We start from the raw sequence: 115,343 nt of genomic DNA on the forward strand, positions 1-115,343 counted from the left end.
GCCGGAGGGCCGCGCCCGGTGAGGGGCAGACATAATGCTAGATCATCGTGCGTCATATTTGGCGCACGATGATCTAGCGTCCCTCATGTCCCTTGAGATAGAAGGCGACCGCCTGGGCGCGATTGCCGACGCCCAATTTATCGTACAGGTTCTTGAGGTGGAACTTGACGGTGTTGAGCGAAATATCCAGTTGGCTGGCCATCTGCTGATTGGTCAGGCCGCTGGCCAGGGCGGCCAGCAATTCCCGCTCGCGCGGGGTCAGCCCGGCAAGCGGGTCGCTGGCCAGACTGGAGACGTCGATGAACGGAAACACCATGCGGCCCGCCGCGACGGCGATGATGGTGTCCTGCAGTTGTTCCGGCGGTTCGCGCTTCGAGCAAAAACCGGCGGCGCCCAACGTCATGGCTTGGCGCGGCACATCGGGATTGGGGCTGCCGGTATAGACAATCAGGCGCGGGGCATCGACGCGTCCACGCAAGGCCTGTAGCACCCCCCGACCGTCAAGGTAGGGCATTTCCCACCCGATGACCCCAACATCAAAAGGGGTCTTTTCGACGGTTTCCAGAAACTTCTCGCCATCGCTGGCGACGGCGGCCACATGAAAGCGATCATCACCGGCGAACAGCTTGACCAGAGAGCTCTGGAGCAGCGGGTTCTTCTCGGCGATGACGATTGCGATCTGTCGGCTTTGCGGATTAGCCATGGACATTGATCCTTAACCCCAGGGACTCCCGACCCTGTACCCCCCCGTAAGCGCGGTATTCTTACCGCTTAGTCCGAATTAAGCAAACAATGATGGCAACTTACCCACACTTTTCCTACACCGGGGCAGGGGGAAAATACCACGCCCGGTCAAGCGGGCGCGGCATCGGCTGGAGTCCGAAGGTCAGGATAACCGGCTGATCCGCCAGTGTTGGTTCTTAGGCCTGCTCCGCCCAGCGGCCAGCGTCGAACTTGCCCGACTTAATGGCTTCCGACTTGGGGGAGTCCTGCTTGGGGACTTCCGGCATGGCGGCTTCCTGCATGGGAGCCACGACGGGCGCCACGGCCGGGACGGACAGGGTGGGAGCCGGATCGGCAAGAGCGGCGCTCGCCATGATGGCCGAGTCTGCCTTGGGCAAGGCCGCCACGGCGGATTCGTCGCGCACGGAGGCCTGTTCCACCGGGGCAAGCTTGCCCGGATTATAGACGAAGCCGACGGTCTTGTAGGTCTTGTCGCCGTATTGGGCGCTGGGTTCGTACCAAACGCGGACCTGGGTCCAGTCGTTGTTGGGCGACACATCCATCACCGGGACGGATTCCTGGACCTTGCCACGGTCGGCGCTGCGCCGAGGTGCCCAGTTGGCGTGATCGACCAGAACGATGCGAGAGCTGGTGGTCTTGCGGACCACGGCCACATGGCCATGAACCATGCTGCCCTGGCGCTTGAACACCAGAACGGCGCCTTCCTTCGGGGCGTTGCCGCGCTTATAGAGCCCGTCGGCGGCCTCCCACCACCTCCAGGCGTCGCCCTTAATATTAAGGCCGGTAATTTCGCGGGCGTAGGCCACGCATTGCAGGGCGGCGTTCGCTTTGAACGGAACCACCAAGGCAATTGCCGCCACAAGCAGCAGACTAACTTTCCGCACCGGTCTCTCCCCTCCGGTTATTGGTTGTGGCGATTGTGTCAATTCGAAAACCCGATGGCAATCGGAAATATGCAAATCCATTCAAATTTCGTCATAATTCATGAGAATCGGCCTCTTACTCTTTCGAACGGCGGAGGGGTTGGCTATGATCCGCCCGCCTGACCCGCCTGCTGGAGGATGAATCATTGAAATGGAACCCGACTTCGGCGGTGGTTCTTGTCTTGGCCATGTGCCTTCCCGGCATTTCGCTCGCCGCTGAACGCAAGACGTTGCTGATCGCCGGTGGCGAAGTCACCGGTTATTACTTCCCCGTGGCCGGGGCCATTTGCAGGGTGATCAATAAAGACCGCCCGCATGGCTTTGGCTGCGCCGTTGTGCCCAGTTCCGGTTCGGCGGCCAATCTCGACCTGCTGCGCACGGGCGAGGTGGATTTGGCCCTGGTCCAGTCGCGGGCGGCGCAATTGGCGGCGGCCGGGGAAGAGGGATTCAAGGGGGCTGGCCCCATGCCCGATCTGCGCGCCCTGATGGCATTGCATGGCGAGGTCTCGGTGGTGCTCACGCGGCCCGGCGCGGGAATCGAACAGTTGGGCGACCTGAAAGGCAAGCGGGTCAATCTAGGTCGGCCGGGGTCGTTCCAGCGCGCCATGGCGGAGACGGTGATCGACGCTTCCGGCCTGTCGCAGGGCGATCTTTCGGTCCTGGTGGAACTTGATCTGGCGGAACAGGGCGCCGAACTCTGCCAGGGCAATATCGATGCCGCCGTCTTTACCGGCGTCCACCCCATGGTCGAAGTGCAGACCGCGGTGGAAGAGTGCGGCGCCACCCTGGTGTCCATCCGCTCCAAATCCATGGATACGTTTCTGCGCAAGGTTCCCTCGGTTTCGCGGTTCGTCGTCAAGGGCGGTACCTATGACGGCCAGAAGGAAGACGTGGCGGCCATCGGTCTTAAGACCTTGCTGGTGACCAAGAGTCTGTCCAACGACGATGCCGCCGATGTGGTCAAGGCGGTGTGGAGCAATTTCGGCGCTTTCACCCGGCTTCATCCGGCGTTGCGGGGACTGAGCAAGGCGGATGCGACACGCGACGGAATTCCGATCCGCATGCACGAGGGAGCCCAGAGAATTCACGGCGAGGCTGGACATTGAGTTGGGAGGCTGGACGGAAAATGCTGGCCCTCTGGCGGGCCATGGCCGACAGCGGCGCCAGCCCGGTCTCGCTGCTGCTCGGCGGCGTCTCACAGCCTAGTCCGCACCGCCACTTTCCCGTCGGCGATGTCTATGACTTCACCAGTCACGCCCAATTCTACTATCACGTCCATCGAGACGGTGAATGCGGCCATATTCATCTGTTCCAGCGTTCACGGGGAATGCCTCCGGGTGTCGTGCCGCTTTTGCCCTCCCGCGAGGTCAACGCGCCTTGTCATCTGATGGCCGTCGGATTGGGGCCAAGCGGCGACGCCACCGAATTGTTCACCACCAACCGCTGGGTGACCGGCGAGGCCTGGTATGACGCTCATGCGGTCAAGGCCATGCTGCCGCTGTTCAAGGTGGCGGCCAGAGGGGACTGCCAGCCGGTGGCGGCGTGGCTGGAGGCCTTGGTCTCGTTTTACGCCCCGTCCATCGCGCGATTGGCCGAGGAGCGTGACGCCACCGTCGCGGCGTGGCGGCAATCCCATCCGGGTATCGACCCGCTGGACGACAGTCGATTGGAGATTACCTCGCGCCTGTCCATCGACCCGAGGGGCGACGTGCTCAAGGGCGAGGTCGAGGCCTGAAAAACAACGCCGCCGCCTTCGGGGGAAGGCGGCGGCGCGAAATCGGAACGGCTGGGGAAGACTACTTCACCACCTTCAGATAGGCGACCACGGCGGCCAGATCCTCGGGCTTCTTAATGCCAGCGAAGACCATCTTGTTGCCGGGGACGGTGCCCTTGGGGTCGGTCAGATACTTGGTCAGGTTGGCTTCGTCCCAGGTCGGGCCGGCCTTCATGGCGTCGGAATACTTGAAGCCGTCGACGGTGCCGGACTTGCGGCCGAACACACCGGCCAGATTGGGGCCGACGCCGTTCTTGCCGATGACATGGCAGGCCTTGCACTGATTGAAGCCGGCGGGGGCCTCCTGGGCGGAAGCGGCGAAGGGGGCGGCGAGAAGGGCGGCTCCGAGGGCCAGGCCCAGATACTTGGTGGTGAGCATCGGGAATCTCCAGTTGCGCGGGATGGAAAGTTGGCGCGGTGTGTCTCTTATCCCCTAGGATTGTGTCGATTTCAAGGGGGTCTCGCAGCAAGAGTCGAAAGTTCCCGGCTTTACCGGGCAAGGTGGCCTTGGCCGTTGACCTTGGTCATGAATTGGCCGGACACTCAGTTCGACCGCCGTTGCAAAGCGGTCAAATACGCATTAGAATACCGAATTACGGCGAGCGCGGGCTCGCCGCAACAATGATCCGGCCGCATGGCGGTTCGGGCGGGATCTGTGAACCGGCGTCGGCCGGGGGCGCAGGGAGACAACAAGGGGCTTGGACCCCGGGGCTGGGAGGATCGTCATGGATTTCGTCAAGGGTTTGTCGCGCCGTTCCGTGCTTCAGGTCGGCGCAATGGCGGCGGCCGGAGCATCGGGTTTCGTGCCCACTCGCTTTGCCATCGGCAATACCGCCAAGGTCAAGGTCGGCTTCCTGCTTCCCTATACGGGAACCTATGCGGGCCTGGGCGAAGCCATCACCAACGGGTTCAAGATGGCCATCGAGGAGCGCGGCGGAAAGCTGGGCGGCCGTGAAATCCAATACGTGGCGGTGGATTCCGAGGCCAATCCCGCCAAGGGGCCGGAGAACACCAATAAGCTGGTGAGCGGCGAGAACGTGGACTTCATCGTGGGTCCGGTCCATTCGGGCGTGGCGCTGGGCATGGTCAAGGTGGTGCGGGAATCGGGCACCATCACCATCATCGCCAATGCCGGTGCGGGCGCCGCCACCGGGCCGCTCTGCGCGCCCAATATCTTCCGGACCTCCTTCACCAACTGGCAGACCGCCTATCCCATGGGCAAGGTTGCGGTGGATCGCGGCTTGAAGAACGTGGTGACCATGTCGTGGAAATATGCCGCGGGCGAAGAAGCGCTGTCGGGGTTCGAGGCTGGTTTCACCAAGGCGGGCGGCAAGGTCACCAAGCAGATCCTGGTGCCGTTCCCCTCCGACGAGTTCCAGGCCAATCTGACTGAGATCGCCTCGCTGAAGCCCGACGGCGTCTTCGTCTTCTTTGCCGGGGCGGGCGCCTTGAAGTTCGTCAAGGACTATGCCGCCGCCGGTTTGAAGTCGATACCGCTGATGGGGCCGGGCTTCCTGACCGACGGCGTCCTGAAGGCCCAGGGCGAGGCCGCCGAGGGGGTTCTGACCACCCTGCATTACGCCGACGCGCTCGACACCTCCGAAAACAAGGTATTCCGCGCCGCCTATGCCAAGGCTTTCGCCAAGGAAGCCGATGTCTATGCGGTACAGGGTTATGACGCCGCCCAGTTGATGGTCCAGGGCATGGCCGCCGTCAAGGGCGACGCAGGCGCCAAACCTGCGCTGATCGAGGCCATGGAAAAGGCGGTGATCAAGAGCCCGCGCGGCGCCTTCACCCTGTCCAAGGCCCACAATCCCGTGCAGGACATCTATCTGCGCCAGGTCAAGAATGGCAAGGAGATCGTCATCGGTGTCGCGGACAAGGCCCTGGCCGACCCCGCCACCGGCTGCAAGATGGCCTGATGCGGCCAAGACGGCCGCGCTCCAGGCAATGGTGCGTGTTTGGAGCGCGGGCGTCTCGCCCGTCCGGGAGATAGCATGGACGTTTGGTTCTTCCTTATCCAACTGCTGAACGGGGTTCAGTACGGGCTGCTGCTTTTCCTGGTCGCCAGCGGGCTGACCTTGATCTTCGGCATCATGGGGATCATCAATCTCGCCCATGGCGCCTTCTATATGCTGGGGGCCTATCTGGCGTGGTGGCTGGCGGGACTGACCGGCAGCCTGGTCGCGGCGGTGGTCCTGTCGCTGCCGCTGGCGGCGCTGGTGGGCTATGTCATCGAGGCGCTGCTGGTCCGCACCCTATATAAGCGCGACCATCTGGATCAGGTTCTGCTGACCTATGGCCTGATCCTGATCTTCAATGAAGCCCAGCGCATCCTGTGGGGCAACGATGTCCACGGAATCGCCATGCCGACAGCGGTCAACTGGTCAGTCCGGCTGACCGAGACCCTGTCCTATCCCGTCTATCGGGTCATCCTGTCTGGAATCTGCGCCGCCCTGGCGGTGGTCATGTATGTGGTGATCGCCAAGACCCGGTTCGGCATGTGGGTCCGTGCCGGAGCCTCCAACCGCGACATGGTGGCGGCACTCGGCATCAATGTGAAGCTGCTGTTCGGCGTGGTCTTCGCGGTCGGTGCCGCCCTGGCCGGTCTGGCCGGTGCCATCTCCACCCCCATCAGCTCGGTGGCGCCCGGCATGGGCGACACCGTCCTGATCCTGTGTTTCGTTGTCGTGGTGATCGGCGGCGTCGGCTCCGTCAAGGGCGCCTTCCTCGGCGCCATGCTGATCGGCCTGGCCGACACCTTCGGCAAGGTCTTCGTGCCCGATTTCGCCAGCTTCACCGTCTACGGCGTCATGGCGGCGGTGCTGCTGTGGAAGCCCAGGGGGCTCTTCGCATGATCCGACGAGCGACCAAGCGAGGAGTTGCGGGCAAGGCCCGGCGCGGCTCGTGCCGCGAAAGCCAAGCGCCCTCAGCATCGCTTTCAGCGATGCGAGACCTATGGGGCGGACGCACGCGCCCGGCGATTGAGGGGCAAGAAATATGACCCTTCACCTTCCGAAGCGGCTTGCCATTGTCCTGGTGGTGCTGCTGGCGGCGCTGGCGCTGTTCCCCCTGTGGGGCAAGCTGGTGTTCGCCGCCAAGTTCGCCTTCCTGATGCAGAAGCTGACCGGCATCATGATCCTGGCCATCCTGGCCATGAGCCTGGACCTGCTGGTGGGCGTCGCCGGGCTGGTCAGCCTGGGCCATGCCGCCTTCTTCGGCCTGGGCGGCTATGTGCTGGCCATGATGAGCCCGCAATACGAGGCCGCCAATCTGTGGGTGGTGCTGCCCGCCGCCCTGGCCGTCTGCGCCTTGGCCTCGCTGGTGGTCGGGTACCTTTCCATCCGCACCAGCGGTATCTACTTCATCATGGTGACCCTGGCCTTCGGTCAGATGGGCTACTACTTCTTCAACGATTCCAAGGCGGCGGGCGGCTCGGACGGCGCCTATATCTACGTCAAGCCGACGGTGGAGGCCTTTGGCATCACCGTGCTGGATCTGGAGCAGAAGCTGACCTTCTTCTATGTGGCGCTGGGCGTCCTGGTGGGGGTCTACGCCTTGCTGCGCATGCTGTTGGCCTCGCCGTTCGGCCGGGTGCTCGGCGCCATCGGCGTCAACGAATACCGGGTCCAGGGACTGGGGTTCAACCCCATGGTCTACAAGCTGGTGGCCTTTACCATCGCCGGAACCCTGGCGGGCCTGGGCGGCTTTCTGGCCGCCACCCAATACGGCTTCGTCAGCCCCGCCATGCTGGGCTGGCACCAGTCCGGCCATGTGCTGGTGATGGTGATCCTGGGCGGCATGGGAACCCTGTTCGGTCCGGTTCTGGGGGCCTTCATCCTTGAGCTGGCCCATTTCGCCTTCGAATCCATGACCGATCACTGGCTGCTGCCCATGGGCGCCATGGTCATCGCCATCGTGCTGCTGCTGCCCAAGGGGGTCGCGGGGCTGTTGCTGCAATGGAGCAAGGGCAAGGGGGCTGGGGAATGAGCCAGTCCGACTTCATCCTGGAGACCAAGGAACTGACCAAGGTGTTCGGCGGCCTTGTCGCCAACAGCGCGGTGTCCATCGGCTTCAAGGAGCGGGAAGCCCACGCCATCATCGGCCCCAATGGGGCGGGCAAGAGCACCTTCGTCAACCTGCTGACCGGCCATCTGCCGCCGTCGGGGGGGCAGATCCTGTTCAAGGGCGCCAATATCGCCGGTCTGGCCGCCCATAAGGTGACCCGGCTGGGCATCGGCCGGTCCTATCAGAAGACCAATATCTTCCCGTCGTTTTCCTGCTTCGAGAATTGCCGGTTGGCGGCGCAGTCGCGGCTGGCCAGTTCCATGAAGTTCTTCCGATCCGCCTCCTCCTACAAGGCGGTGTCCGAGCAGGCGGAGCATGCTCTGGAGGCGGCCGGACTGACGGGACGTTCCGGCCGCGTCGCGGGCACCATGTCCTATGGCGAGCAGCGGCAGCTGGAGATCGCCATGGTGCTCGCCACCGCGCCGCAAGTGCTGGTGCTGGACGAGCCGCTGGCGGGCATGGGCAAGGAGGAATCCGAACATATGGTCGGCCTGCTGCGCGATCTGGCCAGGCGCTACACCCTGATCCTGGTGGAACACGACATGGACGCCGTCTTCGCCATCGCCCAGACCCTGTCGGTCATGGTCAACGGTACCTTGCTGGAAAGCGGGCCGCTGGACCAGATCCGCTCCAGCAAGGCGGTCCAGGACGCCTATCTGGGCGATGGGGCGGAGGCCTACTGACATGCTTCACGCCACCGCCCTCCATACCTATTACGGCGCCAGCCACGTTCTCCACGGCATCGACTTCCGGGTCGCCAAGGGCGAGACGGTGGCCCTGATGGGGCGCAACGGCATGGGCAAGTCCACCCTGCTGAAAAGCATGCTGGGCATCGTCGCGCCGCGTTCGGGCAAGGTCGCCATCCTGGGGCGCGACGTCACCGGCATGGAGACCTCGGCCGTCATCCGCCAAGGCATCGCCTATGTCCCCGAGGGACGCGGCATGTTCCACAACCTGACGGTCCGCGAGCATCTTCTGATGGCGGCGCGTGCCGGGACCGACGGGCGGCGCGACTGGACCTATGAGCGGGTGTTGGAGACTTTCCCCCGTCTGGCCGAGCGTCTGGATAATCTGGGCACCCATCTGTCGGGGGGCGAGCAGCAGATGCTGTCCATCGGCCGGGCGCTCATGACCAATCCGCAACTGCTGATCCTGGACGAGGCCACCGAGGGACTCGCCCCGCTGATCCGGCGCGACATCTGGCACGTCATCCGCGCCATCAAGCAAACCGGCATCGCTTCCATCATCGTCGACAAGAATGTGGGCGTGCTGCTGGATCTGGCCGACCGACACGTCATCCTGGTCAAGGGTGAGGTGGTCTATGACGGTGGGCCTGAAACATTGAAAAGCGATTCGAGCATACTCGAACGACATATCGGCTTGTGACCGACAAGGCAGAAGCGACACGAAGACAGGAAGGAGATACCCCTATGACGTCCCCCATGGCCTCGTCCGAGCACGCGCTTGATATTCCGCGCGATTACAATGCCGCCACATGGTTCATCGACCGCCACCTGAAGCAGGGGCGCGGCGACAAGGTCGCCTATATCGACGCCGACGGCAGCCACACCTACGCCCAATTGGCCGACAAGGTGAACCGCGCCGGCAACATGCTGAAAGGGCTCGGCCTCCACATGGAGGACCGCATCGCCATGATCACCCTGGACACCGTGGATTTCCCGGCGGTGTTCTGGGGCGCCATCAAGGCCGGTATCGTGCCGATCCCGCTCAACACCCTGCTGACCACCGGCGATTACGGCTACATGCTGTCGGATTCCAGGGCCCGCGTCCTGGTCATCAGCGAGGAGCTGTTCGACAAGGTGGAGCCCATCCTGCCCGACCTGCCGCTGCTGGAAAAAGTGGTGATCTCGGGCAAGAACGGCTTCGGCCATCCGCTGCTGTCCGATCTGCTGGCCCAGGCCGAGACCAAGCTGAAGACCGCCGAGACCACCCGCGACGACGTTGCCTTCTGGCTGTATTCCTCGGGCTCCACCGGGGCGCCCAAGGGCGCCGTCCATCTCCAGCGCGACCTGCCCGCCACGGCGGTGCATTACGGCCAGCAGGTGCTGGGCATCCAGGAGGACGACGTCACCTTCTCGGCCGCCAAGCTGTTCTTCGCCTATGGCCTGGGTAACGGCATGACCTTCTCGCTGCATGTGGGGGCCACCACCGTGCTGCTGAAGGATCGCCCCACCCCCGAATCGGTGATGAAGATCTTGAAGGATCACCAGCCCACCATCTTCTACGGCGTGCCGACGCTCTACGGCACCATCCTGGCCGATCCCCAGTACAAGCGCGAGACCGCCTCGACCCGGCTGCGGGCCTGCGTCTCGGCGGGCGAGGCCCTGCCCGAGGACGTGGGCAAGCGCTGGGAAGAGCGGTTCGGCGCCGCCATCCTGGACGGCCTCGGCTCCACCGAGATGCTGCACATCTTCCTGTCCAACCGCCATGGCGAGGTCCGCTACGGCACCTCGGGCAAGCCGGTGCCGGGCTATGAGATGAAGATCGTCGCCGACGACGGCCACGAAGTGCCCCAGGGCGAGATGGGCGAGTTGATCGTGCGCGGCCCCTCCTCGGCGGTGGCCTATTGGAACCAGCGCGAGAAGTCGCTGAAGACCTTCCGGGGCGAATGGACCTTCACCGGCGACAAGTATTACATCGATGAGGACGGCTATTACCGCTATGCCGGGCGCGGCGACGACATGCTGAAGGTGGGCGGCATCTGGGTTTCGCCCTTCGAGGTGGAAGCCGCCCTGATCTCCCACGAAAAGGTGCTGGAAGCCGCCGTGGTCGGCGAGGCCGACGGCGAAGGCCTGATCAAGCCCAAGGCCTTCGTGGTCCTGGCCCCCGGCGAAAACGGCAGCGAGGTGCTGGCCGAGGAACTCCAGGCCTATGTGAAGTCCAAACTGGCGCCCTACAAATATCCGCGCTGGGTGGAATTCGTCGACGCCCTGCCCAAGACCGCCACCGGCAAGATCCAGCGCTTCAAGCTGCGCGGCGGCATGCGGATGTAGGGGATTCATTCCCTCGACAACCGACCCCGGCTGACGGACACTGTGCGTCCAATCAACCGGGGTCGGGGGTATCCATGAAGAAGCTGCTTATCATCGGTGGCGTCGTTCTGTCCGTGATCGTCGGAGCGGCGGTTTTCCTGTTCTCGTCGCTGGACACCATCGTCAAGAAGATCATCGAGGATGTGGGCACCCAGGTGGCGGGCGTGAAGGTCTCGGTGGGCGGCGTCAAGATTTCGCTGACCGACGGCAAGGCCTCCATCACCGGTCTTTCCGTGGCCAATCCGCCGGGATTTTCCAGCGATCCCGCCTTCAGGCTTGGCGAGATCAGCGTGACCCTGGACACCGGCTCGCTCAGCAAGAATCCTATCGTGGTCAAGGACGTGCTGGTGGCCTCGCCCGCCGTCTCCTATGAAATGGCCTCGGGCGGCAGCAATCTCGACCAGATCCAGAAGAACGTGCAGGCCTTCACCGCCAAGCAGGGCGGCGCCAAGGCCGAACCGGCCAAGGCTTCGGACAAGAGCGAGGAGAAGAAGGTCGTCATCGACCGTCTCGCCATGACCGGCGGTCAGGTCAAGCTGGCGGCGGGCGGCATTCCCGGCGCCAACACAACCGCCAAGCTGCCCGACATCGTCCTGACCGGAATCGGCAAGGAGTCCGGTGGCGCCAGCGCTTCTCAAGTGGCGCAGAAGGTGATGGATTCCCTGGTCAACGGTGCCCTCAAGGCGGCCACCAGCTTCGGCAATCTGCTGGGCGGCGCCGCCGATAAGGTGAAGTCCATGGTGCCCGGCGATGCCGCCGGTGCCGTCAAGGGGTTGTTCGGGAAGTAAACAATCCGTCGATGCCCTCGGCCAGGGAAACCGGGCCGGGGGCGATTCCCGCCTCGGCCAGGGCTTCGGCGAGGCCCGACTGGGCATGGCCCCAGACGCCGTGTTGGGCCGCCAAGACCGGCGCCCGTAGCTTTTCCCCCAGATAGGAGCGGCGACACAGATCGGCATCGGCCGAGTTGTAGCCGCGACAGGGCAGCGGCCGAGCGGCATGGACGCCGCACAACCCGTCGTCTTCCAGCAAGGGGCAGCGGATTTGCGCCGCCCACCACTGGGCCTGATCCATGCCGCGCCCCTTGGCCATGGCGGCCTCGGCGCGTTGCCGGATCTCGGCCTGGCGCGTCGGGTGCATGGCGGCGATGGTCTCGGCCAGCAGCGCCAGTTCCGCCGCCGTGACGCCGACGATCTGGTGGCAGCACCACGAACAGCCGGCGCGGCAGGCCATGCGCGCCAGCACGGCATCCAGCTTCAAGGTCTTGCGGATGGTGGCGAAGAAGTGGTCGGCGGCGGCGATGGCGGCCCGGGCCGCCTGGGCCTGGCCCTCGCCATGGGATAGGGCGGCGGCGGCGGCCGTCTGGGCCGCCCGCTTGACATCGGAATAGCCGGGAGGCGCGCCCACCTCAGTCGATGGGGCTGGGCGGCGGAGCCGGGTCCACCGGTTCAGTGGGGATCAGCCGCAGGCGGCGGCCGTCGGTGCAAAAGCCGAGGCCGAGACGGCCGTGCTTCAGCTTCAAGGCATCCTCGCCGAACAGCTCGCGGCGCCAGCCGTGCAGGGCGGCCACATTGGCGTTGTCGTCGGCGGCGATGGCGTCGATATCGGCGGAATTGGCCACCAGCTTGCTGGCGACGCCATGCTCGTCGCATTTCATCTTCAGCAGCACCTTGAGCAGGTCCACCACCGGCCCCAATCCCTTGGGCACCTCGACCCGTTCCGGCGGCGTCGGGCATTGGGAGTCGGGGATCTCCATGCCGCGCTTGACCGCATCCAGGATGCCCAGGCCCATCTTGCCCTCGACCAGACCCTTGCCGATGCCCCTTGTCCGGCCCAGCTCGTTGACGTCGGTGGGGTGATGGGCGGCGATCTCGGTCAGGGTCTCGTCGCGCAGCACCCGCTGGCGCGGCAGGTCGCGGTCCTGGGCCTCGCGCTCGCGCCAGGCCGCCAGTTCCTTCAGCACGGCGAGAAAGCGGGGCGAGTTGGAGCGGGGCTTGAGCCGCTTCCAGGCGTGTTCCGGGTCGACGCGGTAGGTGCCGGGCTCGGTCAACAGACCCATTTCCTCGGACAGCCATTCCAGCCGCCCGTTCTTTTCCAGCTTGCGCACCAGCTTGTCATAGGCCACCCGCAGATGGGTGACGTCGGCCAGCGCGTATTGAATCTGCTTTTCCGACAGCGGCCGCATGGCCCAATCGGTGAAGCGCATGGTCTTGTCGATGCGCGCCTTGGCCAGTTGCGCCGCCAGGGTCTCGTAGCCCACCGCGTCGCCGAAGCCGCAGACCATGGCGGCCACTTGCGTGTCGAACAGGGGCGTCGGGATGGCGTCGGACAGATGCAGGAAGATCTCGATGTCCTGGCGCGCCGCGTGGAACACCTTCAGCACATTGGTGTCGGCCATCAGCTCGAACAGCGGGGTCAGGTCCATGCCGGGCGCCAGCGGGTCGATGGCGCGGGCCTCGTCCGGGCCTCCCACCTGCACCAGGCAGAGAATCGGCCAATAGGTCTTCTCCCGCATGAACTCGGTATCGACGGTGACGTAGCTGGCGGATTTCAGGCGCTGACAGAAGGCGGCGAGCGACTGGGTGTCGGAGATCATCGGCATGCCAAAGTGATACACCCTGGCATGGAGCCCGGCAAGGGCAAGACGGGCGCGGAATTGATGATTCCGCGCCCCGACGCTTAATGACAGGACGTTCAGTGAAACGACCGCGGAAGGTTGGGGACTTCGGCGCGGATGCGGCGGGTCAAGGTTTCGCTGATCTGGCGGCTGGCCCGGACGGCTTCGCGCTCGCGCGTGAAGGACTTTGCCATGGCGTCGGCGACCTTGGGCAGCACGGCCAGCCAGCGCTCGTCGGGGGCGTTGATGTTTTGCCCAAGGCCGCCGCAGATCTCCATCATGGTGGTGGCCAGATGGGCGACGTGGTCGAAGCCGGTTCCCGCCACTCGCAATCTCAGCTCCGACGTATTGTTGAGCAGTTGCCCCAGCAGGACGGCGGCGTCGGCGGCCGGGGGGCGCCGTTCGAACGCGGTGCGGATGCGTTCGACCAGCCAGCCGAGGTGCAGGGTCTGGCGTTCGATGCGATGCTCGTTGACCACGTCCCAGGCGGCGCGGACCTTGACCCGCAACTGATCGCGGCTGGAGGTGGCGGTCACGATCTCGCGCAGGGGATTGGGGACCAGGACGCGGGGCGCGGCATCGACGCCGGGGCGCATGGCGTCGTCGCGCCGTTCGGGGCCGACATAGTCGCTGGTGATCACGAAGGGCTTGCGCGATCGGATCATGGTGGCGATCTGGTTGGCCAAGGCTTGCGGCTGGAACGGCTTGACCAGAATGGCGTCGGTGCCGCTGTCGATCAACCGGATCACCGCGTCCGGCTCGGGGCGCGACGTCAGGATGATGGAACAGGCGAAGGTGTTGTCGCCTGCGTCGCGGTTGCGCATCTGGCGCACCGTGTCACATGCTTCGACCAGGCCCTGGTCGGCGTCGCAGATCAGCAGGTCGATCATGTCCGAGCGAAGGTAATGGTCGATCTCGCCGCCATATTCGGCGGAGACGATCTGGCGGCATCCATGATTCATCAAGGTGCCGGTGACGATCTTGTGGCTTTGGGAATCGGGGGCGCGCAGCAGCGCGCGCACGCTTTGGAAGTCGTGGGACATGGCTACCATCCTGGTATGAGTGGACGACCTTCTGGTCGCCGGGCTCCCCGATGGCGCGCACACCGGAAAACTTGAGCCCAGTTTGCCCCGGACTCGTAAAGATTCGGTTATGTCCGCTTGACAAAAATGGGGTCCGGATGCCTTCTTCCGGGTTTCGAGATCAGGTCTCATGAAGGGTCACCATGCACGCCTACAGAACGCACACTTGCGGCCAGTTGACGGCCTCCGATTCCGGCATCCAGGCTCGCCTGTCCGGTTGGGTCCACCGCAAGCGCGATCACGGCAATCTGCTGTTCGTGGATCTGCGTGACCATTACGGCGTCACCCAGTGCGTGCTGGATATTTCCAGCCCGGTCTTCGCCACCTTGGAAAAGGCGCGGCCCGAAAGCGTGATTACCGTCACCGGCAAGGTGGTCAGCCGTTCGGCCGACACCATCAATCCCCGCCTGCCCACCGGCGCCATCGAACTCTACGTGGCCGAGCTGGAAATCCAGTCCATCGCCGACCCGCTGCCCATCCAGGTCTATGGCGAGCAGGAATACCCCGAGGATATGCGGTTGAAGTACCGCTTCCTCGATCTGCGCCGGGAAGACGTGCACGCCAATATGATGCTGCGCTCCAAGGTGATCTCGTATTTGCGCCGCGCCATGCAGGACCAGGGCTTCACCGAGTTCCAGACCCCGATCCTGACCGCCAGCAGCCCCGAGGGGGCCCGCGACTATCTGGTGCCGAGCCGTATCCATCCCGGCAAGTTCTATGCGCTGCCCCAGGCGCCGCAGCAGTTCAAGCAGTTGCTCATGGTCGCCGGATTTGACAAGTATTTCCAGGTGGCGCCCTGCTTCCGCGACGAGGCCGGCCGCGCCGACCGTTCGCCCGGCGAGTTCTACCAGCTTGATTTCGAGATGAGCTACTGCACCCAGGACGACGTCTTTGCCGCCATCGAACCGGTGCTGGAAGGCGTGTTCAAGGAATTCGGCAATGGCCGCAAGGTCACGCCCGCGCCGTTCCCCCGCATTCCTTATGCCGAGTCCATGCTGAAATACGGCTCGGACAAGCCCGACCTGCGCAATCCCATCGTCATCGCCGATGTGACCGAGCCGTTCCGCGGCTCTGGCTTCGGCCTGTTCGCCAAGCTGGTGGACAAGGGCGGCGTGGTTCGCGCCATTCCGGCCCCGGGCGCCGCCGGTCAGCCCCGCTCGTGGTTCGACAAGATGAACGAATGGGCGCGCGAGAACGGTGCTGGCGGCCTCGGCTATATCCAGTTCGCCGCCGACGGTCCCAAAGGCCCCATCGCCAAGAACCTGGAGCCCGAACGTGTCGCCGCCATCAAATCCGCCGCCAATCTGAAGGATGGCGACGCGGTGTTCTTCGCCTGCGACAAGGAAGACGTGGCGGCCAAGTTCGCCGGTCTGGTGCGCACCAAGATCGCCAATGAGATGGACCTGCTGGAAAAGGACGTGTTCAAGTTCTGCTGGACCGTGGATTTCCCCATGTACGAGCGCAACGAGGAGACCGGCCAGATCGAGTTCTCCCACAACCCGTTCTCCATGCCCCAGGGCGGCATGGAGGCGCTGTTGAACCAGGATCCGCTGACCATCAACGCCTATCAGTACGACATCGTCTGCAACGGCGTCGAACTGTCATCGGGCGCCATCCGCAATCATCGCCCCGACATCATGTACAAGGCCTTCGAGATCGCCGGATACTCGGCCGCCCATGTGGAGGAGCATTTCGGCGGCATGCTCAACGCCTTCAAGTTCGGCGCTCCGCCCCATGGCGGCTCGGCTCCCGGCATCGACCGCATCGTCATGCTGCTGGCCGACGAGCCCAATATCCGCGAAGTGATCCTGTTCCCCATGAATCAGCAGGCCCAGGATCTGCTGATGCAGGCCCCGGCCGAGGTGACGCCGGAACGGCTGCGCGAACTGCATATCAAGCTGGATCTGCCCAAGCCGAAGAAAGAGGTCAAGGCGGAGTAGGGAGCCGGGCGGGCGAGACGCCCGCACTCCAAGTACAGCCTTATCCTTGGGAGCGCGGGCGTCTCGCCCGCCCGTCCCTCAAGCGCTCAGACTCAGCGGAGCGCTGTTCAGCCAGCTGAGCTTGCCCAGGGCATCCTCGGCGATCTTCACCTGATCGGGGTGGGGATTGTAGCGCTTCTCGAAGTCGACCCGCTGTTCCCACTGGCCCAGCATGTCCCTGGGCTGGTCGGGATTGGCCTTTTCGCCGGTCAGGGCGCCGATGGTTTCGTCGAAGCGTGGGTCCAACTCGCTGGGGAATCCCACCATCTTGAACTCGTCCCAGCTCAGGGTGCCGTCCAGGTAAAGCTCGTGGGTCAGATCGGCGAAATTCCGGGGCGAAATATTACGCAGATCGTAACGCGGCGTGGCATCGCTTTGGGCGGGGGGCGGCAATGCCGCCATGGGCGTGGTCTGGTTTTCAATCAGCCCGTCCTGGGGGGAGGTCGCGCCTGTCATGCGCGGCTCTTGCCGGGTCCGCTCGGTGATGGAGCGCTCCCAGGGATCGGAGAACAGGCGGGACAGGGCGGAGCTGATGAGAGTCATGGTGGTCAGGCCTGGGATTTCCGAAGCGCTGGGGGTTTCCGATGCGCGGGCAGCGCGGCGAGGGCGCCGGGCAGATGCGCCTTGATCTCCGGCAGATCGGCCAGGGACCAAAGCTGCTCGGCGGACAAGGTTCCCTCGGCGAACAGCTCGCTCAACAGGGCGGCGACCTCGGCATTGTCGGGATAGGCGGGAATCGGCAATCCCTTGCCCATGACCGAGCCAGCGGGCTCGGCGGCCGAGTAGGGGGCGCCGTTCAAAAGGGTGGTCATCCAGTCGGGAGCGAAGTCGAAGGTCATTCTCTCACTCCAATCCATACTAAAACAATACGTCCGCTTATGGCTTTGCAAGGGCCATGCCGAGATTGATTGTAATGAATTCAATGAGGTGGCCTCAGGCCAGCCAGGCAAAAACTGTGCGAGGGGGAAGAATTTGCCCAGCAAGGGCGGCAACATCGACCGGTCTGGTTCCTGGCGCGGGCCTGTGTATAATGAGGCTCGTTTTCCACTGGAGGAATGCATGCAACGGTGTCGTGGACTGGTCCTGGCGGGAGCAATCGCCGGTTTGACCTCTATCGCCACCATGGCCGTCGCCATGCCGGCCGAGTTGGCATCCCACCGGGCCACCTACAAGATGGGACTGGCCTCGTCGCGTTCGGGCAGCGGCATGGCCAACGCGACCGGGTCATGGACCTATCAATTCGCCGATTCCTGCGACGGCTGGGTCACCGAATTCCGCCTTGCCATCACCTATTCCTATTCCGAGGGCGGCCAAGTGGAGACGTCCACCGATTTCCTGGGATGGGAATCCAAGGATGGACTGGTCTACCATTTTCGCGTTCGCCAATCCCGCGACGGCCAGATCACCGAGGAGGTGGAGGGCACCGCCAAGCTGAACGGGCCCGGACAAGGCGGCGTCGCCCGTTACACGCGGCCCGCAACCCATTCCATCAAACTGCCGAAAGGCACCTTGTTTCCCACCACCCACACCATTCGCCTGATCGACACCGCCACCAAGGGCGGGCGTTTGTTGGTGCGGCCGCTGTTCGACGGCCAGGGCGACGAAGGCCCGTTCGATACCAGCGCCCAGATCGGGCGCGCGGTGGCCAGCCAACCGGCGGCCTTGACCAGCCCGCTGTTGAATTCCAAGGTCTGGCCCATGCGCATGGCATTCTTCCCCAATGGCAGCACTGAATCCCTGCCGGAATTCGAGATGTCCTTGACCTACCACCCCAACGGGGTGGCCGAGGATATCGAGCAGATCTTCAAGACCTTCTCCTTGCGCGGCAAGTTGGAGACCATCGAGATGCTGCCTGCGGGAAAATGCTGAACCATCATCGCGTGCCTCCTTACCAGGAAGCGTAGAGTCGGAAGGGGCCTTTGCATTGTCTTCACCCGCGAACCCGGATGCCGCCCGCGAAATCGAGCGGCTACAGGAGGTTGTGGACCAATTCCGCGACAAGTCGGAATCACGGCCGGATACGCTGTATCCCGCCCATGCCGACGCGTTGCTGCGGCTGGGAAGCCTGCTTGGGGAAAGCGGTGATGTGGCCGCCGCGCTTGGCGCGGTCACCGAAGGCGTCCATATCTTGCGGGTGCTGAGTGAGGTAGAGCCGGACAATTTCTCCATTCAACTGGCTTCCGCGCTCAACGCCCTATCCAATCGTCAGAGCGATGCCGGGGCCGCCGAGGAAAGTGCCGCCACCGCCGCCGAAGCGGTGGCTCTGTCGCGCGCGGCCATGGAGAGCAAGCCGGATCAGGCGCGGTTCGTCCTGGTCTCCAGCCTGATCAATCTGGCGGGCAAGTATATGCGCGACGGCGATGCCGAATCCTGCCTGAACCAATTGGCCGAGGCGGCCGAGGTGTTCAAGGGCGGCGGCGAGGCCGGTATTCCGTTTCTCGGCCCAATGGTCGAAGCGCTGCATCGCGCCGCCATGGCCTTTGCCGAGGTTGGCCTGTGGGGCGAGGCGGTGGATACCCGCCGGTTGATGATCGGCTTGTTTCCCGACGGCCCGCCAGCGGCCATGGTGCAATTGCTGAGCCTGACCTTGCAGCAGGCCTCGCTGGCCATGGCGGGCGAGGGCCGCGTCGATGTGGCGCTGCAATGCGCCGATGAATCCGTGGAATTGGCGCGCTTGCTGTTCGACAAGGATTCCGACGAATACAAGCTGGTTCTTGCCCAGGCCTTGGGCAACCAGGGGGGGCGCCGCCATCAGGCGGGCAATACCCAGGCGGCGCTGGAGGTGGTGCTGGAATCGGTCAATCTGTTCCATCAGGTGGTGCATGCCGACCCGTCGGCGGCGGTGCCGTCCTTGATCCTGACCTTGGGGACCATGTCGTCCATCCTGACGGAATTGGGCATGAAGGATCAGGCCGCCGTCGTCGATGAACAGAAGGCCAATCTGCAAAAGACCATGGAATTGCTGGTGGACGGTAAGGGTTAGACTGTATCGACATCCAGGGAATTCGGCTGATTTCTGGCCGGAACATCTGTCCGGCAGAAATTTTAGGCACAGATGAACACAGATAAGCACAGATGAATTGAGGTATTTCCTTATCTGTGTCCCGCGCAGCGGGTATCTGTGTGCATCTGTGGCCCATGTCCCTTCTATCGGTTTGAATGTCGATTGGCCCTAGGGCTATTCCTTGGGAGCCAGCGCGGCGGGAATGTGGCCGCGCCGCAGATAGGCGGTCATTTCAGCCGCCGACATGGGGTGGGCGAACAAGAAGCCCTGGACCTGATCGCAATCATATTTGGCGAGTCGGGCCAATTGGTCGCCGGTTTCGATGCCGGGCGCGATGACCGCAAGATGCAGACCGCGGGCGACAGCCACGATGGCGGTGATGATTTCACCGTCCTCGCTATCGGCGGGCGAGCCACGCACGAAGCTTTGGTCGATCTTCAGCGAATTGGTCGGCAGTCGGCGCAGGAAGGCGAAAGACGAATAGCCCGAACCGAAGTCGTCGATGGCGATGCTGACGCCCAGGGCATTGATCCGGGCGAACAGGGCGCTGGCATCGTGTCCCTTGTCGGTCACACAGCTTTCCGGGATCTCCAATTGGAGCATGCCCGCTGGAAGTTGGGCGCGTTCCAGGGCGGCGGCGATGGTCTCTTCCAAGTCGGGGGCGTGCAATTGCCGAGCCGACAGATTGACACTGATCTTAAGCGGTCCGATTCCCAGATCGGCCCATTCGCGCCCCTGACGGCATGCGACCTCAAGCGCGCTTTGTCCAATGGGAATGATCAAGCCGGTCTCTTCCGCCAGGGGAAGGAACTGGTTGGGCATGACCAGGCCGATTTCGGGATGCTGCCACCGCAACAGCGCCTCGACGGCGACCACCCGGCCGGTCCCGGCATCGAAGATGGGCTGATAATGGAGCATGAACTCCTGGCGCTCCAGGGCGTGCCGAAGCGCGTTTTCCAGGGCCAGACGCTCGAATGCCTGGGCGTTGATGGCTTCGGAATGGAACCGGCAGGCGTTGCGGCCCTGATGCTTGGCCCGATACATGGCGGCATCCGCCAGCTTGACCAGGGATTGGGTGTCGCCTGCGTCGGTCGGATACAGCGCCACGCCGATGGATGAGCTGATCCGCCCTTCCTTGCCCTGGAGATCGAACGGGGTCGACAGGGCGCCGAGGATTTTATGGGCGACCACGGCGCCGTCATGCGCCTCGGCGACGTCTTCGAGGATGACGGTGAATTCGTCCCCGGCCAGACGGGCGACGGTATCGCCCTGGCGCACGCAGGCGGTCAGGCGCTCGGCCACCTGCTGCAGCAAGATGTCGCCCGCCAAATGCCCGAGCGTGTCGTTGATCTGCTTGAAGTAGTCCAGATCGATGAACAAGAGCGCGACGATGGTTTGGGCGCGATTGGCGCGGGTCAGGGCGCGCGACAGGCGTTCCTGGAACAAGGTGCGGTTGGGAAGCCGGGTCAGCGGGTCGTGGTTGGCCTGATAATTCAGGCGTTCCTCGTCTTGCTTGCGCGACGTGATATCCGAGAACACCGCCACGTAATTGGTGACCTCGTTACGCTCATCGCGGACAAGGCCGATATTCAGCCACTCGGCGAACATTTCGCCGGTCTTGCGGCGGTTCCAGATTTCGCCCTGCCATTTCCCCGTCTCGGCCAGGGTGCTGACCATGTGATCGTAGAAATCGGCGGAATGGCGGCCAGACGACAGGATTCGCGGCGTCTTGCCCATGACATCCTCGGGCAGATAGCCGGTCAATTCCGTGAAGGCGGGGTTGACGTGAATGATGCGGCGCTTGGCGTCGGTGACGAACAGGCCTTCGCCGGTATTCTCGAACACCGTGGCGGCCAGGCGCATATGGTCTTCAAGGCGTTTGCGCTCTGTCACGTCCTCGACCACGGCCACGGTGTAGCGGACTTCGGAACTTGCCGAATCGCGCACGGCGGTCACGGTCAAGCGCGCCCAGACGATCCTTCCGTCCTTGGCCACATAGCGCTTGGTGACGTCATAGCTCTCGATCTTGCCGTTCATCATCTCGGCGCGCAGATGGGCGTGGTGTTCCACATCGTCCGGATGGGTGATCTTGCGGTATTCCAAGCCCTGCAACTCGGCGTCGGAATAGCCGATCATGTCGCAGAAAGCCGGATTGCAATGGACATAGGTTCCATCGGGATTGGACAGAACCACGCCGGTGCCGGCATTGTCGAACAGGGCGCGGAAGCGGGCTTCGCTGGATCGCAACTCGGCGTCGGCCTGGGAGCGGCCGATGGAATAGCGGATGGCGCGGCGGACCAATTCGCCGTCGCCTTGGCCCTTGACCAGATAGTCCTGGGCACCCTGGCGCAGGGCTTCCAGGGCCAGGGCCTCGTCGGCGGTTCCCGTCAGCACCACCACCGGAACCGAGGAGGCGGCGCGCAAGCTGGCCAGGGTCTCCATTCCGAAGGAATCGGGCAAGGACAGGTCGAGGAGGACCACGTCGATGGCGTGTTGGGAGAGAATGCCGAGCCCTTCGCTCAGGCGGGCCGCCTTGGTGACCTTGAACGGATGGGCGGGGTCTTCGCGGAGATAAAGCTCCACCAAGCGCGCATCGCCGGGATTGTCCTCGATGACGAGAACTGAAAGTGCCGACGTGTTGGGCGCTTGATCGCTCATTCGGTCTTCTGTCAGCGGGGCGGCAGGGTCACCACCGAGCACCAATATTCCTCGATGGATCGAACGACCGAGATGAAGCGGTCAAGGTCCACGGGCTTGGTGATGTAGCAATTGGCGTGCAGGTCGTAGCTGCGCATGATGTCCTGTTCCGCCTGGGAGGTGGTCAGGACGACGACGGGAATTCGGCGTAATTCCTCTTCCGCCTTCATTTCGGCCAGGACTTGGCGGCCGTCCTTGCGCGGCAGGTTGAGGTCCAGCAGCACCAGATTGGGGCGCGGCGACCCGGCGTATTGGCCCTCACGGCGCAAATAGGCCATGGCCTCGACGCCATCGACAACCACCTTGAGGCGGCTGGTCATACGGCCTTCCTTGAGGGCTTCCTGGGCGAGTCGCGCGTCGCCGGGATTGTCCTCGACAAGAAGAATATCAAAAATCTCAGGTGCGTTGCGCAGGCTCAAATCCAGCCCCCCTTGTCGGCCATCATCGGGTGGTCCAACGACTATACTGGTGGCGAGCCCGGTTGAAAACCAGCTTGCGCGCAAAATGTGACGAATCTTGAACAACAGAGTCAGGTTGAAATTTTGCCGATGCGATCCCACCTCGCAGTGATTCGGAAATCGCGGACAGAGGAGGCATCATGGCAAGACTTTCACTACTGGGGGCAGCTAGCCTTGGCTTGATTTGCGGAGGCGCCGTCGCGGCCGAATTGGTCATTCCCATCAACGCCATCGATGCTTCCGGAATCGGTGCTTCCATCGGAACCCTGACGGTCAAGGATTCGAAGGCGGGCGCGGTGGTGACACCGAAATTGGTCGGTCTATCCTCTGGGCCGCATGGCTTCCATGTCCACGAAAATCCCAGCTGCGCCCCCAAGGACCAAGACGGCAAGCCGGTGGCGGGGCTGGCGGCGGGCGGCCACTTCGATCCCGACAAGAGCGGCAAGCACGAAGGCCCGTGGGGTCGCGGGCACAAGGGCGACATGCCTGCCCTGGCCGTTAACGGCGACGGAACGGCGAGCGATGCGGTAACGGTGCCGAATCTCAAGGTGGCCGACCTCAAGGGGCGATCCGTCATCATCCATGCGGGCGCCGACAATTACGCCGATCAGCCCAAGCCCTTGGGCGGCGGCGGTCCCCGGGTCGCCTGCGGGGTCGTTCCCTAGACCGGTTTTTAAGCCAGAACAGGTCGTTAAATGATTTCCTCGCCCTCGTGACAGTAGACCCGTAGGGCGGGGATGTCGGCGATGGCCACGGCATGGCCATCCACCGCCACGCCCCGTTCCCTCAGATGGGCGAAGGCGCGTGACAGCGTTTCGGGACGCACCCCGACGCGGGCGGCGATGACGCTCTTGCTGTGGGGCAACCGAACGATGGTCGATCCCTCTCGCTTGGCGGTGAGGCCCAGCAGATAGAGCGCCAGGCGTTGCGCCGCCGATTTCAGCTTCAGATCCTTGACCTCGCGGACCAGCATGCTGAAATGCTTGGCCATGGAGGCGAGCATCAGGAAGGCGATATCCGGGCTTTCGCGCACATCGCGGCGGAAACGATCGCCGGGCAGCGACAGGATACGCGCGGTCTGCAACGCCACCGCGCTCATCAGGAACGGCTTTTCCGTCAAGACGGCGGCGGCGATGAACATCTCGCCGGCTTTCAGGATCTCCACCATTGTTTCGCCGCCATCGGTGACGGTTCCGGTCAATCCGACCTGTCCGTCGAGAACCACCCGTAGCGCCGTGGGAATGTCGCCCTGGTGAAAGATGATCTCGTTGCGCTGGTATTTGGTGACGCTCGCTTCCGCCGTCATGTCGGCCAGGATGGCCGGAGGCAGGTCGCAAAACAACGGCAAGCGTCCGATTGCGGCCAAGTCCTCGGCCTTTAGGCCATGGACGGAATAGGCGGCTCCCGACGCGGCTCGGTTCGATTTGCTGGTGTCCATCGGGCCAGGTTCCCCATCAACCTATGACAGCCTGCCAGCCTGATGAACTCACCGAGGCAAAGACATGACGCCGGTCAAATCACCCAGCTTTTTAATCAGGTTAAGGTAATGGCGCTCGGCCGATGTCTTGGCTCTTGTCGAAAGCGGGCGTCCCGCCCGCCTGCGGGGCACATCAAACGTCGAGTGGCAGACGTCACCACAGCCAGGCGGCGCCGCGAACACCCGACGAATCGCCATGGACCGGCGGCCGCAATTGTGTCGCCACGCCATCCGAGAAGACCCACTGGCCCCAAAGCTCCGGCACCCCGTGGTACAGCCGTTCCATCTTGGACAGGCCGCCGCCCAGAACGATGACATGGGGGTCGAGGATATTGATCACCGAGGCCAGGGCGCGGGCAAGGCGCTCCTCGAAGCGGGCGATCGCCGCCTGGGCCGATGGGGCGGTGGAGGCCGCGACGGCCTCGGCGCTCAGGCCCTCGCCGTGATCGCGGGCCAGACCTGGGCCCGACAGGAACGTCTCGATGCAACCGCTTCGCCCGCAATAGCAAGGCGGTCCCGGTCGCTCGGCATCGGTGGGCCAGGGCAGGGGGTTGTGTCCCCATTCGCCGGCAATGGCGTTGGGACCGGCCGCCAGCCTTCCGCCGAGCACGATGCCGCCGCCAACCCCCGTGCCCAGGATGACGCCGAACACCGAATCCATTCCGGCTCCGGCGCCGTCGGTGGCTTCGGACAGGGCGAAGCAGTCGGCGTCGTTGGCCAGCCGAACCGGTCGCCCAAGTGCCTTTTCCAGGTCGCGGTCCAGCGGACGGTCGATCAGCCAGGTGGAATTGGCGTTCTTCACAAGTCCGGTCCTGGGGCTAATGGTGCCGGGGATGCCGACCCCGATACTGCCGGTCCGGCCCAAGCCGGATTCCAGGCCGGAGACCAAGGCGGCGATGGCGCGGATGGTTCCGTCGTAATCGTCGCGGGCCGAGGCGACCCGGCGACGATCGAGAATGCGTCCGTCCGCATCCAGGGCGATGGCCTCGATCTTGGTGCCGCCAAGATCGACGCCGATTCGCATGGATGGATCAGAGGCCGCTGGGGAGTTCGACATGGAAGGCGGAGCCCTTGCCGGGCACGGATTCGACCCAGATGCGGCCGTTATGCTGGTCGATCACCTTCTTGCAGATGGCCAGTCCGATGCCGGTGCCTTCGAATTTGTCGGGGGTATGCAGGCGCTTGAACACCCCGAAGATGGTGCCGTGGTAAATGCCCTCGATGCCGATTCCGTTATCCCGGATGGTAATTACATGGGACATGGGGCCGGATTCCGCGCTGATCGAGACGATGGGGTTGCGTTCCGGCAGGCGGTATTTCAAGGCATTGCCGATCAAATTCTGGAACAGGCGGACAAGGTCCGAGGCGTTGCCCTTCAAGGTGGGAAGCGAGGATTGCAGATCGACGCGCCCGTTGGCCTCGGTGATGGCATGGCGGAGCACGGCCAGGGCCTCCGCCATGATGTCGGTCAGCGCCACCGGCTCCATGGGCTTGTCCCCCCTGCCGATGCGCGAGAATTCCAGCAGGTCGACGATAAGCCGGTCCATGCGCACGGCGCCGTCATGGGCGAAGGCGATGAACTCGCGGGCATCGGCGTCCAGTTTGTCGGCGTAGCGCCTTGCCAGCAACGAGACGTAGCTGGAGACCTGGCGCAGCGGCTGGCGCAGGTCGTGGGAGGCCACATAGGCGAATTGCTCGAGTTCGGCGTTGGATTGCGCGAGATCGCGGCGAACCGATTCCTCTTCCAACACCGCGCTGACCCAGCGCCCCAGCAGTCTGACGAATTCGCGGTCGCCGTCGTCGAAATTTCTGTCGATCGGTCTTGGCGACGAAAAACTGACGGTGCCATAGACCTTTCCCCGGACCCGGATCGGGACGCCGATATAAGTCTCCAGCCCATGGGTGCGGTAGCAGGGGTGATCGGCGAAAGGGGATTGCGCCATATGCGAGATGGCGATGACGTCGTCGTGGTCGATGGCCAGGGCGCAATAGGTGTTGGGCAGGTCGAAGATGGTGCCGTCGGGTGTGGCACCTTCCTCCATGGCGGCGGAGTGGTGCTCGACGGTGAATCGCGTCCCCTCGACCCGGCTGATCATGCCCATGAACAGGCCGAGATGACGCCGCGCGAGGCCCAGGGCATCGGTCAGGCGCATGCCGACGTAAGGCGTCGGCAAGGCGGCGATTTCACTTAAGGCCCGGAGGTTTTCGTATTGTCGGCGCAGCAGTTCGGATCTCTCCGCCAGCGCCATTTCCATGCGCTTGCGCTCGGTGATGTCCTCGTGGACGAGAACAACCTCGGGCACCGAGGTTTCGTCGCCGTGAATGGGATAGACATAGCCGTGCAGCCAGCGCTCGCCGCCGCCATTCTCGGAATCCACATGAACGGCTGGAATTTCCAGACTTTGTCCCGCCAGCCCGTCGGGCAGCAATTCGCTCAATCCGCTGCCCACGGGGGAGTCGCCCCACAGCTTGACCCAGGCGCGATTGGACATGCGGGGCTTTGAATTGCTATCGACGATTCGCATGGCCAGTGGGCTCTGCTCGAAAATAGCGCGAAAGCGGGTCTCTGATTCGCGCAGGGCGATTTCGGCATGCTTGCGATCAGAGATGTCGGTGGCGGTGGTCAGGCAGCGCCAGCCGCCGCCATCCTCGTTGCCAAGATGCACGCTTTCCAGGATCACGGGCAAGGGGGGGCGGTGATCGGAGATCAGCGACACTTCCGTGGTTGCCCGGACGCCGGTTCGCACGGCCCGGAAATGGTCGTCGAGGAGGTGGCGTTCGCCCTTGTCGACGAACAACAGGAAGGGCTTGCTCGATATCCGGCTCTTGGTGCGGCCCAACAGGCTCATGGCGGCGATATTGGCGTCAACGACGGTAAAGTTCTCGTCGATGATAAAATAGCCGACCGGGGAATATTCAAACAGAGTGCGGTAGCGATCGCTGATTTTCGCGATACTGTCGTGCGCCTGACGCAGTTCCTCGTTCTGGGTTCTCAGTTCTTCCTGATGCACCTGAAGGCTGTGCAGAGTCTCCGTCATCAGCCGTCGGGAATCGTCCGGACCGCTGTCGAGCCTGCGGCGAAGCGCCTCGACCTCGCGCGTCAGCACCAAAACATCGGCCTCCAGTTGGGCTTTGGTTTTCGTGTGCGGGCTCCCTGGCTTCATCTGCAATGCCGGTCCTTAATATCCCTCATTTGAAAATGAAATGAGAAAAGCGGTTTAAAATAATTGGCCTCTAAATCTTACTGATTATAAGATGTGGTTCAAGTGTGGTGTGACGATTCGACTTTTTTTGCCCAGGGGGGCATCTGCGGAGGGGGCATGGCACGTAAGCCAGTGGTGCGAAGCGCGGAAACCAAGACGAAGCGGGCAATTTCCAAACCGGATGAAACCGACCACTCGCAGTCCAAGGCCAAGGGACGGCGCAGCAATCTTCATGTGGTGGGAATCGGCGCCTCGGCCGGCGGCCTCGAGGCTCTGCGGCCTTTCGTGGCCAATCTGCCCACCGAGGCCAACATGGCCTATGTCATCGTCCAGCATCTCTCGCCCGCCTATCGCTCCATGATGGTGCAATTGCTGTCGCGCGAGACCAAGCTGCCGGTGGAGGAGATCAAGGACGGCACCGTCCTGGCCGCCAACACCATCTATATCACGCCGCCCAACAAGGACGTGCGGGTCAAGAATTCCACCTTGTGGCTGCGCGAGCCCTCGGCGCCGCTGGGGCCGAAGCCTTCGGTGGACGTGTTCTTCGCCTCGCTTGCCGAGGATCGGGGCCAGCACGCCATCGGCGTCATCTTGTCGGGAACCGGCAGCGACGGGGCGCACGGCATGCGCGCCATCAAGGCCAGCGGCGGCCTGACCGTCGCCCAGGAACCGGAAACCGCCAAGTATGACGGCATGCCCAAGGCCGCCATCGATTCCGGCTGCGTCGATCAGACCTTGCCGCCCGACGCCATCGGCCCCGAACTGGCCTCCATCTCGCGGTTTCCGCGGCCGGTGGTGCCGCAGAAATCGGAAGAGCCCAAGACCCAGGACACCATCAACGAAATCTTTCTGCTGGTGCGCAAGCGCACGGATGTGGATTTCACCCAATACAAGCTCAACACGGTTCGCCGTCGTTTGGAGCGCCGCATGGCGGCCAACCGCATCGAAACCCTTGGCGCCTATCTGGAATTCGTCGAGCGGCAGCCCGCCGAATTGGACTTGCTGTGCAAGGATATCCTGATCTCGGTCACGTCGTTCTTCCGCGATGGCAAGGCGTTCGAGGACGTGAAGGTGATCTTGCGCGATCTGCTGGCCACCAAGCGGCCGGGCGATTCCATCCGCATTTGGGTTCCCGCCTGCGCCACCGGCGAGGAAGCCTATTCCTTCGCCATGATGCTGACCGATCTGTTGGGCGATTCGGCCCGGTCTTATAAGATCCAAGTCTTTGCCACCGATATCGACCTGGACGCCATGCGCCATGCCCGCAAGGGGACGTATTCGGCCAGCACGGTTGATGGCTTGGATAAGGCCTTCGTGTCGAAATACTTCGACGCCATGGGGCAGAATTATCAGATCAAGAAGCCGATTCGCGAGATGGTGGTGTTCGCCCGTCAGGATCTCATCAAGGATCCGCCCTTCGTCAAGGTGGACGTTATCTCGTGTCGCAATGTGCTGATCTACTTCAATTCCGATCTCCAGGACCGGGTGTTCCAGGTCTTCCACTACGCGCTGAACCCGGATAGCCATCTGTTCCTGGGCAAGTCGGAATCGGTCGGCCGCTGCTCGGATCTGTTCCGCGCCATCAAGACCACGTCGAAAATCTTCCAAAAGCGCATGGTGGGGCCGCGCTCCAGCAATCCGGTGTTCGGGGCGTTCCGGCTCAAGTCCACCGAGCCGACCGAGACCTTGCTGCCAACCGGCGGCGCCTCCATCGAGGCGGTGGTGCGCGACGGCTTCGTCGAGTCCTGCATGCCCCCCAGCGTTGCGGTCAACGAGAACCTGGATATTCTCTATTATCACGGCGACGTGGACGGTTTTGTCCGTTTCCCCCAGGGCCGTCCCAACCAGAATCTGGGCAAGCTGATCGCCGACGAGTTCCGCATCGATCTTCGTGGCCTGGTCCATCGCGCCCGCGAATCCGCCGGGGTTACCTACGGCACCAAGCGACAGCTGAAGACTCGCGATGGCGATATCCTGTCGCGTCTGGTGGTGCGGCCGTTGCGCCCCGATGCTGGGCGCGACGGCATGTTCCTGGTGAGCTGCGAAAAGATCGAACCCAGCATCGAAGGCGGGCCGATCGAGGCCTCGCTCAGTCCCGCCAACGAAATCCGCCTCTCCGAGCTGGAACAGGAACTGACGGCCACCCGCGAGCATCTTCAGACGGTGGTCGAGGAGTTGGAGACCTCCAACGAGGAGCTTCAGGCCCTCAACGAGGAAATGCAGGCCGCCAACGAGGAACTGCAATCCTCCAACGAGGAGTTGGAAACCTCCAACGAGGAATTGCAATCCACCAACGAGGAACTGACCACCGTCAACGAGGAACTCCAGGTTCGCACCACGGAACTCGCGGCGGCCAATGCCGATCTCCAGAACATTCAGGATAACGTGGGCTTTCCCATGCTGGTGGTGGACAGGGCCTTGCGCATCACCCGGTTCACCCCCCAGGCGGCGCGGTTGTTCGGATTGCTGCCGTCCGATGCCGGGCAACTGATCACGGCGGTACCCAGCCAGTTCCACATTCGCGATCTCCGCAATTTGCTGGTCAATGTGGTGACCGATGGCACCTCGCATGAAGAAATCATCGAGGCGGAGGGCCGCATCTACCGCATGGGGGCCGTTCCCTATCGCGATCTCAGGGAGCAGACCGCAGGCGCCATTCTTACCTTCATCGACGAGACCGAGCTGCGGACCACCCAGAAGAGCCTCGAATCCAGTCTGGAAAGCATCAACAATACCCAAATTGAACTCCGCGAGGCCAAGGATCTGGCCGAAAGCGCCAATCGCGCCAAGTCGGAATTCCTCGCCAATATGAGCCACGAGTTGCGGACGCCGCTGAACGCGGTGCTCGGCTTCGCCCAGATCATGGCCGACGAGATGTGGGGCGATCTCGGCAATGAGCGCTACAAGGAATATATCGGCATCATTGTCGATAGCGGACAGCACTTGCTGTCACTGATCAGCCAGGTGCTGGACATGTCGGTGATCGAGGCGGGGCGCGCCAATCTGCGCGAGAATAATGTCAATATCACCGACGTCATCGCCAGTTCGGTCCGCTTGCTGTCCTCCCAGGCCGAGACCGGCGGCATTGCCCTAACCTCGTCGGTACCGGCCGATTTGCCGATGCTGTTCGGCGACCTGACCGCCATCCAGCGCGTGATGCTCAATCTGCTGGGCAATGCCTTGAAGTTCACCCGGCCGGGAGGGGCCGTGACCCTGACCGCCACCCATGACCAAAGCGGTGTCACCATCTGCGTTCGCGACAACGGTATCGGCATCAAGGCGGCCGATCTGGCCCGCGTATTGATGCCGTTCGAGCAGGGGGGGCAAAAGACGCTGATCAAGGAGCGCGAAGGCGTCGGCCTCGGCCTGCCCATCTCGAAATCGCTGATGGAGCTTCATGGCGGCACCCTGTCCATCGACAGTCTTGAGGGCAAGGGCACCACGGCCTGCGTCCATTTCCCATCCTCGCGCGTCGTCAGCGTCTGATCCCGGCGTATTTCAAATCCTCCCCTTTACACAGGGGGAGGCTTTTTGCATGGAAAATATTTGTCGTAAACCAAACAATTATTTAAAATCATAAGAAAATTGTGCGAAGGGCGACAAATAATGATGCGAAGTCGTCAAAATGAATATGGGAAATAGTATTTCGTATCTTGCCGATTGTGTTGTGGTGTAGCGTTCTTCGTGCGGCATTTCGATCATGATTTGCCGATTGTGGGCAGTCTCCCAAATATTGGTTTGACGCTCCATGGAGAATGAAATGAGCAAAGCCGAAATCCTTCTCAGTCGTCTCCTCTCGGCCAGCAAAGGCGTAAACTCGTCCGAGCGTCAGGCCGAGGCGCGGGTGCGAACCAATGACTTTTTCGATCTGGACCGCAAGGAGATGAAGGCGGTCGGCTTGATGGCCGGTGTCGACGAAATTCAGTCCACCGTACAGGGCTTGCTGGATGCCGCGACCAAGGATGGTCATGCCACCCTGATCGAGGTCTACGAGGCATCGCTTTCCGTGTTCGCAAAATGGACCACGGCCCAGGACGCGGCCTAGATCAATCGGTCCAACATGATGAAAGGGTCGGCTTTGCCGACCCTTTCTTTTTGGCCGCGTCCAACCCGACAACCGTTGAATCTTGCCGCCCAAGCGCAAATATGCAAAGACTTACCGAATTATCGGAGACCCGACCGTGACCCGTGCAAGTCTTGACTATCCCTTCGCCACGCCGCCCGAATCCAGCCGAGTTCTCGAGGTTGCCCCTGGCATCCGCTGGATTCGCATGCCGCTGCCCTTCGCCTTGGATCATATCAATCTATGGGCATTGGATGATGGCGACGACGGTGTCGCCTTGGTGGATTCCGGGCTTGGCAATGACGAGACCAAGGCGTTGTGGGAGGAGCTTCTGGCGGGGCCTTTGGCGGGACGGCGCCCGACCCGGCTGATCGCCACCCATTTTCATCCCGACCATATGGGGCTGTCCGGTTGGCTGTGCCAAAGGCTGGGCATCGAGTTGACAGCCTCGCAGCGCGAATGGCTGTTCGGCCGCATGCTGTGGCTGGAGGACAGCGAGGAATTCACCGCCAATCAGGTGTCCTATTACCGCCGTATCGGCTTTGATGCCGAGCAGTTGGAAGGGGTTCGGGCGCGTGGCAACACCTATCGCGCCCGCATCGACGTCATTCCGGTTCGCGTGGTGGGCATTCGCCATGGCGACGACATCGTGATCGGCGGCCGCTCGTGGCGGATGATCGAAGGCGGCGGCCATTCTCCCGAGCATGCCTGCCTGTACTGCGCCGAGGCCAATGTGCTGATCTCGGGCGATCAGATCCTGCCGCGCATCAGCCCTATCGTCGGCGTCTGGCCGCAGCAGCCGGAGGCCGAGCCGCTGTCCCTGTTCCTGGATGCCTTGGATCGACTGCGCGAACTGCCCGCCGATACCCTGGTCCTGCCGTCGCACGGATTGCCGTTCCGTGGCCTCCACACGCGGGTCGACGAATTGAAGGCGCATCATGGGGAACGTCTGGACAAGACTCTAAGCGCCTGTGCCGAGCCGGTGACCGCCGGTCAGGTGCTGCGCGTCCTGTTCAAACGGGAGCTGGACGCCCACCAGATGGGCTTCGCCACCGGTGAGACCTTGGCCCATTTGCATCATCTGATGCGTCACGGCCAAGTCCTGCGCGAGGAAGGCAGGGACGGAGTCTGGCGCTATCGCCGGGCCTGACCGGGTCTATTTCGGTTCATCGTCCCCAACCCTATGCCCGGCATGGTTGACATTCCTCGGCCCCCTCATACATACTGATGGGGAGCAGAGTCATTCTAAACAGATGCCTTCCGGGCCGCGCATCTCGCATGTGGTCTGGGGGGCCTTTGTCGTATCTAGGAGCCTCTGACTGACGAGAGGATTCCACATGGATCGGCCGTCGGATTTTGGCCAGGGTTCCGCCGCAAAGGCGCTGGAAGTACTGCTGGTCGATGGCGACATGGCGGTGCTCGACCGCGTCAGGGCGCTGATTCTTCAAAGTTGTGGCGGCAATGCCAGGGTGGACCTGGCGAGGACCGCCGACGAAGCCCTGGCCAAACTGGCCGGGGGGCGCGTCGATATCTGCTTTGCCGATTTTGTGCTGGCCAAGGAATCGGGATTTCAATTGGCCGCGTCGAGGGATGGCGTGCTGCCGCACACAGCCTTCGTGCTGCTGGCGGACGCGGCCCGCAAGGAGTGGGTCTATTCCGCCCTTCGCCATGGCGCCCAGGATTGTGTCGTCAAGGACAAGCTCGATACCTACGAGATTCTCAAGACCATCGCCTTTTCCCTGTTTCATAAGAGTCGCGAGTTGGAACTTACCACGGCGGCCCTGCGTGATCCGCTGACCGGATTGGGCAATCGGGCGTTGTTCAACGAGCAGGCCCAGGTCTTGATCGAACAGGCACGGCGGAATAATGAACAACTGGCCGTGCTGTTCATGGATATCGACGGATTGAAACCGATCAACGACGCTCTGGGCCACGCCGCAGGCGACGAGTTGCTAAAGCAGGTGTCGGATCGGATCAGGTCGGCGACCCGCAAAAGCGATGTGGTCGCTCGCATGGGCGGCGATGAGTTTGCCGCCATCTTGCCGCGCATCCAGTCGCCGGAAACGGTGGCGCAGGTGACGGAAGGGTTGATGGAGGCGGTTGATCGGGTGCCCTATACCATCGGGTCGCATAGCGTTCGGGTGGGGTTGAGTTGCGGTTCCGCCGTCTTTCCAGACGAGGCGGATTCCATCATGAAGCTGCTGGCCGTTTCCGATGCGCGCATGTATGCCGCCAAGGCGCGCAAGCGGGTGCCAAGGGCGAAGGCCCCGAACAAGGTGCCGCAGACCATGAAGTGGCTGCCGAACGGCCAGTCCTAGAAATATTTGGGCGGCCTAGAAATATTTAGGCGGCGCAGGCCCCTTCGGGGGCGCAATACAGGCCGTAAAGCGTGTTGATCACCGCGCTGGCCTCGGCACCGGCCAGGGAATAGAAAATGGTCTGGGCCTGCCTGCGGGTCTGGACCAGATTGTCGCGCCGCAGGCGCGCCAGATGCTGGGATAGGGCCGATTGGCTGAGGCCGATGATCCGCTCCAACTCCCCCACCGACTTCTCGCCGTGCAACAGCTGACAGAGAATCATCAGGCGATGTTCGTTGCTCATGGCCTTGAGCAGGGCGCTGGCTCGGCGGGCGCTATCCTGAAGCTTCTCAAGTTCCATGACCAAGGATCCTCCAATTCAGCAGGGCACATATATAATAACACTGATTCAATATATTTCAATCTTATCACACCGCTCTGATGGTGTTTATGGGGCCGGCGCTCCGCATAACACTAAAAACGGTGTTGAATTTGACATTTGCCAAGCGGCCATCCCGGGCGACTCCATGAAGGACTCGCCCGGATCGACGGTTCAGGCCAGGGCGACCTTTCGCTTTTCCCCAAGCGCTTCCAGGGCCTTGCCGACGATTCCCGACGCGTTCAGGCCGATCTTCTCGTACTGGATGTTCGGGGTGTCGTGTTCGACGTAATAGTCGGGCAGGGCGATGGGACGAACCCGCAGGCCGCCATCCAGCGCGCCCTTGGACGCCAGGAAGTGCAGCACATGGCTGCCGAAACCGCCCACCGAACCTTCCTCCACCGTCAACAGCACGTCGTGCTCGCGGGCCAGGCGCAGGATCATATCCTCGTCCAGCGGCTTCATGAAGCGGGCATCGGCCACGGTCGGGTTCACGCCGTGATTGGCCAGTTCGTCGGCGGCCTTCAGGCATTCCGACAGGCGGGTTCCCAGCGACAGGATGGCGACGCGACTGCCTTCGCGGATGATGCGGCCCTTGCCGATGGGCATGACGGTGCCGCGTTCGGGCAGTTCCACGCCCACGCCCTCGCCGCGCGGATAGCGGAAGGCGGAGGGACGGTCGTCGATGGTCACGGCGGTGGCCACCGCATGCATCAGTTCCGCCTCGTCGGACGGGCACATGATGACGATCTCGGGCAGGCAGCCGAGGAAGGCCATGTCATAGGCACCGGCATGGGTGGCGCCGTCGGCACCCACCAGACCAGCGCGGTCGATGGCGAAGCGCACCGGCAGCCGTTGCAGGCTGACGTCGTGCTGCACCTGATCATAGGCGCGTTGCAGGAACGAGGAATAGATGGCGCAGAACGGCTTGAAGCCCTCGCAGGCCAGACCGGCGGAGAAGGTCACCGCGTGCTGTTCGGCGATGCCCACGTCGAAGCAGCGCGCGGGGAAGCGGTCGCCGAACTTGTCCAGGCCGGTTCCGGCCGGCATGGCGGCGGTGATGGCGACGATGCGGTCGTCATGCTCGGCCTCGGCCAGCAATGCCTTGGAGAACACCGAGGTATAGCTGGGCGCATTGGCCTTGGGCTTGTCCAACTGGCCGGTCAGGACGTCGAACTTGCCGACGCCGTGATACTTGTCGGCGGCGGCCTCGGCCGGCGGATAGCCACGGCCCTTCTTGGTCACCACATGGATCAGGACTGGCTTGGTGTCCTCGGAATCGCGGACGTTCTTCAAGACCGGCAGCAAATGCTCGAAATTGTGGCCGTCGATGGGACCGACGTAATAGAACCCCATTTCCTCGAACAAGGTACCGCCGCCCGATACCATGCCACGGGCGTATTCCTCGACGCGGCCGACGGCGCGTTCCAGCGGCGGCGGCAGCAGATGGGCGAGATCCTTGGCGAGGTGGCGGATGGAGTGATAGGAGGGCGACGACAGCAGGCGCGACAGATAGGCGCTCATGGCGCCCACCGGCGGGGCGATGGACATGTCGTTGTCATTGAGGATGACCACGAGGCGCGATCCCAGCGCCCCTGCGTTGTTCATGGCCTCATAGGCTTGACCGGCGCTCATGGCGCCGTCGCCGATGACGGCAATGACGTTGAAGTTGTCGCCCTTCAGGTCGCGCCCCGCCGCCATGCCCAGGCTGGCGGAAATGGAGGTGGAGCTGTGGCCCGCGCCAAAAGGATCGTATTCGCTTTCCGAACGCCTTGTGAATCCGGACAGCCCCGCGCCCTGGCGCATGGTCGTCATGCGGTCCTTGCGGCCGGTCAGGATCTTGTGGGGATAAGCCTGATGACCCACGTCCCAGATCAGCTTGTCACGCGGGGTGTCGAAGACATGGTGCAGCGCCACGGTCAACTCGGCCACGCCAAGACCGGCGCCGAGATGGCCGCCGGTGAACGATACGGACTGGATCATGGCCTGACGCACTTCGTGGGTCAGTTGCTCCAGCTCTTCAATGGAAAAGCCGCGGATATCCGCCGGAGTGGTAACGCGGTCCAGCAGGCTGGCCTTGGGCTTTGACGGGGAACGGGTCATGGAATCTGATGCCTTACGAACGGCGTTGGACGACATAGCGGGCGACGTCCCGCATCAAGTCCGCCTTGTCGCCAAAGGGGTCGAGGTGTCGGCAGGCCTGTTCGGCCAGCATGTCGGCCTGGGCGCGGGCGCGTTCCAGACCCAGCAGGGAAACGAAGGTGGCCTTGCCGGCGTCGGCGTCCTTTTGGACCGCCTTGCCCACCTCGGCCGCGTCGCCTTCAACATCCAAGATGTCGTCGGCGATCTGGAAGGCCAGGCCCAGGTCATGGGCGTAATTGCGAAGCGCGAGGCGCAGCTCGCCGTGGGCCTTGCCCATGACGGCGCCCGCCTCGCAGGAGAACGAGAACAGACGGCCGGTCTTCAACTGCTGCAACCGGGTGATGCCGGCCACGTCCAGGTCCAGGGTGTGGGCCTGCAGATCGATCATCTGGCCGCCGACCATGCCCTGGCCGCCCGATGCGTGGGCCAGATCGGCCACCAGCTCGCAGCGCACCAGCGGATCGGCATGGGTGGCCGGATTGGCCAGCACCTCGAACGCCTTGGTCAGCAGGGCGTCGCCCGCCAGCAGGGCGGTGGCCTCGTCGAACTTCTTGTGGCAGGTGGGACGGCCGCGACGCAGGTCGTCATCGTCCATGCAGGGCAGGTCGTCGTGAACCAGCGAATAGCAATGGACCATCTCGATGGCGCAGGCGACACGGAGCGCGGCGGCTTCGGCCACGTTGAACAGGCTGGCCGACTGCATCACCAGGAAGGGACGCAACCGCTTGCCGCCGTCCAGGCTGGAATAGCGCATGGCTTCGTGAACGCGGGCATCGGGGCTGTCGGACACCGGTAGCAGGCGGTCAAGCTCGGCATTGACCTGTTGGCTGGTAACGGTCAGAGCGTCGGAAAGGCGAGGAGTCAGCGGAGAATCAGTCAAGGATTTTACTCGATTGTGGATCACGTGATTTCTTCTGCGGCGGCGACCGCCACCGTTCCTTCAGGCCCCAACACGATGCGATCCACCCTGGCCCGCGCTTCCTCCAGCTTGGCGGCGCAGTGAATTTTCAACTGCGCGCCGCGCTCGTAGGCGGTGATGGCGTCGTCGAGCTTTCCGCGTCCTTCCTCCAGTTGGCGCACGATGCGATCCAACTCGGTCAAGGCGTCCTCGAAGCTCAAGGCGACGATATCAGGCGGCAGCTCTGCCATCAGGGTCCCGGTCACATTGTCGGAATCCGACGAAGCGCGGAAGTTTACGGTTGCGTTGCGACAATGGCAAGCGCGCATCCACACTTTCGTCGAGGAGAATGCTACATCCCCATCAGGGCGCGGACATGTTCGCGAACGCTGGCGGCCAAGGCCCGCAGGTCGTAGCCGCCTTCCAGCACCGACACCACTCGGTTGTCGGCGAAGTCCTCGGCGACCTTCAGCAGTTGATGGGTGATCCAGCTGAAATCGGCGGTGGTCAGGCGGAGATGGGCCAAGGGATCGGCGGCATGGGCGTCGAAACCGGCCGAGATGATCAGGAAATCCGGCTTATACTCGCGCAGGCGCGGGATCAGGATATCGGCGAAGGCGGTCCGATAGTCGGAGGAATTGGTTCCGGCGGGCAGCGGCACGTTGACCATGATGCCCTTGCCGCCGGTCTCCTCGGTGAAGCCGGTATTGGGATAGGCGTGTTCCTGATGGGTGGAGGCATACAGCATGCCTTCCTCGTCCCACAGGATATGCTGGGTGCCGTTGCCGTGGTGGACATCGAAATCGACGATGGCGACCCGCTGATAGCCGTGGACGTCGCGGGCGTGCAGGGCGCCGACGGCGGCGTTGTTGAAGAAGCAGAATCCCATGGCGCCGTCGCGCTCGGCATGGTGGCCCGGCGGCCGCACGGCGCAAAAGCAGTTGCGGGCCTGCTTCTTGGCCACCGCGTCCACCGCCGCCACCACCGCTCCGGCGGCGCGCAGCGCGGCTTCGCCGGAATAGCGGGACAAGATGGTATCGGGGTCGAGATGGTGATGGGAATCGCTGTGCGGCACCGATTCCAGCACATGGTCGATATGACTGAGCGGGTGGGCCCGCATCAATTGCTCCATGGTGACATGCGGCGCTTCCTCGCGCAGCAGCATGGAGAAATCCTCGCTCTCCAAGGCGGCGAGCGCGGCCTTGATGCGGTCTGCGCACTCCGGGTGGTAGTCCCCGGTATCGTGCTGCAGGCATACGGGATGGGTGAACAGCAGAGTTGTCATTGAGGCTTCGGACGTCCCGGTACGTTATAATTTTGTTTATTGTCATTGAAGGCTGGCGCAATTTCCATCCTTGATTTCGCAAGAGGCTATTTCCCATGGCGGCCAAGATCCGGGTCGATCAGCTTTTGGTGGATCGGGGGCTGGTGGAAAGCCGCTCCCGCGCCCAGGCTTTGGTCATGGCCGGGCTCGTCTTCTCGGGCGAGCGCCGCATCGATAAGCCCGGCACCGCACTGGCCGAGGACTGCGCCCTGGACCTGAAGGGGCAGGACCATCCCTGGGTGTCGCGCGGCGGGCTGAAGCTGGTTCGGGCGCTGGAAGAGTTCGCCATCGATCCGAAAGGCCTGGTGGCGGTGGATGTGGGGGCATCCACCGGCGGCTTCACCGACGTGCTGCTGACCCACGGAGCCGCCAAGGTCTATGCCGTCGATGTCGGCCACGGGCAACTGGCCTGGAAGCTGCGCAACGATGCCAGGGTGGTGGTGATGGAACGCACCAATGCCCGCCATCTGACCGCCGGGGAGATTTCCGAGCCGGTGGACATGGTGGTGTGCGACGCCAGCTTTATCGGGCTGGAGACCGTGCTGCCCGCCGCCTTGGCCCTGGCCGGTCCCGGCGCCGTCCTGGTGGCGCTGATCAAGCCGCAATTCGAGGTGGGCAAGGGCAGGGTGGGCAAGGGCGGCGTGGTGCGCGAGCCGGAACTGCATGCCGAGGTCTGCGAGCGCATCCGCCAATGGCTGGCGTCGCGACCCGGCTGGAGCGTGGTCGGCCTGACCGAAAGCCCCATCAAGGGACCGGAGGGCAACAAGGAATTCCTCATCGTCGGTCGGTATCTGCCATGTGCTCCCGCTTCGAGCTGAACGCCAACTCCCGCCAGGTGACGGCGCGGTTCAATCTGCTGGCTCCGCCGGGCATGCCCAACCGCGCCGAGACGCGTCCCACCGATTCCGCCCTGGTGATCGGGGTGGGCGGCGCCTCGCTGGCGCGCTGGGGCTTGGCGGTGGAATGGGATTCCCGGCCGCTGATCAATGCCCGCTCCGAGACATTGGCCTCGCGGCCGACCTTTCGCCGCTTGCTGGGCTGTCGGGTGCTGATTCCCGCCTCGGCCTGGTGGGAGTGGCGGGCGGAGGGAACGCGGCGGATCAAGACCAAACTGGCTCCGGCGAAATCGGGGCTGTTCGCCTTCGCGGGCCTGTTGGATGGTGAATGCTTCACCATGATTACCTGCGCCGCCCCGACCGAACTGGCGGAGGTGCACGAACGCATGCCGGTGATCCTGCCGCCCGAGGCAGAGGCGGCCTGGGTGGACCCGGCGGTGCCCTATGCCGAGATGGCGCCGTTGCTCCGCCCCATGGCGGGGCCGTTCACGATCGAGGCGGAAGCGCCACCTTCGCCGGTTCAGGGCAGCCTGTTCTAAAATGCCGCCCTTCCGCCTCATTACCAAAGATTAATCGCCGGGAAATGCTGCGGTAATCTCCAATGCGTCATTGTCTGGTCCTAGGATTGAAGACGGTGTTCGGCGGAAAGTTTGCGCTCCCCGCCGCCACGGCTTCCGATCCCGGCGGACCCGAACTCCCCGCCCGACGGTGCCCGTTCGTCCCCCCCGAACCGGGCCCGACCAAATAGACGGATGCATCCCCCTGCATTCGGACACCGGAAAAAAAGGCCCCCGCGTCTCCCCCCCTGGCGCGGGGGCTTTTCCGTTCTCCGCTTAGGCGCTAAGGTCGATCCAGGAAAGGTCGAAGGTCTCCATGCGAATCCTCCTCATCGAAGACGACAGCGAAGCCGCGGCGTATATGGCCAAGGGCCTGCGGGAGGCCGGTCATGTGGTGGACCACGCCGCCACCGGCACCGACGGGCTGTTCCTGGCCACCTCCGAGCGGTGGGATGCCATGATCATCGACCGCATGCTGCCCGGTCTGGACGGGCTGGCCATCATCCAGGCCATCCGCGCCGACGGCAATACCACGCCGGTGCTGGTCCTGTCGGCCCTGGGCAAGGTGGACGACCGGGTCCGGGGCCTGAAGGCGGGCGGCGACGACTATCTGGTCAAGCCCTATGCCTTCGCCGAATTGCTGGCCCGCATCGAGGCGTTGTCGCGCCGCGTTTCCGCCGCCCAGCCCGAGACCCGTCTCAAGGTCGAGGATCTGGAGATGGATCTGCTGGCCCGCTCGGTGGCGCGCGGCGGCCAGGCCATCGAATTGCAGCCCCGCGAATTCCGTCTGCTGGAATATCTCATGCGGCATGCGGGCCAAGTGGTCACGCGGACCATGCTGCTGGAAAATGTTTGGGAGTATCATTTCGATCCCCAGACCAATCTGATCGACGTCCATATCTCGCGGCTGCGCCAGAAGGTGGACAAGGATTTCGAACTGCCGCTGATCCATACGGTCAGGGGCGCCGGATACACGCTTCGTGCGGCCCGCTAGCGCCAGTCTCCTCCGCACCACCACCTTCCGGCTGGCACTCAGCTATCTGGGCATCTTCACGGTATCGGCCGTCGCCTTGCTGGTGCTGGTATCGTGGAGCACCACCATGTACATCGAATGGCAGGTGCAAGAAACCGTGGAGGCCGAGGCCAACGGCCTGTCCGAGGTCTATCGCGACCGCGATCTGGTGGGCTTGTCCGAGATCATCGGCCAGCGCATCCGCCAGGATATGGATGGCCGCAGCACCTATCTGGTCATGGGCCTCGACGGAGTGCCGCTTGCGGGCAATCTGCGGGCATGGCCCAGCGAGGTCGGCTCGCAATTGGGATGGGTGCGCTTTCGGATCATGCCGGTGGGAGGGCTGGGGCCGGGCGCCGAGGTGCTGGCCCAATCCTATGAACTGGCCGACGGCTATCGCCTGCTGGTGGGCCGCTCGCTGGCCGATGCCAAGCGGGTCAAGTCCGCCATCAATCGGGCGCTGGGCTGGGGCTTGGCGCTGACCATCCTGCTGGGCGTGGTGGGCGGCTATTTCACCAGCCGCCACATGCTGCAGCGAGTCGAGCAGATGAGCCGCACCGCGCGCGGCATCTTCGGCGGCGATATGAGCCAGCGCATGACCCTGTCGGGCTCCGACGACGAGTTCGACTCGCTGGCCGAAAGTTTCAACGAGATGATGGACGAGCTGGAACGGTTGCTGGAAGGCATCCGCACCGTCTCCGACAATATCGCCCACGACCTGCGCACCCCGCTCAACCGACTGCGCTCGCGCATCGATCTCGTCTTGCTGGGCACGCCGGATTGTGACGGCTATCGCCGGACGCTGGAAGAAACCCTGGCCGAGGCCGACAACCTGTTGGCCACCTTCAACGCCATCCTGACCATCTCGCACGCCGAATCGGCGGCCCGGCTGGAGCGCTTTCAGCCGGTGGATCTGGCCCAATTGGCGGCCGATGTGGTCGAGCTTTACGAGCCGCTGGCGGAAGAGAAAGAGGTCGTTCTCAGTTATCGCGCCGAGCCTGGACCCATGGTGAAGGGCGACCGCCATCTGCTGTTCCAGGCCATGGCCAATCTGGTGGACAATGCGGTCAAATATACGCCGCCCAAGGGTTTCGTGACAGTGGCGGTGACCGCCGCGCAGGCAGGGGGCGGGGTGGAGCTGGTGGTGGCCGATTCAGGGCCGGGTGTCCCCGAGGAGGCGCGGGAGTCGGTGCTGGAGCGCTTCGTCAGACTTGACGCGACGCGAACCACCCCCGGCAATGGGCTGGGCCTGTCTTTGGTCAAGGCGGTGGCGCGGCTGCACGGCGCCAGCCTCGTCCTCGACGACGCCCATCCGGGCCTGGAGGTCAGGCTTAAATTCCCCATGACGACAGCTATGTCCTAATGCATGGGGGGAAATAGTCGAAATGTGACTTGGATCAAGTCAGACTGTTGGAGTCGGCGAGATTGATCTAGTCTGCGCCGGGAAATCGGTAATTTCCATCGCGGTCCCTGGAGTGCCCTTAAACTGTCGACCGACCCGTCATCTTCTCCGGTGAATTCACCTGCAGCGGGCGCGACGACCGAGCGCATGGCGCGTCATGCCGTCATTTGGACCATGACGATCGCCACCGCCGTGTTGTGGGCGTTGTTCTGGCTGTGGGCCCACGATTTCAAGGGGAATCACATCTCGCGGATGGAACAGGTGCTGGATCGCCAGCGGGGGGCGGTGGCCGAGCAGGTCAACGGCATTTTCAAGATCACCGAGACCTTTCTGGTGGCGGCCAATCGGTGGGTGTCGGACCACCCGGAGCGCGATCCGCGCACGGACCCCGACTTCGCCGCCCTGGTTCGCGACTTCCAGCGGATTACCAACGAATCCATGCTGGTGCGTCTGGTGGATGAGGACGGCACCCTGCACCTGGTCCCCGAGGCGCCCGGCGCCAAGCTGGCAAACGTGGCCGACCGCGACTATTTTCGCGAAGCCATGGCCCATCCCCCCGGCGATATTTTCATCAGCGCGCCTTTCCGGGGACGCTCCACCGGATTGTGGGCGCTGTCCGTGGCAACCAGAATGTCACGTCCCTCCCACGGCGCCACCATCGCCTTCGTGGCCATCGAACAGTCCTTGTTCAATTCCGCCTTCGCCAAGGGCCGAATCGGCGAGGAGGGCAGCATCTCCCTTGTGCGGCGCGACGGCGTATTGTTGGCCCGTTCGGCGACCAATCCCGGTGAGCTGGGGCGCAACCTGTCCCAATCGCCGGTCTTCACCGAGGGACTTGCCAAATCGGGTGACGGCGTCTTGTTCACCCAGGGACAACTGACGGACGGTGTCCCCAAGCTGATCGCTTTCGGGGCGCTGCCTAATTTCCCGCTGGTGGTGACCGTTGGAGCCAGCATGGACTCCGTGGTCGGCGAATTGCGGGCCACCGTCATCAGGGTTGCCATGATCATGGCCCTGGTCAGCGTGCTGATGTTCTTGGCCACGCGAAAGATATTGTCGCTGCTAGACGATCTGGCCGCCAGCCGGAGCCAGCTCACCGCGTCCCGCGATCAAATGGCGGCTGAAGTCGAGGAGCGGCGCCATATCGAGGCGGCATTGCAGCGCTCCAACGGCGACTTGGAGCAATTCGCCTATATCGCCTCGCATGATCTGCAAACGCCGCTTCGCAATATCGTTCGCTACGCCCAATTGCTGGAGCGCCGCTATCAGGGGCATCTGGAACCCGATGCCCACGACTTCATCGAATTCATCGTCGATGGCGGCAAGCACATGACCCAGCTCATCGGTGATCTGCTGGAATATTCCCGGATCGCCAGCCAGGCAAAGCCATTGGACCGGTGTTCGTCCAAGGATGCGGCGGATCGGGCCGTCAATAATCTTCGGGTGCAGATCGAGGAAGCGGGCGCCGAGGTGGTGATCGGCGAGCTTCCGGAGGTGATGGCCGATGACGCCCGCCTTGTCAGCCTGTTTCAGAATCTATTGGGCAATGGGCTTAAATATCGCTCGCCCGAGCGGCCGTCCAAATTGTCGGTGACGGCGGAACGCGCCGCGCGGGGCACTTGGCGCTTCGCGGTCGCCGATAACGGCATCGGCATCGAGCGGGAATATTTCGAAAAGATTTTCCAGATCTTCCAGCGCCTGAATCCCACGTCTGAAACCGAGGGTACAGGCATCGGCCTGACTCTTTGTCGTCGTATCGTCGATCGCTTCGGCGGTGCTATCTGGTTGGAGTCGACTCCCGGCTCCGGCACTACGTTTTTCTTTACTCTCGAGGGCGGTTATCATCATGAAGGAGACAACAATGCGTAATGTATTTTTCGCCATGACCATGGTCGTTGGAATGCTGGTGGGCTCGGTCGGAGCCATGGCGGCGGGTGCCATCGCGGTGGACGACGAGGCCGGTTCCAAGGCCGACGAGGTCGGCTATGGCATCGGAACCGGCGCGACCCGCGAGGAAGCGGGCATCGACGCCAAGCGGGAATGCAAGAAGGCCGGCAACAGCGAATGCAAGGTCGCGGTGCGTTACGACACCTGCGGCGCCTATGCCGCTTCGCGCAGCTATTCGGGCATCGGTTGGGGCAGCACCGAAGGCGCCGCCAAGGCCAACGCACTGGAAGCTTGCGGGGCTGGTTGCAAGGTCGTCGTCTCGGACTGCCAGTAATCCGGTCGCCTATCCCTCTCCCCTTGCGGGAGAGGGATAGGCATCCCGTTATTGTTTGGTCGGGCGCGGCATCGGCGGTTCTTCCGCCGATGCCGTCGGCTCGGTCGGCGGGCTCGGCTTCGCGGTCGCCTTGGGCGGGGCGGGCAGGGGCTCGGCTTCCACTTCCGGCAGGGGGACCGCGCTGTCATTGGGCGCGGGCTTTGATTTCGTCTCGACGGGGGGCTTGGCTTCCCCTTGCGCCTTCGCCGGGGGTGTCGTGATGGGCATGGGAGCCGCATCCTCCACCTTCGGTTCAGGCGGCTTGGCCGTGGGCGCCACCGCCACCGACGGCTGGGCCGCTTCCAGTCTCGGGATCAGGCCACTCATCACATTGGTCGCGAGGTTGTGGGCGATGGCCGCGGGTTTGGGCGGCTTGCGCTTTTTCTCGAAACCGGATGGTGTTGCCTTGTAGTTGTTGTTGGCCCGTTCGGGGCCGAAGCCTTCGTCGTCGTCATCGGCAATATCGAAGCCGCGCGATGTGGCGACCGCCTTGTCGGTACGCTGCCATTCCTTCAGCGAGCGGCTATTGACCATGGCGACGATCCTGCCGGTCTTGACGTCGAGAATGCGGGCGCGCAATTCATAGCCGGTGGTCGCCTTGGGCTGGTCGGCCACCAGGACTTCCACCAGCAGGTCGGCCATATTCTGCAAGGCCATGATTTCCACCGTGCGGGGATCGATATCCTCGCCGCCGGCCCCCATGATCCGCATGATGGCGGTGCGGTCCACCACCAGGGCGTCGGCCGTGAGGAAGGGGGTCAGGAAGCCGTCCTGGAATTCCCATTCCCAGGTTTCCGGCCGCGACTGGCGGGCCTGCTCGTCGGCATTGCGGCGCTGGGTTTCCACCGTGCTCTGCTTGCTGCCCGACTGCTTCAGGGCAAGGTCGCCCTCGGTGGTATTGGCGGACTTGTCGGTGGAGATGGTGCGGCTTTCGCTATACCACTGGGCCATGGTGTCGGTCAGTTGCCGATTCCAGTAGAAGGCCAGCCGAGGCCGCCCGCCCTTGCCATAGGCGTCGGCGAATCGGGCGATGACGTCGGTTTGCGGCTTGAACGGATCGGGCCGAACGCCGGTGTCGAAGCCCGGACTCCCTTCCGGCGCGGCGGCGCGGGCCGGTGGGTCTGCCTTGGCCGGGGCCTGATAAGGCGGAACCTTGGGGCCGACCGTCTGGGCCGAGGCGGCGCCGCCGAGCAGGACGGCGGCCATCAGGCAGGCGAGGGGGGAGAGCTTCATTTGGTTTCCCTCATCTCGATCATGTAGCCGTCCACGGTCTTGTCGCCCATGGACAGTTCGCGGTAGGCCGACGAGGTGCGTGGCGACAGATGGAGACGCTGCCAGGCGCTGACCGGCTCGGAGGCTACGCCGGTGCTGTCATAGAACTGGGTGCGCGCCTCGGCGGTTTGTTGAAAATCGGTGCAGTTGACCACCTGGGCGACGACCTCCACCGTGCCGGTGGCGGTCCGCCGCGCCGCGATGGAGCGGACATAGAGCTTGTTCATGATGGCCGGGTCGGTGATGTTCACCGAATTCATCGGCATTTCCTTCAAGGGCGAGCTTTCGCCCGGCACCATGGCGGGACCGGGCACCAGATCGCGCTGGCCTGAGATCCGCGACATGTCGCAGTGGGGGGCGGGCTCCATGGAGGCGCAGCCGCCGAGCAGCAGCAGACCGAGAACGGGGGCAAGCAGGCGTCGCATGGGGATCACTCCTTGGAATCCCGGCCCGTGGCGGGCGGGGAGGCGGTTACCAGCGCCGCAGGCGAGGCCGGAGCCGCCGGGATGATGACCGGGCTGGCCATGATGTCGGCGGGGACGCTGTTGGGGGCGCGGGGATTGCGGGGGATGGCGGTTCCGTCCTTGATCCAGACCAATCCGCAGCGGCCCGCGCGCTGAATGGGAATGTCGCGGCCGCCCAGCATGGTGCCGCCGGGCGACTGGAATTCCACCCGCAAAGCGGTGACCTTGTCGGAAAGCGTCATGGTCAGACCCTGGACCCGGTCGGACAGATTGTCCCAATAGCGGGTGTCGGCCTCGGATTCAATGGCATGGGCGGTCAGTTTGGACAGCAGGCCGATCAAGGCCAGCCCGCCCGCCGCAATGGCGGCGCCCTGCTGGACATCCTCGGCCCTTTCGCGATCCTTGCGTTTGGTGCCGCGCCGAGGGCCGCTTTCCGTGGCGACCTTGGCCGCCAGGATGGCGCCGATCAGGGCCGCATTTCCGACCGTGTCGGCGACGGATTTGTATTCCGCCTTGCCTTCCAGGATGGCGTCGAACTGACGGCCGCCGCGCGTCGAGGCCTGACGGTAGATGTCTTCCAGCAGGACCGCGGAATCTTCCGGATGATCCTTGGGATGATCGGGGTCGGTCCAACTGATGCGGGCGGTCTCGGTGGAGCCGCTGCGCTTGATCCTGAGACGCGCTCCGTCGGAGATCTTGACCGGGGCGTCGCCGGTCTCCACCAGCACCAGGACGTTGTCCTTGTCGCGGGGCAGCGGCGCATCCTTGTTGATGGCGCGGAATTCCTTGAAGTCCTCGGCGGCCAGCGAGGCGTTGCCGGAACAATGGGCGGCCCAGCCCTGGAGAAAGGGCATCAGGGCGAAATCGGCGCGGTATTGCTGTTCCTCGGCGAAGGCGTCTTGCAGCATGCCGCCCTTGAAACTGGCCCTGGCATTCTCGAAATCTCCGGCGCGCAGGTAGAGCAGGCCGCGATAGTAATAGGCCATCACCCGCTCGTAGGGTTCGCCCTTGAAGTCCTTGACCTGTTCTCGGGTCAGGAGTTCGCGCGCCTTCTTGGCCTGTTCGTTGTCGGCGTAAACCGCTTCGATGCCTTGCAGTGCGTCGTCGAACAATTGCTCGGACAGTTGATTGCGCCCCAAGGCGAAGGTGGCCAGTCCAAGACGCATGTCGTTGAGGACGCGGTTGCGCTGGCCTTGGGCTTGGGCGATGAAGAAATGGCGGCGTAATTCTGTCGGCTTGTCGTCCAGATAGGCGTGGACGCTGCCGAGGTCGGGGCTGGTTTCCTGCTCGCGGGCGGTGACGCAGCCGACCGTCATGGCCGCCGCGACCAGGCAGCTCGTCAGTCGTGATGCGCCCGCGGCGGCCATTGCCTTGTTTCCTAGCGATAGATGATGTCGTCCTGGGCGGCCTTGGCGAATTCGTAGATGCCGCTCCAGACGATTTCCGAGGTTTCCAGATCCACCATCTCGAAGATGATCTGGTTATAGCGCTGCATCATGCCGGTCTTGGGATCGCGTGAGTCCAAAGAGGTGATGCGCCCGCCCAGCCGGTAGTCGCCGCCCTTCTGGGCGCCCGCCGCGGGCAGGGTGGCCTTATCCACCGTGCCTTGGCGCTTCAGATCGCGTTCCTTGGCCACCATGTCGGCATAGTGGCGCCCGACGAACTGCATCCGTCCGGCGGCGGCCCGGTTGAGGCCGACCCGCAGGCGGTCGGTGATGGAGTTCTTGTTCAGCCGCGACGAGCTTTCATTGTGAAAATATTCGGAATCGATGATGACGTTGGGCGGCATCGCCGCATTGGCCAGCCGGGGCTGGCTCAGCATGTCGCGCAGCATCTGGTCGGTCATGGCGATGACGTCCTGGCTTTCGATGCCGACGCCCTTGACCGGCCCCGAGGTGCCGGGATCGATATAGACGGTGGGGGCGCCCGCGGTGTTGTCCACCCTCTGGCAGGCCGCCAGGGCGAGCGCGGCGGCGATGGCGACGGACAAGGCATAGGGACGGCGCATGGAACGTCTCCGGTTGAATAGGGTTCTAGGGTTATGGTCCCCCTGAATTCAGGCGATCTTATGGCAATCGGGTGGTGCTTGCATCCGCCGAAGTGAGGTACAGTCAATACCCTAGCCCGTATTGGAGTGACGGTGTCCGTGTCAAATGTTCAGCATGCCCTTTTGGTGGAGGACAGCGCGACCCAGGCGCTGCTGACCTTGGCCGAGTTGGAGAAGCTTCCCGACATCGAGGTCGAGCATGCCGTCAGCCTCGCCGCCGCCCTGGAAGCCATTTGTCGGACCCGGTTCGACGTGGTGTTCCTTGACCTGACGCTTCCCGATTCGGTGGGGGAAGAGACGGTCAAGCGGTTCTGCGACGCAGCACCCGACTTGGCGGTGGTGGTGCTGACCAATCACGACGACGATGCCCAGGCCTTGCAGTCCTTGGAGCAAGGCGCTCAGGACTACATGCTGAAGGGGCGCATCGACGCTCAATCGCTGTCGCGTTCGCTGCGCTATTCCATCCAGCGCAAGCGGGCCGAGATATCGGTACGCGACGCCCGCGACGAGGCGCTGAGGGCCAACCGCCAGCTTGAGCGGCGCATGCGGCAGATCAATTGCCTTTATGGCGTTTCCCGTGCGTTGGAGTCTCCGGAACTGCCGCTTCGGGTCGCCATGGAAGAAGTGGTGTCGCTGATTCCCTCGGCTTGGCTGCGGCCGGAAAGTATCGGTGTCCGTCTGACCTGTCTGAACGGGCTGTTGCCGGGCGGCATCGTCGAGACCTCCGACTTCATGGACACCCAGTGGCGGTTGGAGGCCCAGGTTTTCGCGGGGGCGCGTCCCGCCGGTCGCATCGAGATTTGCTGGCCCGAGAGTCGCCCCCCGGAAGGGGACGAGGCTTTCGCCGTCTCCGAGCGCGATCTGGTGCGGGAATTGGCCCGTCGTGTCGGCCAGGCCCTGGAACGGGCCTGCGTCCAGAAGGAACTGGTTCAGCTCGCCACGGTGGACTTCCTGACCGCGGCCTATAACCGCCGCCACTTCATGGCGGTGACCGGGGCCGAGGTCCAGCGCGCCGGACGCTATGGCCGTCCGTTGTCCCTGCTGATGCTCGATATCGATCACTTCAAGCGCATCAATGACGAACGTGGCCATGCCGCCGGTGACGAGGCGCTGAAGGCCTTTGTCATCGTTTGTCGCGAAGTGTTGCGCGATCAGGATATCGTCGGCCGCATGGGCGGTGAGGAGTTCGCCATCGCCTTGCCGGAAACCGCCATGGAAGCGGCCCTGGTGGTCGCCGGACGGGTGCGCGCCCATTTGGCGGAGATGGAACTTCCGGTCAGCGGCGGGGCGCCGCTGCGCCTGACCACCAGCATCGGCGTCGCCGAGTGCAAGATCAGGGACGGCGAGGGACTTGAAGCCTGCCTGGGTCGGGCCGATGCCGCGCTCTATCGCGCCAAGGCGCTGGGCCGCGACCGGGTCGAGGCGGCGGAATAGAGCGTCCTGCGTCACATTCGACGCTGGGTGCGATCAGCGGTCGCTGAGACCGCGGCCAAGCAAGCGGAGCTTGCGCCCGGCGAGGGGCAAACATGACCGAATTCAGGCGAATTTGAAGGAGCCGCCGCCGTTACGCTTGACCGCATACATGGCGGCGTCGGCCATGCGCAGCATTTCCGCCTGGGATTTTGTGTCGTCGGGGAAGACGGCGATGCCGATGCTGCAACTGATGGATTCCATCATGCCGCATTCGGCGGCGGTGCGGGTTTGCACCGTTCTCAGGATGTTGGCGCCCAGGCGGGCAAGCCCCTGCTTGTCGCGGATATTCTTCATGATGACGACGAATTCGTCACCTCCCACACGGGCGACCGTGTCGCTGGCGCGCAGCGAGCTGACCAGGGCGTCGGCGGTGACCTGAATCAGGCGATCGCCTGCTTCGTGGCCCTTGGTGTCGTTGACCAGTTTCAGCTTGTCCAGGTCGATGACCATGACCGCGAATTTCTCGGCATGACGCGCCGCGAAGCGATGGGTCTCGTCCAACCGATCGAACAGCAGGTTGCGATTGGCCAGTCCGGTCAACTGGTCGTAAAGCGCCCGCTGGCGCAGGCGCAATTCCTTGTATTTGCGATAGATGGCGTATTCGATGGCTTGGCGCAGGTCGCCGCCGCTGAAACGACCCTTGATGACGTAGTCGTCGGCGCCGTGGCGCAAGGCCTCCAGGACGAATTCACGGTCGTCGAAGGCGCTGACGACGATGACCGGCGTGGTGACATGGCCGAAATCGACGCGGGCCAGCACATCCTTGGCATTGCCGTCCTTGACCAAGTAGTCGAGCAGGCAGATCTCGAATTCCTTGGTGTTCAGCGCGTCGATGGCGCCACTGCAATCGACGGCGCGTTCCAGCACCAGCTTGTCGCCGTAAATGGACTGGAGAACGTTTTCGCAATACATGAAGTGGATGAGATCGTCTTCTACCAGCAGCACCCGAAAGGGTGACTTGGAACAGACCTCTTCGGGGTCTTGGAAGGCTACGGGGTCGGCTCTGGTCATTAACATGAGGCGGCTCCCGCTGCTCGCACTGCTAGTATTTGATACTACCAGCAGATGGGGGATTTAGCCATCATTGAAAGTAAGGACGCATCCCATACGGAGGTCAAGGTCAGCGATCATCGCGATGTATATGTGCCAGTAATCTTGCGGCCGGTCGTGGATAAATGCTCGACGTCGGAATAGGTCATGGTGCTCGGGCTATTCTTTAGCTTTCGAATATCAATTAAAAATCCATCGATAACATCCGTGGTATGGCCAAGGGTTTTGGTAACGCGTCCCGACATTTCCTCGCAGACCGAGTCCAACTTCACAAGGCTGCGGAAATTGGTCTCACCACTGGCCCTGCTTTCCCGAAAGGACACCAGCAGAGCGTTGCATTCCCATTCAATGGTCGCGGCAAGACGCTTGATCCGCTCTACCGCGATGGCCGTAGCCGCATCCTGCTTCGCCTGCAGGTAGCGGTCCGGGGGCACCCCCTGACCACGGGCCCGCATGGGGTTTGGAACCTGGAATTGGGTGGCGGAGGTCGCTCCGGGGCGCGGCGAGGTGCGGCGGTCGGGGCCGATATAGTCGTGGGTCACCACGAAGGGCTTGCGCCGTTCCACCAGCATCCTAAGCCTGTTCATCAACTGATCCGGCGCGAAGGGGATCAGCAGCAGGTCGTCGGGGCCGCTGTCCATGGCCGCGCGCACCTTGGGCTCGTCGCGCGACGACAACAGCATCACGGTGACGATGAACGGATCCTTGCCCAGATTTCCAGCACGCATCTGCCGCAGGATATAGGTGGCGTCATTGGCCTCGATCTCCTGATTGACGATCAGGAAATCGTGATCGCCTTCCTCGCAGGCCTTGTGGGCGGCAAGAAAGGTGTTGGCCTCATTGATGGTGCGAACGCCGATATTGTTCAACGCCAGTCGAATGCCCTGGCGCAGCAGTCCACTGGGTTCGCAGACCAAGGCCTTGACCCGGGACAGGTCAATGGCCTGGGCTGGGGAGCTGGGGAATTTGGGAGCAAGATCGGCCATGGGAATGAGAAACCACCGAACGTCAGGGTGAAAAACGGATGACGGTGACAAGCCTCCGCTGCATGTCGACGGCGCTATTTAGAGCATCCCAATGCCGAATTGCAATGCATCCGCTCACATGCCGACATGAAAAAAAGTGGCGAGGCTCGGTCCGTTAACAGGGTGTTCACAATGCAGTCAAGGTTCTGCATCGGATGTCCGTCCAACGGTTACTTGCGCTCTTCATATAAACTTTCGAGTGTATCGCCGAACTTCTGGCGAATCATGTGGCGGCGAATCTTCAAGGTCGGCGTCAGCAGGCCATTATCGATGGAGAACGACTCGTCGGTCAGCACGAAACGGCGGACTCTCTCCACCGCAGACAATTGGGAATTCACCCGATCCACCGCAAGGGCGATGGCGTGGCGAAATCGGGGGTCGTGAACGACGCCGACGCCGTCGCCGCGGCCTTGTGCCCGCGCCCAGCTTTCCATCCATTCGCCGTCGGGTACGATCAGGGCCACCAGATGGGGGCGGCGGTCGCCATGGACCATGGCCTGCGCGATTTCGGGCTGGAGGGTGAGGAAGCCCTCGATGCGCTGGGGCGCCACGTTGTCGCCGCCGGAATTGACGATGATGTCCTTCTTGCGATCGGTGATGCGGATGGACTGGTCGGGATCGATCACGCCGATATCGCCGGTGTGCAGCCAACCCTCGGCGTCGATGGCAAGGTGGGTGGTGTCGGGGTCGCGCCAGTATCCCTGCATGACCAATTCGCCGCGCACCAGGATTTCGCCGTCCTCGGCGATTCGGACCTCGACTCCGTCCAGGGCGGGGCCGACGGTCTCGATGCGGACGCGGCTTGGCCGGTTGCAACTGACCACCGGGGCGGATTCGGTCTGGCCGTAGCCTTGGAGAATGCGCACGCCCAGGGCGGTGAAGAACATCCCGACCTCGTAGGGCAGCGGGGCGCCGCCCGAGACGAAGGCCTTGAGGCGGCCGCCGAACCGCTCGCGCACCTTGGCGCGCACCAAGCGGTCCAGCACCCAGTCGGCCACGGTGTCCAGCGGTCCCAGCCGCCCGTCCTCGATCCGCCGGGTGCCCAGGGTGACGGCGGCGTGGAACAGGCGTTGGCGCAGGGAAGGGGCCTTGGCGACTCCCTTCAGGATGCGGCTTCGCATGCTCTCGTAGAGGCGCGGCACCGCCGTCATGATGGTGGGATGCACTTCGGCCATGTTGGCGGCCAGGTGCTCGATGCCTTCGGCGTAGTGGATTTGCGCCGCGATGGCGATGGGGAAATACAGTCCGGCGGTGTGCTCGTAGGCATGTGACAGCGGCAGGAAGGACAGGAAGACGTTGTCCTCGATGCCCAGCTCTTCCACCACTTTGATGGCGCCCCAGCAATTGTGCAAGATGGCGCCGTGCGACAGCATGACGCCCTTGGGCACGCCGCCGGTGCCCGAGGTGTAGATCAGGCAGGCGGTGGAATCGCGGCGAACCTCTGCGATCTTTTGGCGGATTTGCTCGGCCATGCCCGCCTCGCGGCCCATGGTGAGCACCGAGCCCCAGGAATGCAGATCGATGCCGGTGGATTGGGCCAGCGGCGGCGGTTCCAGGGCGATGACGGCGGGCTGGCGGTCGGCCCGTCCGGCGGCGGCCAGCGCTCGCTCGGCCAAATGGCTGGTGGACACGATGACCAGTCGCGCCCCGGAATTGTCCAGGATGTGGAGGTGGTCGGCCACGGTGTTGGTGGTATAGGCGGGAACCGTGATGGCGCCCGCCGCCATGATGGCCAAGTCGGCCACCGCCCATTCCGGCCGGTTCTCGGAAATCAGCACCACCCGGTCGCCCGCCTCGATGCCCAGGCAGGTCAATCCGGCGGCCAGGGTGAGAACCTCGTCCATGGTCTCGGCCCATGATCGGGCCTGCCAGCACCCGCCGCGCTTGGCCCACAGGAACGGCCGTTCGCCCATGCATGCCGCCTGATCCAGGAACATGGCGGGCAGGCTGGTGGCGGCGCGAATATCGAGCATGCGCGAAACTCCCTGTTCGACGCCTTCAGTCATACCTATATTCGCGGTTCGCACAAGGAGACAGCGAATGAATCACCAGCCCGCTTCCGATCTCGGCATTCTTCCGGAATGGAATCTGTCCGACCTCTATCCGTCGCCGGATTCCCCCCAACTGGACGCGGATCTGATCGCCGTCGCCGAGGCTGCCCGCGCCTTCGAGGCCGCTTATGCCGGCAAGCTGGCGGGCCTGACCGGCGCCGCGTTCGGCAAGGCCATCGCCGAGTACGAGCGCATCAGCGAAATCATCTACCGCGCCATGTCCTATGCCCAATTGCTATATTCCGGCGACGTGTCTAACCCGGAAAACGGACGGTTCTACCAGGGCATGCAGGAGCGGGTGACCGAGATTTCCACTCATACCCTGTTCTTCACCCTGGAAATCAACCGTCTGGACGACGCTCGGCTGGCCGAGTTGTTGGCCTCGCCCGAGGCCGGGCATTACGCTCCCTGGCTGCGCGATCTGCGGGTGTTCCGGCCGCATCAGCTATCCGACGAGCTGGAAAAGATGCTGCACGAGCTGCATGTGGTCGGCACGGCGGCGTGGAACCGTCTGTTCGACGAGACCATGGCGCGGCTGCGCTTTCCCATGGGCGAGGCCATGCTGACCTCGGCCGAGGTGCTGAACCAGTTGTCCGACACCGATGGCGCCAAGCGCAAGGCGGCGGCCAAGTCGCTGGGCCAGGTGCTGGGCGAGAACGCGCCGCTGTTCGCGCTGATCACCAATACCCTGGCCAAGGAAAAGGAAATCGACGACAAGTGGCGCAAATATCCGCGCCCGCAGTCCTATCGCAATCTGTCCAACCAGGTGGAAGACCATGTGGTCGATGCCCTGGTGGACGCCGTCCAGGGCTGCTTCGGCCCGCTGTCGCACCGCTATTACGCCCTGAAGGCCAAATGGTTCGGGGTCGACAAGCTGGACTATTGGGACCGCAACGCGCCCTTGCCCGACGACAGCGACCGCAAATTCACCTGGGCCCAGGCCCGCGACACGGTGCTGGGGGCCTATGGCGCGTTCTCGCCCGAGATGGCCGAGATCGGCCGTCGCTTCTTCGACAACGACTGGATCGACGCGCCGGTGCGCCCGGGCAAGTCGCCCGGCGCCTTCGCCCATCCGACGGTGCCGTCGGTGCATCCCTATCTGCTGGTCAATTTCCAGGGCCGTACCCGTGACGTCATGACCCTGGCCCACGAATTGGGCCATGGGGTCCATCAGGTGCTGGCGGGCGGGCAGGGGCCGCTGATGGCCGACACGCCGCTGACCCTGGCCGAGACCGCCTCGGTGTTCGGCGAGATGCTGACCTTCCGCGCCATGCTGGAAGGCGAGACCTCGCCCAAGAACCGCCGCATCATGCTGGCCTCCAAGGTGGAGGACATGCTGAACACGGTGGTGCGCCAGGTGGCGTTCTATCAGTTCGAATCCCTGCTGCACGACGAGCGCCGTCGCGGCGAATTGTCGCCCGAGCATATCGGCGAGCTGTGGATGCGGGTGCAGTCGGAAAGCCTGGGCCCGGCCCTGCGGTTCCATGACGAATACCGTCACTTCTGGACCTATATCCCGCATTTCGTCCATTCGCCGTTCTATGTCTACGCCTATGCCTTCGGCGACTGCCTGGTCAATTCGCTCTACTCCGTCCATGCCAAGGGCGGAATCGCCGATTTCCCCGCCAAGTATCTCGACATGCTGCGGTCCGGCGGCGTGCACCGTCACAAGGAGCTGCTGGCTCCGTTCGGTCTCGACGCCGCCAATCCCGATTTCTGGCGCCAGGGGCTCGAGGTGGTGATCAGATTCATCGACGAGCTTGAAGCCATGTAGCGGCTGGGTCTCACTCGGCCCGGACGGCCAGTTGCGGACCGCACTGGTCGGCGGGCTTGTGGCAGGGCTCGATGACGTTGATCACGGTGGTGGCGGCGAAGCTGTCGCTTCGGATTCGTATCGGAAGCAAGGTGTCGCGGTCGATATCCACCTCGTATTCGGCGCCCTGCCACAGATGCAGGAATTTGGGCTTGAACCCGGCCAGCGGCTTCAGGACCATGGTCAGGCCGATGGTGTCGTATTCGCGGTCGCGGATATTGATGCGGCGGGGACCGATGACGGTGGTCTCGAAATCATAGGCCTTGCGGCCGTCATAGGACGTGGTCTTGAAGTATGCGCGGCCGCTGGTCAGCGCGTCGCGGGCGGCGCGTCCGGCCAGGGCCATGCTGGTCAACGGGTCCATGACCGAGCGGCGGAACTCGGCGGGTACCGGCGGATTGGGTTCGTCGTCCTCGGGCGGCGGGGCGAAGGTTTCCACCACTTCGTCGTATATGGGCCGGGCCTCGCCGTCATAGGCCACCCGCAGCAGATGCTCCCGATAGCGATTGCGGTAGCGCGTCTGGTAGCCGACCGACGACAGGCCGTCGGTTCCGGCCGGACGGCTTTCGCCCTCGGCGGTGAAGCGGAGCCTGAGAAAGCGGTCGAACAGTCCCACCGTGCGGATGGTCATGCCGGTATGGATGGCGGTGGCCGAGTCCTCGCGGCTGATGGCAAGGTCACCGGCATGAAAGCCGCCCCACATGATCTCGTAGCGATACCCCACCGGTTCCGCCAGCGCGGGCGGGCTCAGCAGGGCGATGACAAGGGCGGTGGTCGAAAGCCTCATGATGAACAGTATGACCATTGAGCGGAAAAAGTGGACCTTGATTCTGGTCATGCCCTTTACCACCCGGATGGGTGGAGACCAGCCCGCCACCCAGACCACTCGGAGGTCATAGGGAGCCGATTTCGTCTCGCGGGGGGCGCGATCGTGGTGTAGGCAACCTTCCCCGCTTGCGATCCCGCTTGGCAAACAGGCGCGGGAGGGGCATTGTTTTCCCAAAATTTGACGTAAACCCGTCAGCACAGGGGGATAGTCTTAAGATGAAGATCGCCATACCGAGGGAAGTTTTCCCCAACGAAAAGCGTGTCGCAACCGTACCCGAAGTCGTCGAAAAGCTGATCAAGCTGGGCTTCGAGGTGATCGTGGAAAGCGGCGCCGGTGACCTGGCCAATTGCTCCGACGACGCCTATAAGGCCGCCGGGGCCACCATCGCCGCCAGCGCCAAGGAAGCCTGGAGCGCAGGCGACATCGTCTTCAAGGTGCGCGCCCCCACCATGGACGAGGTGGCGCTGCTGAAGGATGGCGCCACCCTGATCAGCTTCATCTGGCCCGCCCAGAACCCCGACCTGATGCAGGCGCTTAGCGCCCGCAAGGTCACCATCCTGGCCATGGACTGCGTGCCGCGCCAGTTGAGCCGGGCCCAGAAGATGGACGCGCTGTCCTCCATGGCCAATATCGCGGGCTATCGCGCCGTGGTCGAGGCCGCCAACCAGTTCGGCCGCTTCTTCACCGGCCAGATCACCGCCGCCGGCAAGGTTCCGCCCGCCAAGGTGTTCGTCGCCGGTGCCGGTGTCGCCGGTCTGGCGGCGCTGGGCACCGCCGTCAGCCTGGGCGCCATCGTGCGCGCCAACGACACCCGTGCCGAGGTGGCCGATCAGGTCAAGTCCATGGGCGCCGAATTCGTCAAGGTGGAGTACGAGGAAGAGGGCTCGGGCGGCGGCGGCTACGCCAAGGTCATGAGCGAGGGCTTCCAGGCCGCCCAGCGCGAGATGTACGCCCAGCAGGCGCGCGAGGTGGATATCATCATCACCACCGCCCTGATCCCGGGCAAGCCCGCTCCCCGGCTGATCACCGCCGAGATGGTCCAGAGCATGCGCCCCGGCAGCGTCATCGTCGACATGGCCGCCGAGCAGGGCGGCAATTGCGAGCTGACCGTGCCGGGTGAGGTGGTGGTGCGCCACGGCGTCACCATCGTCGGCTATACCGACCTGCCGAGCCGTCTGTCCAAGCAGGCATCGACCCTTTACGGCAACAATCTGCTGCGCCTCGCCGAGGATCTGTGCAAGACCAAGGACGGCACGATCGACGTCAATATGGGCGACGATGCCATTCGCGGCCTGACCGTCATCAAGGACGGCGAGATCACTTGGCCCGCGCCGCCCCTGGTGCTTCCCGCCCCCCCGGCGGCCAAGCCCGCCGCCGCTCCCGTGGCGGCCAAGAAGTCCGGTCATGGTCATGGCGCGGGCGAGCCCATGTCCGCCAAGTCCCTGGCCATCACCTTCGGCATCGGCGCCCTGGCCTTCTGGTTCGTCGGCGCCAATGCCCCCGAAGCCTTCCTCGGCCACTTCACCGTGTTCGTCCTGGCCTGCTTCGTGGGCTACATGGTGGTGTGGAACGTCACCCCCGCGCTGCATACCCCGCTGATGAGCGTGACCAACGCCATCTCGTCGATCATCGTCATCGGTGCCCTGGTTCAGATCTCTCCGCCGCTGGGCGAGGGGATTTCCCGGCCCGGCTTCTGGATCGGCCTGCTGGCGGTGATCAGCATCATTCTCACCTCGATCAACATGTTCGGCGGCTTCGCGGTCACCAAGCGCATGTTGGCGATGTTCCGCAAGTAAGGGGGGCACCATGTCCGCAAGTCTCGCCACCGTTTCCTATATCGGTGCCACCATCCTGTTCATCCTCAGCCTGGGCGGCCTCTCGAACCCCGAGACGTCGCGCCGCGGCAATGTGCTTGGCATGATCGGCATGACCCTGGCGGTCGTCGCCACCGTGTTCGGCCCCCAGGTCACCTGGGGCGGCGTGCCGTGGATCGTCATCGCCATGGCCATCGGCGGTTCGGTCGGCCTGTACGCCGCCCGCACCGTGCAGATGACCCAGATGCCCGAACTGGTCGCCCTGATGCATTCGCTGGTCGGCCTCGCCGCCTGTCTGGTGGGCTACGCCAGCTATATCGATACCGCCCACAGCTTCGTGGGGGCTGAAAAGACCATCCACGACGTGGAAATCTATATCGGCATCCTGATCGGCGCCGTCACCTTCTCCGGCTCGCTGATCGCCTTCGGGAAGTTATCGGCCAAGATCGGCGGCAAGCCGCTGCTGCTGCCCGGCCGTCACATGCTCAATCTCGCCGGCCTGCTGGTGGTGATCTGGGTGGGCAAGGGCTTCATCAACGCCGAAAGCGTCGGCGGCGGCTTCTTCGCCCTGATCATCATGACCCTGATCGCCCTGGCCTTCGGCGTCCATATGGTGATGGCCATCGGCGGCGCCGACATGCCCGTCGTGGTCTCCATGCTGAACAGCTATTCCGGCTGGGCGGCGGCGGCGACCGGCTTCATGCTGAACAACGACCTCCTGATCGTCACCGGCGCCCTGGTGGGATCCTCCGGCGCCATCCTGTCCTACATCATGTGCCGGGCCATGAACCGCAACTTCGTCAGCGTCATCGCGGGCGGATTCGGAACCGGCGGTGGCACGGTGGCGGCACCGGCCGACGGCCAACCGGCGGGCGAGGTCACTTCCGTCAGCGCCCTGGAAACCGCCGAACTGCTGAAGGACTCGAAAAGCGTCATCATCGTCCCCGGCTACGGCATGGCGGTGGCTCAGGCGCAGCACACGGTGTTCGAGATCACCAAGCATCTGCGCGAGAAGGGCGTCACCGTGCGCTTCGGCATCCATCCGGTGGCCGGCCGCATGCCCGGCCACATGAACGTGTTGCTGGCCGAGGCCAAGGTGCCCTACGACATCGTCATGGAAATGGACGAAATCAACGACGATTTCCCCGATACCGACGTGACCATGGTCATCGGCGCCAACGACATCGTCAACCCGGCCGCCCAGGAAGACCCCAACAGCCCCATCGCGGGCATGCCGGTTCTGGAAGTGTGGAAGGCCAAGACCTCCATCGTCATGAAGCGGTCCATGGCGTCCGGCTATGCTGGCGTCGATAACCCGCTTTTCTATAAGGAAAACAACCGCATGCTCTTTGGCGACGCCAAGAAGATGCTCGACGAGGTGCTGGCCGCGCTCAGGGCCTGATACGCTCTGAAGTCATGGGGAAAGGGTCCGCACGGTCGTTGCGGGCCCTTTTCTTTTGTCGGACGAGGATGTGAAGTTTCATTGGTGTTTGTAACGAAAAGAGGCAGCCTCCATACAGGCTGTTCTTTCTTTTTAGATCGCCCCCGGATGAAAACAACTCAATGAAACCGATTTCCTTTGAGCGGCTTGGGACGCAAGGAGAGAGTTTATCCCTGTCTTTTGTTGCAACGGGAATCGGTCTATGCTTAACCTGTACGCGATGCAGCACCAAGACTCCGTCCTCCTCGCATTCCGAGGACTGAGGCCAAGTTTGGCAATACGCCCTTCTGGGGGATGATAGTAAGATGGGCCCTAGGTATTTGAGTATTGGACAGATTCACTTCATGGACGAATTACGGACATGAAGCCCTATATCGTAGCCATATTCAATCAGAAGGGCGGTATCTCGAAGACCACCACAAGCACTAATCTTGCCGTTTGCTTGGCGGCATTTGGCAAGTCCGTGGTGGTGATCGATCTCGACTCCCAAGGCGACTCCACCAAGAGTCTGGGCATCGACCCCAAGATCAAACAGGGGATCTATGACCTGTTCATCGGCCATGCGCCCATCGCCGATGTGATCGTTCCCACCGATTTCGAGGATGTGCGGGTGTTGCCGTCCACCTACAGCCTGGCCGGGATCGAGATCAAGCTGTCGGAATTGCAGAACTCCCAGCGCACCTTGTCCACCATCCTGGCGCAGACCCAACTGGACTGCGACTATGTGGTGATCGACTGCCCGCCCGCCCTGGGCATTCTGCCCATCAACGCCCTGGCCTCGGCCCATGCGGTGATTATTCCGGTGACCGCCACGCCCTATGCCAATGACGGATTGCTGCGCACGCTGCCCTCCATCAAATATGTGCAGGAGGGGCTGAACAAGAACCTGCTGCTGCAAGGCGTCCTGTTCACCATCAACGACAAGACCAAGACCACCCGCAAGATCAACGAGCTGATCCGCTCGCGCCTCGGCGGAACCGTCTATCGGACCGAAATTCCCCGCGACAACATGGTGATCGAGGCGGCGACCTCGCGCCTGCCGGTCTGCGTCTATGCCCCCCGGTCGGCGGCGGCCCAGGCCCATCTGGATTTCACCGAGGAATTCATCGACCGCCACGTGACCATCGCCGCCAAGGCGGGTGAAACCGTGCCGCCGCGCCTGCCGCGCGATCAGGCGGTCGAGCGGCTGTTCCGCTGGCAGTCCCAGCATGCCGCCGCCATCAAACCCGATTCCGACGAGCGTCTGCGCCAGAAGAAGGACCAATTGGATCGCATGCTCTATGGCGATCGCAGCTGGGGCGAGCGGGCCCATCTGGGGCTGATCCATTTCTTTATCGACAATCGGCTTTCGCTTGTCGCGTTCTTGCTGGTCATGCTGATCGGCATCATCGCTCTACTGGGTGCCGGGTTCGAGGGCGTCAGGCGCCTTGTCGGCATGGTCGGAATCATCTGAAGGCCTCTTCTGCAAGGTTTGGGGAGACGTGGTGAGCGGACTGAACGGGGTGGTCACATTCCGGCTTTGCGGACAGGTCTTTGGCCTGCCGGTGGAGGCCGTTCGCGAGGTGGTTCCCATCGCATGGCTTGACCGTCCGCCGCAGACGCCGTCGATGGTGCAAGGCGTTCTTAATCTGGGCGGGCGCGCGGTTCCGGTTCTTCGGCTCGACCGGTTGCTGGGGCTGGGGGACGGAACCTACGGCATCGATGCGTCCATCTTGATCATGCGCGCGGTGGAGGGCGAGCAGCCGCTGGGTCTATTGGTCGAACATGTGGACGGTGTTCGGCCCATGGATGGCTTCACCACCATGGGATTTTTCGACGGCGTGACCTTCAACGGCTGTCTGGCCGACCAGTTGGATTTCGGCGGCCAGGTGGTGCAATTGCTGGCATGGCGTAATCTGCTGTTGGCCGAGGAGCGTCATCGCCTGGCTGATTTCCAGGCGATGACCCAGGCGCGTCTGGCCGAACTGGGGGATGCCGCGCCGTGACCGCCATGGGCGGGAAGGTGTCCGTGACGGCGCAGACGGTGCTTGGCGACCCAGCGTTCGCCACCCTGAAGTCGCTGGTGATCGATACCACCGGCATGGCGTTTTATCGCGACAAAAGCCACGATCTCGCCCAGATTCTATCCGCCAGAATGGCGGAAGCGGGGGCCGACGACTGTGCTGGATATTTCGCCCGTCTAACGTCCGACTCCCATGAGATGGACGCTTTGGTCGCCGAGTTGACCATCGGCGAGACCTACTTCTTTCGTCATAAGGAACAGTTCGACGCGCTGCGCGACCTGATCCTGCCCGACGTGATCGAGCGCAACCGCCAACTGAAGCGACTGCGCATCTGGAGCGCCGGTTGTGCGACCGGCCCCGAGCCCTATTCCATCGCCATTATGTTGGAGCGCGAATTCGGCGCGCGAATCAGCGATTGGCACGTCACCATCCTCGGCACCGACATCAATCAGAAATTCCTCGCCCGTGCCCGCGAAGGCCGCTACGACACATGGGCATTTCGTACAATGTCCGACGACATCCGCGACGCCTGCTTCACCAAGCACGGCAATCAGTGGCAGATCAACGCCTCGTTCAAGCGGTTCGTCAAATTCCAGTATCACAACCTGATCACCAGCAAGTTTCCCTCCATCATCGATAATATCGCCGGTTTCGACATCATCATCTGCCGCAACGTGATCATCTATTTCAGCGCCGAGACCATTGCCGGGCTGATCCCTTGTTTCCGCGAGACGCTGAGCGATAAGGGCTGGCTGGTGATGGGGCATGCCGAGCCCAACCAGGAACTGTTCAAGGATTTTCAAACGGTCAACGTGGATGGCGCCGTGCTTTATCAGCGGGTGGACGGCTATTCGGCCCAGATGTCACCGCTGCCCGCGTCGAGCGATGTCGCGCCCATGCCGAAATCTCCGTCGGCCATGCTTCCCAAGCTTGCCGCCATGGATACGGGGCGGCTGGCTCCCGCGCGGACGCAGCGTGGCGCCGCGCCACCGCCGCGCCCCCCCCTTCGCCCCCCCCTGCGCCCAGGGACCGCGACCGTCGCCAAGCCGCCCACTCCCGTCGTGCCGCCGGTTGATGGCGGCGTCGTCCGGATCAGGGAATTGGCCGATCAAGGTCAATGGGAGGCCGCCGCCGCCGCTTGCGATGCCTTGTTGGCGCGCACTCCGATGGATGCATGGGCTCACTTTTACCGCGCCATGATCTTCGAGCAGGTGGGGCAGGCCGAGGACTGTGAAAAGGCTTTGCGCCGCGCCATTTACCTCGACCGCAAGATGGTTCTGCCGCACTATCATCTCGGCTTGTTTCTCTTGCGTCGCGACGATGCCGCCGCCGCGGCACGGGCGTTTCGCAATGTGTTGAGCCTGTTGAAAGACGTTCCCGACGATGATCCGGTGGCCGATGGCGACAAGATCATGGCGGGACAGATGCGTGAAGCCGTCGCCATGCATTTGACCATGATCGGAGGGGCGTGATGACCAGCCAGGGGGGCACGACGCGCGACGCCAGCGTGATGGAGCGGCTGCACGCCCGCATCGAGTGGGCGGAGTCCGAGAATGACAACGCCTTCAATTCGGCGCTGTTGAAGGCGCGGGCGCTTCGTCTGGCGCGGCCGCGCGGCGCTCTCGCGGATGTGCCGACCGGCCTGGATGCCTTGATCTGCACCATCGGCGCCGAACGATACGCGGTGCCGCTGACCTATTTGTCCGAGGTCATGCCGTTGGGCAATTGGACCCCGGTGCCCGGCCAGCCTCAATATCTGCTGGGGGTGACCAATCTTCGCGGTGAAATTCGCCCGGTGATCGACCTTCATTCATTGCTGGGGTTGGAACCGCTTGCCACGGCGGGACGGGGATGGGTGATCTTCATCCGTGCCGACGGCGCCGAGATCGGCCTTCGGGTCGATGGGGTGGAGCGGATCGCCGGCCTTGACGGCTCCAAGCTTACGAAGCCGCATGAAACCGGCAATGGGCTGCCCCAGCGCTTTGTCGCGGGCATCTCTCCCGAGACCTTGATTCTGCTCGACATCGCCCAGATTCTCGCCCTAGACGTTCTTAACGACTCCAAGGCCGACGCCAGACGTGCCTCGTGAAGGAAGCTCCCATGACCAATGCCAACACTCATTCCCTGTGGAAGACCATGAAGCTGCGCCGAAAGTTCTCGTCGGTGTCGGTCGCCTTCACGCTGGTCCTCGCCGGACTGATCGTCTTCAACGTCATGGTGCTGCGAAGCCAGTCGCAATATTCGGTGGTCACCGACATGGTGGGCCGCCAGCGCATGCTGTCGCAAAAATTCGCCAAGGAGGTTCTGCTGGTGGGTAACGGTGCCGTCGCCGATCATCAGGCGACGCTGCGCCTGATGCGCGACAGTCTGGCCGTTCTGATGGAAGGCGGCGAGATCATCCTGAACCTGGATACCCAGGCCAAGGGCGAACTGCCCCCGGCGCCCTCCGCCGAGATTCGCGCCAAACTGGCCGAACAGGCGGTGGCGCTGCGTCTTTACGAACAGGCGGCGACCACCTATTTGGGAATGTCCGCCGCTGATCCCAAGCGCGCCGATAGGCTGCGCGAGCTCTTGATCGCCCAGACGCAGGTCAGCGATTTGGCCGAAGGGGCGGTCAAGATGCTGAGCTACCATGCCTCGTCGGCCATTCAGTCCATGATCTGGCTGCAGGTGGTGATCAGCATCATCATCGGCTTTCTCGGCATGGCCATCAGCCGCCAGATCGGCCGCCAGATTTCCGAGCCGTTGGAGGCCTGCTCCGAGGCGGCCCGCAAGGTGGCCGACGGCGATCTGCGCATCGATGATCTCGAGGTCAATTCCATGGACGAGATCGGGGTGCTTCAGGTGGCTTTCAATCAGATGGTCCACAGCCAGCGCGACGTGGCAAGCCAAGCGCGGTCCGCATGCGATTCCTTGATCGCGGCGGCGGCGGCCATCTTGTCCTCGGCCCAGGAACAGGCGGCGGGCACCAAGCAGCAAGCGGCGGCGGTCCAGGAAATCACCACCACGGTGGAAGAGATCAGCCTGTCGGGCAAGCAGGTGGCGGAACGGTCCCGTCAGGTCGCGGGCACCGCCGAGGCGGTGGCCACCTCGGGCGCCACCGGTCTCCAGGCCGTTCGCGACGCCTCGGTCGGCATGGAGGCCATTCGCGAACAGACCGAAACCGTGGCGGAAAACATCATTACCCTGTCGGAGCGCACCCAGGCGGTGGGCGAGATCATCGCCACCGTCAACGAAATCGCCGAGCAGTCCAATCTGGTGGCGCTGAACGCCGCCATCGAGGCCGCCGACGCCCGCGAACAGGGGCGCCGCTTCTCGGTGGTCGCCAACGAGATCAAGAATCTCGCAGATCAGGCCAAGGAAGCCACCTCCCAGGTGCGCGGCATCCTCGAGCAGACCCAGAAGGGCATCAACACCTCGGTGATGCTGACCGAGGAGGCGTTGAAGCGGGTGGAAAGCGGCCGCGAGCGGACGACCCAGTCGGAACATGTCATCCGCCAGATGTCGGACAACATTCAAGAAAGCGTCCACGCCTTCCAACAGATCGTCGGCGCCACCAATCAGCAGCAGATCGGCCTGGAACAGGTCACCCAGGCCCTGCACGAAATCCGCCAAGCCAGCCAGCAGACGGCGGTCACCACCGCCCAGCTTGAAAAGGCGTCGCTGGATCTCGGTCAACTTGGGCAGGCTTTGGCGCACACCCTGGAGAAATACCGGCTGTGAAAGGCATCCGCGAAAGGCTGCTGGAAGCCTTTCACATCGAATACCGCGAACATCTGGAAGCCATCCGTGCCCTGCTCGATGAATTGAGCCGCAAGCATGATGGAAGCGGTCTCGCGCAGCTCGATGAAACCTTTCGCCGCGCCCATTCCTTGAAGGGTGCGGCCCGCGCCGTCGATCTGCCCCCCATCGAGCATGTCTCCCATCGGCTGGAGACCATGTTTGCCCGCATTCGCAACGGCGAGATCAAGCTCGACCCGTCCATTGCCGCCATGATCGGTCGCGTTCTCGATGGTATCGAGGATTGGGTGGCGGCCAACAGTGCCGCCGGCACGCTGCCCAATCTGGATTCGATCACCGCGGAATTGGACGATCTGCTGGCGGGGCGCCCGCCGTCGCTCGCCCCCGTCGTCCCCAAGGCGGTGATGCAACCGAAGGCGCCGCCTCCGCCTGCTCCTCCGCCTCCGCCTCCTCAGGCCGCCGCTTCGGTGGTCGAAGAGGTGGAGCGGCCGGTGATGGTCAAGGCGGACGAGACCGTGCGGGTCAGGGCGGTGCATCTCGACCGGTTGCTGCGATCAAGCAACGAGTTGGTCACCGAGACCATGATCCAGCGTCAGCTTACCCATTCCCTGGTCAATATCGACCGCAGTCTGGCGGAATTCGACAAGCAGTGGCGTCGGGTGCGCAAGACCGCGTCGTCCATGGTCCGCGAGATGGGCGACCACCAGCGCTCATCCCAATTGGATCATAATCTAGAGGCCCTGGAACAGTCCCTGCGCGCCCTGGTCAGCGATGCGCGAAGCAGTCGGCGGCTTCAGCAACGCACCGGCTGGACCCTGCGCCAATTGGGCAGCGAGTTGCAGCAGGAAGTGCGGCAAGTCCGCATGGTCCCCGCCGAAAGCATCTTCGGTGGTTTCCGCAAGATGGTGCGCGATATCGCCCGTGACGCCGGCAAGAAGGTGGAAGTCCATGTGGCGGGGCTCGACGTCGAGGCCGACCGCATGGTGTTGCAGGGGTTGAAGGATCCCGTCATGCATTTGTTGCGCAACGCCCTATCCCACGGCGTTGAATCGCCCGAGGAGCGCGTCGCCGTCGGCAAGCCGCCCCAGGCGTCCATCAGTCTGCGATTCGACGTTTCCGATGGTCGCTTGGCGACCCTGGTGGAAGACGACGGTCACGGGGTTGATTTCGAGGCTATCCGCCGCAAGGCGGTCGAGCGCGGCGCCATGAGCGAGGACGAGGCGGCGGAACTGGGCCAGCAGGCCTTGCTGGACCTGATCTTCGATCCCGGCTTTTCCACCGCGCGGCAGATCGATGATCTTTCCGGGCGCGGCATGGGGCTGTCGGTGGTTCGGGAAGCGGCCGCCATGATGAACGGCACCGTCGAGGTCCGCAACCGCGAGCCCGCGGGCACCTGTTTCCGTCTGTCGGTGCCGCTGTCCGTATCCACCCAGCGCCTGTTCCTGGTGGAATGCCAGGGACATGCCTATGCCCTTCCCACCGAAGGCCTCGACCGGCTGTACCGGGTCAAGGCCGACGATGTCTCCACCGTGGAAGGAAAGTCGGTGGTCTATCTGGGAGGGCAGCAATTGCCGCTGCTGTCCCTGGCCCATCTGATGGCGCTGGGCGAAAGTTCGGTCAAGGTGACCCGCAATGTCGTGCCCCTGGTGGTGTTGAAGAACGGCGACCGCCGGGTGGCGGTGGCGGTGGATGCCTTCTTGTCCATCCGCGAGGGGCTGGTGAAGGATATCGGCGTGCCTGGGGCCCGTGGGACCATTGTGGCCGGCGGCATGCTGATGGAAGACGGCGGCATCGCCCTGGTGCTCAATCCGTTCGAGATCGTCGAGACCTTCCGCAAATCGGGCAGCATCCGGGTGCTGACCACGGTGGAAAAGCCGGTGGAGCGCCGGGTGCCGGTCATTTTGGTGGTGGACGATTCGCTGACCACCCGGACCTTGGAAAAGAGTATTCTGGAGGCTCAGGGCTATCAGGTGCGCCTGGCCTTCGACGGACTCGAGGCGCTGGGGCGCCTGCGCGCCGAACAGATCGACCTGATCATCTCCGATATCCAGATGCCTCGGCTCGACGGGTTCGGCTTGCTTCAGGCCATCAAGGCCGACAGCGCGCTTAAATCCATCCCGCTGATCCTGGTCAGCTCGCTGGAAGCGCGCGAGGATCGGGAACGTGGCCTGGCCCTTGGCGCCGACGCCTATGTGGTAAAGCGCAAATTCGACCAGAAGGAACTTCTGGAAACCATCGGGCAGTTTTTATGAGACGCAAGATCAAGGTAATGATCGTCGAGGACTCCCTGGTGGTGCGGGAATTGCTCAAGCACATTATCGGCAGCGACAGCCGATTCGAAGTCATCGCCGCGGTCGACAGCGCCGAGCAGTGCCTGCGGCTGCTCCAAACCGAGCATCCCGACGTCATTTCCCTCGATATCCGCCTGCCGGGGATGAATGGCCTGGATGCGACCCTACAGATCATGGCCAAGCGGCCCACCCCCATCGTGGTGGTGGCGGCCCAGGTGGATGACGACGAACTCAACATCGCCATGAACGCCCTGCGGGCAGGGGCGCTGTCGGTGGTGGAAAAGCCGGTGGGCGTGACCAATGTGGATTTCGAGGCGCTGGCGGCCAAACTGTGCACACAATTGGCCATCATGAGCCAGGTCAAGGTGGTGCGCCAAGGCATCGATCGCGGTCTACGATTCGGCAGCGCGGATGGCACCCCTCAGGCTCCGCCGCCCCCCGGCAGTTTTTCCATGCTCGGCATCGCCGCCTCCACCGGTGGGCCTCAGGCCTTGGTGCAATTGCTATGCGGGCTGGGCGAAGGATTTCCGCTGCCGATCATGTTGGTCCAGCATATTACCTCCAGCTTCCTTGACGGTTTCGTGTCGTGGCTGAGCGGCGCCACGCCGTTTAAGGTCAAGATCGGGCACGAGGACGAACTGCCGGAGGTGGGGACGATCTATGTGGCGCCCATCGATCGCCACCTGGTGTTGATTCATGGCCGCTTGTCCATCTCCGACGGCCCGGCGGTGTGTAATCAGAAGCCGTCGGGAACGGTGCTGTTCAACTCCATGGCCCGCGAATTGGGGCGCAAGGCCATCGGAGTCGTTTTGACCGGAATGGGGGCGGACGGATCGGAAGGTTTGGCCGCCATGAGAACGGCCGGTGCCTATACCATCGCCGAGGATGCCTCGACCTGCGTGGTGTTCGGGATGCCGTCGGCGGCGGCCAAGCTGGGCGCGGTGCGCGAAATGCTGCCTTTGCCGACCATCGCGCCCCGGCTGAAGGCCTTGGTGGGGCCAGGAGTGACGCCATGACGGAAGACCGCCTGATCCTGATCGTCGAGGATTCCGTCACCCAGGCCATTCGACTGCAATTCACCCTGGATCAGGAGGGGTTCCAAACCGCCATCGCCGCCTCGGGCGAGGAAGCGCTGGACTACGTCAACCGGCAACTGCCCGACCTGATCATCGTCGATTATCACCTGCCGGGCATCCAGGGCGACGAGTTGTGCCGTCAGATTCACATGGACATCACGACGCGGGGCATTCCGCTCCTGATGTTGACCGCCGACGATACCGCCGCCGTGGAACTGCACGGACTTGAAAGCGGCGCCGACGATTTCGTCGCCAAGTCCGAGGATGCCGACATCCTGCTGCTGCGGGTTCACAACCTTCTGCGCAAGTCGCGTCACAAGGTGGTGGGGGCCGAGGTCGGCCGTTCGCTGTTTCGCCGTGCCCGCGTCCTGATCATCGACGACAGCAATACCTATCGCCAAAGCCTCGCCATGGAACTGAACGACGAGGGCTGCGACGTGTTCCAGGTGACGTCGGGAGCGGAAGGGCTGGCGGCGCTGGATCATTCCGATTTCGACTGCATCATGGTCGATATGGTGATGCCGGGCATGGACGGCATCGCGGTCTGCAAGGCCCTGGCGGAGCGCCGGGCAAAGGATGACGCCCCCCTGGTGGTGTTGATGCTCTCCGCCTACGAGACCAAGGAGAACGTGGCGAGGGCACTCGAAGCCGGGGCCGACGACTTCGTCGGCAAGTCCGCCGAGATGAGCGTCTTGCGGGCGCGCTTGCGGGCGCTGCTGCGCCGTAAATTCCTGCTGGAACAGAATCAGCGCATCCTCGACGAGATCAGGCTGCGCGAGGCGGAGACGCTGCGCGCCAAGGCGGAAAAGGAAGCGGCCGAGGCCCGCGCCGCTCTGGTGGAGGGATTGGCTCGGGTCAATCTGGAATTGGGCGAGACCAATGCCAAGCTGGTCAAGGAGGTGGAGCTGCGCTCGGTGGCGGAACACCAGGCCCTGGCTGCCCGCGAGACGGCGGAGACGGCCAACCGGGCCAAGACGGTGTTCCTCGCCAATATGAGCCATGAATTGCGCACGCCGCTCAACGCCGTTCTCGGCTTCGCCGAATTGGCCGCCAGCGTCATGGATAAGGATGCCCTGGCGCAATACGGCGACTTTCTCGACAACATCACGGAATCCGCCCAGCATCTCCTGGGGGTTATCAGCGATATTCTGGACGTGTCACGGGTCGAGGTCGGCAAGGTGGTGCTGCGCGAGTCCGACATGGATGTTTCCGAGATCGTTCGCTCGGTCACCCGGTTGATCGACCATGTGGTCATCCGCAAGCATCAGACGATGACCACCAACATCGCCAGTTCACTGCCCGGACTGCGCGGCGACGCGCGCCTCATCAAGCAGATTCTGCTCAATCTGGTCTCCAACGCCGCCAAATTTACGCCCGAGAGGGGTAAGCTCCACCTGGACGTCCACATGCGAGACGGCGCTATCTGCATCGTGGTGGAGGATAACGGCGTCGGCATCGCCGCCGAGGATTTGACCATGGTGCTCCAACCCTTCGGTCAGGCCGAATCCGCCATCAGCCCCAAGCAGGAAGGAACCGGGCTCGGCCTGCCGCTGGCGAAGGGATTCGTGGAACTGCACGGGGGCATCTTGTCGTTGGACAGCGAACCGGGACGGGGAACCCGGGTGACGGTGCTGTTTCCCGCCACCCGGACCGTGACGGCCGGTCAGTAACCGGCGGCGGACCGCTTGGGTCCGTTGGAGGCGTGCACCGACATGGCGAGGCCGTCGTCATGCATGGTGGTGGCTTCCTCGGGATAGGCGCCGATCTGATGGATGGACAGATCGGCTCCGGCGAATTCCTCTTCATCGCTGAGACGGATGCCGAAGGCGGCCTTCAGTCCGCCATAGACGGCAAGACCGCCCGCCAGGCCGAAGGCGGCGCCGCATAGGGTGCCCACCGCTTGGGCGGCGAAGCTGACGCCGCCCATGCCGCCCAGCGCCTCGAGACCGAACAGGCCGCAGGCGAAGCCGCCCATCAGCCCGCACATGCCGTGCAAAGCCCAAACGCCCAGAACGTCGTCCAGATGCCATTTGTTCTGGCACAGATTGAACAGCCAGACGAACATGGCGCCTGCGATGCCGCCGGTGGCCAAGGCGCCCAGCGGATGCATCACGTCGGACCCGGCGCAGACCGCGACCAGCCCGGCCAGTGCGCCGTTATGGACGAAGCCGGGATCATTGCGGCCGACCAGCAGGCTGGTGAGGATGCCGCCGACCATGGCCATCAGCGAGTTGATGGCCACCAGACCGGAAATCTCGGCGATGGTCTGGGCGCTCATCACGTTGAAGCCGAACCAGCCCACCGACAAGACCCAGGCCCCCAGGGCCAGGAACGGGATATTGGAGGGCGGAACCGCCACCAGACGGCCGTCCTTGCGATAGCGGCCCAGGCGGGCGCCCAGCATCAGCACGGCGCCGAGCCCGATCCAGCCGCCGACGGCATGCACCACCACCGATCCGGCGAAGTCGTGGAATGGCACCCCGAAGGCATTCTTCATCATGTCCTGAAACCCGAGACGGGTGCCCCAGACCATGCCTTCGAAGGTGGGATAGACGAGGCCCACCAGAATGGCGGTCGCCATGAGTTGGGTGTTGAACTTGGCGCGTTCGGCGATGCCGCCGGACACGATGGCGGGAATGGCGGCGGCGAAGGTGGCCAGGAAAAAGAACTTGACCAGATCATAGCCCTGGGCGCCGAAGGTGGTGCCGGTCTTGCCGACCAGCACATCGGCTCCCACCAGGAAACTGGTTCCGTAAGCGACGGAATAGCCGACGAAAAAATAGGCAAGGGTGGAAACCGCGAAGTCGGAAATGATCTTCACCAAGGCATTGACCTGGTTCTTCTTCCGAACGGTTCCAACCTCCAGAAAAGCAAACCCCGAATGCATGGCCAAAACCATCACCGCGCCCAAGAGGATGAAAAGTACATCCACACCTGTTTTCGTCGTCTCCATTTGCATCCTCTGCTCTGGGGGCTGCCGCAGTCACGGCCTGGCCGCCAGCGTTCAAATTGCATGCCACCTCGCTGACTTTGAAAAAGCGCTGATAAAACAATGCTATATTTATGAAGGTCGGGTTCCTGCGAAATTGAAGTGCCTAAATAGAAGACAAAAATCGGCGCTGTGCCGGTTAAAAAAGCATCAATCGCAACCTGCCCGTATGGAGGCACGCTGTTTGGCGTAAAAACAGGCAGTATTTTGTATTGATGAATATTTGGTCAGTTCATGGCGGCGATGAACGGAATCGCCCATCGCCATGGGCAGGAGCCCATGGTGCAAACGGATTAGTGATGAAAAGGGGAAATGGCGCGAGTGACGGGGCTCGAACCCGCGACCTCCGGCGTGACAGGCCGGCGCTCTGACCAACTGAGCTACACCCGCGCGAGGGCCGTCGATATAGCAGTCCCATCGGAGCGGTGCAAGCGTGATTCGCGATGACGGGTGGCCAAGGACTGCTAAGCTATGGCGCAAGGTTGGCGCTGGAGGCGTAAATGGCGGAAATCATCAATCTCAATCGGGTTCGCAAGACCAAGGCCAAGGAGAAGAAGGCGGCACAAGCCGACACCAATCGCGTCGTGTTCGGCCGCACCCGCGCCGAAAGGGAGGCGATCCGTAAAGGTCTGGAAAAGGCGAAGGATGATCTGAACGGCAAGAAGTTGGAGGAGTAATTCTCCTATCTAAAGGTATAGTCGATCCCATATGGCCAGTTTGTGATCCCAGCAAATTCTTGCCACGTCCCCCTAAACGCGTAAAAATATTTCCAGGAACTATTCCGGCAGAATCAAAATAGAGCGCGGTGTAATCGCGCCGACAGTCGGGGAGACTGACATGGGTGCGCCAAATAGGGGAGCGGAGACTGCCCCACCTCCCGGTATGCTGCCAATTCTATTCGAGCGTCTCGGTGAAGTCTTCTTTCGCACCGGTGCCGATGGCGTCGTGGAATGGGTTTCTCCCAATGTCTCCCAGCTTCTGGGCTATTCCCCTCAAGAGATGACCGGCATGCCGGCGAGCCAGATGTATGTCAGGCCCACCGACCGCGACGCCTTGGTCGCGGCGGTCTTGGCGGGCAAGGGGGCGGCGGTCAATCAAGAGGTCGCCCAGCGGCGCAAGGACGGCAGCACCATCTGGACCCTGATGAGCATCTGCGGCGATTTCGCCGCCGATGGAACCTTTCTGGGCATTCAGGGCGTGGTGCGCGACATCACCGACCATTGGCAGACGCGCAAGACCCTGGAAGACAGCGAGGATCGCTTCCGGCGGCTGTCCGACGTGGCCATGGAGGCCATTTGCATCCACTACCAGGGCAAGATCATCGACTTCAACAATGCCTTCGAGAATCTGTTTCGCTATACGCGGGAGGAATTCTTGCAGATGTGGGCCTGGGATGTCATCGATCCCCGCGACATTCCCCGTGCCAAGGAGATGGTGCGGGTGCAGTACGAAGACCCCTACGAGGTCCGGGGACTCCGCAAGGACGGTTCCGTCTTTCCCATGGAGATCTACTCCAAGCACAGTTGGATGGGTGAAAAGTCGGTCAGGGTGACCTCCATTCGAGACCTCACCCAACGCAAGCAGGCCGAAGCAACGGTGCGGCTGTTGTCCCAGGCGGTGGAACAAAGCCCCGTGGCGGTGCTGGTGGTCAATGGCGGGGGAGCCGTCCAATACGCCAATTCCGCCCATTCGGCGGTGTCGAGCATTCCCGTCGGCTCGGTGATCGGCCAGCCGCTGCTCGGATTGTTTCCCCCCAAGGCGCGCCCGGCCGTGGATGAGATGTGGCGGACATTGTGCCAAGGCGGCGAATGGCGGGGTGAGATCCAGGCCCAGTCCAGCGGCGGTTCTCCGTGCTGGTTGCAGGTGCGCTCTTCCACGGTCTCGACGCCCGGCGACGACGATACCCACTATCTGGTGGTCATGGAGGATGTCACCGTTCGCAAGGAGCAGGAACGCCGCCTCCAGCATCAGGCCTTGTTCGACGGATTGACGGATCTTCCCAATCGGGTGCAGGCGCTGGAGCGGCTGTCCCACGAAATCGAAAGCGCCCGTGACGCCGAACGCAAGGTGGCGCTGCTGTTCGTCGATCTGGACGAATTCAAGTCCATCAATGATTCCCTGGGCCACGAATACGGCGACGAACTGCTCATTATGGCCTCGGAGCGGCTCCGCCGGGCCGCCGGTCCGGGGAACATGGTGGCGCGGTTCGGCGGCGATGAATTCCTGGTCATCATGGGCGACATCGCCGGAGCGCCCACCGCCGAAGCGGTGGCGGCGGCGGTGGTGGAGGAATTCGCCGTTCCCTTCACCATCAGCCGCCGCGACCTGATCGCCACCGCCAGCATCGGCCTCGCTCTTTACCCAGAGGACGGCCGCACCCCCCAGACCCTGTTGCGCAATGCCGATACCGCCATGTATCAGGCCAAGCTGGGCGGCCGCAATCGCTCCTGCTTCTTCACGGCGCGCATGAACGAGGAGGCCGAGACCCGCCTCAAGATCGAAGGCGAATTGCGCCGAGCCGTGGGGACCGATCAGCTATTCCTGAACTATCAGCCCCTGGTGGAGGTGCGCACCGGCCGCGTCCTCGGCATGGAAGCGCTGCTGCGCTGGAAGAATCCCGAATTGGGCAATATGCCGCCCGACCGCTTCATCTCGCAGGCGGAAACCAGCGGCCTGATCGTTCCCATCGGCCGCATGGTGCTTCAATCCGCCTGCCGGGCGGCGCGCGGTTGGGTGGATGCCGGACACGCCCATATCCGGGTTTGCGTCAACGTCTCGCCGAGGCAGTTTCAGGACGCGGCATTTCTCGAAGACGTGCGGGCCGCCTTGTCCGCTTCCGGTCTGCCCGCCACCAATCTCGAACTGGAAATCACCGAAGGGCTGCTGCTGGCCGAGCGCGCCGAGGTGGATTCGGTTTTGAACACCCTGGAAAGCATGGGGGTGCAATTGTCCATCGACGATTTCGGCACCGGCTATTCCTCGCTCAGCTATCTGGAACGCTATCCTTTCGACACGCTGAAGATCGACCGGTCCTTCATGATCGGCATGTTGGAGCGCCACGAGCGCAAGGTTTTGGTGGAAACCATCGTCGCCATGGCGAACGGCCTTGGACTGAAAGTCATCGCCGAAGGGGTGGAAACCTCGGAGCAACTGGCCCATCTGGACGCCATCAATTGCGATATCGCCCAGGGCTATCTGTTCAGCCGCCCGGTGCCCGAGGCCGAGGCGGTGCATTTGCTGGCCCGGAACTTCCTGTTGTAGTCATGCCGCTCGGCGGATGGCTGTTGTGGGATGCGGCCGGGACGGCCGCGCTCCAAGAATAGCGCGCCGATTGGAGCGCGGGCGTCTCGCCCGCGTGCGGGTCACGTTAAACGACAAACGGTCTTATTCATCCCAGGGCAGGGGGCAGGCGCGCCAGCGCTTCCACGCTTTTTCCGCCTCTTCGAGAAGCGCCGCGCGCCGCGCCTGATGCCAGCCCGCCACCAGACCGGCCGCCTTGGCCTTGTTGCCGCTCATATGCCTGCCGCTCAACTTCGGTCCGGCGACGGCGATATCGTTGAGATTGCCAAGCACTTCCTGCAATTCCGCCAGCTCGGCCAGATAGACCTTCATGTGCTTGCGTGGCACCAGCGAGGCGAAGAATTCGCCCGCATAGCGCACCTGCTTGCAGCGGATGCGCACCTGATGCTGTTCCTCGGGGCTGAGGCGGCTCAGGGAGGTTCGGGCGCTTTCGGTCAGCTTGCGCACCGACTTTCCCATGCGGGCTAGGGCGAAGTCGGTGATGGGGGCCTCCAGTCGGCGACGGGGGCGGGGGCCGAGCCAATCGCCCACCTCGACCCATTCGCCCAATTTCAACACCAGCACGGCGAAGCGGCGGCTTCGCACGGCGTCGATCGCCTGGCTCATCTTGGTGTCGCGGTCGCCTTGCCAATGGGCGCGCAGAGCGTTCAGTCCCGGGTTGTTTGGGTGGCGCTCCAGCACCGGGTCTATGATTTCGGCCAGGAAGACCTCGGCATCGCGGGCCGGTCCCAAATGGTTCAGCAGCCAGCGAATATCGGCCTTAGCCTCTTCCAATTGGGGCGAGTCGATGACGGGGCGAAAGACCTTGATGGCCGAGCGCAGACGCCGCAGCGCCACGCGCATCTGGTGGATGGCCTCGCCATTGCCGGTACTCAGCAGGCATTGCTCGTTGATCAGAAGATGGTCGAGGCAGGAGCGGGCGATGGCCTGAAAGGCTTCCGCCGTGTTCAGTCCGGGATCGAGATAGGGCGCCTTCGCCTTCAGCGGTTGATTGATGCGGCCGGCAGCCAGTCGGTATCCGCGATCGGACTTGCTGGCGACCAGCGGACGGGCGGCCACGGAGTCAAGGACGCGCCGTGCCAGGGTGAACAGGCGATCGGCCTTGCCCTTGCGCAGTTCCAGTTCGATTTCACAGATGGGTTCCGAAAGGCCGCCCGCCGCCACGTGGCCACGGTCGAGCGCCACCTCGATTTCCCATTCTGGTCCCTCCTCGCCGCCGCTGCAGCCCAGCACATAGATCTCGCGCTCGATAATGGTGGAAAAGATCGGCTCCAGCCGACCGATCAGGCCGTCATCGCCGAAGATATCAAGGCCGGTGGAGCGCAGATGGTCGATATCCACCTGGGGCGAGGACAGATCGATTTCCCATTCGGGTCGGACGAACAGTCCGGAGGCGGCGGTTCCCGCCGTCTTGACCGTCTGGACATGGCCGGTCTCCACATCCCTGACGCGAAGCGAGACCCCGGCGGCGGCAAGGGCGAAATCGGGGGTATCGAAATAGATGGAGGAGAGACGACGCGTCCTGGGCTGGACGCACCCCTGGGGTGAAAAGCAGGACCGTAGGGCCGAACCCATCAGATCCTCGGGCGCCACGCCCAGCTTCAGTTCTATCTCTTGGCCGTCCATGAGGCTCCTCTGGGCGAAACCGAACTATAACGGCAAACACGAGTCCCGCCAATCTCCGTCGTTATTAGCAAAGTGTGAACCTTCTCCGGTGCATGATGCCCGGCAGTATGCCATGGTCGCGGTCTGACCGGGCTTTGACCCTTGGGGTGTTTGACGTGACGAAAAGGTCTTTGCTTGCCAGGGGGACAGGGACGATGACCATGGGTGGTTTCAGCCGGATCGTCGCAGCCGTTATAGTTACCGCTTCTTTCGTCGGATGCGGCCCGCTCAACGATCCGCGCGGTCCCAATCAGGCCATGGACGGCGCCAGCATCTTCGCCGACGGCTATTCGGAAAAGGCCATGAACCTGCTGGCGCGGGGCGATTATCCCAATGCCGAGCGCTATGCTCTGGCGGCGCTTCGCAACAATCCGAAGGAATCCTATTCCCTCTATGTGGCGGGCATGGTCTATCAGGCCACCGGCCGCTTTGATCTCGCCCGTCAGTATTACGAGGTGATCGTCGCCAACCGGCCGCAGATCACCATCACGGTGTTGGCCGACGGCGCGCCGCAGGTGCGCACCCTGGTGGATGTCGCCCAGGCCAACATGGCGGTGATCGACAAATTGACCGGCCGCGCCATGCCGCGCTCGGCGGCCCAGTCGGGCCGGATTTCCGAATTGCCGCAGCTTGAACCCGTGATGCCGGGCATGGCGGCGCGTGGAACCGTCTCGGCGGAGCAATTGGCTCCGGGCGGCGTCTCGGCGCAGGGCGGAACCCAGGCCGAATCCAATGTGGCGAATCGCTTCCGCATCCTGCGCCGCCTGCTGGACGAGGGCTTGGTCACCCCCGACGAATATGCCCAGCGCAGAAACACCAATCTGGGCGCGCTGACACCGTATTCCACCAAGGTGACTCCGGCTCTGGGCCTGCAGCGTCCTGGTCCCACCGACGCCCAGGTGGTCGATCGCCTGAAGGAACTGGGCAAGTCGCTGGAAACCCGCGCCATATCGCCCACCGAGCATTCGGCGGAGCGCACCGCCATTCTCGACGCCCTGCTGCCGGCCGAGCCCCGCAAGGTCGATCTGCCGGTGCTGCCGCCCAAGGACGTCATGGAGGCCGCGACGGCGGTCGGCCGGGTCGAGAGGCTGCGCGCCTCCGGTCTGGTCTCGGCCGATGAAGCGCGGCGGGAAAAGGACGCCATCGAACGGGTTCTGGACGGCCAACTGGCCAAGGTGCCGGTCAGCGGCACCGCCACCGGCTTGCGCCAGGGCGCGCCTTCGGCCAATGGCGCCAAGGAGTCGCCCTCGGGCAACGGTGTCGCCCTGGCCACCGTCAAGAGCGAGGAAGAGGCGCAGGCCACCTGGGAAAGGATCAAGGGGAAATATCCCGAGGAACTGGGGTCGATGACCGCTTCCATGCGCAAGGTCGACATGGGGGAAAAGGGAACCCGCTGGAAGGTGGTGGCCGGTCCGCTGAAAAGCAAGGACGACGCCCGCAAGCTGTGCAAGGTGCTGAAACTGTACCGCCAAGCCTGCGACCCGACCGGCTTTTGACGCAGGTCTGCACTGCCCCCCCTGTTATGGTGGCGTCCGGCAGCGGGGCATAGACTGAATAGGGCGGCTGAGACAGGGGGGCGTCATGGCCTTCAAGGACATTCTCGTTCATATGGACTCCACGGTTCAAGCCGGTTCGCGGCTTGACTTGGCGCTTGCCTTGGCCAAGCGCTATCAGGCTCATCTCATCGCTCTCAATGTGCGGGACCGGACCTTGGTGCCGACCCGGCTGACCGCTCAGTTCGGCGCCGAAATGGATGCCATTCTCGCGCGCGGCGACGCCGAGGCCGCGTCAGCCGCCAAGGCCATGGTGGAGGCCAGGGCCGAGGCCGCCCAAACATCGGTCGAATGGCGCGACGTGGCAGGCGATCTGATGGATACGGTGGCGCTGCATGCGCGCTATTGCGATCTGGTGGTGGTAGGCCAGACCGTGCCGGACAATGCGGATGGCCGGGCGCTGCCCGACTCTCTGGTGGTCGCGGTGGGGCGGCCCATGCTGGTGGTTCCCCATGCCGGACAATTTCCCTCCATCGGCCGCCGGGTGCTGGTCGCCTGGAATGCCAGCCGCGAGGCGACCAGGGCGGTGCACGACGCCTTGCCGTTCCTCAGGGAGGCCGAGTTGGTCCATGTCATCGCCGTCAATCCCGAGCATGGAATGGCCGGGCACGGCGATATTCCCGGCGCCGACATCTGTCAGCACCTGTCGCGCCATGGCGTGAAGGCGGTATGCGAGCATATCCGCTCGGACGATATCGCCGCCGGAGCCATGCTGCTCAACCGAGTCGCCGACGAGGATTGCGACATGATCGTCATGGGTGGCTACGGCCGCTCGCGCCTGCGGGAGATGGTGCTGGGAGGCGCCACCCGCCATTTGCTGGAGCATATGACGGTTCCCATTCTGATGAGCCACTGAGGCAAAGGCCGAACGGGACTTGTTTGGCTCTCCGAACCCAGGCAACAATGGTGGGGGGAGCAACTCGGCATCGTCCGAGAGGGGGGAGAGAGCATTGCCATGACTGGTCCGGAACGACGGTCCTTATTTCTCGATGCCTATGGTCAGGAAATCCACGTCTCCGAATGGGGCCAGCCCGACGGGCCGGTCTTGGTGATGTGGCACGGGCTGGCCCGCACCGGGCGCGATTTCGACACGGCGGCGCGGTACTTTTCCGATCGCTACCGAGTCCTGTGTCCCGACACGCTGGGACGGGGATTGTCCGGCTGGTCCGCCATGCCGGACCGGGATTACACCTTGGAGTGCTATGGCGATCACGCCATGGCCATTCTCGACCAACTGGGCGTCGACCATTGCCATTGGCTTGGAACCTCCATGGGGGGGCTGCTGGGCATGGCGCTGGCAGCCGGTAAGATGAAGCGGCGCATTTCGCGTCTGGTGATCAACGACATCGGGCCGCGCCCCAATCCGGCGGCGGTGACCCGCATCCGCGCCTATGTCACGGCACGGCCCAGCTTCGCCAATATGCGCGACTTCGAGACCTTCCTGCGTCAGATCTATCTGCCCTTCGGGTTGCTGAGCGACGCGGAATGGCGCGACATGGCCGAAACCTCGGCGCGGCGCCGCGACGACGGGCGCATCACCGTGCATTATGATCCCGAGATCATGCGGGTGTTCGCCGATCAGTCGGACAACCTGCACTATTGGCCGGAATGGGACGGCATCGATTGTCCCACCCTGGTGCTGCGGGGCGAGAATTCCGACGTTCTGCTGCCCGAGGTGGCGGAGGAAATGACGCGGCGCGGCCCGGGGGCGCAACTGGTGACGGTGCCCGGCTGCGGCCATGCGCCCTATCTCAATGTCGCGGGCCAGCTTCGGGCGGTCGAGGCCTTCCTGACGGAATGATCAGGCCTTGGGTGGTTCCACCCGCAGCCCGGTCATGACGAAGACGTCACTGGCGGTTATGGTTCCATCGGCATTGACGCGCCCACCGGCCACGGCCTCGGCCTGAGGACGTTTGCGAATCACGACCTCGATGGCGCATTCGGCGACGGGAGTCAGGCTTTGGTCGAAGCGGGGCAGGGTATGACGAAATCCCGCCGCCAAAACCTCCAGACGCCGGATATCGGCCTGGGCTCCAAGAACCTGCACCGCTTCCAACAGGTTGATGGAAACCGGGCTCCACGACTTGGTCTTGAACACCGTGAAGGTCCAGCGGTTACCGTGATTGTGGCGCGATGGCCAGAATCCCTGCTCGTACATATCCTCGTCGGGGACCACCACGATCAGATGGCCGCCGGGCCGCAGCACCCGGAACCAGTGGCGCAGCGCTTCGCGCGGGTCCGGCATGCGCTGAAGCGCGTGGCTGGCATGGACGAAATCGAAGCTGTTATCGGCCAATCCGGTCAGGTACTGGGCATCGCCGTCGATGCCGTCCCACAGACGGACGCCCTTGATGGCGGGGAACAGTTCCGAATATTGGGCGATGGGATCGGTGGCGGCCGCGATGTCGAGCCCCTGGCCCACGAAATAACGGGTGGCGAAATCCGTCTGGGCGAGGCGGCGGAACATGGCCTTGCTGGCTTCCTTCATCGTCTCACTCCACCGCCTGCAACCGGTCGATCAGGTCACCGCCGCCGGGGACTTGTTCCTTGAACGTCTTCCAGGCGGTGCGCCGCGCCAGCCTGTGCCACGCGGCGAGATTTTCTCCATCGAGAACGACCACTTCGGTTCCGGCCGCCAGGAAATTGCCCGACAACCGACGAACGGTCAGCGACATGGCGGTGTTCAGCGACTCATGGGCGCGGGCGGCGGCGGCCAGCAATTCCTTGCGGCGCGGTTCGTCCAGGGCGCGAAAGCGCTTCTTCGACACCAGAATCGTCTCGTAAAGGTACCACAGGGCGCCGTCATTGCTTGGAACCGTCAGACAGGCGAAGCTCTTTTCCATGCGCAGCGTCATCAAGGTGGTGACGCTGGTATTGGCGATATCGATCAGGTTGCTGCCGACCAGGATCGGAAGTGTATCCGAGGTGGTCGCGGTCACCGGAATGGCTCCGGCCGCGCTCCAGAATTCGGTCATGAAGCGGCCGATGGTGCGCGCCTTCATCCCCTTGGAATCGGCGGGGGTAAGGACGCACTTCCCCCTGGACGCATATGCGCCGGGCATCCACGAATCGGCCAGCACCACAAGGTCGGCATTGTCCAGCATTTGGCGCAGGTCACGCATCACCGTTGACGCGCCGACCCGTTCGGCATGGGCCTGGCCCCGGATGACGCCGGGCAGCGACAGGGCTCCCAGTTGGGGGAAACGGTCTTGCAGATAGTCGGCCGGGATGAAGATCATATCGACGCTGCCGTTGATCAGGGCGTTGACCTGATCGGTCGGGCGCAGCAACGACGCGGCGGGAAACAGCTTGATGTCGAGACCGACCCGCGCCATCTGACCGGCGATGATGCGCATGGCCTCGTCGCGGGGATCGCCGGGCGGGAATTGATAGGAGGCCGTCCAAGTCTCTGCTTGCGCAGCCAAAGGGCAAACAATGCCAATGGCCACGACGACCTGTCTCAATTGGCGGCACAAAATCTTGAACACGAACCACTCCCCAACCGTCCGGCCATAATGCGCCAGGAGCGGCGGGGGAGCAATGCGCTGAAAAGTAAGAAGTTATGCCGCGCTGTCCACGTCCAGGGCGTAACCGGCGGCGCGCACCGTGCGGATGATATCGCTTTCGGTGTCGCAGTTGAGCGCCTTGCGCAGGCGGCGGATATGAACATCCACCGTGCGCGGCTCCACATAGATATCGGGGCCCCACACCGCGTCGAGCAGTTCCTCGCGCGAAAACACCGTGCCGGGATGCTGCATGAAGAATTGGAGCAGCCGGAATTCCGTGGGGCCGAGATGGATGGCCTTGCCGCCGCGGGTGACGCGGTGGGCGGCCAGATCCATGCTGATATCGCCCCAGGTCAGCAAGCCTTTCTGCGGCACCGGCTGGGCGCGGCGCAGCAGGGCGCGGATGCGGGCCATCAGTTCGGGCAGCGAGAACGGCTTGGTCAGGTAATCGTCGGCGCCGGTGTTGAGGCCGCGAATCTTGTCGCCCTCCTCGCCACGGGCGGTCAGCATGATGACCGGCAATTCGCGGGTCGCGGGCTTGCGGCGGATCTGGCGGCACACTTCGATGCCCGACAGGGACGGCAACATCCAATCCAGCAGAACCAGATCGGGCTTGCGCTCGGATAGCACCGTCAGCGCCTCCTCGCCATCACCGGCCTCGCAGACGCGGAAGCTTTCCTTTTCCAAATTGTAGCGCAGCATGGTGACCAGCGAGGCCTCGTCCTCGACGATCAGGATCAGCGGCTTGGTCTGACCGGACAGGCCTGAGTCGCGTGCGTTCATTCCGGAACTCCGAGAGTGTCACCCTTGGGCCTTAGCCCTTGAGGCTGGGTGCCGAGAATTTGAAAATGCAGGGCTTCGGCGATATTGGTGGCGTGATCGCCGATGCGTTCGATGTTCTTGGCGATGAACAGCAGATGGGTGGCGGCTGTGATGGTGCCGGAATCCATGGTCATCTGGCCGATCAGTTCATGGAAGACGCCATTATACATGGAGTCCACCTCCTCGTCGCGGCCCCAGACCTGGATGGCTTTTTCCAGATCGCGCTCCAGATAGGCGTCCAGGATGTCCTTGACCAGCGCCCGCACCAGCTCGGCCAGCCGCACCACTCCGGCCACCGAGGCGGTCACCGGCAGATGGTTGAGGATCAGGCAGCGCTTTGCCAGATTGGCGGCGTAATCGCCGATGCGCTCGATCTCGCCCGAGATGTTCAGGGCGCCGACGATTTGCCGCAGATCGCCCGCCATGGGCTGGCGAAGCGCCAGCAGACGGACGGCGAAGCTTTGGACTTCCTGATCCAGTTCATCCACGCGGGCATCGCCGGCCACGACCCTTTGGGCCAGATCGTCGTCGCGATTGGCCAGGGCCTGGACGGCCGAGCTTAGCTGAGCCTCCGCCATGCCGCCCATGCGGGCGATGATGCTGGTCAGATGGGTCAGCTCTTCATCGTAGGACTTGACCGTGTGATCGTTCATCAGCCGAACCTGCCGGTAATATAGCCTTGGGTCAGGGGTTCCTGCGGGTTGGTGAATATCTGCTCGGTATCGCCAACCTCGATCAGCTTGCCCAGATGGAAGAAGGCGGTCCGCTGCGAGACGCGGGCGGCCTGTTGCATGGAATGGGTGACGATGACGATGGTGTAGTTTTCCCGCAATTCGTCGATCAGTTCCTCCACCTTGGCGGTGGCGATGGGATCGAGGGCGGAACAGGGCTCGTCCATCAGCACGATTTCCGGCTCGACCGCGATGGCGCGGGCGATGCACAGACGCTGCTGCTGGCCGCCCGACAGGCCGGTTCCCGATTCCTGGAGACGGTCCTTGACCTCTTTCAGCAGTCCGGCTTTTTCCAGGCTGGTCATGACGATCTCGTCCAGTTCGGACTGATCGGCCGCCTTGCCGTGGATGCGCGGCCCATAGGCGACGTTGTCGTAGATGGATTTGGGGAAGGGGTTGGGCTTTTGGAACACCATGCCGACCTTGGCGCGCAACTGCACCACATCGACGCTGCGGTCATAGATGTCGTCGCCGTCCAGTGTCAGGCTGCCCGCCACGCGGGCGCCGTCCACCAGATCGTTCATGCGGTTGATGCAGCGCAGGAAGGTGGACTTGCCGCAACCGGACGGTCCGATCAGCGCCGTCACCTCGCCCGCGCGGATGTCGAGATCGACGCCGAACAGGGCCTGCTTCTCGCCATAGAAGACGTCGAGGCCGCGTGATCGTACCTTGGCCGTGCCCTGGGGCTGAACCATATTCATATCTACCACCTACGTTCGAATTTCTTGCGAAGCACGATGGCGACCATGTTCATGGACACCAGGAACAGCAACAGCACCATGATCGCCGCCGAAGTCTTCTCGACGAAGGCGCGTTCCGGGCTGCCAGCCCACAGATAGATCTGCACCGGCAAAACAGCCGAAGGATCCACCGGGCTCTTGGGGATGTCGACGATGAAGGCGACCATGCCGATCATCAGCAGCGGCGCCGTCTCGCCCAGGGCGCGGGCCATGCCGAGGATGGTGCCGGTCAGCATGCCGGGCATGGCCAGCGGCAGCACGTGATGGGCGACGATCTGCAACGGCGAGGCGCCGAGACCGGCGGCGGCTTGGCGGATGGAGGGCGGAACCGCCTTCAGGGCGGCGCGTCCGGCGATGATGATGGTGGGCAGGCAGATCAGCGCCAGCACCAGACCGCCCGCCAGCGGCGACGAGCGGGGCAGGTGGAAGACGTTGAGGAACACCGCCAGGCCCAGCAGGCCGAACACCACCGAGGGGACCGCCGCCAGATTGTTGATGTTGACCTCGATCAGATCGGTCCACCGGTTGTGGGGGGCGAATTCCTCCAGATAGACCGCCGTGGCGACCCCCAGCGGGAAGCTGACCAGCAGGGTGATGGCCAGGGAGAAGAACGAGCCCACGACAGCGCCCCAGATTCCCGCCTGCTCCGGCGCCCGTGAATCACCGGCGGTGAAGAAGGTGGTGTTGAAGGTGGTGCGGACTTGGCCCGACTGTTCCAACTGCGCGACCCAGCCCAACTGACGGTCGTTCAGCGCATTGCCCGCGGCGCCCAACTGACGCGGCACCTGTCCCTTGACCACCATGTCGATCTTGTCGGACGCCAGAACCCAAACCGTGGCGGTGGTTCCGATGATATCCGGGTTGGCGACGACCATGCGGCGCAGTTGCTCGGTGGCCATGGTGCTGACCATGCCCGTCAGGTCGCGTCGGGCATTGCGATCGGCGTCGGGGGCAAGACGGGCCGCCATGCCGTTGCGAACCAGGGTCGCGTAATCGGCGGTGTCCAGGGCGAGCGGATCTCTGCTGCCGTCGGGGTCGATCACCTGGGGATCGAAGGTCACCGCGACGGCGACCTGGGTTTGAATGAAGCCGGTCCAACCCTTTTGAACGATGCTGCCCAGCAAGATGGCCAGGAAGGCGACCGAGAGCAGGATGGCTCCCAGCCCAAGGGCACGGAATCGGCGCTCGGCGGCATAGCGGCTTTTGAGCCTGGCGGCCACGGCATCCATGGAGCGCACGGCGGTATCGGTTTGAGCCATCTCAGTCATACTTTTCCCGGTATTTCTGAACGATATGAAGGGCGACCACATTAAGGCCCAGGGTGATGGCGAACAGCATCAGGCCTAGGGCGAAGGCGGCCAGGGTCTTTGGACTGTCGAATTCGGTGTCGCCCACCAGAAGGGTGACGATCTGAACCGTCACGGTGGTGACCGCTTCCAGCGGATTGAAGGTCAGCTTGGCCGACAGACCGGCGGCCATGACCACGATCATGGTCTCGCCGATGGCGCGCGATACCGCCAGCAGCACGCCGCCGACGATGCCCGGCAGGGCGGCGGGCAACACCACCTGCTTGATGGTCTCGGACTTGGTGGCGCCCAATCCGTAGGCGCCTTCGCGCAAGCTGTGGGGCACGGCGGTGATGACGTCGTCGGACAGCGATGAAATCAGGGGGATCAGGGTGATCCCCATGACGATTCCGGCCGCCATGGCGCTTTCCGACGCCACCGCAAGGCCGAAGACCTCGCCAGCAGAGTGGATCAGCGGCGCGACGGTGATCACGGCGAAGAAGCCGAACACAACGGTGGGAATACCGGCCAGGATCTCCAGCGCGGGCTTGGCGATGGCCCGGATACGCGGCTGGGCGTATTCCGACATGTAGATGGCGGAGAACAGGCCCAGCGGCAGGGCGACCACCATGGAAATCAGGGTGATCAGCATGGTTCCGGTGAACAGCGGCACCATGCCGAAGGCGCCCGAGCTGCCCACCTGATCCGAGCGTGTGGCCATCTGCGGGCTCCAATTGAGCCCGAACAAAAAGTCGATGAACCCCACCATGTTGAAAAAGCGCATGGCCTCGAACAGCAGCGACAGCACGATGCCGACGGTGGTGAAGATGGCGACGGTGGAACTGGCCACCAGGAAGATATTGACCGTGGCCTCGACTCTTGGGCGGGCACGCAACTGGGGCTCGATGCGCCGATAGGCGAAGGCGGCCCCGGCAAGCGCCATGGCGACGGAGACGGCGGTCATGGCGGCGAAACCGATCTGGCGCAGCCGGATGTAATGATCGGCCGCGATGGCAAGGTCGGGATTGGCGGTGGCGTGGCCCTGGGCGGCGTTGCGGACCTCATTGATCAGGACGTCGATCTTCTCGGTCGGCAGTTCCTGCATGGCGGCGGGAAGATCGGAGATCACCAGGGTGCGAACCAGACTCGGTTCCAGCATCAGCCAGGCGATCAGAATGGCGAAGGCGGGCAACCCGCTCCACAGGGCGACCCACGACCCGTAATAGCCCGGCAGCGAGTGGAGATTGCGCGGCGCCCCGTCGGCCATGGCGAAGGCGCGCTTGCGACCGGCGCGGAAGGCCAGGCTGGTCAAGAGCAGCAGGGTTACGGCGAGGAGCAGCGTCTGCATGGGGCGAAATACCTGAGAAAAGGAGCGGGGGGCCGGTGACCGGCCCCCCTATTATAGACTTACATCTTCATGTCGTTCAGGGCCTTGGCATTGGCCGCCTGTTCCTTGCGCTGGGCGTCAGGAGAAGCGATCAGGCCCTTGTCGGCCAGATAGCCTTCCTTGCCCCAGGCCTTGTCCGAGGTGAACTCTGCCAGATATTCCTTCATGCCCGGGATCATGGCCACATGCTGCTTCTTCACATAGAAGAACAGCGGGCGCGAGACCGGGTAGGAACCGTTGGCGATGCTCTCGAAGCTGGCGACCTTGCCATCCACCGAGGCGGCCTGGACCTTGTCGGCGTTCTGGTCGAGATAGCTGAAGGTGATCACGCCGACCGCGGCCGGATTGGAGGTGATCTTCTGCTGAATGACGGTGTAGTTCTCGGAAACCTCGACCCAGGCGCCATCCTCGCGAACGGTCTGGCAGGCCTTCTTCTTGGCGTCCTTGTCCATCGCCTTGATCTCGGGCTGATGCTCGCAGGCGGGGTCCAGGACCAGTTCCACATAGGCGTCGCGGGTGCCGTGATTCGGGGCCGGGCCGTAGACCAGGATCGGTTCCTTGGGCAGGGACGGATCCACGTCGCTCCAAGTCTTGTAGGGATTGGGGACCAGCTTGCCGCCGACGAGGACGTCCTTGGCCGTGGCCTTGTACATCTGTTCACGGGTCAGGGTGAACTTGGGGCCGGACTTGGAGTTGATGAAGACGATGCCGTCGAAGCCGACGATCACCTCGGTGATGGCGGTCACGCCGTTCTTGGCGCAGTTCTCGAACTCGGAGGCGGTGATGCGGCGCGACGCGTTGGTGATGTCGGGGAAGTTCTCGCCGACACCGGAACAGAACAGGCGCATGCCGCCGCCGGTGCCGGTGCTCTCGACCACCGGGGTCTTGAACTTGCCGCCCTTGCCGAAAGCCTCGGCGACGGCGGTGGAAAAGGGATAGACGGTCGACGAACCGACGATGCGGATCTGGTCGCGGGCTTGGGCGGTGCCGGTGACGGCGACGGCGGCGAGCGCGACGGCGGCGACGGCCATGGTCTTCCTGATCATGAATCCTCCAGTGGAGCGTGCGAAGTGTCGGAAAAGCGAGTTTTCACTCGGGCACCATAACGGCGCTCGGTTACACCTCCGCGACAGAATCATGAAGCTTTTGTGACAGCGTCAGCGCTTGTGCCCGCCGAACAGTCCGTAACGCAGCAATACCGCCGTTATCAGCCCGACGACGCCGATGATGGCGCCCGCGATCAGGGTGCCGTTCGGATTTTCCAGGCCGAAGGGAAGGGCACCGGTATTCATGCCGAAGAAGCCGGTGATGAAGGTCATGGGCAGCATCAGCACGGTGACGATGGACAAGACGAAGGTGTTGCGGTTGCCCTGTTCCGCCACCATGGCCGCCTGCTCTTCCTGCAAGATGGTGGCCCGCTGGCGGATTTCGTCCAGGTCTTCCAGATGGCGCACCAGACGGTCGTTGACCTCGCGCAGATGTTCCTTGGCCGCCTGATCCAGCCACGAGGCGTCGTCGTGACGCAGGCGATAAAGGGCATCGCGCTGGGGGGCCAGATAGCGGCGGAACTGGACCACATGGCGGCGGCTTTCGGCGATGTCGGCGCGCATGCTGGCGCCGCCCTCATTGGCGCCGATTCGGTCTTCCAGTTCGGTGAGCTCGTCCTCCAGGTCTTCCACCAGATCGCCCAGGTGATCGGTGACCTTCTCGGCGATGCGGGCCATCAGCCCGGCGGCGGTGCGCGGTCCCTTGCCGTTCATCATGGACAGGCGAAGGTCGCGCAGGGCGCTCAGATTATGGGTCTTGTCGCGCAGCGAGACGCAGCGCCCAGCCTCCATCCAGATATGAATGGGGACCAGTTCGGTGTCGATGCTGCCGTCTTCCTCGGGCTTTTGCTTGTTGACGCCGCGCAGCACCACCAGAAGGTTGTCGCCGACATCTTGCACCCGTGGTCGCGATTCCTCGGCCAGCAGCGCAAGCCCCACCAAGGGGTCGATGCCGGAATGGTCGCGCACCCAGGCCTGGGCCGTCGGATCGTCGCGTTCCAGATGGACCCACAAGAAGCCGTCGGCGGGCTTCCACTTCTTGATTTCGGTCCAGGTGAGGTCCAGGAAACAGCCGTCCGCCGTCATCAGCATGGCGAACCGCAGTCCGGTTTCGATTCCCGCTTGAAGTTCCCGGTCGGCGACCATGGCGTTTCCCCTCTGAACTAAAACGGCCATCACAGGATATTAAGGCGCTCACGATGATGGTTGAAGTTTTCAACCTTGTAACCGCTTCTGGCGGCAGCCTCATAAAGGGCCGCATCGACGGTCAGGAGAATATTCGAAGTTGATGCCAAGCAGAGCAGTATGGAGTCTGTCAATCCCAGCCTGACAAATTCATCGCGTTCGGCGGCCATCCGACTTGCAAGATACATTTCGTCTCGGGCCGAGAGCAACTGGCGGAAAAAAGCCCATATGCGGGATCGGGCAGGCTCGCCAATATGGTCGATGAGGTTCGATGTTTCCGTCAGGGTGTTTGGTGTCAACATGACTGATGATGCCGCTTTGATGAACTCGCAAAGCAGATCGAACGCCTCGGGTGAGTATGCCCGAAGGCGTTTGTGCTTGTTGATGTATGAGCGGGAGGTCGCGCCGACGACGTAGAGCAGGAGCAGGTTTGAATCAAGGATCAAAGCCCGCGAACCGGTCATTCCGTGAGTCTGTTCTTGATGGATAGGGGCTCGCCGGTCTGATCCGATATGCTGACGACCTTATAGTCCTTGCGGGAGGGAAGCCTCAGAGTCCGTTCCATTGCTTCGAATGCGGATACGGGCTTGTCGTCATGACGAAAAAAACCAACGGTCACACTCCAGGCGTTATGCGACTCATCGAATTCTATCTCTTCCAGAGTCGGGGCGGTGATGCCTTCCCCTGAAAAAATCTCGGCCACATAGCTCTTTGCCGTCGAAACAGCCTGCTTGACGTCCATGACAGCCTCCTTATGCCGCCGCCTTCGATCCCCGAATGGCTGCGATATTAGCAGCATAATCATTGGTCTTGAAGACGGCGGAGCCCGCCACCAGAACATTGGCGCCCGCCGCGATCACCTTGTGGGCGTTGTCGGCGGTGACGCCGCCGTCCACTTCCAGGTCGATGGGGCGGCGGCCGATCATGGTCTTGATGCGGGCGATCTTGTCCAACTGCGCCTCGATGAAGCTCTGGCCGCCGAAGCCGGGATTGACGCTCATCACCAGGACGAGGTCGAGCTTGTCCATCACGTATTCGATGACGCTTTCCGGCGTCGCCGGATTAAGGGACACCCCCGCCTTCTTGCCCAGCGAGCGAATCAGCTGGAGCGAACGGTCCAGATGCTTGTCGGCCTCGGCATGGACCACGATGATGTCGGCGCCCGCCTTGGCATAGTCCTCGATATAGGGCTGGGCCGGATCGATCATCAGATGGACGTCGAAGACCTTGGTGGTGTAGGGGCGCACCGCCTTGATGATGGCGGGGCCGAAGGTCAGGTTGGGAACGAAATGGCCGTCCATGACGTCGATATGGACCCAGTCGCATCCGGCGTCGTCGATGGCTTTGACTTCCTCGCCCAGACGGGCGAAATCGGCGGACAGGATGGAAGGGGCGATCTTGACGGTCATGGACGGCTCTTTCGCTGTCCCCCACCCCAACCCCTCCCTTTGATGGGGAGGGGCTAGGACGGAAGGGCGGGTTTCAGTCCCCCCTCCCCTTGATGGGGAGGGGTAGGGGTGGGGTGACCTGCTACTGCACCTTGGGGGCCAATTCGCCCTTGGCGTAGCGGTTGCTCATATCCTCAAGGTTGACCACCTTGATCTTCGAGGCCTTGCCGGCGGTGCCGAAGGCTTCGTAGCGGGCCTTGCAGATGTCGCTCATGCCCTTGATGGTCAGCTTCAGATAGTCGCGGGGGTCGAACTTCTTGGGCTCGTCCTTGAAGAACTTGCGGATGGAGCCGGTGGACGCCATGCGCAGATCGGTGTCGATATTGATCTTGCGCACGCCGTGCTTGATGCCCTCGACGATTTCCTCGACCGGCACGCCATAGGTCTTGCCCAGGTCGCCGCCGTGGTCGTTGATGATCTTCAGCCAGTCCTGCGGCACCGAACTGGAACCATGCATGACAAGGTGCGTGTTGGGGATGCGGGCGTGGATTTCCTTGATGCGCTTGATGGCCAGCACTTCGCCCGTCGGCGGACGGGTGAACTTGTAGGCGCCGTGGCTGGTGCCGATGGCGATGGCCAGGGCATCCACCTGGGTCAGCTTGACGAATTCGGCGGCCTCGTTGGGGTCGGTCAGCAGCTGGGAATGGTCCAGCTTGCCTTCGGCGCCGACGCCGTCTTCCTCGCCGGCCATGCCGCTTTCCAGCGAGCCGAGACAGCCCAGTTCGCCCTCCACCGAGACACCGCAGGCATGGGCGATGTCGACCACCCGCTTGGTGACGTCCACATTGTAGTCCCAGCTGGCCGGGGTCTTGCCGTCTTCCCTGAGCGAGCCGTCCATCATGACCGAGGAGAAACCCGACTGGATGGCGCGCACATTGATGGCGGGCGAGGTGCCGTGATCTTGGTGCATGCAGACCGGGATATTGGGATAGGACTCGATGGCGGCCAGGATGAGGTGGCGCAGGAAGGCTTCGCCGGCATATTTGCGGGCACCGGCCGAGGCCTGGAGAATGACCGGGGCATCACAGGCCGAGGCGGCCTCCATGATGGCCTTGACCTGCTCCATGTTGTTCACGTTGAACGCGGGGATGCCGTAGCTGTTCTCGGCCGCGTGGTCGAGAAGCTGGCGCATCGAAACGAGAGGCATCTATATCACTCCTTCCTGGCGTTTTCGCGGGCGGGGCGTCTTAGAGGCGCGCCATGGCCGCGTCGGCCACCGCACTCGCGGTGATGCCGAAATGCTCGTACAGTTTTTCGGCGGGGGCGGAAGCGCCGAACCCGGTCATGCCGATAATGGCTCCATTATCGCCGACCCAGCGCTCCCAGCCGAAGATCCCCAGCGCCTCGACGGCGACGCGGACGGTGCCTTCACCCAGTACGGCAGCACGATACTCCTTTGGTTGACGCTCGAATAGCTCCCAGCACGGCATGGAGATCACGGCGGCGTTGATTCCCTTGTCGGCCAGCAGCTTCTGGGCGTCCATGGCAAGGCTGACCTCGGAGCCGGTGGCCAGCAGGGTGACCTGTCGCTTGCCCTTTGCTTCGGCCAGCACATAGGCGCCGCGCGCGGTCAGGTTGTCTTCGGTATGGCTGGTGCGCAGCGTCGGCAGATTCTGGCGCGACAGGGCCATGACCGACGGGCCGGTGGTGTTTTCCAAGGCGGCCTCGTAGGCCTCCATGGTCTCCACCGGATCGCAGGGACGGAACACCAGGACATTGGGGGTGGCGCGCAATGCCGCGACGGTCTCGATGGGCTGGTGGGTGGGGCCGTCCTCGCCGAGACCGATGGAATCGTGGGTCAGCACATAGATCACCCGCTGATCCATCATGGCGCTCATGCGCAGCGCAGGCCACAGGTAATTGGCGAAGATCAGGAAGGTGCCGCCATAGGGGATGAAGCCGCCATGCAGGGCGAGGCCGTTCATCACGGCGGCCATGCCGTGCTCGCGCACGCCGTAATGGATATAGCGGCCCGAGAAGTCCGAGGGCGTCACAGACTTGGTGGATTTGGTGATGGTCAGGTTGGAATGGGTCAGGTCGGCCGAACCACCGATCATTTCCGGAATGGCGGCGGTCAGGGCCTCCAGCACTTCCTGGCTGGATTTGCGGGTGGCCCATTTGGGAGCCTCGGCCGCGACCTTCTTCTTGAAGTCGGAAACCGTCTGTTTCCAGGATTCCGGCAGCTTGCCTGCATTGGTGCGCTCGAATTCCGCCTTGGCGGGATGGGCGGCCAGACGCGACTGCCAGGCAGCGCGCTCGGCGCCGCCACGAGACCCGGCTTCGCGCCAGGCATTCAGCACATGGGCGGGAATCTCGAACGGCGCATGGGGCCAGTTCAGCTTGGCCCGCGCGCCAGCGATTTCCTCGGCGCCCAGCGGGGCGCCGTGGGTCTTCTCGCTGCCCGCCTTGGTGGGGGCGCCATAGCCGATGACGGTCTTGCAGGCGATCAGGCTGGGGCGGGGGGATTTGCGGGCGGCGGTGATGGCGGCGGCGACGGCTTCGGCGTCGTGGCCGTCGACCCGGCAGACATTCCAGTTGGAGGCCTGGAAGCGGGCCAACTGGTCGTCGGACACCGAGACGGCGGTGTCGCCGTCGATGCAGATATGGTTATCGTCCCACAGTACGATCAGCTTTTCCAGCCCCCAGTGACCGGCCATGGAGATGGCCTCCTGGCTGATGCCCTCCATCAGGCAGCCGTCACCGGCGATGACATAGGTGTAGTGGTCGACCACCTCCTTGCCGTAGCGCGCCGCCTGCATCTTCTCGGCCAGGGCGAAGCCCACGGCGTTGGTGATGCCCTGGCCCAGCGGGCCGGTGGTGGTGTCGGCGATGGCGACATGGCCGAATTCCGGGTGACCGGCGGTGCGATAGCCCATCTGGCGGAAATTCTTGATCTGCTCGATGTCCAGATCCTCGAACCCGGCCAGATAGCCCAGGGAATACAGCAGCATGGAGCCGTGACCGGCCGACAGCACGAAGCGGTCGCGATCGGCCCATTTTGGCGCCTTGGCGTCGAATTTCAGGAAGCGGGAAAACAGCACGGTGGCCACGTCGGCCATGCCCATGGGCATGCCGGGATGGCCCGACTTGGCCTTCTCGATGGCGTCCATGGACAGGAAGCGGATGGCATTCGCCATTTCGGCGTGGGTGGCCTGAGCGGTCATCGAGTGGTCCTTAGGGCTTGTGGGACGAAGCAGCGGGCAAAGCAGTGGTGTTCAGCCATTTGGGCGGCGTTTGGGTGGTGCACCGATGAGGAAAACATCTCAACGACGACAGCCTCCCGAAGCCGACCTGTTTTTCGCCGATACTGGCGGTCCGGGTCAAGCGAAGGAACACCCTGGGGGAGGTGATTGCGAAATCTTGTGGATGGGGGTGTCCCCACCCGGATGGGGTGGGGCAGGGTAGCGGTGGGGAGTCATTTACAAAGTGATGGATTAGGGTTAAATTAACACTATGTCGAATGGGGTATCTGACTATGGTCGAGATTGTCAGTTTCGAAGCGAAGTTCGCCGCTAACCAAGCCGCAAATCAGGCGCAGGACGCCGAGCGGATCAGGCAGCGCGACGAACTCAGCGCCAAGGCGTTCAAGGAGAGCACCGATAAGGTCGCGGCCAGCTCGGCGCAGGCGTCGAAGGCTACTGTCGTTAACGGCAAGGACGGGGCTGCCGCCGTCAGCAAGGCCCTGGATAGTTCCACCCAGATATTCGCCAAGTTGAGCGACTTGCGAGCCGAGATCGCGGACGCCACCAAGTCCGGTGCCAGCCTGACCGAGGCTCAGACCAAGGAGCTTAACGCCAAGATCGCCGCCGTGGCGGTAGAGGTGGACAAGCTGGTCGCCAAGGCCAAGGTCGGCGACACCAATCTGCTGGAAAAGAATCCGGGCGGCGTCACCGTCGTGTCGGAAACTGGCGGCAAGATCAACATCGCCGGTCAGGATTCCGGCAGCAAGGCCTTGGGGCTGGCCGATCTCAAGATCACGGACGACGCTTCGCTGCGTCAGGCGACCGCCGCGATCGCGAAGGCCACCGGCAAAGCCGAGCTTTCGGTGTTTCGCCTGCAAACCGCCGATGGCGTGACCGGAACACCTGCCCCGGTTAACGCCGGGATCGCCGCGTTCGACAAGATTCGCGCCAATTCAAGCACTGCTCCGGCCGCTGGATCGGTGTCGGATTCGGTGGCGAAAGCGCTGGCCAATCAGTCGGCTGCATTGGCGATCAATTACAGCGGTTCGGGCAGCCTCAATTCGGCTTCGGTCGGTAGTGTCGTCAATCTGTTCGCCTGACGCGACGGCCTTATACCACCAAGCACAGGAACGGCGCGTTCCATGGATATCGTCGGCGTCTCCAGATCGGATGTTTTTTCTTCGACAACCACATCGCTGTCGTCGTCGCGGGAGAGCGCGTCCGCGTCCAATACGACGACATCCACCGCCACCGAGGTGTACTACTCCAGTCCGGTATTCAGGCAGGATGCGCTGACAGGGGCGTTGATCGAGGTCTGGCGCAATACAACGACCGGCGAGCAGATCAGCCAGTCACCAAGCCGCGCCGCCCTCCTTTACGGCAAGACTCAGGATCGGGGCGCGACCGAAGCGCAATCGACCGGGTCAAGCAACGGGCCAAGCACTGCGGCAAACTCCCAGTCGCGTTCCGGGTATTCGTCCGGTTCGACGGTGTCGCTGCTGGCGTGATCACGAAGGCCGCCGCCCTCAAACCATCCGGCTTTAGGAAAACGCCTTGAAGGCGATCAGGGTGAAGGTGTCCTTCACGCCGGGCAGCAACTGGATGTGATCGACCACGAACTGGCCGATATCGACGTCGCCGTCCAGATAGCATTTCAGCATCAGGTCGTATTGGCCGGAAATGGAATGGACTTCGGATACCTGTTCGATGTCCACCGCTTCGTCGGCGACCTGATACGAACGGCCCAGCTCGCATTTCACCATGACGAAGATGGTCTGCATGGCTCAGTCCTCGGTGTCGGCCAGATCAAGCTCGGCGTCACTGCCACGGGCTAGCTTGGCCGGCAGCGGGACGGCGGCCAGGATGAAGTCCGGCGGATGATCGCCAAACCCGATGACGCCATCGGCATGCAGCATTTCACCGATGCCCAGTTCATCGACACGGCCACGGCGACGACCAGGGCGCTCGTCGCGCCCACGACCGCGATTGCGATCTTCGTTGCGGGGCTCGTCGCGGCGGGGCTCGTCTCGGCGAGATTCGGCGGGACGAGATTCGACGGGGCGGGATTCGCCTCTCGCCTCGTCGCGATCGCGGCCACGACCACGGCCGCGTTCAGCGCGCCTGGGCGCTTCGGGCGCAGGGGTTTCGGTCGCGGTGGCGACTTCGGCCGGTGCCTCCTCCGTCGGGGCGGCTTGGCGCGGCTTGCGCTCGCGCTTTTCGCCGCCATCGCGGGCGGGACGCTCGCCGCGTCCGCCGGAAGCGGCGCCACGTCCACCACGCCCACGGCGGGCCGACATGTCCAGTTCAAGGGCGGGAACGCCCTCGACCTCGATGCGGGGCACCGGATTGCCGATCAACTTCTCGATGGCGACCACGAATTTGCCGTCGTCGGGCGTGGCGATGGTGAAGGCATGCCCGGCCATGCCGGCGCGGCCGGTGCGGCCGATGCGGTGGATATAATCCTCGGCATGGATGGGAACGTCGAAGTTGAAGACGTGGCTGACCGCCGAGATGTCGATGCCGCGGGCGGCGACGTCGGAGCAGACCATCAGGCGGGCTTCGCCCTTCTTGAACTTGTCGAGCGTCTCGCTGCGGGCGCTTTGCGCCATGTCGCCATGCAACTGGACCACGTCGAAGCCGTGCTTCTTCAGGCTGCGGAACAGCACGTCCACGTCGCGCTTGCGATTGCAGAAGATGAAGGCGTTCTTCACTTCCTCGATGCGGATGAGGTGGCGCAGCGTCTCGCGCTTGTCGATTTCCTCGACCACCGCCATGGCCTGGACCACGGTGGCGGCGGTATCGCCGCCCTGGGAGACCGAGATTTCCTTTGGGTTCATCAGGAAGGCATCGGCGAGGCGGCGGATTTCCGGCCCCAGCGTGGCGGAGAAGAACAGGGTCTGGCGAATCTTGGGCAGCAGGCCGACGATACGCTCCACATCGGGAATGAAGCCCATGTCGAGCATGCGGTCGGCCTCGTCGATGACCAGCACCTTGACGTCGTTGAGCAGGATGCGGCCGCGCTCGAACATGTCGAGCAGGCGTCCCGGCGTGGCGATCAGCACGTCGACGCCGCGATCCAGCAGGGCGACCTGATCATTCATGGACTCACCGCCGATGATCAGGGCCTTCTTCAGCGGGTGATACTTGCCGTATTTGTCGAAATTGTCCGCCACCTGGGCGGCCAGTTCTCGGGTCGGCGCCAAGATGAGCGAGCGGGGCATGCGCGCCTTGGCGCGTCCGGCCGCCAGGATCTCGATCATGGGCAGGGTGAAGGACGCGGTCTTGCCTGTGCCCGTCTGGGCGCAGCCGAGAACGTCGCGGCCCATCAGGACGACCGGAATGGCCTGTGCCTGGATGGGGGTGGGGTGTCGGTAGCCTGATTCGGCGAGCGCCTGCAATAGCTCCGGGCCGAGGCCTAGATCTTCGAAGGTGGTCGAAGTGCTGTCCGGGCCGTCTGAACGGCCATGTTCGTTTTGGGATGTCATGTGCGGCCGGATAATAGGGATTCGTGCGCCTAAGTCAACTCGGAACGGCTGAAAGGGACCGCGAGACCGTGCGTGCGTGCATTTGCCGACCCTGTTACAGTTTTATTGTCGAATTCGAGGAGACATCCATGTTGATCCAGGCGGAAGCCTCCAGCCTTCTCATCGTCGATGTGCAGATGGGATTGGCGCCGGTGATGTCGGAGCCCAGACGGGTCTATCGCGGCTGCGGACTGTTGATGCGGGCGGCGGAACGGCTGGGAATTCCCCTCATCGTCAGCGAGCAGTATCCCAAGGGACTGGGGCGGACGGTCGGCGAATTGTTGGACCTCGCCCCCGACGGCGCGGTCATGGAGAAGCTGCATTTCTCCTGCGCCGCCGATGCCGCCCTGCGCCAGCGCGCCCAGTCGTTCGGCCGCCAGCAAATGGTCATCGCCGGGATCGAATCCCATGTCTGCGTGCTGCAAAGCGCCCTGGGGTTCAAGGAACTGGGCTTCGACGTGGTGGTGGTGGCCGATGCCTGCGCATCGCGTACCGAGGCCAACTGGCACTACGCCATGAACCGGCTCGGCGCCAACGGCGTTCAGATCGCCACGGTGGAGATGGTGATCTTCGAATGGCTGCACCGGGCGGGAACGCCGGAGTTCAAGGATTTGTCGGCGCTGATAAAGTAATCGCGGAGCCTGCCATGACCACCACCCTTATCTTGTTGCCGGGCCTGCTCAACGACAGCCGCCTGTGGCGGCATCAGGCCCGGACCCTGTCGGCGGGGCGCGAGGTTCTGTTCGCCGATCTCACCCAGGATGACAGTCTGAGCGCCATGGCCGAGCGGGTTCTGGCGGTGGCGCCGCGCCGCTTCTGTCTGGCGGGGTTGTCCATGGGCGGTTATGCCTGCATGGAGATCATGCGCCGCTCGCCGGAACGGGTGGAGCGCCTCGCCTTGCTCGACACCACCGCGCGCCCCGATCTGCCGGATCAGACCCAGCGGCGCCTGGACGCCATCGGTATCGCCAAGGCGGGCGGCTTCGACAAGATCATGCCCACCATGCTGCCCAATCTGCTATGCGCCAAATCGCTGGCCGATGCGGCGATCACCACCTTGGCCAAGGATATGGCCCGCACGGTGGGGAGGGACGCCTTCGTCCGCCAGCAGACCGCCATCATGGGACGGCCGGATTCGCGGGAGTCCCTGGCTTCGGTCCGGTGCCCGACCCTGCTGCTGTGCGGCGCCGAGGATGCCCTGACACCGCTGGATCGCCACCAGGAGATGGCCGCGTTGATTCCCGGCTCCACCCTGGTTTCCATTCCCGACAGCGGCCATCTGGCGCCCTTGGAAAATCCCGATGCGGTGACCGGGGCATTGCTGCGATGGTTGGAAGAATGAGCGCGTCGGCACCGTCTGGAAAACCAACTCCGTTAATTCTATATTCAATGAGTGAGCGATAACCTGCCGTCCTTGAACGGCTGAAAGGTCTTGTCCCATGGGTGCCAGAGGTCCGCTGCATCTGCGCAAGACCACTAATGTGGTCCTTGACGCCCTGGTCCAGGCGGTGGAGCAGGCCGGGCAGGGCCAGCCGGTCAGTCGCGCCATGCTGGAAAACGTGGTGGCGGGATTGAAGGTCTCGGTCGGCTTCGACGACTTCTATCACCGCTCCTACCGCGAGATGATGGAGATCGTCGAGAGCGAGAAGCGCGAGCAGCGGCGCTCCAATGCCTTTGGACGGCTGATGCTGCATCCCTTGAGCCCGCTGTTCCAGGACGAGTCCCTGGACCGGACCCTGGTCACCAATATCTTCTCGTTCCTGCATCTGGTGCTGGGCGAGGAGGCCGACGTCTACGGCGAGAAATGCAAGGAGATCGTCGGCGCCCTGCGGGACGATCTGGGCGATCATTTCTCGTGGGATGCCTTCTACGACGATCCCGAGGCCAAGATCGTGCTGTGGCATACCTTGGTGCAGATTTCCGGATCGTTCAAACGCTATGACCTGCGCAAGGACTGGTTCATCAAGCTGATGCAGTATCGGCCGACCACCGTCAGCGTCGCCTCCAACGCCTTCATCACCCGCGACCACGATCCCAGCGAGGAGCCGCTGGTGTTCGGCGAGCGCGAGTTCTGCCTGTTCTTCCACGCCCTGTTCGACCCGCTGGTCGATCTGCCGCCCAAGGACGATGCCGCCTTCCGCAAGGAATTCGGCGCCGATCCCCATCATCTGATCGGTGGCTTCCTGGTCAATCTGTCCATGTGCGCGGTCTAGGGCCAATCGACATTCTGGCGGATAGATGGGAAGTGGGCCACAGATGCACACAGATACCCGCTGCGCGGGACACAGATAAGATAGTTTCTCAATTCATCTGTGCTTATCTGTGTTCATCTGTGGCTCGATTTTCTGTCTTGGACGCATTCTGGTCCGAAATCAGCGGAATTCCCTGAATGTCGATCCGACCTAGCGGTTATTCTTTCTTGTCGTGCCGCTTGATGCCAAGCAGGCTCTCGATCAGTCCGCCGCTTTTCCCCTTGATGGCCTTGCCCAATCCCCGTTCGACCACGTAGCGCTGCAAGGCGTTGACGTCGATGATCTTGTTGGGCGACGCCAGGCGGCCTTGCAGTCGCAGTCCCAGCGGCGGCGAGCCCGGCGTGGCGAGGCGGAAGGCGAGGCGGGCGTCGATCATGTCCTTGGGAAGATCGACCACGGCGGTTCCATCGGCGCCGCCGCCCTCGGCCACCAAGGTGATGTCGTTGCTGGTCACCACGCCGCGATCGGCCTTGAAACTGGCCCCGAGGGTCGAGAAACTGGAGGTTCCGCCCGACAATCCGGCCTGAACCAGCCCCAGCAGACTGCCGATATTGTCCAGCTTGCGCATCTGGGCGTCCATGGCGGCGAGGTCGAAGCCTTCCACCAGCCCATCGCTGACGTCCAGCCTGCCGTCGCCCGTCAGGCTGGCCTGCCATTGCGCCTGAGTGGTGCCGCGCGCCGCCAGACGGGTTTGGGCGTCCAGGCGACCCCTGGTGGCCTTGACCCCTCCGGCGCCCAGTCCCATGCCGCCGATATCGGCGCCCTTGAGGGTGGCGGTGACGGCGATTCCGGCGGCATTGGCCTTGGCGGCGGCGGCCAGGGCGCCGCCCAGCATACGGCCGTTCAGCCGCTCCACCGATAGGGTCGAGCCGGTGGCGACCACACGGGCGGCGACCTCGTCCAGCCGCCAGGATTGGATTGCCCCCGGCTTGGTGTCGGTACCGAGGAAGGGAGCGACGGCCACGGCGGGGCTGGCGAGATCGGCTGTCAGGACGCGGCCGACCAGATCCAGCCTTCCGGTGCCGGTCACCAGGGTTTCACCCAGGCGGGCCTGAAGCTGATCGAACACCGCCTGGGTCGCATCCAGGCGCAGCCGTGTGGTAACCGCCAAGGGGCCGCCGCCGCGCGGCTGGTGGCCGGTCAGCCGATTCGCGGCCTGGGCGAAGCTGGCGGCGCGTAAACTGACGGTGCCGTTGGACAGGGTGCCATCGTATCCGGCTTCCATCCCCTGCGACGACAGCTTCAGCGAGACCGAGACCGGCGCGGTGGGTGCGATGCTCAATTCGCCGGTGGCGCGGAACGCGGGTGTCGTCAGCGCCAGCGGCGCCAGGACAAGGCGATCGTCCCTGCTCGCCAGGGTGCCGGACAGGCTGATCTCGCCTGTCTCCGCCCAGTGGGTGGTGGCATGGCCGAGGGTCACGATGCCCTGGTCGAGCAGGGCACTCATCTGCGTTTGTCCCAGCGTCAGTCCATTCCAGCGCAAGCCGTCGACGGCGGCGTCCAGATTGAGGGTGAGGTTGCCGGGCAGGGAAAACCGTCCGGCAGGCGCGGCAGTCGGCTCGGGCTGCTGTTGGGTTGGTGGGGGAGGCGGAGCGGCGGCCGTGACGGTCGGCGCGGCGGTTTGGCTTTGGGGCGGGGCCGTCAGGCTGTCCAGGTCCAGAACGCCGCCCTTGGCGGTGATGTCGATCTGAACCGGCTGCGTTCCCAAACCGGCCACCAGAGCGATATTGGCGGTGGACTGGCCCAGGGTGACGACGAGATCGGGAATGGCCAACTCATCCGCCGACAGGCTTAGCTGTCCTTGGGCGCTTGCCCGCGCCAGGGCCAGCCGCAGCAGGCCAGTCACCTTGCCCTCGGCGATCTGGCCGTCGAACGTCGTGTCGGCCTCGCCCAGTGGCGACAGTGCCGTCTTTCCCCGCGCCTGGATGGCGCCCTCGGGGGTGATGCGGGCTTCCACCGCTTTCAGTGGCCCCAGCCTGCCGCCCGCAAGGGTCAATTCGTCGATCTGGCGTTGCCCCGACAGCAGCGGCAGCAGCCGCAGACTGACGGAAAGGCGTTCCGCTCCGGCATCGCCGACGCTCAAACCGGACAAGGTGGCGGTCGGTGTCGGCAGCAAACGCACCGCGATGGGGCCGGAGATGCGCACCGGACGCCGCAGCGCCGCCGAGGCGGCGGCCTCGGCTTCCGGCCGCAACCGGTTCCAGTCCAGCATGGCGGGGACCACCAGGACCAGGACGAGAAGTCCCGCCAGGACGGCGGTGGCGGCGAGTGCGGTCTTGCGCGCATTCATCGCAGCACCAGGGAAAGCGCGACCATCCACACCGCCAGGGTGATGGCCCCGGCGACGACGAAGCGGCCATTCCAGTCACGCGCCACGGTTCCCACCGAGACCTCGGCCGTGCGGGCGACCGACATCACGGCGGCACCGACCAGGGTGGAGCAGGCCGACAGACCCCAGGCCCCCATCAAACCGCTTGCCGCCACCAAGGGGTGAACGCCGAACTGGGCGAGATTGCCGAGGGCGCTGCCGAACAGGCTGACGGTGATGATCTGCGAGATCCCCAATTGCGCCAGGATCATCACCGACCATGCCATGGCGATGACCATCAGGATGGGCGGCAACGGCAGTCTGGCGATGGCCTCGGCCGTGGCGGCGGGCGATATGAAACCGGCGGCGACGGTGCCGAAGAACATGGCGCCGCTCAACATGGCGACTTCGTAGCGGAAATTGGGCAGGCTGACGCCGAGGCGGGAGACGAACCCGGTGCCGGATCGAACCAGCGACGCCGCCGTGATGCGGTCGGGCTGGGCCAGCGACCAAAGCAACGCGGCCATGGGAACCACGAGCATGGTGCCGATGACCATGCGCACCGACAAGACTTGCGATACCGCCACCGCCGAGGCGACGATGACGCAGATGAAGAGGGACAGGTGCAGGATCGGCTTCCAGTCGCTGTCCGCGACCTCTCCGGCCGGGCGCCGCATGCCCGCCGGTACGGCGAAGCGGTCCAGCAGCCAGCCGACCGCCATCAGCACCAAGGCAAGAATCAGTTGGAGCGACAGCAAACGCCACCACGGCAATCCGTGAATGGCCCCCTCGGTCACCGTGAAGGAAACCGACAGCGGCGACCAGACCGTCATCATGGCGAAGCCGCGAAGAACGGCGGTCATCATGCGGCGCTTGCGGATGTCCTGAACCTTGGGATCGCCCTGTGCCGCGTCCAGGGTGTTGCCGTGCATCACCATGGTCCCCAGCAGCGGCAGAACCCCGAAATTCAGGGCCAGGGAAATGACGTGGCTGCCCAGGCACAACACGGCATAACGGCGCCCCGGCGGTTGGCGCACCATTTCCTCGCCGCAGCGGCGCACCAGGCCCGAGGTTTGCGCCGAATCACGCAGCATTCCCAGGGACGTGAACAGACCGGCCAGGAATGAAGCTTCACCCAGGGCATGGCGGAGAACGCCGATGGGGTCGACAAGCCAGAGGAAGGCGGCGATGGTCGCCGCGCCGCAAGCGAGCAGCATGGCCTGTCCGCCGCGCGGGGTGCGTCTTGCTTCCACGGCGATATAGAGCAGCAGTGCCACGGAAGTGACGTCCTGGGCCCAAGCCATGTGCAGCACCGCCCAGCCCAGGGAGCCCAGGATGATGACCATGATCGCCAGGGAAGAGACCACGGCGGGAATTGCGGGCGGGTGCCGGGGCTCGCTCACGGTACCGGTCCCGCGATGCGTGACTTGGGGGCGGGAAGAATCTTTGCCGGACGCGGCAAGTCCTTCATCAGTCCCGGTCCGCTGATCATGGCGAAATCACCGCCGACGACGCCTGCGACCACGGTGCGGCGGCGGATGCCCCAGGCATAGACGGATAGTCCGGCGGCTCCGGCGTCTTGTCGCAATCGGCGCAGGGATTGAAGCAGATTGGCGTCGTCGGTCCGTTCGTCCTCGGTCAGTTCCGCCAAATCGACGCCGATGGTACGGATGCCGCACAGGGCGGCACGCCCCGCCTGGGGCATGGACAGCCGCACCCTCAGGCTGACCTCGCGGCACAGGGGCCGCAGGGATTGCAAGGCCGCCGACAATTGGGCATCGACCACGCCATCCGGTGTTCCGAACAGGTCGATGATCAGGCGGTTGGCGCGAACATCCTCGGAAAGATCCGCCAGGGGAGACAGCACCGACATGCGCTGGGGCGAGGTGACCGATGACCAGTGGATGGGCAAGATGGCCTTGGCCGCCGACCTGGAGGCATCGGGCGAACGCAGCTCGCGCACGGCCGCGCCGATGGTGAAGCGGTCCAGGGCCAGTGCCGCTTCGCCGCCACCGCTGGGATAGGCCCGGCATCCCTCCCACGGGGTCTCTCCCGGTTGATCGACCCGTTGGACATGGGCCTTATAGGCGCCGATGGTTTCATCGGCGGCCAGCCACGTGGGGCGCCACGCCAAGGAGAGCGCCGCGTCTCCCGGCATGGGCGGCGCCGCGTCAACGCCGGGACGAGGGCCAGACGGCTTGCCCCCCGAGATCTCCACCGCCGTCCAACTGGGGGCGGCGACCATCTGGGGGGCGCTTTTTTCCGTCAAGGAGCTTCCCGGAAGCATGGAGCGGCGTGGCGTGAAATCCCTGGCCGATAGCTTGGTGGAATGGAGATGAGCCCGCAGATCCTGCTGCTCCGGCAGCGGGGTCGGCAGCATGGAATGACGAATGGGGGCGTCCGCCTCCACGGCCGTGGTCAGATGGGGGCGATAGCCCGCCCTGTCGGTGACGGGCGCCATGATGGCGCGGACTTCACCGATTGCGTCGTGAATGGCATCAAGATTCAGGACGCCGTGCGGGGCAAGGGCAACCTCGATGGTGAGCTCCGCCGCCAACGCCAGTGGCCGCTCGTTGCCGACGAATTGCGCGCCCACCAAACGGGTTCCCAATTCCTGGGCGATCAGGACCGCCCTGCGGCGGCCTTCCGCGTCCGGAACATTGCGGAAGAGCAGGACGAATAAATCCTGGCCTCGGCGGCCGTAAACATTGCCGTGGCCGATATGCAGGTTGATGACGCCCTCGGCGATCATCATGACCTTTTCCGACAGGCGATGCCATTTGCTGCCCACCGCTTCGCGGAATTCCACCAGCGAGATCACTTGAAGCTTGGTCTGGAACCGCGCCTCGTCCTCGGAGAGCATGGCTTCGAGTGCGAGGGTGAAATTGTCGTCCACGATGGCGTCGGACGCCTGCTCGGCGGAGGATTGGACGGCATTCTCCTGGGGGGCACGATTCCCCACCAGTCGGCTCAACGCCGAAAACGGCCTTGCCAGTCTTGATAGAAGACTGTCCTTTGGCCGCTTCCTTTTCATTGTTCCTCCGTCGAATGCTTCGCGCCAGGATATGTCAGCCCAGGCGAACCGACAAGGGGATCAGCCGTTTGCCTCATCCATGTAGCGCTTGGCCAGCGCCACATAGTTGACCGCGGAGACCGGGAAATAGGCTTGGTCGGCCTCGGACAATTGCCGCAGCAGCTTGGCCGGATTGCCGCCCCACAGCTCGCCTGCCTTGACTCGCTTTCCCGGCGTGACCACGGCGCCGGCCGCCACCATGGCGCCGGTTTCCACCACGGCGCCGTCCAGGATGACGGCGCCCATGCCGATGAAGCAGCAGTCTTCCAGGGTGCAGGCGTGCAGGATGGCGCCATGGCCGATGGTGATGTCGGACCCGATATACGTGCCCAGCTTGCCGCCGGTCACATGGATGATGGTGCCGTCCTGGATGTTGGTGCGCTCGCCGATGCGGATTTCGTGGACGTCGCCGCGGATGACGCAGTTGAACCATACATTGGTGTCGGCGCCGATCACCACGTCGCCGATCACCGTGGCGGTGGGCGCGACGAAGACATCGGCGGCGATGGTGGGGCGAACCCCCTGGAAGGGCAGGATATGACCGCTCATTCTCACGTCCTCATGGGAACATGGGCTGTTGTTCCAGCCCCAGCGTTTCGGGAAGCCCGAACATCAGGTTCATGTTCTGCAGCGCCTGACCCGAGGCACCCTTGACCAGATTGTCGATGACGCAGGTGATGATCACCCGGCCCTTGATGCGGTCGTCGAACACGTTGATCAGGCAGAAGTTGGAGCCCCGCACATGGCGGGTGGCGGGGACCACGCCCTCGGGCAGCACCTTGACGAAGTGCTCGCCCTTGAACCGTTCGGCCAGGGTGGCGCGCAAGGCGTTGGCGTCGGCTCCCTTGGTCTTGGCATAGATGGTCGACAGCATGCCCCGGCTCATGGGCATCAGATGGGGGGTGAAGGTCACCATCACCGGCTTGCCCACGGCCTCGCTCAATCCCTGCTCGATCTCGGGGGCATGGCGATGGCTGGCGATGCCGTAGGGATGGATGCCCTCGGCCACCTCGGTGAACAGATTGGCTTCCTTGGCCGAGCGGCCGGCGCCCGAGACGCCGGATTTGGCGTCGATGACGATGTCCTCGGCAGCGATCAGCCCCTGTTCCAGCAGCGGGATCAGCGGCAACTGCACCGAGGTGGGATAGCAGCCGGGATTGGCCACCAGCCGCGCCTTGGCGATCTTGTCGCGCGCGATCTCGGTCAGGCCGTAGACCGCCTCCTTCTGCAAGGCGGGCGCCCGGTGCTCGTGGCCGTACCACTGGGCGTAGGTATCCACGTCGAACAGCCGGAAATCCGCCGACAGATCGACGATCCGCACATTGCCGGGCAGCGCCGCGATCACCTCTTGGGTGGTGCCGTGGGGCAGGCAGCAGAACACCGCGTCCACCGTCTTGAAGTCCACCTGATCGATGGCGACGAGGTCGGGCAGGCTCAGCGAGGCGAGATGGGGGAACACGCCTGCCATGGGCTGGCCCGCCTTGCGGTCGCCGGTCATGGCCTTGATGGTCAGGGCGGGGTGCAGCGCCAGCAGGCGCACCAGCTCGGCCCCGGTGTAACCGCTGGCTCCGAGTATTGCGACCTTGATGTCCTTCATGGCGACGGCCTCCATGATGCGCCGATGGATGGGCTGCGGACGATAGCAGCCGTGACCGGCGGCGACAACCCGATCAAAGGTCGCTGGATCAAAGATCGCCGGGGCGGAAGCGGATCACCATGCGCCGGGGCCAGCCCTTGCCGTCGTCGGGCGGCAAGGCCAGGGGCTGCGCCAGCCTCAGGGCAAGCAACATGGATTCCATGGCGCGTTTGACGTAGCCGTCATTGATCCGATCATAGCCGCGAATGGCCAGTTGGGGATTCCACGGCGCGTTCTTGTGCAGGGCGTCGGCCAGGGTGCCGTCCTTGTTGACGATCACCGACATGGAGATGGTGAAGTTGGTTCCCTTGGCCGGTTCGGTGTCGAAGTTCCACATCTTCAACACCTGGGCCAGCACCATGTCCTGGGCGGTCTGGGTCATCTCGCCCACGGCGACGGTGGGCGGCGGCGCCTTCTCGAAGCTGACGCCGGGAGACGGCGCGGCCTGCTTGGGGGCCGCCGCCTTTTCCGCCAGCTTGCCGGGGCGCAGTTGCGGCACCGGAACCGGGTCGCGGGCGGGCGGCTCCACCTTGGACGGTGGCGGCTTCGGCGGTTCCTGGGGCGGAGGAGGGGGAGGGGGAGGAGGAGGAGGCTTTGGCTCTTCCCGAACCAAATCGACCTCCATGGCTGGTTCGGGCAGATGGATGCTGAGATCGGGAAGGGACTCGATCTGGCTGGCCGCCCAGAATAGCACATGCAGCAGCAGCGAAAGGGCGAGTCCCCAGTTCAGACTGCTTTCCCGACCCCATTCCCTCATGGGCGCTCATCGCGTCGGCAGGCGGGAAACAGCCAGAGCAAGGCAATCACAGTGCCTGCCACGGGGATGCCAAACGCCACCGTCCAGGCCTGGGGCGGCCAACGGCCGTCCACCTTGTCCCACAGGCCCAAGATGAATCCGAGCCCCCATTGGGTCGAGAAGGCGACCAGGAACATCAGCAGATTAAGGCTGGTATTGACGCGGCCCGAAACCTGGATGGGAAAGCGCCGGGTGAGGACGGCGTAGTTGATGGAACTGGAGGCGCCGGTGAAGCCGTAGAGAGCCGCCAGGGCGAGCGGGGCGCCGCTCCATCCCAAGGCCATGGCGGCCAGGGCCAGCCCATGGATGCTCATTCCCGCCGCGCCAAGGGTGATGGGAGGCACGCCCCGGCGCTCGAACCAATCGGCCATGGCGCCGACCGACAGATACCCCAGCGCCATCGCGGCCGCCATGACCGTCAAGCCTTGGGCGCTTTGGCTCGGCGACATGCCGCAGATGTCGCGCAACCATGGTCCCGCCCACAGGCCCTGAATGGCCATGAAACTGCCCATGGACAGCATGGAGGCCGGGGCCACCCGCCAAAATCCCGCATGACGAAAGATTTGCAAAATGTCGGCGATTTGCATGCCCAGGCTCGATGGGGCGGCGGACGAGGACCGTTCAGGCACCACCAGCCAGATCGACCCTGCCGCCATGACGGTCAGAACGGCGACACCGGCATAGACGCCGCGCCAGTCGGTCAGGGTCAGGGCCATTTGAACCGGCACGGTCGCGGCCACCGCGCCCAGGCCGCCCGACCCCAGGATGACTCCGTTCATCAGGGGCAGTCGGGCCGATGGAAAGAACTGAACATTGGCCTTCAACGCCGCCATCAGACAAGACGACACGCCAAATCCCACCAGGGCGCGCCCAACCACCAGCGTCGGCACGCCATCGGCCAGGGAAAAGGCCAAGGCTCCGGCGGCGGCGAAGATCAGCAGAATGGCTTCCACCCTCCGAGGACCGAACCGGTCCAGCAGGAGTCCAAGCGGCAACTGGGCGGCGGCGAAGGTGATGAAATAGACGCCGGTCATCAGGCCGATATCCGAGGCGTCAAGCGCGATGGTGCGCCCGATTTCCGGCGCCAGGACGGCATTCACGGTGCGATAGAGATAGGACAGGAAATAGCCCGCCGCGAAGGGCAGCGTGACCCGCAGCATCAATGTCGCGGTGCTTGATTCCTTGTCGGCGTCCATGGGATTCCCATCTTGGAGTTAACGGACACACCATTTCCCACCCTCGCGCTGCCGTCAATGGCCGTCTAGGGGGGCGCATTTCGGCATCGAACCATCGGAAACCCACAATCGACAGCCGTGTGACGAAGTCGTTACAAGGCATGATGCAATGAAGTCCCTGCTTATTGACAGCGATAGAGAGGACCAGATGACGCCCAAGACCGGAAAGACTCCCCTGCTCAAGCAGCTCTATGTTCAGGTTCTATTGGCCATCGTGATCGGTGGCGTGGTGGGGGCCCTGTTTCCGGCCTTCGCGACCAATGATTGGATCAAGCTCCTCGGCGACGGATTCATCAAGCTGATCAAGATGATGATCGCCCCCATCATCTTCTTTACCGTGGTGTCGGGCATCGCCCATATCCAGGACGCCAAGAAGGTCGGCCGCGTCGGCGTCAAGGCGCTGATCTATTTCGAGGTGGTCTCCACCTTCGCCCTGGCGCTTGGCCTCCTGGTCGGCAATCTACTCAAGCCGGGTTCCGGTTTTGGTGGCAAGATTCCCGACGCCTCGGCCGTGGCCAGCTTCGCCAAGCAGGCGGGCGAGATGAAGTCGGTGGACTTCGTCATGCACATTATTCCCGACAGCGTGGTTGGAGCTTTCGCCAAGGGCGACATCTTGCAGGTGTTGCTGTTCTCCATCCTGTTCGGTTTCTCGCTGATGGTTCTGGGCGAGCGCGGCCGGGCAATGCGTGCCTTCATCGACGATTCCGCCCATGCGGTGTTCGGCGTCATCGCCATCGTCATGAAGGCGGCTCCGGTCGGTGCGTTCGGCGCCATGGCCTTCACCGTCGGTAAATACGGCCCCCAGGCCCTGGGCAGCCTGATCGGCCTGATCGGCACCTTCTACCTGACCGCCGCCCTGTTCGTCTTCGTGGTGCTTGGCGTCATCGCCCGCATGGCCGGGTTCAGCATCTTCAAGTTCGTCAAGTACATCAAGGATGAGATCCTGATCGTGCTGGGCACCAGCTCGTCGGAAAGCGCCTTGCCGTTGCTGATGGAAAAGCTGGAACGTCTGGGCTGTTCCAAGCCGGTGGTCGGCCTGGTGGTCCCCACCGGTTATTCCTTCAACCTGGACGGCACCAATATCTACATGACCCTGGCCACCCTGTTCATTGCCCAGGCCATGGGCGTTGATCTGGATTTTGGCGAGCAGATGACCATCCTGATCGTCGCCATGCTGACCTCCAAGGGGGCCAGCGGTATCTCGGGGGCGGGCTTCATCACCTTGGCCGCCACCCTGGCGGTGGTCAATCCGGCCCTGGTGCCCGGCATGGCCATCGTGTTCGGCATCGACAAGTTCATGAGCGAATGCCGCGCGCTCACCAACTTCGTCGGCAACGGCGTGGCCACCATCGTCGTCTCGTGGTGGGAAAAGGAATTGGACCACGACATGCTGAAGGAAGCGCTCAACAAGCGTATCGATCCCTCGGACGTGGAAACCGCCGTCACCACCGGTTGACGGTTCAGACCAAGGGAAAAGGGCGGAAGACAATGTCTTCCGCCCTTTTTTCATGCATGGGGCGCCGGGGTTAGAACTCGCGCAGTGCCTTGGCGCGCAGTTCGGCGGAGCGGGGGCTCTCGGTATCCATGGTGCCGTCCGACGACGACATGCGGATGGCCTCGGCCACTTCGTTCAGGCATTGGGCGTTGCGCTGGTCGTATTGATCCAGTTGCCAGACGGCGTTGCGGTTCTCCGAGGCCAGCATGGCGGCCTCGGTCTGCAATTGAGTGGCCTCGGCCAACAGGCGCGCCGCATTGGCGGCGAAGCGGGCCGACGGCGTGGTCGCCCCGGCGGCGGCCACCTGGGCGGAATGGGCGGAACGGTCGTCGCCCTTCAGCCAGATATGGGCCCAGGCCTTCCAGGAGCCCCCGGCCTCGGTATCCAGGGCGTAAAGGACGGCATAGGCCACCGCCTGGGTGACGGTCAGATCGTCTTGGGTGCTCATCCGGCGGCTCCTTCAGCGCCATCCTTGGCGCGGCGCTTCACGGTCTTGGGATCGCAGGTGATGGGGCGGTAGATCTCGATGCGGGCACCCTCCTCGACGACGAGGTCCAGGGCCACCGGCTTGCCGAAGATGCCGACCTTCTGGGTTTCCAGATCGATCTCGGGGTATTGGTGGAGGATTCCCGATTTCTCGATGGCTTGGCCGACGGTGGTGCCCTCCGGCACGTCGATGGTCAGCCAGGACTGACGCGTGGGAACGGCGTAGACGACTCCGACCTTCATGACCCTTTTTCCTTATAGCTGGAGCGCGGCCATCCTGGCCGCACCAGCGGGCGGGACGCCCGCGCTCCGACGTCTTTCATCCTCAAACGCTGTGCGCACCGGCCATCTTGATTTCCTTGCCGGCGGCAAGGTCGATCATGCGCTTGGCCACGACCATCAGCCCAGCCACCAGAAATCCGCCCGGCGGCAGGATCAGCACCAGGATGCCCATGTCGGCGGGCATGATCCTGGTCTCCAGGAAGGTGAAGGAGGGCCCCAACAGCAAGGCGGCGTCGGCGAACAGGGTGCCCTGGCCGACGATCTCGCGCACGGCGCCGATCATGGTCAGCGCCAGGGTGAAGCCCAATCCCATGAACCAGCCGTCCATCAGCGAGGGCAGCACCGGCTCCTTGGCGGCATAGGCCTCCAGGCGGGCTAGCGGCAGGCAGTTGGACACGATCAGCGGAATGAACAGGCCCAGCACCTTGTAAAGCTCGTGCATCCAGGCGTTCATGGCCAGATCCACGAAGGTGACATTGGCCGCCACGATCAGGATATAGACCGGGATGCGGACCTCGTGGGTCACGTAATTGCGGAACATGGCGACCATCATGTTGGACGCCGCCATCACCACGGCGGTGGCGATGCCCATGCCGAAGCCGTTGGTGGCGGTGCCCGTCATGGCCATGGTCGGGCACATGCCCAGCAGCATGCACAGCACGCCATTGTTTTCCCACAATCCGTCCTTGACGATCTGACCGTATTTGCCGGACATCACTTCTTCTCCATCATGCGGGCCTTGTTGGCGGCGAAGAATTCCAAACCGTTACGGATGCCGCCCACCACGGCGCGGGGCGTGATGGTGGCGCCGGAGAACTGGTCGAACTGGCCGCCGTCCTTCTTCACCTTCCACTTCTCCACCGGCGGATTGCCGAGGGAAAGGCCGGTGAAGCGGGTGATCCAGTCGGTCTTGGCGGCGTCGATCTTGTCGCCCAGGCCGGGGGTCTCCTTGTGGGAGATCACTCGCACGCCCAACAGCTTGCCATCGGGGTCGATGCCCAGCATCAGCTTGACCGGGCCGCCATAGCCGCCGCTGGCGTCAAGCTCGTAGGCGAAGCCGGTGAACTTGCCGCCCATGCTGGCCCGATAGACCACGGTCTCGGAGACGCCGCCATGGCCGCCCGCATGGGGGTTGGGAATGGCGACGGCATCGGCGACCGGATTGTTGTCATGGATGGACTTGGGGATCACTTGGCCCAGCGAGTTCATCTTGTCTTCCAAGGCGCGGTCCTTGATGGGCTCCTTGGTGACGATGTCGGTGGCGGCCAGCAGCACTCCGAACCCGGCGCAGAAGGTGCCGAGGATGGTGGCGTGGACCCAGGTCGGCCGGATCGTGCTCATTTGTCCCCCTTGAGCGACAGCGGCTCGCCCTTGCGGGTGCGTCCGAAGACACGCGGCCGGAAATGTTGGTCGAGGATCGGCGTCAGGGCGTTCATCAGCAGCACCGCGAAGGCGACGCCCTCGGGATAACCGGCATAGGTGCGGATGATCCAGGTCAGCAACCCGACCCCGATGCCGAAGGCGAGCTGACCCGATTTGGACACCGGCGAGGTGACGTAATCGGTGGCGATGAAGAAGGCGCCCAGGAAGGACGCGCCGGAAATCAGGTGAAACCAGCCGCTGGCATGGCGCGCCGGGTCCATGGCGTTGAACAGGGTTCCCAGCAGGAACAAGGTGCCCAGCATGGCCACCGGCACATGCCAGGAAATGACCTTGCGCCACATCAAGAACAGGCCGCCCAACAAGATCAGCGGCAGCGCCGTCTCGCCCATGGAACCGGGATGGAAGCCCAGCATCATGTCCGACAGGCTGGGCAGATGGGCCATGGACTGACTGACCGGGATGCCGCGCGACAATTCGGTCTTGATCAGACCCAATTGCGAGGCGGCGCTGATGCCGTCCAGGCTGACCGCCTTGCCGAAGGTGACGTGCAGGCTTTCGGCGAAGCTGGGGGCTTGCGCCGAGAACAGCGGCTTGGCCGGCACGAAGGTGGTCATCTGCAGCGGGAAGGAGACCAGCACCACCACGCGGCCCACCATGGCCGGGTTGAAGACGTTCTGGCCCAACCCGCCGAAGGCGTGCTTGGCGAGGCAGACCGCGAAGACCGAGGCCACCGTGGCCACCCACCAGGGCGCCCATGGCGGCAGGCTCAAGGCCAGCAGCCAGCCGGTGATCATCACCGAGCCGTCGGACAGGGCGCGCGACGGGTCGCCGCCCGCGATGCGGATGCAGGCCGCTTCCGCCGCCATGCACGACGCCATGGTGACGCAGAACAGGAAGATGGCGGGCCAGCCGAACAGATAGAGGTTGAACAGGGTCGCGGGCGCCAGGGCCGCCAGCACCGTAACCATGGTAAGCTGGACGGAATTGGTGCCGTGGGTGAACGGTCCGCTCTTATCGACGAGGATACTCATGCGCTGGCTCCGCTTGCCTCGGCCTGGGCCGCTTCGGCTTCCTTTGCCGCCTTGGCCTTGGCGGCGGCTTCCTTCTTGGCTTGGGCTAGGCGCTCGAGCCGGGCGTTGTGGGCTTCCACCAAGGCCTTGGTCTGTTCGGTCTTGCGCCGCTCGCGATCAAGGGCGGCGATGCGGCCCTTGGCGTAATTGAAGAAATGCACCAGCGGGATATTGGACGGGCAGATATAGGAGCACGACCCGCAGGACACGCAGTCCTGAACCCCGATCTTGGCGGCTTCCTCCAGCTTTTCATGGCGGATGAAGGAGGCCATCTCCACCGGCACCAGCCCGCAGGGGCAGTAGGTGACGCAGGAGCCGCAGCGGATGCAGGGCTGCGGTTCGGCTTCCTTGGTCTCGGACTGGGTCAGCGCCAGGATTCCCGAGGTTCCCTTGACCACCGGAACCTCCAGCGAGGGCAGGGGCTGGCCCATCATGGGGCCGCCGCTGACATAGCGCTTGGCATTGGTGGCGCCGCCGCAGAAGGCCAGCAGCTCGGTCACGCGGGTGCCCAACGGAACCTGGATATTCTTCGGTTCGGCCACCGCGCCGCCGCTGACCGTGACCACGCGCGACAGCAGGGGACGGCCCAAACGGACCGCGTCATGCACCGCCTTGGCGGTGGCGACATTGTGGACCACCACGCCCACGTCGGCGGTCAGCTTGCGGGCCGGGGTCTCGCGGCCGGTGATGGCCTGGGTCAGATGGCGTTCGGCCCCCATGGGATACTGCACCGGCACCGGGGCGACGGAGACATTGTCGAACGAAGCCGCCGCCTTGGTGGTGGCCTCGATGGCCTGGGGCTTGTTGTCCTCGATGGCGATGATGATCTTGGGAGCGCCCAGGGCGTGCGCCATGATGCGGGCGCCGTCAACCACCGCGTCGGCATGCTCGCGCATGATGCGGTCGTCGCAGGTGAGATAGGGTTCGCACTCGGCGCCGTTGAGCAGCAGGATTTCCAGCTTGTGGGCGGTCCCCAGTCCCAGCTTCACCGCCGAGGGGAAGGTGGCGCCGCCCATGCCGACGATGCCCGACTGGGCGACGCGGTCGCGGATGACCTGAGGCGTGACGGCGAAGGGATCGTCGATGGCGGCGGGAAGCTCGGCCCACTCGTCCTTGCCGTCCGTCTCCAGGATGATGGTGAGCGTCGGCAGGCCCGAGGGATGCGGCGCCGTCAATTCGGTGATGGCGACGATCTTGCCCGAGGTGGGGGCATGGACCGGCGCCGAGATGGCTCCGGCGCCGCGGGCCAGCAACTGGCCCTTCTTCACCAGGTCGCCGGGTTCCACGGTGGTGGTGGCGGGCGCGCCCATATGCTGCTGCAAGGGAAGGTAAAGCACGGCCGGAATGGGCAGGGCGACGATGGGCTTCTCGCTCGTCAGCTCCTTGCGGTACTCCGGATGGATGCCGCCCAGAATGGGAAACAGCTTCATCGACCGTCTCTCCTCAATGAGTGGCGTGGTCGCCGGGCTTGCTCCAATGCCAGCCGGCGATAGTGGGGGGAATCGGGCGCATTTCGATAGCCTCGGTCGGGCAGATCTTGAAGCACTTGGAACAGGCGTGGCAGGCGTCCGAGATCACCGTATGCAGCTGCTTGGGGGCGCCGACGATGGCGTCCGAGCCGCATTCGCCGATGCAACGCAGGCACCCGATGCACAGATCCTCGTGGATGAAGGCGACTTCCGGGCCCTTTTCCACATGGTCGTGGGTATCGGCCGAAACGCCCAGCTTCTTGGCCAGCGCCTCGATGGTGCCCTTGCCGCCCGGCGCGCAGAGCGTGATGGGCGTGTCGCCCTTGGCCAGGGCGGCGGCGTATTGCGAACAGCCGACGAAGCCGCATTGGCCGCATTGCGAGCCGGGCAAAAGCGCCTGCAGCTCTTCCTCGATGGGATTGACGGGCACCGCGAGCAGCTTGGCGGCGGTTCCGAGAACGGCCCCCAGGGTCACACCCATCACCGCCAGACTTCCGACGTCGATCAACATGACAGGTCTCCTAATTGGTGCTCATGCCGGAAAAGCCCATGAAGGCCAGGGCCAGCAGGCTGGCGGTGATGAAGCCGATGGGCGGCCCGGCGAACAGGCGCGGCACCGCGCACAGCGCCAACCGCTCGCGCAGGCCCGCGAACAGCACCATCACCAGCGAATAGCCCAGCGACGAGGCGAAGGCGAAAACGGTGCTCTCGATGAAGTTCATCTTGCCTTCGACGAGAAGCAGGTTCACGCCCAGCACGGCGCAGTTGGTGGTGATCAGCGGCAGATAGATGCCCAGCATCTGGAACATGGTGGGCGAGACCTTGCGGACCACCGCCTCGGTGAACTGGACGGCGGCC

At 63.7% G+C, this 115,343-nt stretch carries 106 protein-coding genes and 1 tRNA gene (1 of these 107 running past the window's edge); 47 read left to right on the forward strand and 60 right to left on the reverse strand.

Features of this window, described 5'->3' with window-relative positions:
- Positions 1–73 precede the first annotated feature (73 nt).
- Both CU669_RS12340 and CU669_RS12345 read right to left on the reverse strand, forming a co-directional pair.
- Positions 74–703, reverse strand: coding sequence for a LuxR C-terminal-related transcriptional regulator (locus CU669_RS12340; RefSeq protein ID WP_112145127.1), 630 nt, complete (start codon positions 701–703; stop codon positions 74–76).
- Between the two features lie 217 nt (positions 704–920).
- On the reverse strand, positions 921–1,628 hold the full coding sequence (locus CU669_RS12345; protein WP_239988694.1) for a CHAP domain-containing protein: 708 nt from the start codon (positions 1,626–1,628) through the stop codon (positions 921–923).
- A 185-nt stretch (positions 1,629–1,813) separates the two neighbouring features.
- On the opposite strand from CU669_RS12345, the gene CU669_RS12350 reads away from it, so the two are divergent.
- Both CU669_RS12350 and CU669_RS12355 read left to right on the forward strand, forming a co-directional pair.
- Entirely contained in the window at positions 1,814–2,773 is a 960-nt protein-coding gene (locus CU669_RS12350) for a TAXI family TRAP transporter solute-binding subunit (protein ID WP_239988695.1), read from the forward strand.
- A complete protein-coding gene (locus CU669_RS12355) occupies positions 2,770–3,402 on the forward strand; it encodes a DUF6969 family protein (RefSeq protein WP_407671581.1) in 633 nt (210 codons plus the stop codon). The genes CU669_RS12350 and CU669_RS12355 overlap by 4 nt, the downstream gene beginning before the upstream one ends.
- A gap of 61 nt (positions 3,403–3,463) precedes the next feature.
- Here CU669_RS12355 and CU669_RS12360 read toward each other — a convergent pair whose 3' ends face one another.
- Entirely contained in the window at positions 3,464–3,820 is a 357-nt protein-coding gene (locus CU669_RS12360; protein ID WP_112145133.1) for a c-type cytochrome, read from the reverse strand.
- 346 nt (positions 3,821–4,166) lie between these two features.
- On the opposite strand from CU669_RS12360, the gene CU669_RS12365 reads away from it, so the two are divergent.
- The 7 genes from CU669_RS12365 to CU669_RS12395 all read left to right on the forward strand — a co-directional run bounded on the left by CU669_RS12365 (position 4,167) and on the right by CU669_RS12395 (position 11,350).
- A complete protein-coding gene (locus CU669_RS12365; RefSeq protein ID WP_112145135.1) occupies positions 4,167–5,363 on the forward strand; it encodes an ABC transporter substrate-binding protein in 1,197 nt (398 codons plus the stop codon).
- Between the two features lie 75 nt (positions 5,364–5,438).
- Positions 5,439–6,299, forward strand: a complete 861-nt coding sequence (locus CU669_RS12370) for a branched-chain amino acid ABC transporter permease (protein WP_112145137.1) — start codon at positions 5,439–5,441, stop codon at positions 6,297–6,299.
- 142 nt (positions 6,300–6,441) lie between these two features.
- Positions 6,442–7,431 (forward strand): branched-chain amino acid ABC transporter permease, encoded by a 990-nt coding sequence (locus CU669_RS12375; protein WP_112145139.1) that lies wholly within the window; start codon positions 6,442–6,444, stop codon positions 7,429–7,431.
- Positions 7,428–8,192: an ABC transporter ATP-binding protein gene (locus tag CU669_RS12380; protein ID WP_112145141.1), complete on the forward strand. Its 765-nt coding sequence runs from the start codon at positions 7,428–7,430 to the stop codon at positions 8,190–8,192. The genes CU669_RS12375 and CU669_RS12380 overlap by 4 nt, the downstream gene beginning before the upstream one ends.
- A gap of 1 nt (position 8,193) precedes the next feature.
- A complete protein-coding gene (locus tag CU669_RS12385) occupies positions 8,194–8,895 on the forward strand; it encodes an ABC transporter ATP-binding protein (RefSeq protein ID WP_112145143.1) in 702 nt (233 codons plus the stop codon).
- 44 nt (positions 8,896–8,939) lie between these two features.
- Positions 8,940–10,523 (forward strand): benzoate-CoA ligase family protein, encoded by a 1,584-nt coding sequence (locus CU669_RS12390; RefSeq protein ID WP_112145145.1) that lies wholly within the window; start codon positions 8,940–8,942, stop codon positions 10,521–10,523.
- 74 nt (positions 10,524–10,597) lie between these two features.
- Complete coding sequence (locus CU669_RS12395) at positions 10,598–11,350, forward strand: DUF748 domain-containing protein (protein WP_112145146.1); 753 nt, start codon at positions 10,598–10,600, stop codon at positions 11,348–11,350.
- Here CU669_RS12395 and CU669_RS12400 read toward each other — a convergent pair.
- The 3 genes from CU669_RS12400 to CU669_RS12410 all read right to left on the reverse strand — a co-directional run bounded on the left by CU669_RS12400 (position 11,328) and on the right by CU669_RS12410 (position 14,219).
- Positions 11,328–11,966, reverse strand: coding sequence for a YkgJ family cysteine cluster protein (locus CU669_RS12400; protein WP_112145148.1), 639 nt, complete (start codon positions 11,964–11,966; stop codon positions 11,328–11,330). The two genes, CU669_RS12395 and CU669_RS12400, sit on opposite strands and share 23 nt — an antisense overlap.
- Before the next feature lies 1 nt (position 11,967).
- Positions 11,968–13,161: a ribonuclease D gene (gene rnd / locus CU669_RS12405; protein ID WP_112145150.1), complete on the reverse strand. Its 1,194-nt coding sequence runs from the start codon at positions 13,159–13,161 to the stop codon at positions 11,968–11,970.
- 92 nt (positions 13,162–13,253) lie between these two features.
- Positions 13,254–14,219, reverse strand: coding sequence for a response regulator (locus CU669_RS12410; RefSeq protein ID WP_161539661.1), 966 nt, complete (start codon positions 14,217–14,219; stop codon positions 13,254–13,256).
- A gap of 182 nt (positions 14,220–14,401) precedes the next feature.
- Between CU669_RS12410 and aspS the strand changes: the two genes are divergently transcribed.
- Positions 14,402–16,198 (forward strand): aspartate--tRNA ligase, encoded by a 1,797-nt coding sequence (gene aspS, locus CU669_RS12415; protein WP_112145154.1) that lies wholly within the window; start codon positions 14,402–14,404, stop codon positions 16,196–16,198.
- Between the two features lie 78 nt (positions 16,199–16,276).
- Here aspS and CU669_RS12420 read toward each other — a convergent pair whose 3' ends face one another.
- Both CU669_RS12420 and CU669_RS12425 read right to left on the reverse strand, forming a co-directional pair.
- On the reverse strand, positions 16,277–16,780 hold the full coding sequence (locus CU669_RS12420) for a hypothetical protein (RefSeq protein WP_112145156.1): 504 nt from the start codon (positions 16,778–16,780) through the stop codon (positions 16,277–16,279).
- Between the two features lie 5 nt (positions 16,781–16,785).
- Positions 16,786–17,076 (reverse strand): hypothetical protein, encoded by a 291-nt coding sequence (locus CU669_RS12425; RefSeq protein WP_192884614.1) that lies wholly within the window; start codon positions 17,074–17,076, stop codon positions 16,786–16,788.
- Between the two features lie 220 nt (positions 17,077–17,296).
- Between CU669_RS12425 and CU669_RS12430 the strand changes: the two genes are divergently transcribed.
- Entirely contained in the window at positions 17,297–18,106 is an 810-nt protein-coding gene (locus CU669_RS12430) for a cell envelope integrity EipB family protein (protein WP_112145158.1), read from the forward strand.
- Positions 18,107–18,161: 55 nt separating this feature from the next.
- Positions 18,162–19,220, forward strand: coding sequence for a hypothetical protein (locus CU669_RS12435; protein ID WP_146747734.1), 1,059 nt, complete (start codon positions 18,162–18,164; stop codon positions 19,218–19,220).
- 195 nt (positions 19,221–19,415) lie between these two features.
- On the opposite strand, the gene CU669_RS12440 is transcribed toward CU669_RS12435, so the two are convergent.
- Positions 19,416–21,899: an EAL domain-containing protein gene (locus CU669_RS12440; protein WP_112145162.1), complete on the reverse strand. Its 2,484-nt coding sequence runs from the start codon at positions 21,897–21,899 to the stop codon at positions 19,416–19,418.
- A gap of 11 nt (positions 21,900–21,910) precedes the next feature.
- Entirely contained in the window at positions 21,911–22,357 is a 447-nt protein-coding gene (locus CU669_RS12445; protein ID WP_112145164.1) for a response regulator, read from the reverse strand.
- 179 nt (positions 22,358–22,536) lie between these two features.
- On the opposite strand from CU669_RS12445, the gene sodC reads away from it, so the two are divergent.
- On the forward strand, positions 22,537–23,061 hold the full coding sequence (gene sodC / locus CU669_RS12450) for a superoxide dismutase family protein (RefSeq protein ID WP_112145166.1): 525 nt from the start codon (positions 22,537–22,539) through the stop codon (positions 23,059–23,061).
- Positions 23,062–23,087: 26 nt separating this feature from the next.
- On the opposite strand, the gene CU669_RS12455 is transcribed toward sodC, so the two are convergent.
- The 3 genes from CU669_RS12455 to CU669_RS12465 form a co-directional block, all read right to left on the reverse strand.
- A complete protein-coding gene (locus CU669_RS12455; protein ID WP_112145168.1) occupies positions 23,088–23,834 on the reverse strand; it encodes a cyclic nucleotide-binding domain-containing protein in 747 nt (248 codons plus the stop codon).
- 193 nt (positions 23,835–24,027) lie between these two features.
- Positions 24,028–24,897, reverse strand: a complete 870-nt coding sequence (locus tag CU669_RS12460; RefSeq protein WP_112145170.1) for an ROK family protein — start codon at positions 24,895–24,897, stop codon at positions 24,028–24,030.
- A gap of 7 nt (positions 24,898–24,904) precedes the next feature.
- Positions 24,905–27,037 carry a PAS domain-containing sensor histidine kinase gene (locus CU669_RS12465; RefSeq protein WP_112145172.1) on the reverse strand — a complete coding sequence of 711 codons (2,133 nt, stop codon included), beginning with the start codon at positions 27,035–27,037 and terminating at the stop codon, positions 24,905–24,907.
- Between the two features lie 156 nt (positions 27,038–27,193).
- Between CU669_RS12465 and CU669_RS12470 the strand changes: the two genes are divergently transcribed.
- The 4 genes from CU669_RS12470 (at position 27,194) to CU669_RS12485 (ending at position 33,457) form a co-directional block, all read left to right on the forward strand.
- The gene (locus CU669_RS12470; RefSeq protein WP_112145174.1) at positions 27,194–30,562 is read left to right on the forward strand and encodes a chemotaxis protein CheB; all 3,369 of its coding nucleotides are present in this window, start codon (positions 27,194–27,196) and stop codon (positions 30,560–30,562) included.
- Between the two features lie 274 nt (positions 30,563–30,836).
- Positions 30,837–31,121 (forward strand): hypothetical protein, encoded by a 285-nt coding sequence (locus tag CU669_RS12475; RefSeq protein WP_146747735.1) that lies wholly within the window; start codon positions 30,837–30,839, stop codon positions 31,119–31,121.
- 136 nt (positions 31,122–31,257) lie between these two features.
- A complete protein-coding gene (locus CU669_RS12480) occupies positions 31,258–32,289 on the forward strand; it encodes an MBL fold metallo-hydrolase (protein WP_112145178.1) in 1,032 nt (343 codons plus the stop codon).
- A gap of 187 nt (positions 32,290–32,476) precedes the next feature.
- Complete coding sequence (locus tag CU669_RS12485) at positions 32,477–33,457, forward strand: GGDEF domain-containing response regulator (protein WP_112145180.1); 981 nt, start codon at positions 32,477–32,479, stop codon at positions 33,455–33,457.
- Positions 33,458–33,482: 25 nt separating this feature from the next.
- On the opposite strand, the gene CU669_RS12490 is transcribed toward CU669_RS12485, so the two are convergent.
- The 5 genes from CU669_RS12490 to CU669_RS12510 form a co-directional block, all read right to left on the reverse strand.
- The gene (locus tag CU669_RS12490) at positions 33,483–33,797 is read right to left on the reverse strand and encodes an ArsR/SmtB family transcription factor (RefSeq protein WP_112145182.1); all 315 of its coding nucleotides are present in this window, start codon (positions 33,795–33,797) and stop codon (positions 33,483–33,485) included.
- A gap of 192 nt (positions 33,798–33,989) precedes the next feature.
- Entirely contained in the window at positions 33,990–35,918 is a 1,929-nt protein-coding gene (gene dxs / locus CU669_RS12495) for a 1-deoxy-D-xylulose-5-phosphate synthase (RefSeq protein WP_112145184.1), read from the reverse strand.
- 13 nt (positions 35,919–35,931) lie between these two features.
- Positions 35,932–36,837, reverse strand: coding sequence for a polyprenyl synthetase family protein (locus CU669_RS12500; protein WP_112145186.1), 906 nt, complete (start codon positions 36,835–36,837; stop codon positions 35,932–35,934).
- Positions 36,838–36,857: 20 nt separating this feature from the next.
- A complete protein-coding gene (locus CU669_RS12505) occupies positions 36,858–37,106 on the reverse strand; it encodes an exodeoxyribonuclease VII small subunit (protein WP_112145362.1) in 249 nt (82 codons plus the stop codon).
- A gap of 101 nt (positions 37,107–37,207) precedes the next feature.
- On the reverse strand, positions 37,208–38,140 hold the full coding sequence (locus CU669_RS12510; protein ID WP_112145188.1) for a histone deacetylase family protein: 933 nt from the start codon (positions 38,138–38,140) through the stop codon (positions 37,208–37,210).
- A 95-nt stretch (positions 38,141–38,235) separates the two neighbouring features.
- On the opposite strand from CU669_RS12510, the gene CU669_RS12515 reads away from it, so the two are divergent.
- From CU669_RS12515 to CU669_RS12540, 6 genes are all read left to right on the forward strand, one after another.
- Complete coding sequence (locus tag CU669_RS12515; protein WP_112145190.1) at positions 38,236–38,997, forward strand: TlyA family RNA methyltransferase; 762 nt, start codon at positions 38,236–38,238, stop codon at positions 38,995–38,997.
- A complete protein-coding gene (locus tag CU669_RS12520; protein WP_112145192.1) occupies positions 38,976–39,554 on the forward strand; it encodes an SOS response-associated peptidase in 579 nt (192 codons plus the stop codon). Before CU669_RS12515 ends, CU669_RS12520 begins: the two co-directional genes overlap by 22 nt.
- 334 nt (positions 39,555–39,888) lie before the next feature.
- Entirely contained in the window at positions 39,889–40,566 is a 678-nt protein-coding gene (locus CU669_RS12525; RefSeq protein WP_112145194.1) for a response regulator transcription factor, read from the forward strand.
- The gene (locus tag CU669_RS12530) at positions 40,553–41,947 is read left to right on the forward strand and encodes a sensor histidine kinase (RefSeq protein WP_112145196.1); all 1,395 of its coding nucleotides are present in this window, start codon (positions 40,553–40,555) and stop codon (positions 41,945–41,947) included. Before CU669_RS12525 ends, CU669_RS12530 begins: the two co-directional genes overlap by 14 nt.
- Before the next feature lie 186 nt (positions 41,948–42,133).
- Positions 42,134–43,855, forward strand: coding sequence for a sensor histidine kinase (locus CU669_RS12535; protein ID WP_239988696.1), 1,722 nt, complete (start codon positions 42,134–42,136; stop codon positions 43,853–43,855).
- Positions 43,848–44,207 carry a DUF4189 domain-containing protein gene (locus CU669_RS12540; protein ID WP_112145198.1) on the forward strand — a complete coding sequence of 120 codons (360 nt, stop codon included), beginning with the start codon at positions 43,848–43,850 and terminating at the stop codon, positions 44,205–44,207. The genes CU669_RS12535 and CU669_RS12540 overlap by 8 nt, the downstream gene beginning before the upstream one ends.
- Before the next feature lie 48 nt (positions 44,208–44,255).
- Here CU669_RS12540 and CU669_RS12545 read toward each other — a convergent pair whose 3' ends face one another.
- From CU669_RS12545 to CU669_RS12560, 4 genes are read right to left on the reverse strand one after another with little or no spacing between them, the layout of a single operon-like run.
- On the reverse strand, positions 44,256–45,479 hold the full coding sequence (locus tag CU669_RS12545; protein ID WP_112145200.1) for a hypothetical protein: 1,224 nt from the start codon (positions 45,477–45,479) through the stop codon (positions 44,256–44,258).
- Positions 45,476–45,943, reverse strand: coding sequence for a putative periplasmic lipoprotein (locus CU669_RS12550; RefSeq protein ID WP_112145202.1), 468 nt, complete (start codon positions 45,941–45,943; stop codon positions 45,476–45,478). The genes CU669_RS12545 and CU669_RS12550 overlap by 4 nt, the downstream gene beginning before the upstream one ends.
- Positions 45,944–45,948: 5 nt before the next feature.
- Positions 45,949–47,349, reverse strand: a complete 1,401-nt coding sequence (locus CU669_RS12555; RefSeq protein WP_239988697.1) for a hypothetical protein — start codon at positions 47,347–47,349, stop codon at positions 45,949–45,951.
- Between the two features lie 11 nt (positions 47,350–47,360).
- A complete protein-coding gene (locus CU669_RS12560; RefSeq protein ID WP_112145204.1) occupies positions 47,361–47,990 on the reverse strand; it encodes a penicillin-binding protein activator LpoB in 630 nt (209 codons plus the stop codon).
- A 138-nt stretch (positions 47,991–48,128) separates the two neighbouring features.
- On the opposite strand from CU669_RS12560, the gene CU669_RS12565 reads away from it, so the two are divergent.
- Positions 48,129–49,463, forward strand: coding sequence for a GGDEF domain-containing response regulator (locus CU669_RS12565; protein ID WP_112145368.1), 1,335 nt, complete (start codon positions 48,129–48,131; stop codon positions 49,461–49,463).
- A gap of 102 nt (positions 49,464–49,565) precedes the next feature.
- On the opposite strand, the gene CU669_RS12570 is transcribed toward CU669_RS12565, so the two are convergent.
- From CU669_RS12570 to CU669_RS12580, 3 genes are all read right to left on the reverse strand, one after another.
- A complete protein-coding gene (locus tag CU669_RS12570) occupies positions 49,566–50,519 on the reverse strand; it encodes a two-component system response regulator (RefSeq protein WP_112145205.1) in 954 nt (317 codons plus the stop codon).
- Positions 50,520–50,629: 110 nt separating this feature from the next.
- Positions 50,630–51,538: a response regulator transcription factor gene (locus tag CU669_RS12575; RefSeq protein ID WP_112145207.1), complete on the reverse strand. Its 909-nt coding sequence runs from the start codon at positions 51,536–51,538 to the stop codon at positions 50,630–50,632.
- Between the two features lie 209 nt (positions 51,539–51,747).
- The gene (locus CU669_RS12580) at positions 51,748–53,550 is read right to left on the reverse strand and encodes an AMP-dependent synthetase/ligase (RefSeq protein ID WP_112145370.1); all 1,803 of its coding nucleotides are present in this window, start codon (positions 53,548–53,550) and stop codon (positions 51,748–51,750) included.
- A gap of 67 nt (positions 53,551–53,617) precedes the next feature.
- On the opposite strand from CU669_RS12580, the gene CU669_RS12585 reads away from it, so the two are divergent.
- Positions 53,618–55,402 (forward strand): M3 family oligoendopeptidase, encoded by a 1,785-nt coding sequence (locus CU669_RS12585; RefSeq protein ID WP_112145209.1) that lies wholly within the window; start codon positions 53,618–53,620, stop codon positions 55,400–55,402.
- A 10-nt stretch (positions 55,403–55,412) separates the two neighbouring features.
- Here CU669_RS12585 and CU669_RS12590 read toward each other — a convergent pair whose 3' ends face one another.
- Positions 55,413–56,279, reverse strand: a complete 867-nt coding sequence (locus CU669_RS12590; RefSeq protein WP_239988698.1) for a DUF3108 domain-containing protein — start codon at positions 56,277–56,279, stop codon at positions 55,413–55,415.
- A gap of 206 nt (positions 56,280–56,485) precedes the next feature.
- Here CU669_RS12590 and CU669_RS12595 point away from each other — a divergent pair, with 206 nt between their 5' ends.
- From CU669_RS12595 to CU669_RS12640, 10 genes are all read left to right on the forward strand, one after another.
- Entirely contained in the window at positions 56,486–58,066 is a 1,581-nt protein-coding gene (locus tag CU669_RS12595) for a Re/Si-specific NAD(P)(+) transhydrogenase subunit alpha (RefSeq protein ID WP_112145211.1), read from the forward strand.
- Between the two features lie 10 nt (positions 58,067–58,076).
- On the forward strand, positions 58,077–59,486 hold the full coding sequence (pntB, locus tag CU669_RS12600) for a Re/Si-specific NAD(P)(+) transhydrogenase subunit beta (protein WP_112145213.1): 1,410 nt from the start codon (positions 58,077–58,079) through the stop codon (positions 59,484–59,486).
- A gap of 400 nt (positions 59,487–59,886) precedes the next feature.
- The gene (locus CU669_RS12605) at positions 59,887–60,978 is read left to right on the forward strand and encodes a ParA family protein (protein ID WP_112145214.1); all 1,092 of its coding nucleotides are present in this window, start codon (positions 59,887–59,889) and stop codon (positions 60,976–60,978) included.
- Between the two features lie 31 nt (positions 60,979–61,009).
- Entirely contained in the window at positions 61,010–61,510 is a 501-nt protein-coding gene (locus CU669_RS12610) for a chemotaxis protein CheW (protein ID WP_239988699.1), read from the forward strand.
- Positions 61,511–61,515: 5 nt separating this feature from the next.
- On the forward strand, positions 61,516–63,000 hold the full coding sequence (locus tag CU669_RS12615) for a CheR family methyltransferase (protein ID WP_112145374.1): 1,485 nt from the start codon (positions 61,516–61,518) through the stop codon (positions 62,998–63,000).
- The gene (locus CU669_RS12620; RefSeq protein ID WP_112145217.1) at positions 63,000–63,617 is read left to right on the forward strand and encodes a chemotaxis protein CheW; all 618 of its coding nucleotides are present in this window, start codon (positions 63,000–63,002) and stop codon (positions 63,615–63,617) included. The genes CU669_RS12615 and CU669_RS12620 overlap by 1 nt, the downstream gene beginning before the upstream one ends.
- An 11-nt stretch (positions 63,618–63,628) precedes the next feature.
- On the forward strand, positions 63,629–65,251 hold the full coding sequence (locus tag CU669_RS12625) for a methyl-accepting chemotaxis protein (protein ID WP_112145376.1): 1,623 nt from the start codon (positions 63,629–63,631) through the stop codon (positions 65,249–65,251).
- Positions 65,248–67,521, forward strand: a complete 2,274-nt coding sequence (locus CU669_RS12630; RefSeq protein ID WP_112145219.1) for a hybrid sensor histidine kinase/response regulator — start codon at positions 65,248–65,250, stop codon at positions 67,519–67,521. Before CU669_RS12625 ends, CU669_RS12630 begins: the two co-directional genes overlap by 4 nt.
- Positions 67,518–68,576, forward strand: a complete 1,059-nt coding sequence (cheB, locus tag CU669_RS12635; protein ID WP_112145221.1) for a chemotaxis-specific protein-glutamate methyltransferase CheB — start codon at positions 67,518–67,520, stop codon at positions 68,574–68,576. Before CU669_RS12630 ends, cheB begins: the two co-directional genes overlap by 4 nt.
- Complete coding sequence (locus CU669_RS12640; RefSeq protein WP_112145223.1) at positions 68,573–70,306, forward strand: response regulator; 1,734 nt, start codon at positions 68,573–68,575, stop codon at positions 70,304–70,306. Before cheB ends, CU669_RS12640 begins: the two co-directional genes overlap by 4 nt.
- On the opposite strand, the gene CU669_RS12645 is transcribed toward CU669_RS12640, so the two are convergent.
- Positions 70,300–71,535: an ammonium transporter gene (locus CU669_RS12645; RefSeq protein ID WP_239988709.1), complete on the reverse strand. Its 1,236-nt coding sequence runs from the start codon at positions 71,533–71,535 to the stop codon at positions 70,300–70,302. The genes CU669_RS12640 and CU669_RS12645 overlap by 7 nt on opposite strands.
- On the opposite strand from CU669_RS12645, the gene CU669_RS21845 reads away from it, so the two are divergent.
- Positions 71,447–71,818: a hypothetical protein gene (locus CU669_RS21845; RefSeq protein WP_239988710.1), complete on the forward strand. Its 372-nt coding sequence runs from the start codon at positions 71,447–71,449 to the stop codon at positions 71,816–71,818. The two genes, CU669_RS12645 and CU669_RS21845, sit on opposite strands and share 89 nt — an antisense overlap.
- Positions 71,819–71,938: 120 nt before the next feature.
- On the opposite strand, the gene CU669_RS12650 is transcribed toward CU669_RS21845, so the two are convergent.
- Positions 71,939–72,015, reverse strand: a tRNA-Asp gene (locus CU669_RS12650).
- A 110-nt stretch (positions 72,016–72,125) separates the two neighbouring features.
- Here CU669_RS12650 and CU669_RS12655 point away from each other — a divergent pair.
- Both CU669_RS12655 and CU669_RS12660 read left to right on the forward strand, forming a co-directional pair.
- A complete protein-coding gene (locus tag CU669_RS12655; RefSeq protein WP_112145227.1) occupies positions 72,126–72,302 on the forward strand; it encodes a DUF4169 family protein in 177 nt (58 codons plus the stop codon).
- Between the two features lie 160 nt (positions 72,303–72,462).
- Complete coding sequence (locus tag CU669_RS12660; RefSeq protein WP_239988700.1) at positions 72,463–74,886, forward strand: sensor domain-containing protein; 2,424 nt, start codon at positions 72,463–72,465, stop codon at positions 74,884–74,886.
- 123 nt (positions 74,887–75,009) lie between these two features.
- Here the strand turns inward: CU669_RS12660 and CU669_RS12665 are convergent, their stop codons facing one another.
- Positions 75,010–76,551, reverse strand: coding sequence for a CYTH and CHAD domain-containing protein (locus tag CU669_RS12665; protein ID WP_112145231.1), 1,542 nt, complete (start codon positions 76,549–76,551; stop codon positions 75,010–75,012).
- Positions 76,552–76,751: 200 nt separating this feature from the next.
- Between CU669_RS12665 and CU669_RS12670 the strand changes: the two genes are divergently transcribed.
- The 3 genes from CU669_RS12670 to CU669_RS12680 all read left to right on the forward strand — a co-directional run bounded on the left by CU669_RS12670 (position 76,752) and on the right by CU669_RS12680 (position 79,944).
- The gene (locus CU669_RS12670) at positions 76,752–78,086 is read left to right on the forward strand and encodes a tetratricopeptide repeat protein (RefSeq protein WP_112145378.1); all 1,335 of its coding nucleotides are present in this window, start codon (positions 76,752–76,754) and stop codon (positions 78,084–78,086) included.
- Positions 78,087–78,171: 85 nt separating this feature from the next.
- A complete protein-coding gene (locus CU669_RS12675) occupies positions 78,172–78,999 on the forward strand; it encodes a universal stress protein (RefSeq protein WP_112145232.1) in 828 nt (275 codons plus the stop codon).
- A gap of 99 nt (positions 79,000–79,098) precedes the next feature.
- Complete coding sequence (locus CU669_RS12680; protein WP_112145234.1) at positions 79,099–79,944, forward strand: alpha/beta fold hydrolase; 846 nt, start codon at positions 79,099–79,101, stop codon at positions 79,942–79,944.
- Here CU669_RS12680 and CU669_RS12685 read toward each other — a convergent pair whose 3' ends face one another.
- The 14 genes from CU669_RS12685 to tkt form a co-directional block, all read right to left on the reverse strand.
- Complete coding sequence (locus tag CU669_RS12685) at positions 79,945–80,631, reverse strand: class I SAM-dependent methyltransferase (RefSeq protein ID WP_112145236.1); 687 nt, start codon at positions 80,629–80,631, stop codon at positions 79,945–79,947. It lies immediately after the preceding gene.
- 4 nt (positions 80,632–80,635) lie between these two features.
- Positions 80,636–81,568: a TRAP transporter substrate-binding protein DctP gene (gene dctP / locus CU669_RS12690; RefSeq protein ID WP_239988701.1), complete on the reverse strand. Its 933-nt coding sequence runs from the start codon at positions 81,566–81,568 to the stop codon at positions 80,636–80,638.
- Between the two features lie 135 nt (positions 81,569–81,703).
- Complete coding sequence (gene phoB, locus CU669_RS12695; protein WP_112145237.1) at positions 81,704–82,432, reverse strand: phosphate regulon transcriptional regulator PhoB; 729 nt, start codon at positions 82,430–82,432, stop codon at positions 81,704–81,706.
- A complete protein-coding gene (gene phoU / locus CU669_RS12700; protein WP_112145239.1) occupies positions 82,429–83,124 on the reverse strand; it encodes a phosphate signaling complex protein PhoU in 696 nt (231 codons plus the stop codon). The genes phoB and phoU overlap by 4 nt, the downstream gene beginning before the upstream one ends.
- Positions 83,124–83,903: a phosphate ABC transporter ATP-binding protein PstB gene (pstB, locus tag CU669_RS12705; RefSeq protein WP_112145240.1), complete on the reverse strand. Its 780-nt coding sequence runs from the start codon at positions 83,901–83,903 to the stop codon at positions 83,124–83,126. The genes phoU and pstB overlap by 1 nt, the downstream gene beginning before the upstream one ends.
- A gap of 2 nt (positions 83,904–83,905) precedes the next feature.
- Complete coding sequence (gene pstA / locus CU669_RS12710) at positions 83,906–85,201, reverse strand: phosphate ABC transporter permease PstA (protein ID WP_112145242.1); 1,296 nt, start codon at positions 85,199–85,201, stop codon at positions 83,906–83,908.
- A gap of 1 nt (position 85,202) precedes the next feature.
- Positions 85,203–86,576 carry a phosphate ABC transporter permease subunit PstC gene (gene pstC / locus CU669_RS12715; RefSeq protein WP_112145243.1) on the reverse strand — a complete coding sequence of 458 codons (1,374 nt, stop codon included), beginning with the start codon at positions 86,574–86,576 and terminating at the stop codon, positions 85,203–85,205.
- Between the two features lie 59 nt (positions 86,577–86,635).
- The gene (locus tag CU669_RS12720; protein ID WP_112145245.1) at positions 86,636–87,661 is read right to left on the reverse strand and encodes a PstS family phosphate ABC transporter substrate-binding protein; all 1,026 of its coding nucleotides are present in this window, start codon (positions 87,659–87,661) and stop codon (positions 86,636–86,638) included.
- 111 nt (positions 87,662–87,772) lie between these two features.
- Positions 87,773–88,807, reverse strand: a complete 1,035-nt coding sequence (locus tag CU669_RS12725) for a zinc transporter ZntB (protein WP_112145246.1) — start codon at positions 88,805–88,807, stop codon at positions 87,773–87,775.
- Between the two features lie 29 nt (positions 88,808–88,836).
- The gene (locus tag CU669_RS12730; protein ID WP_112145249.1) at positions 88,837–89,310 is read right to left on the reverse strand and encodes a PIN domain-containing protein; all 474 of its coding nucleotides are present in this window, start codon (positions 89,308–89,310) and stop codon (positions 88,837–88,839) included.
- On the reverse strand, positions 89,307–89,588 hold the full coding sequence (locus CU669_RS12735; protein WP_112145251.1) for a hypothetical protein: 282 nt from the start codon (positions 89,586–89,588) through the stop codon (positions 89,307–89,309). Before CU669_RS12735 ends, CU669_RS12730 begins: the two co-directional genes overlap by 4 nt.
- 10 nt (positions 89,589–89,598) lie before the next feature.
- Entirely contained in the window at positions 89,599–90,255 is a 657-nt protein-coding gene (gene rpe / locus CU669_RS12740; RefSeq protein WP_112145252.1) for a ribulose-phosphate 3-epimerase, read from the reverse strand.
- Between the two features lie 121 nt (positions 90,256–90,376).
- Positions 90,377–91,441 (reverse strand): class II fructose-bisphosphate aldolase, encoded by a 1,065-nt coding sequence (fba, locus tag CU669_RS12745; protein WP_112145254.1) that lies wholly within the window; start codon positions 91,439–91,441, stop codon positions 90,377–90,379.
- Between the two features lie 40 nt (positions 91,442–91,481).
- Positions 91,482–93,491, reverse strand: a complete 2,010-nt coding sequence (gene tkt / locus CU669_RS12750; RefSeq protein WP_275667815.1) for a transketolase — start codon at positions 93,489–93,491, stop codon at positions 91,482–91,484.
- Positions 93,492–93,769: 278 nt separating this feature from the next.
- Between tkt and CU669_RS12755 the strand changes: the two genes are divergently transcribed.
- Together CU669_RS12755 and CU669_RS21140 are read left to right on the forward strand one after the other, a co-directional pair.
- Complete coding sequence (locus CU669_RS12755; protein WP_112145257.1) at positions 93,770–94,576, forward strand: hypothetical protein; 807 nt, start codon at positions 93,770–93,772, stop codon at positions 94,574–94,576.
- 42 nt (positions 94,577–94,618) lie between these two features.
- Positions 94,619–94,984, forward strand: coding sequence for a hypothetical protein (locus CU669_RS21140; RefSeq protein WP_146747736.1), 366 nt, complete (start codon positions 94,619–94,621; stop codon positions 94,982–94,984).
- Positions 94,985–95,017: 33 nt separating this feature from the next.
- On the opposite strand, the gene CU669_RS12760 is transcribed toward CU669_RS21140, so the two are convergent.
- Positions 95,018–95,257 (reverse strand): Lrp/AsnC ligand binding domain-containing protein, encoded by a 240-nt coding sequence (locus tag CU669_RS12760; protein WP_112145259.1) that lies wholly within the window; start codon positions 95,255–95,257, stop codon positions 95,018–95,020.
- A 3-nt stretch (positions 95,258–95,260) separates the two neighbouring features.
- Positions 95,261–96,961: a DEAD/DEAH box helicase gene (locus tag CU669_RS12765; RefSeq protein ID WP_112145261.1), complete on the reverse strand. Its 1,701-nt coding sequence runs from the start codon at positions 96,959–96,961 to the stop codon at positions 95,261–95,263.
- Between the two features lie 128 nt (positions 96,962–97,089).
- On the opposite strand from CU669_RS12765, the gene CU669_RS12770 reads away from it, so the two are divergent.
- The 3 genes from CU669_RS12770 (at position 97,090) to CU669_RS12780 (ending at position 99,213) form a co-directional block, all read left to right on the forward strand.
- Entirely contained in the window at positions 97,090–97,632 is a 543-nt protein-coding gene (locus CU669_RS12770) for a hydrolase (RefSeq protein WP_112145263.1), read from the forward strand.
- A 14-nt stretch (positions 97,633–97,646) separates the two neighbouring features.
- A complete protein-coding gene (locus CU669_RS12775) occupies positions 97,647–98,342 on the forward strand; it encodes an alpha/beta fold hydrolase (protein ID WP_112145264.1) in 696 nt (231 codons plus the stop codon).
- Between the two features lie 97 nt (positions 98,343–98,439).
- Positions 98,440–99,213, forward strand: coding sequence for a hypothetical protein (locus CU669_RS12780; RefSeq protein WP_112145266.1), 774 nt, complete (start codon positions 98,440–98,442; stop codon positions 99,211–99,213).
- Positions 99,214–99,409: 196 nt separating this feature from the next.
- Here the strand turns inward: CU669_RS12780 and CU669_RS12785 are convergent, their stop codons facing one another.
- From CU669_RS12785 to CU669_RS12815, 7 genes are all read right to left on the reverse strand, one after another.
- Positions 99,410–101,542, reverse strand: coding sequence for an AsmA family protein (locus CU669_RS12785; RefSeq protein ID WP_112145267.1), 2,133 nt, complete (start codon positions 101,540–101,542; stop codon positions 99,410–99,412).
- The gene (locus tag CU669_RS12790) at positions 101,539–102,963 is read right to left on the reverse strand and encodes a hypothetical protein (RefSeq protein WP_239988702.1); all 1,425 of its coding nucleotides are present in this window, start codon (positions 102,961–102,963) and stop codon (positions 101,539–101,541) included. The genes CU669_RS12785 and CU669_RS12790 overlap by 4 nt, the downstream gene beginning before the upstream one ends.
- Complete coding sequence (locus CU669_RS12795) at positions 102,960–104,522, reverse strand: hypothetical protein (protein ID WP_239988703.1); 1,563 nt, start codon at positions 104,520–104,522, stop codon at positions 102,960–102,962. The genes CU669_RS12790 and CU669_RS12795 overlap by 4 nt, the downstream gene beginning before the upstream one ends.
- A 132-nt stretch (positions 104,523–104,654) precedes the next feature.
- On the reverse strand, positions 104,655–105,182 hold the full coding sequence (locus tag CU669_RS12800) for a gamma carbonic anhydrase family protein (protein ID WP_112145272.1): 528 nt from the start codon (positions 105,180–105,182) through the stop codon (positions 104,655–104,657).
- Between the two features lie 10 nt (positions 105,183–105,192).
- Complete coding sequence (argC, locus tag CU669_RS12805) at positions 105,193–106,230, reverse strand: N-acetyl-gamma-glutamyl-phosphate reductase (RefSeq protein WP_112145382.1); 1,038 nt, start codon at positions 106,228–106,230, stop codon at positions 105,193–105,195.
- 88 nt (positions 106,231–106,318) lie between these two features.
- Positions 106,319–107,026, reverse strand: coding sequence for an energy transducer TonB (locus CU669_RS12810; protein ID WP_112145274.1), 708 nt, complete (start codon positions 107,024–107,026; stop codon positions 106,319–106,321).
- Entirely contained in the window at positions 107,023–108,261 is a 1,239-nt protein-coding gene (locus tag CU669_RS12815; RefSeq protein WP_112145276.1) for an MFS transporter, read from the reverse strand. The genes CU669_RS12810 and CU669_RS12815 overlap by 4 nt, the downstream gene beginning before the upstream one ends.
- 187 nt (positions 108,262–108,448) lie before the next feature.
- Between CU669_RS12815 and CU669_RS12820 the strand changes: the two genes are divergently transcribed.
- On the forward strand, positions 108,449–109,756 hold the full coding sequence (locus CU669_RS12820; protein WP_112145278.1) for a dicarboxylate/amino acid:cation symporter: 1,308 nt from the start codon (positions 108,449–108,451) through the stop codon (positions 109,754–109,756).
- A gap of 70 nt (positions 109,757–109,826) precedes the next feature.
- On the opposite strand, the gene CU669_RS12825 is transcribed toward CU669_RS12820, so the two are convergent.
- From CU669_RS12825 to rsxA, 8 genes are all read right to left on the reverse strand, one after another.
- Positions 109,827–110,243, reverse strand: a complete 417-nt coding sequence (locus CU669_RS12825; RefSeq protein ID WP_112145280.1) for a hypothetical protein — start codon at positions 110,241–110,243, stop codon at positions 109,827–109,829.
- A complete protein-coding gene (locus CU669_RS12830; RefSeq protein ID WP_112145281.1) occupies positions 110,240–110,524 on the reverse strand; it encodes an RnfH family protein in 285 nt (94 codons plus the stop codon). The genes CU669_RS12825 and CU669_RS12830 overlap by 4 nt, the downstream gene beginning before the upstream one ends.
- A gap of 82 nt (positions 110,525–110,606) precedes the next feature.
- Positions 110,607–111,278, reverse strand: coding sequence for an electron transport complex subunit E (locus tag CU669_RS12835; RefSeq protein ID WP_112145283.1), 672 nt, complete (start codon positions 111,276–111,278; stop codon positions 110,607–110,609).
- A complete protein-coding gene (gene rsxG, locus CU669_RS12840; RefSeq protein WP_112145285.1) occupies positions 111,278–111,904 on the reverse strand; it encodes an electron transport complex subunit RsxG in 627 nt (208 codons plus the stop codon). Before rsxG ends, CU669_RS12835 begins: the two co-directional genes overlap by 1 nt.
- Positions 111,901–112,977: an RnfABCDGE type electron transport complex subunit D gene (locus CU669_RS12845; protein WP_112145287.1), complete on the reverse strand. Its 1,077-nt coding sequence runs from the start codon at positions 112,975–112,977 to the stop codon at positions 111,901–111,903. Before CU669_RS12845 ends, rsxG begins: the two co-directional genes overlap by 4 nt.
- Entirely contained in the window at positions 112,974–114,446 is a 1,473-nt protein-coding gene (gene rsxC / locus CU669_RS12850) for an electron transport complex subunit RsxC (protein ID WP_112145289.1), read from the reverse strand. Before rsxC ends, CU669_RS12845 begins: the two co-directional genes overlap by 4 nt.
- A gap of 13 nt (positions 114,447–114,459) precedes the next feature.
- Complete coding sequence (locus CU669_RS12855; RefSeq protein WP_112145291.1) at positions 114,460–114,996, reverse strand: RnfABCDGE type electron transport complex subunit B; 537 nt, start codon at positions 114,994–114,996, stop codon at positions 114,460–114,462.
- 10 nt (positions 114,997–115,006) lie between these two features.
- On the reverse strand, positions 115,007–115,343 hold the 3' portion of the coding sequence (rsxA, locus tag CU669_RS12860; protein WP_112145293.1) for an electron transport complex subunit RsxA. It continues 245 nt past the right edge of the window; only the last 337 of its 582 coding nucleotides appear in the window; its start codon lies beyond the right edge, outside the window; the stop codon is at positions 115,007–115,009.

It is taken from the genome of Paramagnetospirillum kuznetsovii (assembly GCF_003284725.1).
GTDB classification, from domain to species: domain Bacteria; phylum Pseudomonadota; class Alphaproteobacteria; order Rhodospirillales; family Magnetospirillaceae; genus Phaeospirillum; species Phaeospirillum kuznetsovii.

Bases quoted from the DNA above. Each gene is read 5' to 3' on its own strand.
- CU669_RS12340 (WP_112145127.1), bottom strand. From the start codon at position 703: ATGGCTAATCCGCAAAGCCGACAGATCGCAATCGTCATCGCCGAGAAG.
- CU669_RS12360 (WP_112145133.1), bottom strand. From the start codon at position 3,820: ATGCTCACCACCAAGTATCTGGGCCTGGCCCTCGGAGCCGCCCTTCTC.
- CU669_RS12365 (WP_112145135.1), top strand. From the start codon at position 4,167: ATGGATTTCGTCAAGGGTTTGTCGCGCCGTTCCGTGCTTCAGGTCGGC.
- CU669_RS12370 (WP_112145137.1), top strand. From the start codon at position 5,439: ATGGACGTTTGGTTCTTCCTTATCCAACTGCTGAACGGGGTTCAGTAC.
- CU669_RS12375 (WP_112145139.1), top strand. From the start codon at position 6,442: ATGACCCTTCACCTTCCGAAGCGGCTTGCCATTGTCCTGGTGGTGCTG.
- CU669_RS12380 (WP_112145141.1), top strand. From the start codon at position 7,428: ATGAGCCAGTCCGACTTCATCCTGGAGACCAAGGAACTGACCAAGGTG.
- CU669_RS12385 (WP_112145143.1), top strand. From the start codon at position 8,194: ATGCTTCACGCCACCGCCCTCCATACCTATTACGGCGCCAGCCACGTT.
- CU669_RS12390 (WP_112145145.1), top strand. From the start codon at position 8,940: ATGACGTCCCCCATGGCCTCGTCCGAGCACGCGCTTGATATTCCGCGC.
- CU669_RS12395 (WP_112145146.1), top strand. From the start codon at position 10,598: ATGAAGAAGCTGCTTATCATCGGTGGCGTCGTTCTGTCCGTGATCGTC.
- rnd (WP_112145150.1), bottom strand. From the start codon at position 13,161: ATGCCGATGATCTCCGACACCCAGTCGCTCGCCGCCTTCTGTCAGCGC.
- CU669_RS12410 (WP_161539661.1), bottom strand. From the start codon at position 14,219: ATGTCCCACGACTTCCAAAGCGTGCGCGCGCTGCTGCGCGCCCCCGAT.
- aspS (WP_112145154.1), top strand. From the start codon at position 14,402: ATGCACGCCTACAGAACGCACACTTGCGGCCAGTTGACGGCCTCCGAT.
- CU669_RS12420 (WP_112145156.1), bottom strand. From the start codon at position 16,780: ATGACTCTCATCAGCTCCGCCCTGTCCCGCCTGTTCTCCGATCCCTGG.
- CU669_RS12425 (WP_192884614.1), bottom strand. From the start codon at position 17,076: ATGACCTTCGACTTCGCTCCCGACTGGATGACCACCCTTTTGAACGGC.
- CU669_RS12430 (WP_112145158.1), top strand. From the start codon at position 17,297: ATGCAACGGTGTCGTGGACTGGTCCTGGCGGGAGCAATCGCCGGTTTG.
- CU669_RS12440 (WP_112145162.1), bottom strand. From the start codon at position 21,899: ATGAGCGATCAAGCGCCCAACACGTCGGCACTTTCAGTTCTCGTCATC.
- sodC (WP_112145166.1), top strand. From the start codon at position 22,537: ATGGCAAGACTTTCACTACTGGGGGCAGCTAGCCTTGGCTTGATTTGC.
- CU669_RS12455 (WP_112145168.1), bottom strand. From the start codon at position 23,834: ATGGACACCAGCAAATCGAACCGAGCCGCGTCGGGAGCCGCCTATTCC.
- CU669_RS12460 (WP_112145170.1), bottom strand. From the start codon at position 24,897: ATGCGAATCGGCGTCGATCTTGGCGGCACCAAGATCGAGGCCATCGCC.
- CU669_RS12465 (WP_112145172.1), bottom strand. From the start codon at position 27,037: ATGAAGCCAGGGAGCCCGCACACGAAAACCAAAGCCCAACTGGAGGCC.
- CU669_RS12470 (WP_112145174.1), top strand. From the start codon at position 27,194: ATGGCACGTAAGCCAGTGGTGCGAAGCGCGGAAACCAAGACGAAGCGG.
- CU669_RS12475 (WP_146747735.1), top strand. From the start codon at position 30,837: ATGAGCAAAGCCGAAATCCTTCTCAGTCGTCTCCTCTCGGCCAGCAAA.
- CU669_RS12485 (WP_112145180.1), top strand. From the start codon at position 32,477: ATGGATCGGCCGTCGGATTTTGGCCAGGGTTCCGCCGCAAAGGCGCTG.
- CU669_RS12490 (WP_112145182.1), bottom strand. From the start codon at position 33,797: ATGGAACTTGAGAAGCTTCAGGATAGCGCCCGCCGAGCCAGCGCCCTG.
- dxs (WP_112145184.1), bottom strand. From the start codon at position 35,918: ATGACCCGTTCCCCGTCAAAGCCCAAGGCCAGCCTGCTGGACCGCGTT.
- CU669_RS12505 (WP_112145362.1), bottom strand. From the start codon at position 37,106: ATGGCAGAGCTGCCGCCTGATATCGTCGCCTTGAGCTTCGAGGACGCC.
- CU669_RS12510 (WP_112145188.1), bottom strand. From the start codon at position 38,140: ATGACAACTCTGCTGTTCACCCATCCCGTATGCCTGCAGCACGATACC.
- CU669_RS12515 (WP_112145190.1), top strand. From the start codon at position 38,236: ATGGCGGCCAAGATCCGGGTCGATCAGCTTTTGGTGGATCGGGGGCTG.
- CU669_RS12520 (WP_112145192.1), top strand. From the start codon at position 38,976: ATGTGCTCCCGCTTCGAGCTGAACGCCAACTCCCGCCAGGTGACGGCG.
- CU669_RS12525 (WP_112145194.1), top strand. From the start codon at position 39,889: ATGCGAATCCTCCTCATCGAAGACGACAGCGAAGCCGCGGCGTATATG.
- CU669_RS12535 (WP_239988696.1), top strand. From the start codon at position 42,134: ATGGCGCGTCATGCCGTCATTTGGACCATGACGATCGCCACCGCCGTG.
- CU669_RS12540 (WP_112145198.1), top strand. From the start codon at position 43,848: ATGCGTAATGTATTTTTCGCCATGACCATGGTCGTTGGAATGCTGGTG.
- CU669_RS12545 (WP_112145200.1), bottom strand. From the start codon at position 45,479: ATGAAGCTCTCCCCCCTCGCCTGCCTGATGGCCGCCGTCCTGCTCGGC.
- CU669_RS12550 (WP_112145202.1), bottom strand. From the start codon at position 45,943: ATGCGACGCCTGCTTGCCCCCGTTCTCGGTCTGCTGCTGCTCGGCGGC.
- CU669_RS12555 (WP_239988697.1), bottom strand. From the start codon at position 47,349: ATGGCCGCCGCGGGCGCATCACGACTGACGAGCTGCCTGGTCGCGGCG.
- CU669_RS12560 (WP_112145204.1), bottom strand. From the start codon at position 47,990: ATGCGCCGTCCCTATGCCTTGTCCGTCGCCATCGCCGCCGCGCTCGCC.
- CU669_RS12570 (WP_112145205.1), bottom strand. From the start codon at position 50,519: ATGTTAATGACCAGAGCCGACCCCGTAGCCTTCCAAGACCCCGAAGAG.
- CU669_RS12575 (WP_112145207.1), bottom strand. From the start codon at position 51,538: ATGGCCGATCTTGCTCCCAAATTCCCCAGCTCCCCAGCCCAGGCCATT.
- CU669_RS12580 (WP_112145370.1), bottom strand. From the start codon at position 53,550: ATGCTCGATATTCGCGCCGCCACCAGCCTGCCCGCCATGTTCCTGGAT.
- CU669_RS12585 (WP_112145209.1), top strand. From the start codon at position 53,618: ATGAATCACCAGCCCGCTTCCGATCTCGGCATTCTTCCGGAATGGAAT.
- CU669_RS12590 (WP_239988698.1), bottom strand. From the start codon at position 56,279: ATGACCAGAATCAAGGTCCACTTTTTCCGCTCAATGGTCATACTGTTC.
- CU669_RS12595 (WP_112145211.1), top strand. From the start codon at position 56,486: ATGAAGATCGCCATACCGAGGGAAGTTTTCCCCAACGAAAAGCGTGTC.
- pntB (WP_112145213.1), top strand. From the start codon at position 58,077: ATGTCCGCAAGTCTCGCCACCGTTTCCTATATCGGTGCCACCATCCTG.
- CU669_RS12605 (WP_112145214.1), top strand. From the start codon at position 59,887: ATGAAGCCCTATATCGTAGCCATATTCAATCAGAAGGGCGGTATCTCG.
- CU669_RS12615 (WP_112145374.1), top strand. From the start codon at position 61,516: ATGGGCGGGAAGGTGTCCGTGACGGCGCAGACGGTGCTTGGCGACCCA.
- CU669_RS12620 (WP_112145217.1), top strand. From the start codon at position 63,000: ATGACCAGCCAGGGGGGCACGACGCGCGACGCCAGCGTGATGGAGCGG.
- CU669_RS12625 (WP_112145376.1), top strand. From the start codon at position 63,629: ATGACCAATGCCAACACTCATTCCCTGTGGAAGACCATGAAGCTGCGC.
- cheB (WP_112145221.1), top strand. From the start codon at position 67,518: ATGAGACGCAAGATCAAGGTAATGATCGTCGAGGACTCCCTGGTGGTG.
- CU669_RS12640 (WP_112145223.1), top strand. From the start codon at position 68,573: ATGACGGAAGACCGCCTGATCCTGATCGTCGAGGATTCCGTCACCCAG.
- CU669_RS21845 (WP_239988710.1), top strand. From the start codon at position 71,447: ATGATCTTCACCAAGGCATTGACCTGGTTCTTCTTCCGAACGGTTCCA.
- CU669_RS12645 (WP_239988709.1), bottom strand. From the start codon at position 71,535: ATGGTTTTGGCCATGCATTCGGGGTTTGCTTTTCTGGAGGTTGGAACC.
- CU669_RS12655 (WP_112145227.1), top strand. From the start codon at position 72,126: ATGGCGGAAATCATCAATCTCAATCGGGTTCGCAAGACCAAGGCCAAG.
- CU669_RS12660 (WP_239988700.1), top strand. From the start codon at position 72,463: ATGGGTGCGCCAAATAGGGGAGCGGAGACTGCCCCACCTCCCGGTATG.
- CU669_RS12665 (WP_112145231.1), bottom strand. From the start codon at position 76,551: ATGGACGGCCAAGAGATAGAACTGAAGCTGGGCGTGGCGCCCGAGGAT.
- CU669_RS12670 (WP_112145378.1), top strand. From the start codon at position 76,752: ATGGGTGGTTTCAGCCGGATCGTCGCAGCCGTTATAGTTACCGCTTCT.
- CU669_RS12675 (WP_112145232.1), top strand. From the start codon at position 78,172: ATGGCCTTCAAGGACATTCTCGTTCATATGGACTCCACGGTTCAAGCC.
- CU669_RS12680 (WP_112145234.1), top strand. From the start codon at position 79,099: ATGACTGGTCCGGAACGACGGTCCTTATTTCTCGATGCCTATGGTCAG.
- CU669_RS12685 (WP_112145236.1), bottom strand. From the start codon at position 80,631: ATGAAGGAAGCCAGCAAGGCCATGTTCCGCCGCCTCGCCCAGACGGAT.
- phoB (WP_112145237.1), bottom strand. From the start codon at position 82,432: ATGAACGCACGCGACTCAGGCCTGTCCGGTCAGACCAAGCCGCTGATC.
- phoU (WP_112145239.1), bottom strand. From the start codon at position 83,124: ATGAACGATCACACGGTCAAGTCCTACGATGAAGAGCTGACCCATCTG.
- pstB (WP_112145240.1), bottom strand. From the start codon at position 83,903: ATGAATATGGTTCAGCCCCAGGGCACGGCCAAGGTACGATCACGCGGC.
- pstA (WP_112145242.1), bottom strand. From the start codon at position 85,201: ATGGCTCAAACCGATACCGCCGTGCGCTCCATGGATGCCGTGGCCGCC.
- pstC (WP_112145243.1), bottom strand. From the start codon at position 86,576: ATGCAGACGCTGCTCCTCGCCGTAACCCTGCTGCTCTTGACCAGCCTG.
- CU669_RS12720 (WP_112145245.1), bottom strand. From the start codon at position 87,661: ATGATCAGGAAGACCATGGCCGTCGCCGCCGTCGCGCTCGCCGCCGTC.
- CU669_RS12725 (WP_112145246.1), bottom strand. From the start codon at position 88,807: ATGGTCGCCGACCGGGAACTTCAAGCGGGAATCGAAACCGGACTGCGG.
- CU669_RS12730 (WP_112145249.1), bottom strand. From the start codon at position 89,310: ATGACCGGTTCGCGGGCTTTGATCCTTGATTCAAACCTGCTCCTGCTC.
- CU669_RS12735 (WP_112145251.1), bottom strand. From the start codon at position 89,588: ATGGACGTCAAGCAGGCTGTTTCGACGGCAAAGAGCTATGTGGCCGAG.
- rpe (WP_112145252.1), bottom strand. From the start codon at position 90,255: ATGACCGTCAAGATCGCCCCTTCCATCCTGTCCGCCGATTTCGCCCGT.
- fba (WP_112145254.1), bottom strand. From the start codon at position 91,441: ATGCCTCTCGTTTCGATGCGCCAGCTTCTCGACCACGCGGCCGAGAAC.
- CU669_RS12755 (WP_112145257.1), top strand. From the start codon at position 93,770: ATGGTCGAGATTGTCAGTTTCGAAGCGAAGTTCGCCGCTAACCAAGCC.
- CU669_RS21140 (WP_146747736.1), top strand. From the start codon at position 94,619: ATGGATATCGTCGGCGTCTCCAGATCGGATGTTTTTTCTTCGACAACC.
- CU669_RS12760 (WP_112145259.1), bottom strand. From the start codon at position 95,257: ATGCAGACCATCTTCGTCATGGTGAAATGCGAGCTGGGCCGTTCGTAT.
- CU669_RS12765 (WP_112145261.1), bottom strand. From the start codon at position 96,961: ATGACATCCCAAAACGAACATGGCCGTTCAGACGGCCCGGACAGCACT.
- CU669_RS12770 (WP_112145263.1), top strand. From the start codon at position 97,090: ATGTTGATCCAGGCGGAAGCCTCCAGCCTTCTCATCGTCGATGTGCAG.
- CU669_RS12775 (WP_112145264.1), top strand. From the start codon at position 97,647: ATGACCACCACCCTTATCTTGTTGCCGGGCCTGCTCAACGACAGCCGC.
- CU669_RS12780 (WP_112145266.1), top strand. From the start codon at position 98,440: ATGGGTGCCAGAGGTCCGCTGCATCTGCGCAAGACCACTAATGTGGTC.
- CU669_RS12785 (WP_112145267.1), bottom strand. From the start codon at position 101,542: ATGAATGCGCGCAAGACCGCACTCGCCGCCACCGCCGTCCTGGCGGGA.
- CU669_RS12800 (WP_112145272.1), bottom strand. From the start codon at position 105,182: ATGAGCGGTCATATCCTGCCCTTCCAGGGGGTTCGCCCCACCATCGCC.
- argC (WP_112145382.1), bottom strand. From the start codon at position 106,230: ATGAAGGACATCAAGGTCGCAATACTCGGAGCCAGCGGTTACACCGGG.
- CU669_RS12810 (WP_112145274.1), bottom strand. From the start codon at position 107,026: ATGAGGGAATGGGGTCGGGAAAGCAGTCTGAACTGGGGACTCGCCCTT.
- CU669_RS12815 (WP_112145276.1), bottom strand. From the start codon at position 108,261: ATGGACGCCGACAAGGAATCAAGCACCGCGACATTGATGCTGCGGGTC.
- CU669_RS12820 (WP_112145278.1), top strand. From the start codon at position 108,449: ATGACGCCCAAGACCGGAAAGACTCCCCTGCTCAAGCAGCTCTATGTT.
- CU669_RS12825 (WP_112145280.1), bottom strand. From the start codon at position 110,243: ATGAGCACCCAAGACGATCTGACCGTCACCCAGGCGGTGGCCTATGCC.
- CU669_RS12830 (WP_112145281.1), bottom strand. From the start codon at position 110,524: ATGAAGGTCGGAGTCGTCTACGCCGTTCCCACGCGTCAGTCCTGGCTG.
- CU669_RS12835 (WP_112145283.1), bottom strand. From the start codon at position 111,278: ATGTCCGGCAAATACGGTCAGATCGTCAAGGACGGATTGTGGGAAAAC.
- rsxG (WP_112145285.1), bottom strand. From the start codon at position 111,904: ATGAGCACGATCCGGCCGACCTGGGTCCACGCCACCATCCTCGGCACC.
- CU669_RS12845 (WP_112145287.1), bottom strand. From the start codon at position 112,977: ATGAGTATCCTCGTCGATAAGAGCGGACCGTTCACCCACGGCACCAAT.
- rsxC (WP_112145289.1), bottom strand. From the start codon at position 114,446: ATGAAGCTGTTTCCCATTCTGGGCGGCATCCATCCGGAGTACCGCAAG.
- CU669_RS12855 (WP_112145291.1), bottom strand. From the start codon at position 114,996: ATGTTGATCGACGTCGGAAGTCTGGCGGTGATGGGTGTGACCCTGGGG.